This is a genomic window from Phaeobacter sp. NW0010-22 (assembly GCF_040365955.1).
Taxonomy (GTDB): Bacteria; Pseudomonadota; Alphaproteobacteria; order Rhodobacterales; family Rhodobacteraceae; genus OMPR01.
In genome coordinates this window covers 1-115,343 of record NZ_BAABWT010000008.1, presented here as the reverse complement: position 1 = coordinate 115,343, position 115,343 = coordinate 1, and the positions used below count along the sequence as shown (strand labels likewise).

The 115,343-nt window shown below is 54.5% G+C and carries 105 protein-coding genes and 1 pseudogene (1 of these 106 running past the window's edge); 55 read left to right on the top strand and 51 right to left on the bottom strand.

Annotated elements, in window-relative coordinates:
- The 3 genes in view from ABWV33_RS17330 to ABWV33_RS17320 are tightly spaced (at most 1 nt apart) and all read left to right on the top strand, a layout consistent with a single transcriptional unit that may run on beyond the window.
- Positions 1-293, top strand: the 3' portion of a protein-coding gene (locus ABWV33_RS17330) for an alcohol dehydrogenase family protein (protein WP_353332513.1). 799 nt of this gene lie to the left of the window's left edge; 293 of the gene's 1,092 nt are visible here — the last part of the coding sequence; the start codon falls outside the window, past its left edge; the stop codon is at positions 291-293.
- Complete coding sequence (locus tag ABWV33_RS17325) at positions 290-1,396, top strand: mandelate racemase/muconate lactonizing enzyme family protein (protein WP_353332511.1); 1,107 nt, start codon at positions 290-292, stop codon at positions 1,394-1,396. The genes ABWV33_RS17330 and ABWV33_RS17325 overlap by 4 nt, the downstream gene beginning before the upstream one ends.
- Position 1,397: 1 nt before the next feature.
- Positions 1,398-2,519 (top strand): mandelate racemase/muconate lactonizing enzyme family protein, encoded by a 1,122-nt coding sequence (locus ABWV33_RS17320; RefSeq protein WP_353332509.1) that lies wholly within the window; start codon positions 1,398-1,400, stop codon positions 2,517-2,519.
- A 57-nt stretch (positions 2,520-2,576) separates the two neighbouring features.
- Here ABWV33_RS17320 and ABWV33_RS17315 read toward each other — a convergent pair whose 3' ends face one another.
- The 3 genes from ABWV33_RS17315 to ABWV33_RS17305 all read right to left on the bottom strand — a co-directional run bounded on the left by ABWV33_RS17315 (position 2,577) and on the right by ABWV33_RS17305 (position 6,676).
- Positions 2,577-3,362 carry a carnitinyl-CoA dehydratase gene (locus ABWV33_RS17315; RefSeq protein WP_121998987.1) on the bottom strand — a complete coding sequence of 262 codons (786 nt, stop codon included), beginning with the start codon at positions 3,360-3,362 and terminating at the stop codon, positions 2,577-2,579.
- Positions 3,363-3,365: 3 nt separating this feature from the next.
- Positions 3,366-5,384 (bottom strand): acetate--CoA ligase family protein, encoded by a 2,019-nt coding sequence (locus ABWV33_RS17310; RefSeq protein WP_353332507.1) that lies wholly within the window; start codon positions 5,382-5,384, stop codon positions 3,366-3,368.
- 131 nt (positions 5,385-5,515) lie between these two features.
- On the bottom strand, positions 5,516-6,676 hold the full coding sequence (locus ABWV33_RS17305) for an acyl-CoA dehydrogenase family protein (RefSeq protein ID WP_353332505.1): 1,161 nt from the start codon (positions 6,674-6,676) through the stop codon (positions 5,516-5,518).
- A gap of 79 nt (positions 6,677-6,755) precedes the next feature.
- Here ABWV33_RS17305 and ABWV33_RS17300 point away from each other — a divergent pair, with 79 nt between their 5' ends.
- Positions 6,756-7,706 carry a GlxA family transcriptional regulator gene (locus ABWV33_RS17300; RefSeq protein ID WP_353332503.1) on the top strand — a complete coding sequence of 317 codons (951 nt, stop codon included), beginning with the start codon at positions 6,756-6,758 and terminating at the stop codon, positions 7,704-7,706.
- A gap of 52 nt (positions 7,707-7,758) precedes the next feature.
- Here ABWV33_RS17300 and ABWV33_RS17295 read toward each other — a convergent pair whose 3' ends face one another.
- Complete coding sequence (locus tag ABWV33_RS17295) at positions 7,759-8,544, bottom strand: IclR family transcriptional regulator (RefSeq protein ID WP_353332501.1); 786 nt, start codon at positions 8,542-8,544, stop codon at positions 7,759-7,761.
- A 207-nt stretch (positions 8,545-8,751) separates the two neighbouring features.
- On the opposite strand from ABWV33_RS17295, the gene ABWV33_RS17290 reads away from it, so the two are divergent.
- A complete protein-coding gene (locus tag ABWV33_RS17290) occupies positions 8,752-10,368 on the top strand; it encodes a GMC family oxidoreductase (RefSeq protein WP_164619681.1) in 1,617 nt (538 codons plus the stop codon).
- Positions 10,369-10,894: 526 nt separating this feature from the next.
- On the opposite strand, the gene ABWV33_RS17285 is transcribed toward ABWV33_RS17290, so the two are convergent.
- The 6 genes from ABWV33_RS17285 to ABWV33_RS17260 are packed head-to-tail and all read right to left on the bottom strand — an operon-like array spanning position 10,895 to position 15,674.
- Positions 10,895-11,782: a TonB family protein gene (locus ABWV33_RS17285; protein WP_353332499.1), complete on the bottom strand. Its 888-nt coding sequence runs from the start codon at positions 11,780-11,782 to the stop codon at positions 10,895-10,897.
- Positions 11,779-12,150, bottom strand: coding sequence for an ExbD/TolR family protein (locus tag ABWV33_RS17280; RefSeq protein ID WP_258547023.1), 372 nt, complete (start codon positions 12,148-12,150; stop codon positions 11,779-11,781). The genes ABWV33_RS17285 and ABWV33_RS17280 overlap by 4 nt, the downstream gene beginning before the upstream one ends.
- 23 nt (positions 12,151-12,173) lie before the next feature.
- On the bottom strand, positions 12,174-12,545 hold the full coding sequence (locus tag ABWV33_RS17275) for an ExbD/TolR family protein (RefSeq protein ID WP_353332497.1): 372 nt from the start codon (positions 12,543-12,545) through the stop codon (positions 12,174-12,176).
- Entirely contained in the window at positions 12,535-13,203 is a 669-nt protein-coding gene (locus ABWV33_RS17270) for a MotA/TolQ/ExbB proton channel family protein (RefSeq protein ID WP_353332495.1), read from the bottom strand. Before ABWV33_RS17270 ends, ABWV33_RS17275 begins: the two co-directional genes overlap by 11 nt.
- 4 nt (positions 13,204-13,207) lie before the next feature.
- The gene (locus ABWV33_RS17265; protein WP_121998997.1) at positions 13,208-13,639 is read right to left on the bottom strand and encodes a hypothetical protein; all 432 of its coding nucleotides are present in this window, start codon (positions 13,637-13,639) and stop codon (positions 13,208-13,210) included.
- Between the two features lie 34 nt (positions 13,640-13,673).
- A complete protein-coding gene (locus ABWV33_RS17260; RefSeq protein ID WP_353332493.1) occupies positions 13,674-15,674 on the bottom strand; it encodes a TonB-dependent receptor domain-containing protein in 2,001 nt (666 codons plus the stop codon).
- Positions 15,675-15,905: 231 nt separating this feature from the next.
- Here ABWV33_RS17260 and ABWV33_RS17255 point away from each other — a divergent pair, with 231 nt between their 5' ends.
- From ABWV33_RS17255 to ABWV33_RS17240, 4 genes are all read left to right on the top strand, one after another.
- Complete coding sequence (locus ABWV33_RS17255; RefSeq protein ID WP_353332491.1) at positions 15,906-16,961, top strand: hemin-degrading factor; 1,056 nt, start codon at positions 15,906-15,908, stop codon at positions 16,959-16,961.
- Positions 16,961-17,842, top strand: coding sequence for a heme/hemin ABC transporter substrate-binding protein (locus tag ABWV33_RS17250; protein WP_353332489.1), 882 nt, complete (start codon positions 16,961-16,963; stop codon positions 17,840-17,842). The genes ABWV33_RS17255 and ABWV33_RS17250 overlap by 1 nt, the downstream gene beginning before the upstream one ends.
- 65 nt (positions 17,843-17,907) lie before the next feature.
- On the top strand, positions 17,908-18,915 hold the full coding sequence (locus tag ABWV33_RS17245) for a FecCD family ABC transporter permease (RefSeq protein WP_353332733.1): 1,008 nt from the start codon (positions 17,908-17,910) through the stop codon (positions 18,913-18,915).
- A gap of 1 nt (position 18,916) precedes the next feature.
- Positions 18,917-19,702 (top strand): heme ABC transporter ATP-binding protein, encoded by a 786-nt coding sequence (locus tag ABWV33_RS17240; protein WP_353332487.1) that lies wholly within the window; start codon positions 18,917-18,919, stop codon positions 19,700-19,702.
- Between the two features lie 1,034 nt (positions 19,703-20,736).
- On the opposite strand, the gene ABWV33_RS17235 is transcribed toward ABWV33_RS17240, so the two are convergent.
- Positions 20,737-21,879: a M24 family metallopeptidase gene (locus ABWV33_RS17235; RefSeq protein WP_353332485.1), complete on the bottom strand. Its 1,143-nt coding sequence runs from the start codon at positions 21,877-21,879 to the stop codon at positions 20,737-20,739.
- A 125-nt stretch (positions 21,880-22,004) separates the two neighbouring features.
- On the opposite strand from ABWV33_RS17235, the gene ABWV33_RS17230 reads away from it, so the two are divergent.
- On the top strand, positions 22,005-22,880 hold the full coding sequence (locus ABWV33_RS17230) for a LysR family transcriptional regulator (RefSeq protein ID WP_353332483.1): 876 nt from the start codon (positions 22,005-22,007) through the stop codon (positions 22,878-22,880).
- A 542-nt stretch (positions 22,881-23,422) separates the two neighbouring features.
- On the opposite strand, the gene ABWV33_RS17225 is transcribed toward ABWV33_RS17230, so the two are convergent.
- Entirely contained in the window at positions 23,423-23,545 is a 123-nt protein-coding gene (locus ABWV33_RS17225) for a hypothetical protein (RefSeq protein WP_258547024.1), read from the bottom strand.
- 4 nt (positions 23,546-23,549) lie between these two features.
- On the opposite strand from ABWV33_RS17225, the gene ABWV33_RS17220 reads away from it, so the two are divergent.
- Together ABWV33_RS17220 and ABWV33_RS17215 are read left to right on the top strand one after the other, a co-directional pair.
- Positions 23,550-24,710 (top strand): iron-containing alcohol dehydrogenase, encoded by a 1,161-nt coding sequence (locus ABWV33_RS17220; protein ID WP_353332481.1) that lies wholly within the window; start codon positions 23,550-23,552, stop codon positions 24,708-24,710.
- Complete coding sequence (locus ABWV33_RS17215) at positions 24,710-25,156, top strand: acyl-CoA thioesterase (protein ID WP_121998812.1); 447 nt, start codon at positions 24,710-24,712, stop codon at positions 25,154-25,156. Before ABWV33_RS17220 ends, ABWV33_RS17215 begins: the two co-directional genes overlap by 1 nt.
- Before the next feature lie 32 nt (positions 25,157-25,188).
- Here the strand turns inward: ABWV33_RS17215 and ABWV33_RS17210 are convergent, their stop codons facing one another.
- From ABWV33_RS17210 to ABWV33_RS17180, 7 genes are all read right to left on the bottom strand, one after another.
- Positions 25,189-25,674: a hypothetical protein gene (locus ABWV33_RS17210; protein ID WP_353332479.1), complete on the bottom strand. Its 486-nt coding sequence runs from the start codon at positions 25,672-25,674 to the stop codon at positions 25,189-25,191.
- Between the two features lie 56 nt (positions 25,675-25,730).
- Positions 25,731-28,439, bottom strand: coding sequence for an AsmA family protein (locus tag ABWV33_RS17205; protein WP_353332477.1), 2,709 nt, complete (start codon positions 28,437-28,439; stop codon positions 25,731-25,733).
- A 1-nt stretch (position 28,440) separates the two neighbouring features.
- Positions 28,441-29,802, bottom strand: coding sequence for an efflux transporter outer membrane subunit (locus ABWV33_RS17200; protein WP_353332475.1), 1,362 nt, complete (start codon positions 29,800-29,802; stop codon positions 28,441-28,443).
- Positions 29,803-29,839: 37 nt separating this feature from the next.
- On the bottom strand, positions 29,840-31,117 hold the full coding sequence (locus tag ABWV33_RS17195) for a mechanosensitive ion channel family protein (RefSeq protein ID WP_353332473.1): 1,278 nt from the start codon (positions 31,115-31,117) through the stop codon (positions 29,840-29,842).
- Positions 31,118-31,751: 634 nt separating this feature from the next.
- Positions 31,752-32,405 carry a DUF3299 domain-containing protein gene (locus ABWV33_RS17190; protein WP_353332471.1) on the bottom strand — a complete coding sequence of 218 codons (654 nt, stop codon included), beginning with the start codon at positions 32,403-32,405 and terminating at the stop codon, positions 31,752-31,754.
- Between the two features lie 16 nt (positions 32,406-32,421).
- Positions 32,422-33,822 carry an ABC transporter permease gene (locus ABWV33_RS17185; protein WP_353332469.1) on the bottom strand — a complete coding sequence of 467 codons (1,401 nt, stop codon included), beginning with the start codon at positions 33,820-33,822 and terminating at the stop codon, positions 32,422-32,424.
- Complete coding sequence (locus ABWV33_RS17180; protein WP_353332467.1) at positions 33,822-34,454, bottom strand: ATP-binding cassette domain-containing protein; 633 nt, start codon at positions 34,452-34,454, stop codon at positions 33,822-33,824. Before ABWV33_RS17180 ends, ABWV33_RS17185 begins: the two co-directional genes overlap by 1 nt.
- Positions 34,455-34,841: 387 nt before the next feature.
- Here ABWV33_RS17180 and ABWV33_RS17170 point away from each other — a divergent pair, with 387 nt between their 5' ends.
- The 10 genes from ABWV33_RS17170 (at position 34,842) to ABWV33_RS17120 (ending at position 45,250) form a co-directional block, all read left to right on the top strand.
- Positions 34,842-35,270: a hypothetical protein gene (locus ABWV33_RS17170; protein ID WP_353332741.1), complete on the top strand. Its 429-nt coding sequence runs from the start codon at positions 34,842-34,844 to the stop codon at positions 35,268-35,270.
- A gap of 80 nt (positions 35,271-35,350) precedes the next feature.
- Positions 35,351-37,048: a class I adenylate-forming enzyme family protein gene (locus tag ABWV33_RS17165; RefSeq protein ID WP_353332465.1), complete on the top strand. Its 1,698-nt coding sequence runs from the start codon at positions 35,351-35,353 to the stop codon at positions 37,046-37,048.
- Entirely contained in the window at positions 37,045-38,337 is a 1,293-nt protein-coding gene (locus tag ABWV33_RS17160) for a 3-hydroxyacyl-CoA dehydrogenase (protein ID WP_353332463.1), read from the top strand. Before ABWV33_RS17165 ends, ABWV33_RS17160 begins: the two co-directional genes overlap by 4 nt.
- Entirely contained in the window at positions 38,334-39,113 is a 780-nt protein-coding gene (locus tag ABWV33_RS17155; RefSeq protein WP_113822163.1) for an enoyl-CoA hydratase-related protein, read from the top strand. The genes ABWV33_RS17160 and ABWV33_RS17155 overlap by 4 nt, the downstream gene beginning before the upstream one ends.
- A 21-nt stretch (positions 39,114-39,134) precedes the next feature.
- Entirely contained in the window at positions 39,135-40,451 is a 1,317-nt protein-coding gene (locus ABWV33_RS17150; protein ID WP_113822164.1) for an acyl-CoA dehydrogenase family protein, read from the top strand.
- On the top strand, positions 40,448-41,218 hold the full coding sequence (locus ABWV33_RS17145; RefSeq protein WP_353332460.1) for an SDR family NAD(P)-dependent oxidoreductase: 771 nt from the start codon (positions 40,448-40,450) through the stop codon (positions 41,216-41,218). The genes ABWV33_RS17150 and ABWV33_RS17145 overlap by 4 nt, the downstream gene beginning before the upstream one ends.
- Positions 41,219-41,222: 4 nt before the next feature.
- The gene (locus ABWV33_RS17140) at positions 41,223-41,996 is read left to right on the top strand and encodes an SDR family oxidoreductase (RefSeq protein WP_353332458.1); all 774 of its coding nucleotides are present in this window, start codon (positions 41,223-41,225) and stop codon (positions 41,994-41,996) included.
- A gap of 40 nt (positions 41,997-42,036) precedes the next feature.
- Positions 42,037-42,408, top strand: coding sequence for a VOC family protein (locus ABWV33_RS17135; protein ID WP_113822167.1), 372 nt, complete (start codon positions 42,037-42,039; stop codon positions 42,406-42,408).
- An 829-nt stretch (positions 42,409-43,237) separates the two neighbouring features.
- The gene (locus ABWV33_RS17125) at positions 43,238-44,236 is read left to right on the top strand and encodes an NADPH:quinone oxidoreductase family protein (protein ID WP_353332456.1); all 999 of its coding nucleotides are present in this window, start codon (positions 43,238-43,240) and stop codon (positions 44,234-44,236) included.
- Positions 44,237-44,560: 324 nt separating this feature from the next.
- Positions 44,561-45,250 (top strand): nitroreductase, encoded by a 690-nt coding sequence (locus tag ABWV33_RS17120; RefSeq protein WP_113822171.1) that lies wholly within the window; start codon positions 44,561-44,563, stop codon positions 45,248-45,250.
- A 420-nt stretch (positions 45,251-45,670) separates the two neighbouring features.
- Here the strand turns inward: ABWV33_RS17120 and ABWV33_RS17115 are convergent, their stop codons facing one another.
- On the bottom strand, positions 45,671-46,099 hold the full coding sequence (locus ABWV33_RS17115; protein WP_121998828.1) for a MerR family transcriptional regulator: 429 nt from the start codon (positions 46,097-46,099) through the stop codon (positions 45,671-45,673).
- A gap of 198 nt (positions 46,100-46,297) precedes the next feature.
- Here ABWV33_RS17115 and ABWV33_RS17110 point away from each other — a divergent pair, with 198 nt between their 5' ends.
- Positions 46,298-48,532 (top strand): heavy metal translocating P-type ATPase, encoded by a 2,235-nt coding sequence (locus tag ABWV33_RS17110; protein ID WP_502930920.1) that lies wholly within the window; start codon positions 46,298-46,300, stop codon positions 48,530-48,532.
- Between the two features lie 57 nt (positions 48,533-48,589).
- On the opposite strand, the gene ABWV33_RS17105 is transcribed toward ABWV33_RS17110, so the two are convergent.
- The gene (locus ABWV33_RS17105; protein WP_353332453.1) at positions 48,590-49,507 is read right to left on the bottom strand and encodes a LysR family transcriptional regulator; all 918 of its coding nucleotides are present in this window, start codon (positions 49,505-49,507) and stop codon (positions 48,590-48,592) included.
- 116 nt (positions 49,508-49,623) lie between these two features.
- Between ABWV33_RS17105 and ABWV33_RS17100 the strand changes: the two genes are divergently transcribed.
- Entirely contained in the window at positions 49,624-50,865 is a 1,242-nt protein-coding gene (locus ABWV33_RS17100) for an acyl-CoA dehydrogenase family protein (protein WP_113822174.1), read from the top strand.
- 64 nt (positions 50,866-50,929) lie between these two features.
- Here ABWV33_RS17100 and pqqE read toward each other — a convergent pair whose 3' ends face one another.
- From pqqE to pqqA, 5 genes are read right to left on the bottom strand one after another with little or no spacing between them, the layout of a single operon-like run.
- Entirely contained in the window at positions 50,930-52,033 is a 1,104-nt protein-coding gene (gene pqqE / locus ABWV33_RS17095) for a pyrroloquinoline quinone biosynthesis protein PqqE (RefSeq protein WP_353332451.1), read from the bottom strand.
- The gene (pqqD, locus tag ABWV33_RS17090; RefSeq protein WP_113822176.1) at positions 52,030-52,317 is read right to left on the bottom strand and encodes a pyrroloquinoline quinone biosynthesis peptide chaperone PqqD; all 288 of its coding nucleotides are present in this window, start codon (positions 52,315-52,317) and stop codon (positions 52,030-52,032) included. Before pqqD ends, pqqE begins: the two co-directional genes overlap by 4 nt.
- Entirely contained in the window at positions 52,314-53,060 is a 747-nt protein-coding gene (gene pqqC / locus ABWV33_RS17085) for a pyrroloquinoline-quinone synthase PqqC (RefSeq protein ID WP_353332449.1), read from the bottom strand. Before pqqC ends, pqqD begins: the two co-directional genes overlap by 4 nt.
- Entirely contained in the window at positions 53,057-53,944 is an 888-nt protein-coding gene (gene pqqB, locus ABWV33_RS17080; protein WP_353332447.1) for a pyrroloquinoline quinone biosynthesis protein PqqB, read from the bottom strand. The genes pqqC and pqqB overlap by 4 nt, the downstream gene beginning before the upstream one ends.
- 24 nt (positions 53,945-53,968) lie before the next feature.
- Positions 53,969-54,076: a pyrroloquinoline quinone precursor peptide PqqA gene (gene pqqA / locus ABWV33_RS17075; protein WP_113822179.1), complete on the bottom strand. Its 108-nt coding sequence runs from the start codon at positions 54,074-54,076 to the stop codon at positions 53,969-53,971.
- Between the two features lie 149 nt (positions 54,077-54,225).
- On the opposite strand from pqqA, the gene ABWV33_RS17070 reads away from it, so the two are divergent.
- Positions 54,226-56,310, top strand: a complete 2,085-nt coding sequence (locus tag ABWV33_RS17070; protein ID WP_353332445.1) for a 4Fe-4S binding protein — start codon at positions 54,226-54,228, stop codon at positions 56,308-56,310.
- Complete coding sequence (locus ABWV33_RS17065) at positions 56,307-57,203, top strand: FAD:protein FMN transferase (protein ID WP_353332443.1); 897 nt, start codon at positions 56,307-56,309, stop codon at positions 57,201-57,203. Before ABWV33_RS17070 ends, ABWV33_RS17065 begins: the two co-directional genes overlap by 4 nt.
- A gap of 7 nt (positions 57,204-57,210) precedes the next feature.
- Here the strand turns inward: ABWV33_RS17065 and ABWV33_RS17060 are convergent, their stop codons facing one another.
- Complete coding sequence (locus ABWV33_RS17060; protein WP_353332441.1) at positions 57,211-58,113, bottom strand: substrate-binding periplasmic protein; 903 nt, start codon at positions 58,111-58,113, stop codon at positions 57,211-57,213.
- An 18-nt stretch (positions 58,114-58,131) separates the two neighbouring features.
- Positions 58,132-58,812 (bottom strand): cytochrome c-550 PedF, encoded by a 681-nt coding sequence (pedF, locus tag ABWV33_RS17055; RefSeq protein WP_113822183.1) that lies wholly within the window; start codon positions 58,810-58,812, stop codon positions 58,132-58,134.
- A gap of 173 nt (positions 58,813-58,985) precedes the next feature.
- Here pedF and ABWV33_RS17050 point away from each other — a divergent pair, with 173 nt between their 5' ends.
- The 11 genes from ABWV33_RS17050 to ABWV33_RS17000 all read left to right on the top strand — a co-directional run bounded on the left by ABWV33_RS17050 (position 58,986) and on the right by ABWV33_RS17000 (position 70,561).
- A complete protein-coding gene (locus ABWV33_RS17050; protein ID WP_353332439.1) occupies positions 58,986-60,155 on the top strand; it encodes a lanthanide ABC transporter ABC transporter substrate-binding protein PedA1 in 1,170 nt (389 codons plus the stop codon).
- Positions 60,152-61,132, top strand: a complete 981-nt coding sequence (locus ABWV33_RS17045; protein WP_353332437.1) for a YVTN family beta-propeller repeat protein — start codon at positions 60,152-60,154, stop codon at positions 61,130-61,132. Before ABWV33_RS17050 ends, ABWV33_RS17045 begins: the two co-directional genes overlap by 4 nt.
- A gap of 42 nt (positions 61,133-61,174) precedes the next feature.
- Complete coding sequence (locus tag ABWV33_RS17040; protein WP_113822185.1) at positions 61,175-61,636, top strand: hypothetical protein; 462 nt, start codon at positions 61,175-61,177, stop codon at positions 61,634-61,636.
- Complete coding sequence (locus tag ABWV33_RS17035; protein WP_353332435.1) at positions 61,633-62,352, top strand: lanthanide ABC transporter ATP-binding protein PedB/LutE; 720 nt, start codon at positions 61,633-61,635, stop codon at positions 62,350-62,352. The genes ABWV33_RS17040 and ABWV33_RS17035 overlap by 4 nt, the downstream gene beginning before the upstream one ends.
- A complete protein-coding gene (locus tag ABWV33_RS17030) occupies positions 62,349-63,143 on the top strand; it encodes a lanthanide ABC transporter permease protein PedC (protein ID WP_353332433.1) in 795 nt (264 codons plus the stop codon). Before ABWV33_RS17035 ends, ABWV33_RS17030 begins: the two co-directional genes overlap by 4 nt.
- Before the next feature lie 89 nt (positions 63,144-63,232).
- Positions 63,233-63,781, top strand: a complete 549-nt coding sequence (locus ABWV33_RS17025) for a tetratricopeptide repeat protein (protein ID WP_113822188.1) — start codon at positions 63,233-63,235, stop codon at positions 63,779-63,781.
- A gap of 129 nt (positions 63,782-63,910) precedes the next feature.
- Positions 63,911-64,324: a c-type cytochrome gene (locus tag ABWV33_RS17020; RefSeq protein ID WP_353332431.1), complete on the top strand. Its 414-nt coding sequence runs from the start codon at positions 63,911-63,913 to the stop codon at positions 64,322-64,324.
- Positions 64,325-64,552: 228 nt separating this feature from the next.
- Positions 64,553-66,319, top strand: a complete 1,767-nt coding sequence (locus ABWV33_RS17015) for a PQQ-dependent methanol/ethanol family dehydrogenase (protein WP_353332429.1) — start codon at positions 64,553-64,555, stop codon at positions 66,317-66,319.
- 129 nt (positions 66,320-66,448) lie between these two features.
- Positions 66,449-67,147: a response regulator gene (locus tag ABWV33_RS17010; RefSeq protein ID WP_121998840.1), complete on the top strand. Its 699-nt coding sequence runs from the start codon at positions 66,449-66,451 to the stop codon at positions 67,145-67,147.
- 32 nt (positions 67,148-67,179) lie between these two features.
- Positions 67,180-68,349 carry an FIST N-terminal domain-containing protein gene (locus ABWV33_RS17005; protein ID WP_113822192.1) on the top strand — a complete coding sequence of 390 codons (1,170 nt, stop codon included), beginning with the start codon at positions 67,180-67,182 and terminating at the stop codon, positions 68,347-68,349.
- 4 nt (positions 68,350-68,353) lie between these two features.
- The gene (locus ABWV33_RS17000) at positions 68,354-70,561 is read left to right on the top strand and encodes a hybrid sensor histidine kinase/response regulator (protein WP_353332427.1); all 2,208 of its coding nucleotides are present in this window, start codon (positions 68,354-68,356) and stop codon (positions 70,559-70,561) included.
- Here the strand turns inward: ABWV33_RS17000 and ABWV33_RS16995 are convergent.
- Positions 70,558-70,908, bottom strand: coding sequence for a DUF779 domain-containing protein (locus ABWV33_RS16995; RefSeq protein ID WP_353332425.1), 351 nt, complete (start codon positions 70,906-70,908; stop codon positions 70,558-70,560). The genes ABWV33_RS17000 and ABWV33_RS16995 overlap by 4 nt on opposite strands.
- Positions 70,909-70,974: 66 nt before the next feature.
- A complete protein-coding gene (gene adh, locus ABWV33_RS16990; RefSeq protein WP_353332423.1) occupies positions 70,975-72,519 on the bottom strand; it encodes an aldehyde dehydrogenase in 1,545 nt (514 codons plus the stop codon).
- A 387-nt stretch (positions 72,520-72,906) separates the two neighbouring features.
- On the opposite strand from adh, the gene ABWV33_RS16985 reads away from it, so the two are divergent.
- Together ABWV33_RS16985 and ABWV33_RS16980 are read left to right on the top strand one after the other, a co-directional pair.
- A complete protein-coding gene (locus ABWV33_RS16985; RefSeq protein ID WP_353332421.1) occupies positions 72,907-73,377 on the top strand; it encodes an acyl-CoA thioesterase in 471 nt (156 codons plus the stop codon).
- A gap of 113 nt (positions 73,378-73,490) precedes the next feature.
- The gene (locus tag ABWV33_RS16980; RefSeq protein WP_353332419.1) at positions 73,491-74,222 is read left to right on the top strand and encodes a type 1 glutamine amidotransferase; all 732 of its coding nucleotides are present in this window, start codon (positions 73,491-73,493) and stop codon (positions 74,220-74,222) included.
- Positions 74,223-74,266: 44 nt separating this feature from the next.
- On the opposite strand, the gene ABWV33_RS16975 is transcribed toward ABWV33_RS16980, so the two are convergent.
- Entirely contained in the window at positions 74,267-75,574 is a 1,308-nt protein-coding gene (locus ABWV33_RS16975; RefSeq protein WP_353332417.1) for an NAD(P)/FAD-dependent oxidoreductase, read from the bottom strand.
- Positions 75,575-75,607: 33 nt separating this feature from the next.
- The gene (locus ABWV33_RS16970) at positions 75,608-76,957 is read right to left on the bottom strand and encodes a glutamine synthetase family protein (RefSeq protein WP_353332729.1); all 1,350 of its coding nucleotides are present in this window, start codon (positions 76,955-76,957) and stop codon (positions 75,608-75,610) included.
- A gap of 329 nt (positions 76,958-77,286) precedes the next feature.
- Here ABWV33_RS16970 and ABWV33_RS16965 point away from each other — a divergent pair, with 329 nt between their 5' ends.
- From ABWV33_RS16965 to ABWV33_RS16950, 4 genes are read left to right on the top strand one after another with little or no spacing between them, the layout of a single operon-like run.
- A complete protein-coding gene (locus tag ABWV33_RS16965; protein ID WP_353332415.1) occupies positions 77,287-77,937 on the top strand; it encodes a paraquat-inducible protein A in 651 nt (216 codons plus the stop codon).
- Positions 77,934-78,545 (top strand): paraquat-inducible protein A, encoded by a 612-nt coding sequence (locus ABWV33_RS16960; RefSeq protein WP_353332413.1) that lies wholly within the window; start codon positions 77,934-77,936, stop codon positions 78,543-78,545. The genes ABWV33_RS16965 and ABWV33_RS16960 overlap by 4 nt, the downstream gene beginning before the upstream one ends.
- Positions 78,538-80,631 carry an MlaD family protein gene (locus tag ABWV33_RS16955; RefSeq protein WP_353332411.1) on the top strand — a complete coding sequence of 698 codons (2,094 nt, stop codon included), beginning with the start codon at positions 78,538-78,540 and terminating at the stop codon, positions 80,629-80,631. Before ABWV33_RS16960 ends, ABWV33_RS16955 begins: the two co-directional genes overlap by 8 nt.
- Positions 80,632-80,633: 2 nt before the next feature.
- Complete coding sequence (locus tag ABWV33_RS16950; protein ID WP_353332409.1) at positions 80,634-81,203, top strand: PqiC family protein; 570 nt, start codon at positions 80,634-80,636, stop codon at positions 81,201-81,203.
- Between the two features lie 13 nt (positions 81,204-81,216).
- Here the strand turns inward: ABWV33_RS16950 and ABWV33_RS16945 are convergent, their stop codons facing one another.
- From ABWV33_RS16945 to lpdA, 8 genes are all read right to left on the bottom strand, one after another.
- Entirely contained in the window at positions 81,217-82,206 is a 990-nt protein-coding gene (locus ABWV33_RS16945) for a helix-turn-helix domain-containing protein (protein WP_353332407.1), read from the bottom strand.
- A gap of 116 nt (positions 82,207-82,322) precedes the next feature.
- A complete protein-coding gene (gcvP, locus tag ABWV33_RS16940) occupies positions 82,323-85,178 on the bottom strand; it encodes an aminomethyl-transferring glycine dehydrogenase (protein WP_113822202.1) in 2,856 nt (951 codons plus the stop codon).
- An 81-nt stretch (positions 85,179-85,259) separates the two neighbouring features.
- Positions 85,260-85,625, bottom strand: coding sequence for a glycine cleavage system protein GcvH (gcvH, locus tag ABWV33_RS16935; RefSeq protein WP_353332405.1), 366 nt, complete (start codon positions 85,623-85,625; stop codon positions 85,260-85,262).
- Positions 85,626-85,643: 18 nt separating this feature from the next.
- The gene (gene gcvT, locus ABWV33_RS16930) at positions 85,644-86,741 is read right to left on the bottom strand and encodes a glycine cleavage system aminomethyltransferase GcvT (RefSeq protein ID WP_353332403.1); all 1,098 of its coding nucleotides are present in this window, start codon (positions 86,739-86,741) and stop codon (positions 85,644-85,646) included.
- 24 nt (positions 86,742-86,765) lie between these two features.
- Positions 86,766-87,179 (bottom strand): universal stress protein, encoded by a 414-nt coding sequence (locus ABWV33_RS16925; RefSeq protein ID WP_113822205.1) that lies wholly within the window; start codon positions 87,177-87,179, stop codon positions 86,766-86,768.
- An 82-nt stretch (positions 87,180-87,261) separates the two neighbouring features.
- Positions 87,262-88,629, bottom strand: a complete 1,368-nt coding sequence (locus ABWV33_RS16920; protein ID WP_121998854.1) for an alanine/glycine:cation symporter family protein — start codon at positions 88,627-88,629, stop codon at positions 87,262-87,264.
- 39 nt (positions 88,630-88,668) lie between these two features.
- The gene (gene lipA, locus ABWV33_RS16915; protein ID WP_113822207.1) at positions 88,669-89,607 is read right to left on the bottom strand and encodes a lipoyl synthase; all 939 of its coding nucleotides are present in this window, start codon (positions 89,605-89,607) and stop codon (positions 88,669-88,671) included.
- Positions 89,608-89,622: 15 nt separating this feature from the next.
- Positions 89,623-91,005, bottom strand: coding sequence for a dihydrolipoyl dehydrogenase (lpdA, locus tag ABWV33_RS16910; protein ID WP_353332400.1), 1,383 nt, complete (start codon positions 91,003-91,005; stop codon positions 89,623-89,625).
- Positions 91,006-91,180: 175 nt separating this feature from the next.
- Between lpdA and ABWV33_RS16905 the strand changes: the two genes are divergently transcribed.
- The 3 genes from ABWV33_RS16905 (at position 91,181) to ABWV33_RS16895 (ending at position 93,968) form a co-directional block, all read left to right on the top strand.
- Positions 91,181-91,795, top strand: coding sequence for a helix-turn-helix domain-containing protein (locus ABWV33_RS16905; protein ID WP_113822209.1), 615 nt, complete (start codon positions 91,181-91,183; stop codon positions 91,793-91,795).
- 138 nt (positions 91,796-91,933) lie between these two features.
- Positions 91,934-92,914, top strand: a complete 981-nt coding sequence (gene nadE, locus ABWV33_RS16900; protein ID WP_353332398.1) for an NAD(+) synthase — start codon at positions 91,934-91,936, stop codon at positions 92,912-92,914.
- A 151-nt stretch (positions 92,915-93,065) separates the two neighbouring features.
- Positions 93,066-93,968 (top strand): LysR family transcriptional regulator, encoded by a 903-nt coding sequence (locus tag ABWV33_RS16895; RefSeq protein ID WP_353332396.1) that lies wholly within the window; start codon positions 93,066-93,068, stop codon positions 93,966-93,968.
- 173 nt (positions 93,969-94,141) lie between these two features.
- On the opposite strand, the gene comE is transcribed toward ABWV33_RS16895, so the two are convergent.
- From comE to ABWV33_RS16870, 5 genes are all read right to left on the bottom strand, one after another.
- A complete protein-coding gene (comE, locus tag ABWV33_RS16890; RefSeq protein ID WP_353332394.1) occupies positions 94,142-94,705 on the bottom strand; it encodes a sulfopyruvate decarboxylase subunit beta in 564 nt (187 codons plus the stop codon).
- Positions 94,706-94,707: 2 nt separating this feature from the next.
- Complete coding sequence (comD, locus tag ABWV33_RS16885; protein WP_113822213.1) at positions 94,708-95,205, bottom strand: sulfopyruvate decarboxylase subunit alpha; 498 nt, start codon at positions 95,203-95,205, stop codon at positions 94,708-94,710.
- A gap of 106 nt (positions 95,206-95,311) precedes the next feature.
- Positions 95,312-95,590: a WGR domain-containing protein gene (locus ABWV33_RS16880; protein WP_353332392.1), complete on the bottom strand. Its 279-nt coding sequence runs from the start codon at positions 95,588-95,590 to the stop codon at positions 95,312-95,314.
- Between the two features lie 262 nt (positions 95,591-95,852).
- Entirely contained in the window at positions 95,853-96,941 is a 1,089-nt protein-coding gene (locus ABWV33_RS16875) for a ParB N-terminal domain-containing protein (protein ID WP_353332390.1), read from the bottom strand.
- A complete protein-coding gene (locus ABWV33_RS16870) occupies positions 96,938-98,245 on the bottom strand; it encodes an AAA family ATPase (protein WP_353332388.1) in 1,308 nt (435 codons plus the stop codon). Before ABWV33_RS16870 ends, ABWV33_RS16875 begins: the two co-directional genes overlap by 4 nt.
- 504 nt (positions 98,246-98,749) lie before the next feature.
- Here ABWV33_RS16870 and ABWV33_RS16865 point away from each other — a divergent pair.
- On the top strand, positions 98,750-99,439 hold the full coding sequence (locus ABWV33_RS16865; protein ID WP_121998863.1) for a hypothetical protein: 690 nt from the start codon (positions 98,750-98,752) through the stop codon (positions 99,437-99,439).
- Here the strand turns inward: ABWV33_RS16865 and ABWV33_RS16860 are convergent.
- Positions 99,429-100,382 carry a LysR substrate-binding domain-containing protein gene (locus ABWV33_RS16860; protein WP_353332386.1) on the bottom strand — a complete coding sequence of 318 codons (954 nt, stop codon included), beginning with the start codon at positions 100,380-100,382 and terminating at the stop codon, positions 99,429-99,431. The two genes, ABWV33_RS16865 and ABWV33_RS16860, sit on opposite strands and share 11 nt — an antisense overlap.
- Before the next feature lie 88 nt (positions 100,383-100,470).
- Here ABWV33_RS16860 and ABWV33_RS16855 point away from each other — a divergent pair, with 88 nt between their 5' ends.
- Positions 100,471-101,559 (top strand): hypothetical protein, encoded by a 1,089-nt coding sequence (locus tag ABWV33_RS16855; RefSeq protein WP_353332384.1) that lies wholly within the window; start codon positions 100,471-100,473, stop codon positions 101,557-101,559.
- Positions 101,560-101,590: 31 nt separating this feature from the next.
- Positions 101,591-103,003 (top strand): MATE family efflux transporter, encoded by a 1,413-nt coding sequence (locus ABWV33_RS16850; protein WP_113822220.1) that lies wholly within the window; start codon positions 101,591-101,593, stop codon positions 103,001-103,003.
- On the opposite strand, the gene ABWV33_RS16845 is transcribed toward ABWV33_RS16850, so the two are convergent.
- Positions 102,979-103,989, bottom strand: coding sequence for an AEC family transporter (locus tag ABWV33_RS16845; protein ID WP_353332382.1), 1,011 nt, complete (start codon positions 103,987-103,989; stop codon positions 102,979-102,981). The genes ABWV33_RS16850 and ABWV33_RS16845 overlap by 25 nt on opposite strands.
- A 76-nt stretch (positions 103,990-104,065) precedes the next feature.
- On the opposite strand from ABWV33_RS16845, the gene speB reads away from it, so the two are divergent.
- Positions 104,066-105,025: an agmatinase gene (gene speB / locus ABWV33_RS16840; protein WP_353332380.1), complete on the top strand. Its 960-nt coding sequence runs from the start codon at positions 104,066-104,068 to the stop codon at positions 105,023-105,025.
- Positions 105,026-105,064: 39 nt separating this feature from the next.
- On the opposite strand, the gene hutC is transcribed toward speB, so the two are convergent.
- Positions 105,065-105,784 carry a histidine utilization transcriptional repressor HutC gene (gene hutC, locus ABWV33_RS16835; RefSeq protein WP_502930919.1) on the bottom strand — a complete coding sequence of 240 codons (720 nt, stop codon included), beginning with the start codon at positions 105,782-105,784 and terminating at the stop codon, positions 105,065-105,067.
- A gap of 62 nt (positions 105,785-105,846) precedes the next feature.
- Between hutC and ABWV33_RS16830 the strand changes: the two genes are divergently transcribed.
- Positions 105,847-106,383 carry a HutD/Ves family protein gene (locus ABWV33_RS16830; RefSeq protein WP_353332376.1) on the top strand — a complete coding sequence of 179 codons (537 nt, stop codon included), beginning with the start codon at positions 105,847-105,849 and terminating at the stop codon, positions 106,381-106,383.
- Here the strand turns inward: ABWV33_RS16830 and ABWV33_RS16825 are convergent.
- Positions 106,380-107,747: a formimidoylglutamate deiminase gene (locus ABWV33_RS16825; protein ID WP_353332374.1), complete on the bottom strand. Its 1,368-nt coding sequence runs from the start codon at positions 107,745-107,747 to the stop codon at positions 106,380-106,382. The two genes, ABWV33_RS16830 and ABWV33_RS16825, sit on opposite strands and share 4 nt — an antisense overlap.
- A gap of 123 nt (positions 107,748-107,870) precedes the next feature.
- Here ABWV33_RS16825 and hutI point away from each other — a divergent pair, with 123 nt between their 5' ends.
- Genes hutI through hutU form a run of 4 tightly spaced genes read left to right on the top strand, consistent with a single transcriptional unit; the run spans position 107,871 to position 113,021 of the window.
- Positions 107,871-109,037, top strand: coding sequence for an imidazolonepropionase (gene hutI / locus ABWV33_RS16820; protein WP_502930921.1), 1,167 nt, complete (start codon positions 107,871-107,873; stop codon positions 109,035-109,037).
- On the top strand, positions 109,034-110,557 hold the full coding sequence (hutH, locus tag ABWV33_RS16815) for a histidine ammonia-lyase (protein ID WP_353332370.1): 1,524 nt from the start codon (positions 109,034-109,036) through the stop codon (positions 110,555-110,557). The genes hutI and hutH overlap by 4 nt, the downstream gene beginning before the upstream one ends.
- Positions 110,554-111,345: an N-formylglutamate deformylase gene (gene hutG / locus ABWV33_RS16810; protein ID WP_353332368.1), complete on the top strand. Its 792-nt coding sequence runs from the start codon at positions 110,554-110,556 to the stop codon at positions 111,343-111,345. Before hutH ends, hutG begins: the two co-directional genes overlap by 4 nt.
- Positions 111,342-113,021, top strand: coding sequence for a urocanate hydratase (gene hutU, locus ABWV33_RS16805; protein ID WP_121998874.1), 1,680 nt, complete (start codon positions 111,342-111,344; stop codon positions 113,019-113,021). Before hutG ends, hutU begins: the two co-directional genes overlap by 4 nt.
- A gap of 56 nt (positions 113,022-113,077) precedes the next feature.
- On the opposite strand, the pseudogene ABWV33_RS16800 reads toward hutU, so the two are convergent.
- A pseudogene (locus tag ABWV33_RS16800) lies at positions 113,078-114,116 on the bottom strand (aromatic ring-hydroxylating dioxygenase subunit alpha).
- A gap of 92 nt (positions 114,117-114,208) precedes the next feature.
- Positions 114,209-115,120, bottom strand: coding sequence for a LysR substrate-binding domain-containing protein (locus ABWV33_RS16795; RefSeq protein WP_353332366.1), 912 nt, complete (start codon positions 115,118-115,120; stop codon positions 114,209-114,211).
- Between the last annotated feature and the right edge of the window lie 223 nt (positions 115,121-115,343).

The following is a 115,343-nucleotide window of genomic DNA, read 5'->3' as shown; positions in this document are numbered from 1 at the left end:
TTCTAGAGGTTCTGCGCCGTGGTGGACGGTACGCCACAGCAGGGGCAATTGCTGGCCCTATCACGGAACTCGATGTGCGCACACTTTACCTCAAAGATCTGTCGTTGTTCGGCTCCACCTATCAAGCGGATGAGGTTTTTCCAGATTTGGTGTCCTACATTGAACGCGGGGAAATTCAGCCAACATTGTCAGCGACCTATCCGCTAAAGGACATCGCCCGCGCGCAAGAGGATTTTCTAGCCAAGAAACACACGGGAAAGCTTGTTCTGCTTCCTCCGAAGGTCGCGCAGTGAAAATCGCGGAAATTCATATTTACCAGCACGATCTACCGGTGAAGAACGGCCCCTATACGATGGCAAACGCCGAGGTTTGGGCGTTGGACACTACGTTGGTCAAAATTGTGACGGACACCGGGGTTGTCGGATGGGGAGAGACCTGTCCCGTCGGCCCGACCTACGCCGAAGCTTTTGCCGGAGGTGCGCGGGCGGCTCTGCTCCAGATGGCCCCTGACTTGATCGGGACGGGCTGCCTGCCGCTGATCCTGCATCGGCAGATGGATGCTTTGTTGAATGGTCACACCTATGCCAAGGCTGCGTTGGACATTGCGGTGCACGATGCGCTTGGCAAACATCTGGGGCTTTCGGTGGCTGATCTGCTTGGCGGGGCACTGACTGACCGTGTGCCATCCTATTATGCAACAGGTGTCGGTGCGCCCGATGACATTGCCAAACTGGCCCGCGAAAAACGTGACGAAGGATATCCGCGCCTTCAGATCAAAGTTGGCGGGCGCCCGGTAGAGATCGACATCGAAACCATCCGCAAGGTGTGGGAAACGGTTGGGACCACAACACGACTTGCTGTGGATGGCAATCGTGGATGGAACACGCGCGATGCGTTGCGAGTCAGCCGTGAATGTGGGGATATTCCCTTTATTATGGAACAGCCATGCAATTCGATTGATGAACTGCGCCAGATCCGTCCGCAGATCCGGCACGCCCTTTATATGGATGAAAATTCCGTTGATCTGGCCACTGTCGTTCAGGCCGTGGGCACCGGTTTGGTCGATGGATTTGGTATGAAGGTCACCCGTATTGGGGGCTTGCACCCTATGCGGAGCTTTCGCGATATCTGTGCCGCGCGCGATTTGCCACACACATGTGACGACAATTGGGGCGGCGACATCATTGCGGCGGCCTGCACGTCTGTTGGCGCGACGGTTGCCCCAGACCGTTTGGAAGGTGTTTGGATTGCAGGCCCCTATATCGACGGTCACTACGACCCTGAAAATGGCGTAAAAGTGGATGGCGGGCACATTTCAGTACCTCAGGGACCGGGATTAGGCGTAGTGCCCGAAGAATCTGCATTTGGTGCGCCTATCGCCTCTTTCGGAGGGTGAAATGAAAATCACGAAAATTGAGCTTTACGATGTTGCGCTGCCTTATTCCGGCGGGACGTATCTGCTGTCCGGGGGGCGGGAATACCAAAGCTTTGACGCAGCAATTGTTTGCGTGACGACAGACACCGGAATCCAAGGGTGGGGGGAAAGCACCCCTTTTGGGTCAACCTATATCGCAGCACACGCGCGCGGGGCACATGCTGGAATACACGAAATCGCACCTCATTTGTTGGGTCGGGACCCGCGTCAGGTCGATCGCATCAATGACGTAATGGATGATGCCTTGGTTGGGCATAACCATGCGAAAACAGCGCTGGATGTTGCCTGTTGGGATATCTTTGGGAAATCCGTAGATATGCCCGTGTGTGAGCTACTCGGCGGGGCCACTGGGTTTCGAATGCCCACGATTTCATCCATCTATGCCGGAGATCCCGAAGATATGCGCACCCGCGTGGCTGCGCACCGGGCAAAGGGCTACATGGGTCATTCCGTTAAGATTGGCGCGCTTGATTCCGAAGGCGGCCCGGCGCTGGATGCAGAGCGGATCACCGCCGCTTTGGCGGACCGCAAAACCGGCGAGTACTTCATAGTAGATGCAAACGGTGGGCTTATTCCGGAAACGGCGTTGCGCATGTTGCGCCTGCTTCCCGATGGGTTGGATTTCGTGCTCGAAGCACCCTGTGCCTCTTGGCGCGAAACGCTCTCACTGCGTCAGCGGTGCCCCGTGCCGATCATCATTGATGAACTGGCCCAGCAGGATCAGGATATCACGCAAATCGTTTCACAAGATATTGCCGATGGAATTGGTTTGAAAATTTCCAAAGCCGGTGGGCTGACCCGGGGGCGTCGCCATCGCGATATCTGCCGATCCGCTGGCCTGACTGTCAGCGTGCAAGACACTGTTGGGTCAGACATTGCCTTTGCCGGGATTGCACATCTGGGGGCAACCGTTCCCGAACGCTATTTGCGGTGTATTCTGGATTGTCGCGACATGGTGACGTTAGAGACTGCGCACTTCAACGCGCCGGTGGTCGATGGCGGAGTTCTTGTCCCGAACGCACCGGGTCTGGGGATCGAGGTAGACCGAGATGCAATTGGCACCCCGACGCAGATTTGGAGCTAATCTGACCTCTTAGAACGAAGGCCGGGCAAACGAACATGCCCGGCCTGTGTACGCTTCTTACTTACCTTGCCAAACAGGGTCACGTTTTTCTGAAAATGCGCGCGCGCCTTCCAGCTGATCTTCGCTGTCATAGAGCACATCAACAGACCGCAGCTGCCGCTTTGTGATCCGGTTCATTGCGTCCTGAAACTTGGCGTCTTCTGCATCCCTAACGATTTCCTTGATCGCAGCGTAAACCAGCGGTGGCCCGCTTGCGAGCAAACGGGCCTGTTCCCAAGCGCGGTCCATCAACTGATCCGCGGGGACGATTTCATTCACCAAACCCCAACGGTTCGCCTCTTGCACGTCAAACCAACGGCCTGTCAGCAACAACTCCATCGCGATGTGATAGGGAATGCGTTTGGGCAGCTTAACGCTAGCCGCATCTGCCACGGTACCAGAGCGAATTTCTGGCAATGCAAAAGTGGCATGTTCCGCAGCAATGATCATATCGGCCGAGATCATCAGCTCTAACCCACCACCGCAGGCGATACCGTTTACCGCGGCAATCACTGGCTTGTTCATATCCCGCAGTTCCTGCAAACCGCCAAATCCGCCAACGCCATAATCGCCGTCAACTTCATCGCCATCAGCTGCCGCTTTGAGATCCCAACCGGGGCAAAAGAACTTGTCCCCACCACCTGTCAGGATCGCAACACGCAATTCGGGATCATCGCGGAAATCGCGAAACACTTTGCCCATGATCCGGCTTGTCACCAGATCAATGGCGTTTGCCTTTGGTCGGTCGAGTGTGATTTCAAGAATGGCGCCCTCGCGCCGGGTTGTTACAGGACTATCTGACATGGATCAGGCCTTTCTTATCAGGGCATCTACAGCAACCGCCCGATCAGCGGTGCAAAGGAGCGGGTTGATTTCAACTTCGCTGACAGTGTCGGCGTTTTCAAGAACATAGGATTGAACGCCCATCACCGCCGCAAGGATCGCATCTATATTGGCAGGCGGTTGACCCCGATAACCCGCGAGGAGCGGCGCAATGCCCAGAGCTTCGAGGGCAGTGCAGATGTCTTCGGGACGCGCGGGGATCAGCAAGGATGTGGTATCGCGCAAGATCTCAGTCAGAACACCACCAGCACCCAAGGTCAAAACAAACCCATGCGCCGGATCGCGGATAACCCCGATCAATAGTTCGGCAACGGTGCCGGTAATCATCTCTTCGATCAGAACCTCTTGCGTTCCTATTTCTTTCACCACCTGCGCTACTTCGTCTGGCATTACTTTTAGGCGGACAGCCGCATGTTCCGATTTATGTGCCAGCCCGACACCCTTGATGGCAAAGGGGGGATGCAATTCGGCAATCGCAGCGCTGATTTGCGCGCAGCCCTGAACCGCCCGGTTCTGCGGCACGGGAACGCCGTGCTGCATCAAGGCATGTTTCGAGTCAGCCTCGGTCATAGTTTCTGTCAAACCCTCAGTCTCTCCTGGCAGGCAAACCGGGTCGCTAATTGGGGCTCGTACAGACGCCGCTGCCTCAGTCGCGGCGAGCGCTTCGCGCAGACCCATCATCGGAACGACCCCCCCAGCCATCAATTGATCTGCAACATCGGATGGCATCAATTCGGGCAGGCTTGCGACAACGCCAAATCTTGCCCCGGTTTCGCTCCGGACGTGCAGGGCGGCGTTGGTGGCACATGTCCAATCCGTCGCATCTGTTGTTGGGTAATCCACGATGGAATAGGTCATCGCGATTTCATCGCCGGTCATGCCAGCCCACGCTTGGGCCATGGCTACCTCATCCCGCCAAACATAGGTGTGATAATCCAACGGATTGTTCAGCGCGACCATAGGACCAAGGGCGCCTCTCAATTGCGTCTGCTGGCGTGTGCTCAGTTCAGGGAATGTCAACGCCGAGTCGACAGCCATATCCGCAATCAAGCTTGCCTCACCGCCAGAGCAACTGATCGAGGCTATTTTCGTGTCAGGCAAAGGACCGTAACAGTGCAACAGCTTCAGCGTTTCCAAAAGGTCGGGCAGGGCAGTCAATCGGGGTATGCCAAGACGATTCAGAAAGGCCTGGGCCCCCGCATCACTCCCCGCAAGTGAGGCTGTATGCGAAATTGTCGCCTGCTGCGCTTGTTCCGATGCACCCACCTTGATCGCAACCAAGGGAACCCCTTTGGCGTGGGCTTTGGCTGCAAGTTGCTCCCAATCGCGCAGGTCTTTGAAGCCTTCGATATGCAAACCCACTGCCGTGACGCGTGGATCATCGATCAAGGCGGATGCGATTTGTGCCTGCGTGCTTTGGGCCATGTTTCCACAAGTCACCATATAGGCAATCGGTAAACCTCGTTGTTGCATCGTCAAATTGATCGAGATGTTGGAACTTTGCGTCAAGATCGCAACGCCGCTTTCCACCCGCGAACATCCGTGTTGATCGGGCCACAACAGGGCCCCATCCAACGCATTGACAAAGCCATAACAGTTGGGTCCCAAGATGGGCATATCGCCGGCTGCAGAAACTAATTCGGCCTGTAAATCACCTCCGGTTTCGTCTTCTGCAAATGCTTCTGCAAATCCAGAAGCAAAACAAACGGCACCGCCTGCGCCCATTTCGGACAGTAATCTGACGGTTTCGATTGTCGCATGCCGATTAATCCCGATGAACACTGCATCAGGGGCAGCGGGCAGCGCCTCCAACGTGGGATAAGCGGGCAGTCCGGCAACCTCAATTGCCTTGGGGTGAACTGCCCAAACCTCGCCTTGAAACCCCATATTCTGAGATTGCAAAATCACCTGTTGGCACCACGCCCCACCGCCTACGACGGCAATGGTTTTCGGGCGCAGTAATCGCGAAAGATCTCGGGTCATGTCTTGGCCATTTCATGCATGGGTATTGAGACGCCCCCCCGGTAACAAATCGGGGAGGCCGAGTTCATGGCATCGGGATGGAAACCCAGGCGACTATCAGACACCCGGCGGTTCACATCCCGAACGTGACTTTAGGCCCCCAACGGGCGCAACAAGTCGCGTGAAATGATGTGTCGCTGAATTTCCGACGTTCCATCCCAAATCCGTTCAACACGCGCATCGCGCCAGAACCGTTCAATTGGGAAGTCATCCATTAGCCCCATACCACCAAAGATCTGCAATGTCGTGTCAGTGACCCGGGCCAGAGTTTCGGATGCATATACTTTTGCCGAAGCAATTTCGCGATTTGCCGGCAGCCCCTGATCCAAGCGCCAAGCTGCAGACAGCGTGAGCAAGTCAGAGGCATCAATTTCAGTGATCATATCGGCAATTTGAAAGCTTACGCCCTGAAACTTGCCGATAGGTTGGCCGAACTGTTTACGCTCTGCAGCATACTGCAAAGCATAGTCAAAACACCGGCGCGCACGTCCAACGCAAAAGGCGGCGACAGTCAAACGCGTGGCATAGAGCCATTCATTCATGACCGCAAAACCACCATCAACTTCGCCCAGAACCTGCGCATCTGGCAGACGGCAATCGTCAAAGGTCAGGATGTAGTTTTTGTAGCCTTTGTGGCTGACCGAATTGTAACCCTCGCGCACCTCAAAACCGGGATGACCGCGGTCGACCAAAAAGGTCGTGATCCGTCGCTTGGGCCCTTTGGGGGTCTCATCTATACCGGTGGCAATAAACACGATGAAGAAATCCGCGTGCTCAGCGCCGGAAATAAAGTGTTTCGAGCCATTCACCACCCAATCGCCGCCATCGCGTGTCGCCTGACATTTCATGCCGCGCACATCGGATCCGGCGTCGGGTTCTGTCATCGCAAGCGCATCCATCCGCTCGCCGCGTACTGCGGGCAGCAGGTAGCGCTCGCGCTGTTCGTCATTGCACGCCATCAGGATGTTTTGCGGGCGCCCAAAGAAATGGGTCAGAGCCATGGATCCACGACCCAATTCACGTTCAACCAAGGTGAAATCCTGATGGCTCAGACCAGCGCCACCAACCTCTTCAGGAAAGTTGCAAGCATAAAATCCCAGATCGATACACTTCTGTTTAATCTCTTGGCCCAGCTCATGAGGTACTTGGCCTGTCCGCTCTACCTCGGCTTCGTGGGGGTAGATTTCGTTTTCTACAAAGCTGCGAACCGTCGAGACGATCATCTCTTGTTCGTCGGTCAGACCAAAATGCATATCGCGCTCTCCTCAGTGGCGTGTTGACGCATCAAATCGTGGGTTGTTATTTAGCGATGTGCGGAGTTGGACGTAGATCATGCAGAATTTGACCAAAAATCAAGATTACGGATATGATTTTGATATCCTGTTGTTCGATCAGTTCTCGAACCACTGCTTGGCAAACACAATTGAACCACTGCGCGCAGTTAATACCCTATCCCGGCATCGTCATTATTCTTGGCGGTTTTACACTCTGGATGGGGGCCCCGTCGAAAGCTCGAGCGGTATGCGTGTTGAGCCACACGGACCTTTGAGCATGGGGCATGGCGCAACACTCATGGTCATGCCATCTTATGGGTTTCGTGGGCTAGATGGATGGGACACCACACGGCAACTGCGAACGGCAGCCAAGCGGTATGACTGCCTTGCCGGTCTGGACACGGGCAGCTGGTTGTTGGCGCGGGCAGGTTTGCTGGATGGGTATCGCGCCACAATCCACTGGGAGGAATTGGTCGAATTCGCTGAAACCTTTCCCGAGGTGGACAGTTGCCGCGAACGCTTTGTCTTTGATCGCGACCGGATTACTTGCTCCGGGGCAATGGCCGCCTTTGATCTGGTGATGCATCTGATTGGCGAACACCTGGGGCCTTTGCTGGCGATGGAGGTGGCGCAACTTTTCATGACACGAGACTCAGCGCGGTCACATGCCTCTTTATCCCGTCCAAGCAGCCGAACAGTGGATCGCGCCGTAACCATCATGCAAGAACATCTGGAGCGTCCTTTGACCATCGGGGGGATCGCTCGCAAAATAGGGTGCACACAGAAGACGTTGGAAACGCGCATGCAGTTGGAATTTGGGTTGACTCCTCAGGGTGTCTATCGCCGCCTGCGATTGACGCTGGCGCGCAAGTTGGTCACCGATACCGATCTGAAAGTTACGGAAATAGCCTTTCGTAGCGGCTACGATAACGCCAGTGCAATGACACGCGCTTTTAGAACTGAGTTTGGGCTAAGCCCCACTCAAATGCGGAACGGGGGTTTGAAGTGATATGAACCACATGCCCATTGGACGCACATCGACGTCACAGCATCCGACTAACTTAGACGTCTTCTTGCTGCGTCAGCAAATGAGACAGCTTTTGAGCCGCCTGCTTTAGCTTGTCGACATGTTGAATTGCCAAGGTCATCGACAATCGTTGATCCGGCGCGTGAAAGGACAAGGTCGACATCAGCCGCCCATAGCCATCCGTAATCGGCACAGCGACAGCAACCATCCCGTCCATGAACTCACCATCATCTGTCGCATATCCTTGCTCGCGAACCATCTGCGTCTCTTGAAGCAACGCGTCTGGTGTCGAGATGGATTTGTCTGTTTTGACTTCCAACAGTGCTGAATTTGCGTAGCTCTGAAGATGGCGCCGATCCAAACTGCTGAGGTACATCTTACCGCTTGCCGTACAGTTGAACGGAACCCGCGTGCCAACAGGCAACTGAATTCGAAGCGGCCACTTGGTTTCGACGCGATCAATGTACAACATTGCATCGCGGTCAGGCAGCGCAATGTTGCAGGTTTCACCAATCTCTTCTGCCAGCTTAGTCAAGATCGCGACCCGCCCAACCCTGATGCGCAACGAGGATAAGATGCCACTGGACATATTCCGGGCCCGCAAGCCCGGGGAATAACCGCGGCCGTCAATTTCACGCTGAATAAAGCCCTCTGATTCAAGCGTCGCAAAAAGGCGATGGATCGTGGGTTTTGGCAAACCAAGTTTCAGATTCACTTCGGTCGGCGTCACTGGGACCCCAGCCTGTGCCATCACTTCAATAACACTAAGCAATCGAAGGTTGGTTGGGATTGCGGTTTCCGTGCCACCAGATTTCGCCATGTCACCCTCATCAGATTTTCTGTGCTTCTACCTACAAGGAAGAGATTGTGCGTGTCGATAGGTGAGACACCAGTCAGGAATAAGAGCGTCACCTTTCTGCAGTCCATTTTTAAAAAAGTGAGACTTGAAGTATCATTAATTGAGGTATATGAATCAACCATAGAAACAATTGATCCAGCCAAACAACACACCTCGGAGGTCCCCGCGATGCAGATCCAAAAAGTCGACTATATCGTGGTCGGAGCCGGCTCTGCCGGATGCGTAGTGGCCAACCGTTTGAGTGCCGACCCGTCAATCAAAGTTGTTTTGCTTGAGGCAGGCGGAAAAGACATCAATCCCTGGATCCACATCCCGGTTGGCTACTTTAAGACCCTACATAATCCAAACACCGACTGGTGTTACAAAACCGAACAGGATCCCGGATTAAACAATCGATCGCTGGATTGGCCACGTGGTAAAACCTTGGGGGGATCAAGCTCGATCAATGGTTTGCTCTATGTGCGTGGCCAGAAAGAAGACTATGACCGCTGGGCTCAAATGGGGAACCGGGGATGGGGTCACGACGATGTCTTACCCTTGTTCAAACGCTCGGAATCTCATGAATTCGGTGAATCGGAGCATCACGGAGGTGACGGAGGTTTATCTGTGTCGCTCATTCGCGCCCGGAGCGACATTGCTGATGCCTTTATTGATGCAGCTGTCGAGATGGGAGTGCCCAGAAACGATGACTACAATGGCAAAGACCAAGAAGGGGCCGGATACTTTCATCAAACCGCCCGTGGTGGGTTTCGCTGCTCAAGTGCCCGCGCTTTTCTGAACCCCGCCAAAAAACGCCCGAATCTAGAAATCATTACACACGCCCATACTGAGACATTGCTGTTTGATGCAACTGAAACACGCCGCGTGATCGGTGTGCGCTATTCCACCAAAGGGCGAAGCCATGATGTAATGCTCAATCCGGGTGGGGAGGTCGTTCTTTCTGCCGGGGCCATTGGATCACCCCAAATTCTGGAATTGTCTGGGATCGGCAAAGGGGATGTTCTGCAAGCGGCTGGTGTAGATGTGCGCCATGAATTGCCCGGTGTTGGTGAGAATTTGCAGGATCACCTCCAAATTCGACTGGTTTATGAAGTCAACACTCAAACCTTGAATGATGCCATCAATAGCTTCATCCCAAGGATGGGCATTGGCTTGAACTATGCGCTCTTCCGCAAGGGTCCGATGAGTTTGGGCGCCAGCCAGGTCTGCATCTTTGCAAAATCGATGGAGGGGTTGGAAACGCCCGACATCCAGTTCCATTTTCAACCCCTTAGCGCAGACAAACCGGGCATCGAAATGCACCCGTTTTCAGGCATCACATCCTCAGTGTGCCAGCTGCGCCCGGAAAGCCGTGGCACCATCCATATTTCATCGCCAAAGGCGTCAGATTATCCAAAGATCGTGCCCAACTATCTATCAGCGATCGCTGATCAGCTATGCGCCGTACGCGCGATCAAGTTCGCGCGTGCCATGACAAAAACCAAAGCACTGAACCCCTTTGTCGTGCGAGAACATGTGCCCAACAACAATCCTGAAACGGACGAAGAACTGCTGCAATGTGCTCGAGATATAAGCCAAACGATCTATCACCCAACCAGCACCTGCCGAATGGGCAGCGATGCGCTGGCAGTTGTGGATGATCGCTTGCGCGTCCACGGAATCTCTGGTTTGCGGGTCGCGGATGCCTCGATCATGCCCGATATCGTTTCTGGCAACACGAATGCACCTACAATTATGATTGGTGAAAAGGCCAGCGACATGCTGCTCCAAGATCGACTTGTTTAGGCAAATGCTGGCAAGTTTCCAGACAGATCGACAGGCTGTTAATGGAATGAAGCAAGTGACCCTGCGCGACATAGTCGGTAATTCAGACCTCGTATAGCTTTGCGCCTCGCGTTCTTGCACTGGACTGATCAGATGGGAAACAATGCAGTCTATGTTTTAATCACCAGATTGTTGCTCAATTCAGGTTATCAACTCAGCGGAATAAAAAGTACCATAATACTGATTATACCTCTCTTCGTATCAGTTCGATAACCACCTTCAATGTGAATCCGGTGGGTGGAACTGTCCACCCCATTCATTCTTGAAGCTGAGTGTTTCAGCTATGTCGCGCATATTAGCACCTCAACGAAATACCGCCACGCACATTCAGAACGTGTTCAATTTGTGGACGATAACACTGCTGCAATTTGTAGTTTGTTCCTGTGTTGGCCAATACCCCGCAATATCACGGCAACAGCTCGGCAATGCCCCCATCAGAGACATCGGGAGCTATTCAACTGCGCAAGGCTCGACGATTTTGATTCCGTTATTTGCCCTTGATATCGACCGCAAAGCTCAGTTTGGCCCCAGCCGGTGGCGGCGGAAATGGCGCCGCGGCCCTGATCTGAGCCAGCGCCGCTTTATCCAATCTGGCTGAACCCGAACTGCGAGAGATTGCAATCCGCTGTAAGGAGCCATTTTGGTCAATTCGAAAAGACACGCGCGCAACACCTCGCAAGTTCACTGACCTTCGTTTGGCGCGATGCACTTTGCGAAGAACGATCCCGGAATAATTACTTGCCGCTGCATCGCCCTGTTTCGTTGATTTTTTTCCCGCAGAAGCCGCTGATGCCATGCCCCTTTTCTGGGTTCCGGTTGCACGGCCTTTGCGGGTATTTTTACTGCTGTTTCCTTTGGCTATTGGCTTTGCTTTGGGTTTTGCCTTTGTGGTTTTCTTTTTGTCTGCAGGAGGTCTGGGGGCGTCGATGAGTGGTTTTTGAATGGCTGTGTCGGTGATCGAAGTCTCGGTGGAGCGAACCACAGTTTGTTGCCGAACATGGATCTGAGGCGTCGATGCAACGCTGGATTTTTGTACAGGAGAAGGAGCCATTGTTGGCACTTGAACCGGTGTGGGCGTTGGATTTATTGTTTTACTAGGATGCGTTAGCGTGTCGGGTGGCCTCGTTGGGGTGGCTTTGGTTTGAACCGGCTTTTGAACATTTGGTTCCAACGGCGAGGTTTCAGTTGGTTGGACGGGGGTATTTGAGCCAATGGCCAAATCGCGAAAGGAATTTCCCAGTGCGGCTTGGCCCGTTTCTCCACTGCCTTCGATCAACACAGGTTCGGGGCCAGACAGATCCAACATAGCGACAGCATGCGTGCCAAGCGCAGCGCATGCACACAAAACCACGATGAGACGCGATTGAGGTATCATTGGATTTCTCTTTCAGAGACCACAAAGATCTTCTCAGCACCAAGTGCGCGCAGGTCTGTACCGATCTTTACCAATTTATGCGCAGGTAGGTCTCTGTCCGGCACAATACGCACGTCTGATAACGGTGTCGCATCATCCACGAGGCGATCAACAAAGGCTGATACGCTGGTGATTTCAGTGCCGCGCAGCGTGAGTGTTCCATCGGCATAAACCACGAGCGTATCAGGCGGTTCGCGACCTTCAAGTGCTGCGGTTTCAACCAGATTGACTTGGGGATCCAACGGAGGAGCCAAGGTCCCTGCGATCATAAAGAAAATCAACATCAGAAAAACAATGTTGATCAAAGCGATTGTCGGCTCTTGTGCCATGCGGGAACGTTTTTTGGTATGCATCAGCTCAAGACCACGGCTCGAATGTGGGACAATGGGCGCAACGTGTTAAGCAGATCAATCAGGTGTTGCGAGGTCGTCTGATCGCTGAGGCTGATCAATACGGTCTGCTGTTTGTCCGCCGTAAATGCCTGCGTCAAGGACTCGAGTGCCAAATCCTGGCCATTCAGCAGGATGCGCGGGCCATCCATTTTGATGAACCGAACGGGATCGTCGCTCTGAGCGCTACCTGCCCTCCCTGCGGTGAGTTCAACCTCGCTGTATTTGGAAAAGGTAGAGGACAGCATAAAAAACAGCAGCAAAAGAAAGATCACATCAATCAAGGATGTCATCGACAAGCGTCGGCGTCGGCGTTTTCCGGTTTTAAGCGCCATGTGAAGCCAGGTCCGTTGAGTGCAGAGTTTGTTTGGATTCGACCATGGAATGCCCCGGTGCAAACAAAGTGCGTAAGACGCGATTGGTAAAGACGCGCTCTTGATGCATCCGGGCCTCAAGCCAAGAAAGGATCAACGAGGTTGGCATAGCGACAGCAAGACCGGCCGCGGTCGTTAGCAACGCCACCCAAATGCCACCCGCGAGCAACGATGGATCGACCGAACTGCCCGCGCTCTGCAGTTTTTGAAAGGCTTCGATCATACCCAAGACCGTACCAAACAATCCCATCAGAGGGGCAAGTTGCGCCACCATGTCCAGCGCGCTGAGACCCCTTTCCAGACGTGAAAACCGTTCTTCGGCTTCGGCATCTGTGCGTTCGGACAACTCGGGGCAGTTGCCATTGAGGCCCATTTTGATCACAGGCACCAGATAGCTGCGACTTTTATTAAGATGCCGCTCAGTAAGAGCTTTGTCCCCCCGATCCCAGGCCTGCACCGCGAGATTCAATTCGACATGGCGCCCAACCCCAGCAGCGCGGTATTGCCAGAGTTTGTAAAACACGACCGTTAAGGTGATGATTGACGTCAGGATCAAGACAGCCACCACGGGACCGCCCAAATCCAAAATACCACGCAGAGCGCTTGCAATCTTGTCCATGGTATTATCCGATCAGTTCGATGTTAGTCATCGACTTTAGCTCAAGACCTTGATCACAGGATTTGGCGGCTTGCCCATCGATCGCGCAGCGTTCAGCGCCATTGATCAAGACGCGGCTAATCTTGTCACAGATCAGTGCGCTAAAATGGAACTGGCGGACACGCGGGCGCCCTGCTGGCAGATCTTGGAAATCTAAGAGTGTCATTTGGGCGACCTGCCCTTTTTCGCCGAACAACACGGTTTCATAGACCACGTCGGTGATGTCTTGGGCGTGGTGGTTTTGGATGAGAAAACTCATCCGGCATCCCGCATTTTCGGTTTGGGTTGCGCTCAGTTCAATAGAAATACCAGGAGCGTTGGTGTCTTCGGCCTGTGTGATACCTGCCCCCCAAAGGAGGGGCAGAGCCAACAGGGCAATCTGAGAGTTTTTCATCATGATAGGTACCGTCGTTGCCTTGGGATCATGGGTTTCAGAAAGTTTTTGCAAGTGTCAGCTTGAAGTTCCGGCCCGGAGCGTCGCGGGTCGAAAGTTTCGTGCGGTATTGTTTGTCAAAGATATTTTCGACACCAAACCGAATTTCAGTATCTGCAAACAGCCCCTCTTGGGGGATATATGTCACCCGAAGGTTGTTCAGCCCGTAACCCGATACCGGCTGATAAGAGACCCCAGACTGAGACCGCACCTGCCGTTCAGAATTACGCCCGGCGACCAGTTCCCAACTGACATCCCATGCCGCACTTAAACGCTTGCCGACAGTCAGACGCAGTGAATCTTCGGGAGAGTTACGCCAACCTTGCTTAACCCCTGCTGTGGTGGTTTCCGTGCCCTCTGTGATGTTCATGTTCAGATCCGAATAAAATCCAGATGCATGGGCATATGAGGCTTCGATTTCAGCCCCTTTGTTGTCGACATTCGCAACACCACTATAAGAGGTCACATCCCAAATATTGGAGGTATAAAAGTTGACTTTGGCCCGAACCGTGTCGCCATCTGAAAAGATGTCATTTGCGTTATACGATGCGCCAACCTCAAATGTTTGGGCTTTTTCAGGTTGGGTCATAAATGCGATCGACCCAAAATCGTCGAGAATTGGCAGACTTTCAGTGTAGGCCCCACTCCCGAAAACAGCGATGCCATTGTTGAATTCATACCGCGCCGACAAACCGCCCATAAGGGCATTGTTGGAATAAGAGCGGTTCAATGGATCAACCGATGCCTGATCACCTGTGATATCCTGATTTTCATACCGGAGCGCTGGCGACAGGGTAAATTGTTCTGTGACTTCGATATCGTCGACAACAAACAAGGCAAACCGTTTGTCGGTCCCACCGGGTGCCGCAAATGCGGTTTGACGTTTGCGCTCCAGAACTTCAAATCCTGCGCGCAGATTGTGTGACATCGCACCGGTATCAAAATATGCGGTATTTTTGACCGTTAATTTGGTTGTCTCATAACGGTGCTGCGCTGTGTACAACGGGGACCCGCCGGGAGTTAACGGAGAAATATCAATCAGCTGGTCAGAATACGTAAGATTTACATCCAGATCGACCAAATCGTTAGCAACAGGGCTGTATCGATATCTAAGACCTGTGATCTCGCTTTCGGTTTTTCTGTCGACGTTCGCGAACCCGGTGGCCCCTCCTGCGAAAGTGTCATAAGGCACGTCTTTTTCGTCAGTGGTTGATTTGTTGTAAGAGAGTGTCAACGAGTGGTCGTCGGATTCACCGAAGGTATATTTACCTTTAGCAAGGAACGACGGCATCTTGAATTTGGTATCTGCGATAACCGAGCCGTCGCCATTTTTGTAATCGTCCTGATCACGGTAAGTGTAGTTCAGCAAGAATTCCCAGTTTTTTGTGGGCTGCCACGCCAGAATGGTTGAGGATAAGAATCCTTCACCATTTGTGTTGCCGCCAAATGTCTGGCGGAACTTAAAGCCGGGTTCACCGCCGGTGAAATCAGATGCGTCTTTAGTCTCCAGTCGAACCACACCGCCTATAACGCCAGATCCGAATTCAAACGATCCCACTGTGCCACGGATAACCGATACGCTTTTGTAAAGTTCGGGATCGGTGTAAAGTTGATTACCGATGCGATACAGCTCTTCTGATCCGGTGGTGGCTCCATCGATTTGAATTAGAACCTTTTGGTCCGTGCCATAGGTCCCGTTCGCTCCAAAGCCCCGAATGTTAATGCCCGACCCTTGTGGATTCGTTCCGTTCACCAGCGTTACACCGGGAACCGAGTCGATCAGCTCTGCAACCGTGCTAGCCTGACGATCATTGATCTCTTCCTGGTCGATATTCGTAACGGGAACGGCCGTATCGGTCTGAATCTCGCGTTTGCTTTGGCCAAGTTCGATCGTGCCTAGAAATTCTTCGTCTTGTTCCTGAGCGGATACCGAAGATGCGATGATACTTAGGCAAGAAGCTGTGCCCAAGAGGCCCATCATTATGTTTCGTGCGCGCATGTCTGTCCCTTTGATGCGTTCGATGACTCAAAAGGCTGGCGCGGCGCTGGCGTTGGTCTGTTTTTATTGATTTTTTTCGGAATCGGTGTTCCGTGGCTTGAGCTTGCTAATAAAACTTACTAAAATAGTCAACATATATTGTTGTCATGTGAACAACCTTGCTAGCAGCAACATCACATCTGTGATGATCAGCCAGCCCACCCCAAAACTTATGACTGGATGGGAATCCCTATGACTAATCAGGCTGTTATGTCCCCTGAAGCAATTCGCACTGCGCGTGCCGAAAACCCAAAAATGCGTGATCGTGATTTGGCCGATCAGGTGGGAATCACCGAAGGCCAATTGGTTGCAGCTTATGTCGGTATCGACGTCACACGCATATCTGCCAATTTAGACGACCTGTTTCTGCGCCTGAATGGATTGGGTGAGGTAATGGCCCTGACCCGCAACAAATCCTGTGTGATCGAAAAGGTTGGACAGTATGACAACTATCATTCTGGTAAGCATGCATCGATGATTCTGACGGCCGATATTGATCTGCGCATGTTCCCGTCCCACTGGATTTCAGCGTTTGCGGTCGAACGCGTGACCGAGGCGGGGGTGAAGCGGTCTTTGCAAATCTTTGATGCTGCTGGTGATGCGGTCCACAAGATCTTTCTGCGAGAGGGATCCGATTTGGATCATTGGACGCAATTGGTCACTGACCTAAAACTGGATGAACAGGACCAAGTCCTGGCCGTTGATGCACGTGCACCAACTGAGGTACCGAAGGGCGATCCCGCAAAGGCGGATATCCTGCGCGCAGAGTGGGCAAAGATGACGGATACCCACCAGTTCATGCGCCTTACCTCAAAGTTAAAGATGAACCGTCTGGGGGCATATCGGATGGCGGGCGCCCCACTGGCACGTGCCTTAGCAACCAGCGAAATTGACACGATGCTAGGGGGCGTGCGGGATCAGGCGCTAGAGGTGATGGTGTTTGTTGGAAATCGGGGATGCATCGAAATCCACGGTGGACTGATAGAAGAGCTGAAATCTATGGGCCCTTGGCAGAACGTTCTGGATGCGCGATTCAATCTTCATCTGCGTTCTGATCATATTGCCGAAGTCTGGGCCGTTACCAAACCGACACAACGCGGACCTGCTGTTTCAGTCGAAGCATTTGATGCCGAAGGCGGGCTGATACTCCAAGTTTTTGGTCGCCGTACAGATGCGGGCGATTTCCGCGGGGCATGGGGCGAATTGGTCAAAGGATTGGCCCCTTTGCAGATTGAGGAGCTGGCATAATGCGCCTTTCTGGTCTGTCTGTTTTTCAACGTGGGCTGAGCACATTTTTGGCGCTGATCTGGGTCACACAAATGGCCTTGGCCGACGAACGCCCCAGCCGAATTATATCGATTGGGAATTCGGTGACCGAAATCGTCTATGCATTGGGGCAAGAACACCGAATAGCCGGGCGGGATCGGACCTCGACCTATCCAGCAGAGGTGAATGAACTCCCCGATATCGGATACATGCGGGCCTTGTCACCCGAAGGGGTTCTGTCGGTCAATCCTGATTTGATCCTGTCCCTTGAGGGTGCAGGGCCACCCGAATCCATCGCTGTACTTGAAAAAGCCAACGTTCCATATGTCTCGATCCCAGAAGAGTTCACGGCAGATGGAATTGTAACTCGGATCCAAATCGTGGGCTCGGCATTAGGCGAAGAAACTGCGGCGGCTGCATTGGCGGAAAAGGTCAAAGCCGAAATTACGGCTGCCGAAACAGCGGCCAAATCTGCGACAATGGGGCATCCCAAGCGAGTTTTGTTTGTTCTGTCGATCCAAGGTGGTCGCATTCTAGCGTCTGGCGTGGATACAGCCGCAGATGGGATCATCAAAATGGCTGGTGGCGTAAACGCTGTGTCCGAGTTTGACGGGTACAAACCAATGACACCCGAAGCCGTGGCGCTGTCTAAGCCTGATGTCATCCTGATGATGGATCGCGGCGGCGACCATTCAGCGGCGACGGCGGAATTGTTTGCGATGCCTGCGCTAATTTTGACCCCTGCAGCGCGAAATAGACACGTCGTGCGGATGGATGGTGCACACTTGCTGGGCTTTGGTCCGCGTACCGCCTCGGCGATTTCGCAATTGTCCCAAGCATTGGTGAGCGGAAACGAGTCGTGACTGTAATAAATGCGCAAGCCGGACCACTCGAGCCGCTGTTGGATCGACGCACGTTAGCAAGGCGGATGACAATAGTCCTAATTGTTTTGTTGGGGTTGGTCAGTTTGATCAGCCTTACACAAGGGGCCTCGGGGGCTTCTGTCTGGCGATTGTTATCTGACTTGTCCGCCGGCCGTGAACTGGAGCAGCTGGATCGCGTCGTCTTGTGGGACATTCGGCTACCACGATTGTTGATGGGCATGTTGGTCGGTGCTGGCTTGGCCGTATCTGGCGTAGTCATGCAGGGATTGTTTAGAAACCCATTGGCCGATCCGGGTATTGTCGGAGTTGGTGCCGGTGCCGGGTTAGGTGCGATCTGCGCCATTGTGCTAGGAGGCTTTTTGCCAGTCGCTTTGCGGGATTGGGCTGGGAGCTGGCTAATCATTGGCGCTGCTTTCCTAGGCGGTTGGGGATCGACTCTGATCCTCTATCGGGTGGCGACGCGGCGAGGGCAAACTTCGGTTGCAACTATGCTATTGGCGGGTATCGCGCTTGGTGCCTTTGCGGGCGCAATTGGTGGAATACTTGTTTACATCGCGGATGATCGGCAACTACGGGATCTGACATTTTGGGGAATGGGATCCTTGGCCGGGGCAACGTGGCTCAAGGTTATGAGCCTTGCGCCGGTCATGTTAGGGTCTTTGGCCACGACGCTTTTCCTTGCACACGAGCTAAATGGGCTGGCCTTGGGCGAAGCCGTTGCAAACCACATCGGAATTCCAGTGCAGCGCACCAAGAACATCGCGATTTTAACGGTGGCGGCTGCAACCGGCGCTGCTGTCGCAGTTTCAGGGGGCATTGGGTTTATTGGTATCGTGGTCCCACATGTTCTGCGTTTGTCGACCGGTCCGGATCACCACCGGCTTTTGCCAAATGCGGCTCTGTTGGGAGCAGCTCTTTTGCTGATTGCAGATGTGATCAGTCGAACCGTCATTGCTCCGGCTGAGTTGCCTATTGGGATTGTGACCGCAATTTTGGGCGCACCGGTGTTTTTATGGATCTTGTTGCGCCGTCACGGCATCATGGGAATGTGAAATGAAAGCCACTGATATTCGCGTTCGAATGGGACGCAAGAACATCCTCCATGGGGTCGATTTTGCCGCCCGCGCAGGGGAAGTGACGGCAGTCATTGGACCGAACGGATCCGGGAAGTCGACCTTACTCAAGGCGATGACAGGAGAAATTGATTTTGACGGTTCGGTTGAATTGAATGGTCACGATATCCGGATGCTGAAGCCGTGGGAACTTGCACCGCTGCGGGGAGTTTTGCCGCAAGCCGGCGTTGTGGCATTCCCGTTCACGGTTCTGGAAATTGTTAGGCTTGGGCTTGCGAGCGGGCGAGCGGCACAAGACGATACGCTGCCGTCACGGGCTTTGGAGCAGGTTGATCTGGCCGGATTCGAAAACCGTTTCTATCAAGACCTGTCTGGAGGCGAACAACAAAGAGTTCAATTGGCGCGGGTTTTGTCACAGGTCTGGCAGCCGATGTTGGATGGGGTCCCGCGATGGTTGTTCTTGGACGAACCAGTTGCCAGCTTGGACATTGCGCACCAATTTACTGTGCTGGATGTCGCGCGGACCTTTGCAGATCAAGGTGGAGGTGTGGTGATCGTCATGCACGATCTGAATCTAACAGCAATGTTCGCGGACAGCATTCTGGTATTGAACCAAGGGCGCGTCCACTGCCAGGGCACACCTATGCAGACCTTGACGGCCGATATGGTGCAAAAGGTTTACGGTTGCACGTTGGATCTCAACCGGGTTCCAGCAGGCGGAATACCATTTATTTTACCACAGATGCGCGGTTGCGTTCCGAATTAGTCAAAACCAACAGTGACTTCTAAAACAACGAAGAACCCTTTGGAACCTGCGTGGCTTTGTTACCCAAATCATCTGATGGCGGGGCGTCCGCTTACCCCAATCGGGTTTGGCCACAAGCTGAGTGGAGCGGTTGAAAACTGCAGTGCGGATTTGATTTTCCGCACCTGCAAAAAAGAAGGAGAGTCAAATCTCTGTAGATAACCGCTCATTGGTCCGGTTTTACGAAGCCTAATTCAAGGGGCTGACCTTTTTCGCGGAAATTGCTGAAAATACCAGATCGTACGTTTCTTCGGTGAAAGCCGTCCCAGTTTGTACAGGCTGCATCCATTACTGCCATGCTTTGCATTGGCAAGCTTTGTCAGCAAGTAGATCCAACAGGGACTGGGCAGAACTGCGTGGTATCAGAAGGTTGAAATATTGTTCATCACGCCACAGGATCACACCAACGTAATGAAGCACCGTGCGCCCAACGGTCACTTTCCCCTGCCAAAAGACGTTCTATACGGAAAATCTAGTCATTCTGGTTTGGTTTTCGTAGGTTTTAGATGATGCTTTGCAACACTTTACCAGAAACTCGGTCTCGACGGTGTTGATCTCATCAAGGTAAGGCGTTCCAACAGCCAGCTTTCTGCACCCTATTCATGCAACGTGACCAGTACGCCCTGAATCAGACACATCGGTTTTTCCCAAGGTGCACCCTTGTCAATCTCCCTAAAGACCCGCTCTTCACCAATGGTGATTGGCCCACTTGTACAGCTCTAGCTGACCACATCTGGCTTCGCCTCGGGTTGAATATGACAAACTGCATCGGCCATGTGATCAATATGCCCGGAGAGGGTTTTATCGGTGGTGTTGTCATCCGTTTTCAGACGGGTGAAATGAATGCCTATCCTCTCGGGGCCATGTCTTTAATATCTGCCTCTGCAGTTGGGTCCATCGACAACAGGATAAACCCCAGTTTGGCGCGGTGATGGCGACCTTTGCTGAGTCCCGGAATGCGGAGCGTAGACTGGATCGTCTAACCTGCTGGAACATCACAGAATGACCTCTGCTACGGACTTTGGATGCTGAGTAAGCGCCTCCCAGCCGTCTTCTGTAATGATAAAGCTATCGCCAACCTGAGCGCGGAAGGTTTCAACGGACACTGATCCATCTACGGCAAAGACCATGCCCGGTTGGATAATGGTGGTATCTCCGGTGACCAATTGCGGCGCTTCGAGAAAGCTGAAGCCCGTCGCGCGACCACAGCGGAACGGGTATTCATAACCCGCGCCCTGAATAACTTCTGCATATTCGGCATGAATGCTTTCAGCAGTCACGCCGGGACGCAGGGCATCCAAAGCAGCCTTTTGGCTCGCCACAGCGACCTCGTAGACTGCAACTTCGGCCGGGTCCGGTTCACCAATCCAGAAGGTTCGGTCAAAGCCCAGCTTGAAACGATGAAAGTTCGTCATACCACAAAAGCATAGGAATACAGGCTCGCCCTGACGCATGACCCGCGTAGAGGCCCGGTGGTGGGTTTTCACGATATCTTTGCCAGAAGCCATGATTTGCAAGAAATGCGTGTTGGGAGACATATCGGCATCGTCATAATGCGCCGTTAAGAGTTCTGCAGCTTTGCGCGTGCCAGCCTGTGAGGTGGCAATTGCCACTTCAAACTCGGGCACACCATCGCCAATTGCGGCGCGGCCAGCATTCATCATGGCGGTGGCCACCTGTCCAGCGTGACGTGCCAGCTGCAACTCTTCTGCGGACTTAATCATCCGCATCTCATTCAGGATGGGTGTCACAGTGGTTAGTTTTTCCCCACCCAGCAGATCGTTCAAATAGGCACGCACGGGGGGCTGCATATGACCCGGCTCGATCGCCACTTTGGTGGCATTCTTGACTGCACCTGGCAGTTCTTCGCGCCATTCATTGCCCATGCCGTCATTCCAAGCGGCAATCCGACCGACGCGCGCCGCGGCCTCAGCGCTGTTGAGATCAATGGTTGGCGTAATTAGCAACACCTCACCGTCCTTGGGCACCACCAGAATAGTGGGTCGGCCAAATTCCATATGAAGATAGTCATAATAGCCGGTCAGGTAGTAGACGTTGTCATCATCGGTTATCAAAGCCACATCAACATTTGCATCGGCCAGCTTGGTCTGCAGGTTGCTCAATCGGTCGGTGAACATAGCGGGCTTCCCTGTGCGAAATGACCCGGAGCTTTAGGGCCTTTATGTGCATTTCAGTCGAGCTTATTGCTGGAAAACTCGTTTTTAAAATGACTTCTCATATCGCCTTTTGATAACCATCAGTTATGAAACACTATCGCAGCACCCTCCCCCCTCTGGACTATTTGTTATTTTTTGAGACGGTTGCCCGTCACAAAAACTTCACCCGTGCAGCCGAAGAGCTGAACGTTAGCCAAGCTGCCGTTAGCAAACGCATAAAGTTTCTGGAGGGTTGGTTGGGGATTGAACTGATCACCCGACGCGGCCGCACCGTTGACCTCACTAAGGCTGGGCATAAGCTTGCGGCCAACGCCTCTGAGGCCCTCGAATACCTAGCGCTTGGTATTGGTCAATTGCGACAGGGCAGCCATGAAAAGCTGTCACTTGCGTCAAACATCGCGGTTTCACAGTTCTGGCTCACCCCGCGAGTGAACGAATATTTGCTGAGCCAAGATGCAGTTCCTGTAAGCATTACCGCTTCGAACAAAGAAACTGACATTCTAAACCAGGACCATGATGCCATCATCTATTACGGAACGGATATTCCCTCAGGTTGGGAAGGCGAAGTTTTGTTCGAGGAAGTTTGGCAACCCTTAGCTGCTCCTAGCTTGTTGATGCAAAGTCCGGATATTTCACAAAGTACCCTGCTGGATTTTGACAAGTTGGCGATGAAATGGATCAATTGGCCCGATTTTATTGAATTATCCGGATCTTCCGATTTTGCTGCAGCGCCTCGGGTAAACTTGGGTTCTTACGGTAGCTCTCTGGACGCAGCGATCCGGGGCAAGGGTATAGCTCTGGGCTGCTCGAATGTCTTGAAGTATGAAATCGAAGCTGGACGGCTGGCCCCATTAGAAAGCGCACCCCTGAAGACGGGCCGCACCTACTTTATCATCTGGCAAAGCGGAACCCTACCCCAACGCACTCGCGATCTGTTGCGGGACGTCGGGATAGACAGCTAGCCCTGCCGCAGGATCAGACGGCTTCGCACACAGCCTTAAGGAACTACCAAGTGCATTAGGCGCGAGCACATGTAATGAATTCACACAATTCGCCCAAACTGTGGAAAACAATGTGCTGCATGCACCAAAAGACCAAATCCTAACACTGCACGCTCGCCATTCTTGTCAGGCTTGGCGCAGTGGCGGCGGTACGAAAAGTCACGCCCCTGCAGTGATGATTTTATTGTTGCGAGTGTAGCCTAAGTTTTAGTGACCGAAACGGGCCCAAAGTGCCGACGCCAGTAGCCTGATCAGGCTCAACGGATACCGGAACTTGGCTAAGGCTTCACATCTCAGGCAGCCCATCGTCAGCGCGGTTACGAACACTGCTCCTACCGAAATAGAAGAGAACAGCATCCATATGGATTGTCCGTTTGACTCCGCTTTTGTTAGTATCGCGCTTGAAGGCTTGGGAGAGCTCTCAGTGGCCTTGTTTGACCAGATGACGGAACGTCACCCGATCTTGAAGCAATCCGTGCCTATTTTGGTGACCGACTTTCCCCTTACAAATGTCCCAGTGTATTCAGCACTGTCCCAGAAACTCCGCGTACCGGATCGGGCAAGATCTGCAGTTCAAACTGCATGATATCGACAAGGTAGAGGCGTGACATAGAATTCAAGGACATCCAAATGGCTCCATTCATTTTCAACACCACCAAATCTCTGGTCTTCGAAACCGGTGCTTCGGCGCGCCTTGCCGAAGTAGCAGGACAAACGCTGGGCAAGTCCGTCCTGCTCGTAACAGATCCAGGCCTGCGTCAGCTGGGGCTTGCAGATCCCTCCATCGCCTCACTTGAAGCTGCCGGACACAGCGTTGCGGTGTTTGACAAAGTAGAGGCCGACCCATCGCGCGAAACATTGATGCAGGCGGTGGCGTTTGGACGCTCTATCGGAGCGACAGGGGTCGTGGGTTTGGGTGGCGGCTCATCACTTGATGTGTCTAAATTGGTTGCGCTACTGCTAGGTTCGGATGAGGATCTGGACGAAGCTTGGGGCGTGGCGCAGGCCAAAGGCCCGCGCCTGCCGCTGGTTTTGGTGCCCACCACTGCCGGAACCGGGTCCGAGGTTACGCCGGTCTCGATCATCACAGTGGGTGCCGAGGAAAAGCGTGGCGTCTCTTCGCCAGTCATCCTGCCGGACATCGCTGTGTTAGATGCCGACCTTACAGTGGGTCTGCCGGCCCATATTACAGCCGCCACTGGTGTTGATGCGATGGTACATGCGATCGAAGCCTATGCCTCGAAATCAGCCAATAACAATCCTTTGTCCAAGATGCTGGCACGCGAAGCGCTGCGCCTGCTGGGCGCCAACATCGAAGCCGCCGTGTTTAACGGCCAGGATAAAGGTGCACGCGGTGCAATGTTGCTGGGCTCGATGCTGGCAGGTCAGGCTTTTGCCAACTCGCCCGTTGCTGCGGTGCACGCGCTGGCCTACCCCATCGGCGGCACCTTCCACGTCCCGCACGGCTTGTCGAACGCGCTGGTCCTACCCCATGTGCTGCGCTTCAACGCGCCCGATGCCCATGCGCTTTATGCTGAGATTGCCGCCGACGCCTTTCCGCAAATAGTCGAGGTCGAAGGCAGCCAGGCGCGCTGCGCTGCCTTCATCGACGCATTAGCAGATTTGTCCAAACACCTTGGTATGCAAACCCGCTTGCGTGACGTGAACATCCCGGAAGACGCGATCGGTAAGATGGCCGCGGATTCGATGATCCAACAGCGTCTGCTGGTCAATAATCCCCGAGCGGTCACCGAAAGGGACGCATTCAACATCTACAAGGCAGCTTGGTAATGGGGAACAAAACCCCCATCACCACACGCAGCGATTATGCCGAATTCTATCCGCTGCAAACCCGCTGGATGGACAATGACGTCTACGGACACATGAACAATGTCGTACATTATTCTCTCTTTGACACCGCCGTGAATGGATGGCTGATCGAACGCGGCCTTCTGGACCCGCGCAACTCCGAAACCTATGGGCTGGTGGTTGAAACCGGCTGCAAATACTATGCCGAAATGGGGTTTCCCGACAGAGTGACAGCCGGTCTACGGGTCGCCCAGCTGGGCTCAAGCTCGATCAAGTACGAGGTCGCCCTATTCCGCAACAACGAAGACTCGGCCACCGCAGAAGGGTTTTTTACCCACGTTTATGTCAATCGCGAAACCCACCGTCCGTCTAAAATCGAAGACGACCGCCGCATCGCGTTCCAAAGTCTGATGAAAGAAGACTCCTGATGCGACATTGGCCCTCCCCGTTTTGCCTTTGACTAGTCTTGCTCGTCCTGACACGCCGTCACAGTACCTATGGCGCGACTGCTACCGGTCAGGTCGATTTTTTCCGAACCACCCCTTTCGCCGGTGATCGTCACCGAGCGCCGCCGACCGAATTCTGAAACAAACTCCGGATTGTTAAAGAAGGCATACCCACCGGGTGCTCCTTCGAAACTGCCACCCAGGACCTCCCCCTGAAACCTGGAGTCTTCGAAGTCCAGCAAAAGACTACCGGCTTCTCCTTCAACAATGTCTATCCATGCCGTGTTGTAAGCGGCAAAGAAGGCACCTTCTCGATCTGGCACGGCGCCAACCTGCACAACCGTGCCGTTTTCAAAGGTCTTTTGCATGTAGCAGCCATTGCCATTGGCCGGATTGATCCGAATGATCCAATCATCTGATGCACCGTAATCCGTATGAGTTTCAGCCAAGGCCGCCCCAGCCAGCAGAATACCAAAACCTAAAACGAGTCGCCTTTGCATGGTTGTTCCTCTCCTTTGGTGTTTTGCATCACTCATTTGACCGCACAGGAATGCGTCTATTCCAATTGCAAGATATCCTGCTGACAAGGCACACGGTTTGCAGGCATTTCATCAGCACCATCGGCGCGTACGCTGCGTGAGCCGCCAACATCCAGCTTGAATTTTGGATCTGACAGTTTCCCAGTCACATCAAACGGCCATGCGCTTCGCGCCAGCGGGTCACCGACACGGCGCGGTTCCCCCCTAATTTTGATACTATCGCCGACCCAATTGACATTGCCTTTAATAACCAGCTGAACGCGACGAGTTTCGGCCACGATCGACTTGAAGCTGACATTGCCAGCCTGAACCCAAACCGGCGCCTTCACACAGACGATTTCTGTTTGACGCGCAGCAAGTTCCTCCGAGAATAACCACGGAAAGATACCAAGACCGGCTAGTTCGAGCAGGCTGGTCGCGATAGATCCGCCGCCCATGTTAAGAGAGGCCGAGCCAGTCATCGAATTGATGAAAGCCTTGCCCGAAGTCGCGTTACCCGCCACGTCAAAGGCGGCGCTGAGCGTGCCATGAGCATCGATCCCCAGCCCGACAGCATCCAGAATTTTGCCAAAATCCCAGCCACTGGTCGACCCTTTAACCTTCACCAATTTTGGGTTCTCGATGGCATCCATAGACGCCGTCACCTTGAAAAATCCAGGGCCATAGTAAAGCTCCAGCGGGCCTGCTTCGATCTGACCTTCCTTGGCGACAAACTTGCTGCTCATGGAGGAAGTTCCCGCATCCCCGACAAATTCTTTAAGTTCCAGACCGATCTCCAGATCTGTTTCCGTCAGGATGCGCTCCAGATCAAGAAGGCCGTTTTTCTCCTCCAGCACCAATGGTTGGATTGGTGGGCCGTCGTCGGGTGCCGGTTGTTCCTTCTTTTCCGGATCGTCGGGCTTGCCAGATTCGGACAACTGAACCAGAACGCGTGTGCCGTCCCGCAGATCCTCTAACCGGATACGGTTGCTGAGAATATCGCCCCGAATGACGTTGATCTCTTTGCTCAGGTCAAAGGAAACAGTGGTTTTGAGGTCGCTCTTACCCGCGTTGAATAACAGTTCCAGATCAGCAGCCGTGGCTTGTCCCTCTAGAGACACCGCGAATTCGACTGCACCTATATCCACCGGATCAAGTTTCAGCACGTCCAGAAAGCTGGCAGTGTCCGAAATTGCTATCCCGATGGCAGCTTTTAACCCATCAAGTTTGGTCACGTCTTTAACCGAGATGTCTGCGCCCAATGACCAAAGGTCTGTATCCTTTGTCGTTGCTCGGAGTTCGGTCAAACCTAGGTGTCCGGCTTGGTCAGAAACTTTGAACTCCGCGGAAATACTTCCGAATTTAGCAACGTCTTCTTTGCTAAGTGTCTTTAACAACAAGTCCGCGGATCCCGCCAAAGTGCCTTGTAGGTCAACAGATTTGAACTTGAAGATGTCACCGACGCCCCCCGAAGCAACGATATAGGGGGCTCCATTAGGGCCAGCCTGTATATGCACATCCTCAAGCCCCAAAGTTTGTTGTTCTGTTTTGTAAACCCGACCAATCGAAATAGGCCCAACCTTGTTCAAGCCTTGCTCAAACGCGTTGGTGCGGACCACAAGTTTCTTGAATTCCAACGCGTCGTCCTGATTGACAATGTGGGCATCAATTCTTGTCAGCTTCAAATCCTTGAGGGTGTCCGCATTTGCGGGAGGTTGACCTTCTGGATGCAGCCGTGCCTGAACCTTGATATCAAAGCCAGATCGGTCGATCACATTGTTCACATTGCCATCTATCGTGATCTGCTGCCCCTTGCTTAAGTCCAAGACCGATTGAAGATTTTGAATGGCCAGCAGCCCCGGTTGGCTCGTGATATCTGCGCTTAATGCGCCTGTGCCATCAAAGCTGCGTTCCAACCCAAGCACATCAAAAACTTCACCGATCTCACCCGTATCCAGAGCCAATTTGGCAGAGTATCCACCACCTTGGGCAGCTTCGATCGTTTCGCCATTATAAGTCACCTCGATATCGCCAAAAATCAGCGTATTGGTAAAGGGCTGACCTTTCGGATACTTCCCGTCCAGCGTGAACTCTTGGTCATTCACGGTGCCTCCTCCAGAGACAGACACCAGATTCCCGTTTTCGAGTTGTTCAAGAAGAATGGACTCAAGGTTGAAAACAAACTCGAAGCCGGACTTCTCATCTATCGAGACCAAACCGATATTGGTAAACGTCACAGTCTTATCGCTGAGGAAACTGAAAATGGATGGCTTACCTGACAAAGTCTGCGCAACTTCAGGGTCTTCGGTTTCGTCGACCTCGGGTTCTTTCGGCGTTTCGGGTTTTGGGCTTCGCTTTATCCAACTTGTCGTTCCGTCGGCTTTTGTGATGGCATTGGCCTGAAGCCCGTCAATGGTCAGATTATCAAGGTCAATCTTTCTCTTCAGCAAAGCTGGCAGGTTCAACTCCCACTCAAGCAGGTTTAATTCCGCAAGGTTAAGATCGTCGATGTTGGAACTGGGTATCCGAACTTTGCTGACATGCACAAAGGTCGTTCGACCAATGACAACCCGCACATCACCCTCAACGATCAGTGGCTGACCGATCTGGGCGGTCAGATAATCTTCAATATAAGATTTTCTTAGTTGCGAGAAAAACGGGGTCGCCAGAGCCAACCAGGCCAAAGTGATCACTAAAATTAGCAGCATAACCGCCCATTTTACGGTCGTCACAACCCATCGTCCCATGTCAGTCTCTCCCAAAGCTGCCGCCAAGTGCGACGTTCAAATCCACGAAATCTATGGCCTGATTACGTACGTCGAAGGCATAAGCAGTTTCAGTGTTCAAAAAGGAGCGTTCCGCATCCAACACTTGAAGAAAAGAAACTGTGCCGTCAGCAAACCGTTTACGTGCGATTGTGAGAACGCTCTCTGAAGCTTCGACAGCCTCTCTTGCCGCTTTAACGGCTTCTTGGTGCTGCTCCAGCGCAAACATCGCGTTACGCACTTCCTCGACCGCCAGCACCACTTCCTTTTCCCATTCGGCCTGACGTTCGACCACCAACCCCTTGGCGGTTTCGATTTTGGATTTTAGCACTGGCCGATCAAAAATCGGCACATCAAAACCATAACGAATGAAACCTGCACCCGGCAAGATTTCCGATCCACTTACATTCAGGTTAACGTTACCAGTCAAAATCAGCTTTGGATATAGATCAGCCTCGGCAACACCCAGCAGCCCAACGGCTTCTGCAAGGCGTTGTTCAGCACGTACTATATCAGGCCGGTTTCGCAGCAGATCGGCGGGAACACCTGTGGAAACTACATGGGTCCGAGCAACCGGTTGTGGCGCTCTTTTGTCAAACTTTTCACTGTTGGGAATATCCGTTGCTCCAACCAAGGCAATAATGCGATTGAGCATTCGGACGAACAACACACGGGTTTCTGGGATGCTTGCACGAGTGGACAACACCAAGGATCGTGCCTGAGCGATTTCCAGATCAGTTGCGTTTCCTTCCACTGCCAGTTTCTTTGTTGCCTCTAATGTGGCTTTGCGGCTTTCCAGAACACGCATCTGTACCCGCAATAATTCCTGAGCATATCGCAGGTCAATATAAGCGGATACGACCTCGTCCACGAACAACAAACGCCAGATATCCAGATCTGCATAGGCTGCCTCAAGGCGCGCAAAAGCGGCTTCTCTTTCCCGTAACAGGCGGCCAAACAGATCAATCTTCCACGTCGCTTCACCGCGTATAAAACCGGTTTTTGTTGTGGGGTTACCTCCCCCTGAATTCAAACTGGATTCCGCGATCCTCGCGTTGCCATAAATTGGGTATCCGGCCCCATCCAAAATCCCTTGGGATTGCTCAATCCGTGCCGCAATTCGGCGAACATCAAGGTTCTGTTGTAACCCCAACTCCACAATCTGGTTGATGTCGGGATCATTGAACGCGTACCACCATTTCGCATCGTTCTTGCGGACGGGGCCCGTTGGTGTGTTAGAAAAACTCTGAGACAACTTCATCGTAGGCGAAGTGAAATCCTCACCCACCGTACAGGCCGTCAGACCAAACGCCGCAAAGCCCGCAATCGCTCTGCGCCGGTTCAAAAGAAATTCCCCGTTTTGGCCATTTCCCAAACCACTTTCAACTTTCAGCAGGAATGAGATGAATATCCCGCTGCGGGAACGGTATGGAAATACCCTCTTTGTCAAAGGCCTCTTTGACCTGACCCGTCAGATCCCAATAAACCTGCCAATAGTCATCAGTTGCAACCCAGGGACGGCAAAACAGATTTACGGAGCTTTCTCCCAGTTCGCCCACAAAAATCTCGGCAGACGGATCTTTCAGACAACGCAGGTCGGCGGCAACAAGCCGTTTCAGAACCTCCAAGGCTTGCGGCGCACTATCGGAATAGGCGATGCCAAACACCAAATCGACCCGACGTGTTTTAGCGGCGCTAACGTTCGTGATGACATCCCCCCAGATTTTCGAATTCGGTACTACGATGATCTGATTGTCAAAGGTTCTTATCTGGGTCGACACGATAGACATCGCATCAACAGAGCCACTGGCACCTGAAACCTCGATGTAATCTCCAGTATCGAACGGTTTCAGAACCATGATCATTAAGCCGCTCGCCAGATTGCCCAGTGTATCCTGCAAGGCGAAACCCAGAATAAAGCTCAGGCCACCAAATACCGCAAACAGCGGCGTAACGTTGACGCCCGCCAACCCAAGCGCGATCATCAAACCAAGCACGACCGTCACCCAGTATACAACCATCAACACAAAGTTTCGCAACAGCCGCGAAATTGCTGGCAGCCGTTCCAGCCCCTTTGCCGCGAACTTGCGAACAAAACGAGCAATAAACAGCAAAGCAATAAATGCCGTAAAAAAAACTGCTAACTGGAGCAGAAGCCCCAAGCCACCGTCTTTTGATCCCAGCCAATTCACTATCAAAGAAAAGACTATACGGGCGTCGGTTTCCTTCAAAGAAGCCCTGCGTGTAGAGTCGAGGTACGTTTGGTACGGGGTTAAGTCTTCGGGGCTGGCGCCTTTGCTTTGCCAAGCTAGCAGGACGATTTGGTAATTCTCAGTATATCGCTCAACTTCGCTTGAAAAATTCGTGATTTTGTTCCGCTGTTCTTCCGCCTGAACTTCATCCAGCCCCTCAAGACCCTCATTCAGAGTAATAAATTCTTCGAGAGCACCAGCTAGGTGCTGTTGCCAAATACTCGTCAATTCCGAAAGTTCATCCACCGTGAGGGGAACAACATATTGTTGTAAATTTTCGCCAGATATTGACGGGTTGGCTACGCTTTTTCGCAATTCATCCGAAGCTGCCAGAACCAGGACGGCCCAGCCTGAAAAAAATAGCGCCAAAACACCGGTGATCCATCGACAACGTCCCTGATCCAACATCCAAAACTCCACTTCAGTTCTTCAAGCATTTGCGAGATCAAGACCTCGGCTTGCTTAGGTGTTACGTAAACTTCGCCGAATTGACCGGACAGTTTGACAGCGCAGCCCTATTAAACTCGATGCTTAAAAAGCTACCCTCGCGTTTCTTGATTGTAAGCCACAATATGAAGAGCGCCACCTTCTTGCAGTTCCTGTGCAAAATCAGTGTTCAATGCTGACATGTTGGGAACAGCATTTTGCGTATAGCGGGCTGATTGAGCGGCCCGGCTCTGTCGCAAGCTTTCTGACTTGGTTGGCAATAAAGATGATGTTGTAGACACCTCTTTCAGCAATCAAACATGGAAATGCCCAGTATGTTCTTATTTTTAGGGAAGCCATTTCCCAAAGCGCGTCATTTTCCATTCTGTCTGAACGGTGCACCATTGCGGCTACGATACAATTCGTCACCAAGGCCCTCGCTACAAGCGGAATTCCTTTGCGAATTGCGATTTACAAAGCCGGCCAAAAGGCTCTGGTAGCACGGGAGCTACCATTTTCTCCAATAGGCAGTTGGAAAACTCGAACCGATATGAATGTCAACGGCGCGCTGAGCTTGCGGGAAAGTACGGCTCACTAAAACGGCAAGTGACAATCCCTAATTGTAGATATCCACCGATTTGGCCTTCACGAAATAGGTCGTTTCGATATCGGCTTGCCCATCCACCAGATGGAGCGCACTTGAATGACTTTGGGCACGCATCTCACCGCTAACCCAAACAGGTTTATACAGCTCATTCACTTCAAAGCCCTCGTCATACCGAACAAGAACCATCTGGTTTGCGGGAGGCGGGGGGGTGTGAATGCAGGCACCAACGGTCGGTACGAGCAAAAACTCGACCGCTTTCTGCTCTACCATTTCCAAAGGCAACAGATATCCCGGCAACCGCACGATCTTTCCAATAAGATCCGGGTTCGACTCCGTTGCGGCCAGTCTACGTTGGTTCATAACGATTTCACGCTGCTTGAATAACTGATCGGGATCCAGCCCTTGGGAAACAAGCCTTTCCCTGATTTCTGACGCTCTGGCACGCGCGGTGTCATTTTCTTCATCGGGTGTTAAAATTTCGATGCGGAACAGATTCGCAAGATCACTGATCTGGCTGTATTCCAATTCTGCAAAAGGATCGTGATAGGGGCGTTCTTCTGGCAAAAGATCTACCCAAGTGATTTCCAGTGGCTCCAGAGCGGCGGCAGGTTGCGCAAAAACAAATGCCGACACAGCAATGAAAGCTAGACCAAGTGTTTTCATGATTTCCACCTTTTCTTCATAGTCGCATGGATAGCCCGTCGGCCAATGTCATCCGGTAAACCCGTAAAGCTGGGATAGCACCAGCAATCAAACCTGAGAAGAACACCAGCGCAACAAGAACAACCTCGCGTAGGGTTGGCAATCCTAGGCCAATCCTGAGCCCAAATTCCGCAGCAAGAATTGGATTTGCCACAATCGTAACCCCTGTCAAAACAAAATACCCAAGAAGTATTCCCATCAGCAAAAGTAGCACAGCCTCGAAGATGATCAGCGTGAAAATGTTGTAAGGCGTTGCACCAACCGAGCGTAGAATAGCAAATTCTCGCCGCCTTGCATCAAGGGCTGCTGACAGCATCACCACCAAACCAATGACACCCGCCAGCGCAACGGCACCTGCCATCAAGCGCAGTGCTATCTCAGCTGTCCCCGTTATCGACCAAAGCTGAAGCAGCGCTACGTTTGGCATGACCGCCGTGAGTGCATCACCGCGATATTGGGCTAGCTGACGTTGTATTGAAAGCACCGCGGATTTGTTCTCGAGTCCCGCAAAAATCGCGTTGATTGTTGCGGGTTCATGCCCGTGATCATCATGGGTGTCATCTACATGTTCGTCATGGTCATCATCGTGTAGGTGCTCGTCGTGAACTTCTTTGGCCACATGCTCTTTGTGTTCATCGTGGTCTTCTTCAGCAGAGTGCGCCGTCTCGCCCTCTTCGTGTTGCGCCGGTTCTTCGTCATCTTCATTCGCTCGGGCGCGGCCGAAAGGGTCAGCGTTTTTGGGCAGAGCATCTTGGTGAAGGGTGTCAAAACCTTCGATGGAGACAAAGACCATGCGATCAACCGCTGTTCCAGTTGGCTCCAAAACACCGCTGACGGTAAAGGGTGCGTCGTCATGAACGTCGAACGAAACCGCGCCGGACCCATGAGCATTTACAATTTCAGCACCCGGGGCGTAGCCAAAAGCCTGCGCAACCTCTGCACCAACCACGGCCCCCATCGGATCGTCAAAGGCCTGCCCTTGCGCAAAGACCAAAGGCTGGCCACCACTGTGACGAAAGCGTTTGAAATAAGCGTTGCTGGTGCCAATGACCGGATACCCACGGTGTGAATCCCCCATCATAAGCGGGACTGCCCAGTCAATACCGGGCATGTCCTCGACCATCTCATAGCTTTCCCAACTGATGCCCGTCCCGGTCGAACCAACCCCAAAGACGGTCGCCATCAGGATCTGCACGTCATTGCCTCGTGCGGCTACAATCAGATCGACCCCAGAAGCCGAGTTGGCAAAGCCCGCGCGGGCCTCTGTTCGTAGACGCTCAACCCCGAGGATCAATGCTACGCTGAGTGCTATGCTAAGCACCGTGAGCCCCGCGACAAACCGTCGGTTGAGCAGGCTTTTCAGGCAGAGATCAAGCATCACTTTGCTCCACTATTCAGCACGCCCAATTCCACCGTTCGGTCAAAATGCTTTTCAAGTGTTCTGTCGTGGCTAACGAACAGTAAGCTTGACCCAGATGCGTTACATTCCCTTAGCAACAGTTCGACAAAAGCATCCTTTGCCTCTTCATCAAGCGCCGACGTAGGTTCGTCGGCCAAAACGACTTCCGGTGCCCCGATCAAGGCACGCGCCGCCGCAACTCTTTGTTGCTGGCCAATACTGAGCGCGCTGGCGGGGCCATTGAGCGTTTTGGGGTCAGTCAACCCAAGTTCATTCAACAACCGGATTGCGGTTGTTTTCGGTTCAGCCGCCACTTTTTCCCGCCGCAGCGTTGAAAAGCGACAGGGCAATAGAACGTTTTCAATTGCGCTGAGCCAAGGCAACAAATTGAACACTTGGAAAATTAGTCCAATGTGATCGACACGAAAACGATCACGATCACGGCCTGACAAGCCTCCAACATCGGTTCCTGCAACGAAAACCGAAGCCTTGGGAATATCTATGACCCCAGCAATCGCTGAGAGCAACGTCGACTTCCCACTGCCACTAGGTCCGCGCAGCATGACTTTCTCGTTGGCACGCAGTTCAAATGTGTCGATATCGAGGATCAAGCGCGGCGCACCTGCCCAGCGATATTGTAATGATTTGAGTTCTATAGGTTTCATTATGAAATATAGATATAGCAAAATACCGTTGTGTCGAGGGGACTGATCGATACCAGAACAAAGCGTTGGGCAACGTACTCCTCTACGGTCTCTTGGGGCTAACGCGCTTATAGACACTGAGTTTTTCGTGAACGACCGTAACGTGCTCAACGCACTTACCCCGGAGCTTCCGAAGCGGGTGGAATGTTCGTAAGTCTCAAGGGCTGGCGGCGCCACTCAATCCGATACCACAGGTGCCCAAAGGCCCTCCTGTCCATAATCGCCCTCGCTGCACCCGCCATTTACTGGTTATGGGGCCTTAGCCTAACAACTGCCCCTTCGCCGATATCAAATATGGATTTTCACCCTTTCGCAAATCGACATGAGTCGAAGTACTCTTCTGACCCAGCCGGATCAAAGGGCTTAACCCATTTAGGTACTCCGCATTTCATCCAGCGGCACTTCATAAGTATTGGGAATGCTGTCAGCGGCGACTTTCATTTTAACCAGATTACATCGACTCAACTCGCTACCGACGTAGTCGAATCTGTGAAAGCGGACATGGCTGCAAGGCCCCCGCGAGTCCTTAGATCTCGTCAAGTCTGCAATGTGGTCGAAAATGCGAAAGAGGGCTGGATTGTCATATTTGGTGGCGCCCTTTCTAAAATTCTGAGCGAAGCTTCCGGTGCCAAATTTGAATCGCTCACAAAAGAACAATCAAATGTTATTTTGCGGAATGACGTTCCGTTCTGCGGCATTGGCATCAACTCGACTCCTGCTTAACCTGCACAAACAACAGAGCGAAGGCGGCAAATTCTTTGGGAGGGGATGATGCAAAGCACTCTACGGATGCAATGACAGCGATGAAACCTGAGGACGCGGTCCGCCATGTGATTGCCACGGACCCGACATTCGCAGTGCATGAGGTCGACGTACGCGGTGTCACATTCAAGGCGTTCAAAAACATTCCACCAACAGTGCCTAGCTTGCTTGCCGCTGGATGGGCGCGACATGGCGACGGCGCGTTGGAATATCTGGCCTACGAAGGGGAAGTGCTGACCTATGCTGATTTCACCAGTATGGTGTATCGGTTGGCACATGCCATGCGCGATGAACTGGGAGTGCAGCAAGGCGACCGTGTGGCGATCGCCATGCGCAATTATCCAGAGCTTTTGGCTCTGGTGTTGGCAATTTCATCCATCGGGGGGGTGGTTGTTTTCGTCAACGCCTGGTGGACGACAGAAGAGCTCGACTATGCCCTGCGCGACAGTGGTGCCCAAATCGTCTTTGCCGACAGCCCGCGACTGCAGCGCCTCGAGCCATTGCAGTCAGAGCTTGGTTTGACTTTGATAGGTGTACGTGACGCCGAAGGTCAAAGCGCGCATGACTTAACAGCGCTCGAGACAAACGCCGCATCCGATACCGCACCCGTGGTCAAAATAGACACCGACGATGATTTTGCGGTCATGTATTCTTCCGGCACCACCGGTCATCCAAAGGGCGTGGTACAAACCCATCGCGGGGCCGTGAACGCAGTTTTCAGTTGGTTGATGCAATCGGTCGTGGCACCTTTGGTCACGCCCCCCGAACCGGATGCGACCGCACCGCCGCGCCCTTCGGCATTGGTGGTCACACCCCTGTTTCATGTTACGGCCACCCATCCACTGTTTCTACTAAGCCTGCCTGCTGGCGCAAAAATAACTCTGATGCACAAGTGGGATGCCGAAGGGGCCGTGCGCCTAATGCGCGACAACTCCATAACTCGCTTTCTTGGCGTACCTACCCAATCAGCCGAACTCATGCAGGCGGCCTTGAAGATGGGTGAAACACTCCCAGCGATGGATTACCTCGGCTCAGGTGGTGCGAAACGACCGGGAGCGCAGGTCGCGCAACTTGCCAAGGCTTTCCCGAATGCGGGTGTCGCCACAGGCTGGGGTATGACGGAAACCAACGCCTTGGGCATTGGCATGATCGGGGAGGACTATACCGCACGGCCCGAAAGTGCGGGCAAATTGCATCCACCAGTACAGGAGCTTCGCATGCTTGATGATGCTGGGAATGATGTGCCCGTGGGGTGTCTAGGAGAGATCACAGTCAAAAGCCCCGCCAACATGCGTTGCTATTTGAACAAACCTGAAGCCACTGCAGAGACCTTGCAAGACGGCTGGCTGCGAACCGGAGATCTGGGCGTGCTGGACGAAGATGGCTATGTCACCATCCTTGATCGCAAGAAAAACATCATTATCAGGGGCGGCGAAAACATCGCATGCCTTGATGTAGAAGGTGCCTTGCACCGCCATCCCGACGTGCTGGAGGCGGCAGCGTTTTCTGTACCCGATGACCGTCTGGGCGAAGCCGTCGGCGCCGCGGTTCAACTGAAAAACGGTGCGACACTTACATGCGATGACATGGCGACGTTTCTGCAGGGGCACCTCGCCCCCTTCAAAATCCCGGTGCATCTGTGGGTTCAGCGCGACGTCCTGACCCGTGGTGCCACTGACAAAATTGACCGCCGCGCCATCCGTACGGCCTGTCTGGACAATCTAAAGGTGAAAGTATGAATTCCCCAAGCGAAGTTGAAACAGGCGCCTATATTGCAGCCGCAGGCAAGGCGGCATGGGATGTTCCAGACCTGCCTGCAAACACGCCCCTGCGTGAGATAAAGACCGTGGGCATCATCGGTGCGGGCACCATGGGTGGCGGCATTGCTATGAATTTTGCCACGGCTGGGTTCGACATACGCATCGTTGAAACCACGCAAGAGGCGCTTGATCGTGGTCTTGCTGTGGTGCGCGGTAACTACCAGCGGTCTGCAGACAAAGGTCGCTTTCCCCAAGACGAAGTCGAGACGCGTATGGCCCGCTTTGACGGACGACTCGCATTGGCCGACCTTGCTGAATGCGATCTGGTGATTGAGGCGGTTTTTGAGAACATGGACCTCAAGCGCAAGATTTTTACAGAGCTCGACCGCGTGATGAAATCGGGCGCCATACTTGCGACAAATACCTCTGCGCTCAACATTGATGAGATTGCGTCGATGACTAAGCGTCCCAAGGACGTGATCGGCTTGCACTTCTTCTCTCCCGCCAATGTCATGAAGCTGTTGGAGATCGTACGCGCTAAGCACACTGCCGATGACGTGGTGGCCACCTGCATGTCGTTGGCCGGCGACATCAACAAGATTGCGACACTTGTCGGTGTTTGTCCTGGTTTTGTCGGCAACCGCATCCTGTTTGCGCGCCAGATTCAAGCCAACAAACTGGTCTATCAGGGCGTGATGCCTTGGGATGTAGATGCAGCCCTGAATGCGTTTGGATTCAAGATGGGCCCTTTCCAGATGAGCGATCTGGCGGGCCTTGATATCGGCTGGTCCAAAGGGGCCAAGACCGATAACCCGATCCGCGACGCCTTGTGCGAACTGGATCGTCGCGGGCAGAAAACCAAAGCCGGGTTTTATGACTATGACGACGCGCGCCGCCCTATCCCGTCGGACGTTACCGCAGGCATTATCCGTGACATCACTGGCGCACAGCCCTCAAAAATGAACGCGGATGAGATTGTTGAAATTTGCATTTATCCGATGATCAATGAAGCCGTGAAGATCCTAGAAGAGAACAAAGCGCAGCGCCCTTCGGACATCGATGTGGTCTGGCTGAATGGCTATGGCTGGCCTGCAGACAAGGGCGGCCCGATGTTTTACGGCGATCGGGTTGGGGCCGCAGCTGTGTTCGCGCGTATGGAAACGCTCGGGGCCGAAGATGCGGCGTTTTCCCCCGCTCAAGCTCTGCGCACCTTAGCTGAAACAGGTGGCAAGTTCGTCGATATTGATACTGGAGGGTTGAAGGTATGAGCTACGAATTCATCAAAACAGAAAAACGCGGACATATCCTGCTGGTTACCATGAACCGACCAGAGGTCTACAACGCCGTGCATGTGGATATGCACAACGAAATGGCCGCGTGCTGGGATGCCTTTGCCGCTGACCCGGACCTTTGGGTAGCTGTCCTGACGGGCGCGGGCGACAAGGCCTTCTCGGCAGGCAACGACCTGAAGGCAACAGCCGCCGGCGGCAGCAAGGCCAAGATGACAACGACAGGCTTTGCTGGCCTCTCTTCGCGGTTTGACCTCGAGAAACCGATCATCGCTGCGGTTAACGGGGTCGCGATGGGCGGCGGCTTTGAGACGGCCCTGTCCTGCGACATTATCCTCGCGTCCGAAAATGCCAAGTTCGCTTTGCCAGAAGTCAAAGTCGGCTTCTTTGCGGCGGCTTCGGGCGTGCAGCGCCTGTCGCGCTACATCGGACGGCTCGCCGCGCATGAGTTAATGCTCACGGGCCGCACCTTCGACGCCACAGAAGCCCATGCGATGGGCTGCGTTAACGAGGTACACCCGCCTGAAGAATTGCTTACCAAAGCGATGGAAAAAGCCGAACAGCTTTGCACCGTATCGCCCTCAGCCGTGAAGGCAACCAAACGTGTGCTCAATGACATGTTGCGTCGTGATGGCATGGCCGAAAGCATCGCCTACTCTCGCGAGGTCATCGCTGACTTGTCGAAAACAGAAGATTTTAAAGAAGGCGTCAATGCCTTCGTCGCCAAACGCGCCCCGCAGTGGGTTAACAAATAAACAGCCTTAAGGACGAACTAAATGTCAGATGCACATGCAGAAACTAGCCTGAACAACCTTGAAATGTCCGACAAAGCCAAACCGCTTTTGAACGCAGTGATCAAGCACATCCGCGAAAACGTTGACCCGATTAGCGAAGAGTTTCACCGTTTGGGTAAGGCACAGGAAGACCGCTGGTCATATCACCCGCGCCAGATTGAGCTGTTGGATGGCGCTAAGCAAAAGGCGCGTGATGCCGGACTATGGAACTTCTTTCTACCCAACGCCGAAACCGGCGAAGGCCTCTCAAATCTGGACTACGCTTACATTGCCGCTGAGCTGGGGAAAAACCCGCTGGCCTCCGAAACGCTCAACTGTTCAGCACCTGATACGGGCAACATGGAAGTGCTTGAGCGTATCGGCACGGAGCAACAAAAAGAACAATGGCTCAAGCCGCTCCTAGCAGGTGAAATTCGCTCTGCATTTGCGATGACCGAGCCTGACATGGCGTCCTCTGACGCCAAGAACATCTCGACATCTGCTGTGCTCGAAAATGGCGAGTGGGTCATCAACGGCGAGAAGTACTACATCTCAGGAGCAGGTGATCCGCGTTGTAAGATCATGATCGTGATGGTCAAAACCTCTCCTGACGCAGAAGCCTTCCGCCAGCAATCTCAGATCCTTGTTCCCATGGATCACCCCGGTGTTGAAATCCTCGGACCGATGCATGTGTTTGGCCACGACGACGCGCCACACGGCCACATGCACATAAAGTTTACCGATGTGCGCGTGCCAGAAGAGAACATCCTCTGGGGCGAAGGCCGCGGTTTTGAGATCAGCCAAGTTCGCCTTGGGCCCGGCCGCATTCACCACTGCATGCGCTCAATCGGGCAAGCCGAAAAGGCGCTGGATCTGATGATCCACCGCGGTCTCAATCGCGTCGCCTTTGGCAAGAAGATCGTTGACCTCGGCAAGAACATGGAGACGATCTCACGCGCTAAGATCGAGATTGAATCGATGCGTTTGCTGGTGTTGAAAGCCGCCAAGGCGATGGACGTACTGGGCAACAAAGAGGCCCGCATCTGGGTCAGCATGATCAAGGCGAAGGTGCCTGAACAGGTCTGCGATATCATTGATCAAGCGATGCAAGTGCACGGCGCAACCGGCATCAGCCAATGGTCCCCTTTGTCTGGCATGTACGCCCAGCAACGCACGCTGCGTTACGCCGATGGCCCCGATGAGGTGCACCACCACGTCATCGCACGCAATGAAGTGCAGTCATATAAGGATAGCAACTCGCGCCAAGATGCCATCTCTGGTGATACAAACGCGCGCGGTTCTTTCGGATTTGTCGGATGAGTCTGTTTGATCTGACCGGCAAGGTAGCCCTCTTAACGGGGGCGTCCAAAGGCATGGGCTACGAGATGGCCCTTGGCCTTGCCCAACACGGCGCAACAGTGGTGATCTCCTCGCGCACGCAAGAAGAGCTCGACGCTGCCGCTGCTGAAATCAACAAAGCTGTGGGGGCCAAGTGCGCCCACGGCATTGCCGCCAACATTGTCCACAAGGACTCGTTGCAAGCGCTTGTCGACAAGACACATGAAGTCGCGGGCGCAATCGACATCGTGGTTGGCAACGCTGGCGTGAATCCTTATTTCGGCCCAATCGCTGGCATTTCGGATGAACAATACGAACGCACGATGAACGCCAACGTACAGTCCAACCTGTGGCTGGCAAAGATGGTCGCCCCAGACATGGAGGCCAAAGGGTCCGGGTCTATGATGTTCACATCATCGATCGGGGCGTTCAAAGCCTCCGACACGTTGGGCACCTATGGCATGTCCAAATTGGCGCTGATCGGGTTGGTCCGCAATCTGGCAGCAGAGTTTGGTCCCAAAGGCATCAGGTTCAATGCGATCTGCCCCGGGCTAATCAAAACCGACTTTGCCCGTGAGCTCTGGGACAAACCAGGGGTAGAAGAGAAATACTCCCGCGCGATTCCATTGGGCCGTCTGGGGGAACCGGATGATTTCGCTGGTCTGGCCGTGTTCCTTGGTTCGGACGCCAGTAAGTATATGACCGGACAGGCGTTGACTGTCTGCGGCGGCTCCAGCATGTGGAGTTGAGGTTATGGAAATAAAGGGCAAAATCTGTGTTGTGACAGGTGCGGCAAGCGGCATTGGCCGCGCTCTGTGCCATGCTTTCGCGGCTGAAGGGGCTGCGCATGTGGTGTGCGTTGACATGAATGCCGAAGGGGCTGCGCAAACCGCGCAGGACGTGGGCGGGCACGCCTATACGGTCGATGTGTCGGACGAAGGGCAGATTGCCGATATGATCGACACGGTTGAGCGCGACATTGGCCCGATTGACCTGTTCTTTTCCAATGCGGGTATTGCTGTTGGCGGGGGTATGGAAACACCCAACGCCGAGTGGCAACGCACATGGGAGATAAACGTCATGGCCCACATCTGGGCCTCGCGTAAACTGGTCCCCTTGATGGCCTCCCGTGGTGGTGGGTATCTATTAAACACTGCCTCGGCGGCAGGCTTGCTGAACCAGATTGGGTCTGCCTCGTATGGCGTGACGAAACACGCCGCTGTCGGTTTGGCGGAGTGGATCGCGATGACGCACGGGGACGACGGGATCAAAGTCTCTGTCTTGTGCCCACAAGCTGTGCGCACCGAGATGACCCGGGGACATGAAGATCACGTCGCGGCACTCAACGGCATGATGGAACCCGAAGCCGTAGCATTTTGCTGCGTTGATGCCATCCGCGAGGAAACGTTCTTAATCCTGCCGCACGAAGAAGTGCGGGAGTACATGAAGAACAAAACAGATAATTATGACCGCTGGATCGGCGGTATGCGCAAACTCAACCGCAAATTCGGCGCGCTCGACACATAAGTCGGGTCGTTCGCCAAACATCAAACAAAAGGAACAAAATATGATCGGTTATGTAACAATCGGCGTGAATGACATGGAACGCGCCAAAACCTTCTACGCAGGACTGTTTGCCGATAAGGGCGGCAAGGTTGTTATCGACAATGGTCGCATCGCCTTTATTAGCGTGGCAAAGGGCCAGCCAATGGTCGCAGTCTGCGAACCCTATGACAAGGGCGACCCAGCACCGGGCAACGGCACCATGCTTGCCTTTACCGCAGACAACAAAGAAGAGGTGGACCAGATGCACGCCCGCGCATTGGAACTGGGGGCCACCGATGACGGTGCACCCGGTCAGCGCATTCCCGATCGGTTTTATGGTGCTTATGCCCGTGACCCCGACGGAAACAAGTTCTGCTTTTTTGTGTTTGGCTAATGTGCGCGGCGGTCACTTTTTATCGAGTGGCCGCCTTAAACCACGCAGGTATAGCAACAGTCCGAACAGCTTCATGTCTGAGGCATAGGCCAACAGACAGTGTTGCTTAGGTGGGATTCACCATCTCTAAAACAGCGTAGTACCTCTAGTCCGCGCACCAAGGCGGTGACAAAATTGCGATCCTTGTCTGAGCTGTCTTTGTGTCGGTCGTCCATCAGCCCATTATTCTCGGCTCAGTGCGCCACAGCCGCGTTGTGCGGAAACTGAAACAAAGCGCCCAGCATCAAAACGTATGCAGGTATTGAAACTTTACCGTCCACCCCTTGCCATAGCGCGCATTGAATGACTGCGGCCATGCGAAAGAAGCAAAAGCCAAGGAAATAGCCAAAATTACCAATGCAGCACACCAGCTTCGCCGACATTTTACGACATCAAATTCCTGATCTTAGGCGCGGTCTCAACCCATTTAGAAATTTTGACAAAGGTTTCTGACACGCCTCTAAATGCAGCGTCTTGCCTGTCAAAGACAGCTTTCCTCAGCGCGTCTTTTTGGTGCTCCAATGCCCCCGGCCCCGAGGCGATTGGGGAACCAGTTCAGGTAACGCAACACCGCGCGTAGAGGTCGTGTCTGTTTCCCTCTAGCTTCCTGGATTGCTCTATTCGGAAGCCATCAGGGGTTAACCGTCATTCCTAAAACTCCATGCGATAAGAACGTCACGTCAGTATGCGGACAGCAATTCCGCAGTGCGGAATTAACGCCGGAATTGCGGTTGACAAGATTCAACGCAAGGTCCCAACTTTATGCCAATACATTGAGGGGGAGTAGACAATGAAAATTATGCTCAGCACTGAGCCCGGCGGACCGGATACGTTGGTTCTAAGCGAAACTCCGACCCCAGAACCGGGCAAGAAACAGGTCCGCATCAAGGTCCATGCAGCGGGCGTAAATTTCCCCGACACGCTTATCATCCGCGACCTCTATCAGGTGAAACCGCCCCGCCCCTTTGCCCCCGGCGGCGAAATTGCAGGCGAGGTTGACGCTGTTGGCGAAGAGGTGAGCGGTCTGAAGGTCGGAGATCGCGTGCTCGGCATGGTCGGCTTTGGCGGTTTCGCCACACAGGTCGTGGCAGACGCGACGCGCGTCATCAAAATCCCTGACGCGATGCCTTACGACGAGGCCGCCTGTTTCGTGCTGACCTACGGCACATCGCATCACGCACTCAAGGACCGCGCCGCGATTCAACCGGGCGACTCCCTCTTGATTTTGGGGGCTGCGGGCGGTGTTGGGGCTGCTGCAATCGAACTGGGCAAGGCAGCAGGTGCAAAGGTTATCGCCGCTGTGTCTTCAGAGGAGAAGGCGCAGTTCTGCCGTGACCTCGGCGCAGATGAAACCCTGATCTACCCTCGCGACATGTCCGACCGGGCTGCGCAAAAAGACTTCTCTGCACAGATCAAGACATTGTCTGGCGGTGAGGGTGTGAATGTCGTCTATGATGCGGTGGGTGGCGATTATGCAGAACCAGCCGTACGTGCTCTGGCATGGAAGGGCCGCTATCTGGTGGTGGGCTTCCCGGCGGGTATCCCGAAAATCCCACTGAACCTGACGCTACTGAAAGGTTGTCAGATTGTTGGCGTATTCTGGGGCGCCCATACGGTACGCGAGCCCCAGAGCCATGCAGAAAACATGGGCGATCTGTTTCGCTTGTACGCAGAGGGTAAAGTCCGACCACAAATCTCTGCGCGTTTCCCGTTGGCACAAGCCAGCGACGCGCTCCAACTGCTCGAAGACCGCAAGGCACTTGGCAAAGTTGTGGTCACGATGACGTAACTCGGAGGAGCCTAGGCCGGCAGATGCGACACATCAATGAACCACGCAAGATCAGTGCCAATGCGAGCCTATCGAACAGGATCACGAATGACCAAAGAGCGATCGATGTTTTCACCAGCATGAAACGCTACGCGCAACGAGTTCACGTGACCCTGGAACGTGCAGTGGCTTGGACTTCCATCGCACCCGGCTTCCTAGTGCCTGCGCGCGCCGCCCCAATCGCGCCCCAACATTCTAACAATCGCAATAAACGACGAAGCAAGCCCACCCTTATGGCCGAATGGCTCGGGCGACCCGCGTTCAAAGACCAACAGAGAGCAAAACATGAAACTTGATCAAGCCATGAGCGAACGCCGCTCTATTCGCGGATTTACCGATGCGCCAGTTTCACAAAAGATACTGGAAGAGGTGATTGAGCTCGCCAATCGCGCGCCCTCCTCAATGAACACGCAACCATGGCATCTGCATGTGCTGACAGGCGAACCTCTGGAACGCGTCCGCACAGGCAATACCGAGCGGATGCTGGGCGGTGTGACCCCGACGCGCGATATTGAGGATTATGCCGCCTATGAAGGCGAGCACCGCAAACGGCAGATCGAAATCGCAGTACAACTGTTCGAGGCGATGGGCATCGAACGCCACGATGCTGAGCGTCGTCAGGACTGGGTCATGCGTGGGTTTCGGCAATTTGATGCGCCCGTCTCAATTGTGGTCTGCTTTGACCGTTCACTGCTGAACAACACGATTGCCCATTTTGACACTGGCGCCATGACCTATGGTCTGGTTCTCGCCGCTTGGGCACGAGGGTTGGGCGCGGTCATCAACGGACAGGGCATCATGCAAAGCCCAGTTGTGCGGGAAGTTGCAGAGATCCCAGACGATCAGGTTATTCTGACCTGTGTTGCCTTGGGCTGGCCCGATGAAGGATTTGTCGCCAACTCGGTTGTGTCTCGCCGGCGTCCAGTTAGCAACACAACGAAATTCCTTGGCTTTGAGGCAGCCAAAGTGTCTTAGGGTCAGGGCCCATTGCAGCCACTACAATTGATTGCAGTTTGTAGGTAACAAAGCGCTGTTGTGGGTCGTCTCGCAGAAACTTACCACGGGTATAAGAGATCCCATCGCCGTGATCTCGTTTCGTTCAGTTTGGGAAAGCAAAGACTAAGCGCAGGCCTCGTGAACTTTTCACTGAGGGCGGTGCGCGGCAAGAATACGTCATGACAGCAGTCATATCGCATTGCCACTCAAAAATGCTCTGGCTCAAGCATAGCCAATCATTTGAGTGCGCTCAGTTGAAACTGGCCGATAGATTTTTGTGACGAGGAATGTTTGATTTCCATCTTGGATCAACCGGTTCCTGACTTTAGGACCGGACCGCCTATTTAGACCTCACGACTAGGCCGCTGTCTGCGTTCCAGATGAGAAGAGTGCGAACGACTATTCCCCGATATTCTCGTGATCCGTCAGGCACTCGGAATGATCCCGCAATACATCCAGAACCCGGCAATCCCCGGCTTGCCCGCCTGCGCATTCTGCAATCATCCGTTTAAGTTCCTGCTCCAAAGCTTGCAACCTGAGTATGCGTTGCTGCACTTGCAACAGCTGTTGCTGGGCAATTGAATCCGCTTGTGAACAGGATTGCTCAGGATTGTCAGCCAAACCCAGCAGATCCCGAATTGCATCAAGCGAAAAACCCAATTGCCGTCCATGGCGCACAAAGGCCAATCGGTCCAGATCACTCTGAAGATAGCGTCTTTGCCCACCCGCGGTCCGGCCAGGTTCGCGCAACACCCCAATCTGTTCATAATACCTGATGGTCTGGACTTTGGTCCCTGTTTTGCGGGACAGCGTGCCGATTGTGAGCATGAAAACCTCTAGTCTCTATACATAGCAGAGCTAACCACTCAATCCGTCAGATCAAGGCAAAACTGGCCATCCTCAGCTTAACACCTGCGCGCTAAGGGCGATCCCCCTCGCCTTGACAAAAAAAGATGAAAAAGCTCTTGAAGCTACTGCCACTAGAGGTCCTATCTATATCAGGAACATCCATTCCGGAGCTTTTCCATGCATCACGAAGGTTCTATTATCGCCCCTCAGTCCACTTGCAGCAGTTGCTGCGGCAGCGACACAAAAATCCCAAACCCAGCCGCGAAATCCGGTGTCGGGCGCAGTTTCCGCGTGGCAGGACTGGATTGCGCCGAAGAAGTGGCGGTCCTGAACAAGGTTTTGGCCAAGGACTTAGGGGGCGAAGTCCACCTGGCGTTTGATGTCATAAATGCGCGCATGACGATCTTGGATTCCGCCATTCCGATGCAGGACGATGAAGTCATCAGGCGCGTTGCCTCCACAGGGCTCAGCGCAAAGCAGTGGGATGATCAATCTGCCAAAGCGGACCATTCCGCCCACCTGAAACGGCAGAAACAATTTACCTTTCTCTCAGCGGGTTTCTGGGCCGCTGGATTGATTTATCACATGATTGAAACCGGGCTGGTTGGTGGATTGTCCATTTTTTCCGGCCATGGTGACACCCCGATGCCCAACATCGAGATCAGCCTATTCTTACTCGCCATACTCTTTGGGGCATGGCTAGTCGCGCCCAAAGCATGGTCCTCTACGCGTCGCCTTTCCCCTGATATGAACCTGCTAATGATTGTCGCCGTCTGTGGTGCGGTTATCTTGGGCGAATTTTTTGAGGCCGCCACCGTCGCCTTTCTTTTTGCACTTTCACTTACCTTAGAAAGCTGGAGCGTCGGGCGCGCGCGCAATGCCGTCGCCGCGTTGTTGGACCTCGCCCCAGCGACGGCCAGAGTCATTTCCAAAGATGGGAAAACAGAACAGGATATCCCTGCCGCACAGGTCGCGATTGGCGATATCTTTATCGTGCGGGGTGGGGATCGCATTCCCCTAGACGGCACAGTGCAAAGCGGCATTGGGGCCGTCGATCAGGCCCCGATAACCGGTGAAAGCGCCATGGTCCTAAAAGAGGCAGGAGACACGGTTTTCGCAGGAACCATCAACGGCGAAGGCACGCTGACCATTCAAGCCAGCAATATCGCAAGCGACACGGTGTTGGCAAAAATCACCCGGATGGTTGGGGATGCGCATTCCCGGCGCGCGGATATTGAACAGTGGGTCACCAAATTTGCCCGCATCTACACCCCTTTCGTCATGGGACTCGCAGCTTTCATCGCCATTGTCCCGCCACTTGTGTTCGGGGCCGCTTGGACGGATTGGATCTACAACGCGCTTGTCTTACTTGTCATCGCCTGCCCTTGCGCCTTGGTGATTTCAACGCCCGTGTCCATTGTTGCGGCCCTTGCCGCCTCAGCACGCAATGGCGTGCTGATCAAAGGGGGCGCTTATGTCGAAATCCCCAGCCGACTGACCGCCTTGGCAATCGACAAGACAGGCACGATCACCGAAGGAACGCCCGAAATCGCGTCGGTCCAGTCCTTTATGGAAGACGACGCCAGCTTGTTGCAAATCGCAGCTGCGCTGGAAATCAGATCGTCCCATCCCCTTGCCCGCGCTATTGTGACCTATGCAGGTCAAACCGCTCCTGCCGAACAAACCCGCACTGTCCCTGGCCGCGGTGTCGAAGGCATCGTGGACGGGCGCAACGTGTGGCTGGGGTCTGAACGTTTTGCGCACGAAAAGGGGTTAGAAATCCCAGACGCCCTAAAACGGCAGTTTGAAACAGCCGGCAGCACTCTGGTTGCCATTGGAGATGACACAAACCTGCTCGGCCTGCTTGAACTGCGCGACAAAATCCGCCCCGATGCGCGCGCTATGATTTCAAAGCTACACGCACAGGGCGTTAAAAAGATTGTCATGTTAACGGGGGACAATGAACCGACTGCCCGTGCCGTTGCTCAAACAGTTGGCATTGACGAGGTTCACGCCGGATTGCTGCCACAAGAAAAGGCCGCAGCCATCGAGGACTTGACCGAAACCTATGCTGTTGTGGCGATGGTTGGGGATGGGGTCAACGATGCCCCCGCGATGGCGCGCGCTGACATTGCAATTGCGATGGGTGCGGTGGGATCTGATGCGGCAATTGAAACTGCCGACATCGCATTAATGAGCGATGACATCGGCAAACTGCCTTGGCTCGTCAACCATTCACGCCACACCATGTCAATCATTCGTCAGAACATTGGATTTGCCCTAGTAACCAAAGCTTTGTTTGCGGGTTTGACCGCATTGGGCATGGCCTCAATGTGGGGGGCAATCGCCGCGGATGTTGGCGTGTCGCTTGCCGTCGTAGCCAACGCATTGCGTTTGCTCCGTGAGCGTTAAGAGCGTTTGTGACTATCACACCTCAAAGGAAGTCGGGGCCATGCCTCGGTTCAATCCCTAACTGGTCGGTTCTGAACGCTGGCCTGAACTCTGTGACAGATCCAAAATACGCGAAAACAACCAATCAATCGCTGCATCCCCATCTGAGCGGATATGCCGATAAAGATGAATCTCCAGCGGCTTAACTGCCAACGGCAAGGGTCGCGCCTGCAGGCCAAACCGTCTGGCAAGATCGCGCGTCAACGTAACCACCATGTCGGTTCCCAATACGATTGGAACAACCGAATAATAATTCTGCATTTGCAACCCGAACTGTCGCCGTATTCCACGCCTGCGTAGCGCAATATCCACGGCTGCGGCCCCCTGTTGGCGCGAAGAAATGTGGATGTGTTTAAGCTCTAAATAAGCGTCGAGCGTAAGCTCTTGGCTCCCTGCCGGATGACCCGGTCGCATAGCACAGACATAGCTGTCTTTGGCAACAATCTGGCTGCTCAAATTTGTGGTATCGCGCAAGGGAATGTCGGTTGCGATTTCGACAGTTCCGCGCGCCAAAGCTTTGGGCAACTCCGCCCGGGGCAGACGCAGCACCCGAAGCTCAACCCCCGGCGCCCGATGGCTCAGGTCTTGCACAAGATCCGGCAGCAGTTCCGCGTCATGCAGATCCAAGACGCTCAGCCGGAAAATCCGACGACTGGTTGCCGGATCAAATCGTTCCGCCTTGAGCGAGGCCGATTGAAGCAAGGTCAACGCATCTGAAACACGGCCCGCAATACTGTCGGCAAAGCTGGTGGGCTGCATTCCGCTCCCGCTTTTGACAAATAATGGGTCATCCAAAGCATGTCGTAGCCGAGCCAAAGCGTTGCTGACGGTTGGTTGCGTCAACGACAAACGTTCCGCTGCTCTGGTCAAGTTGCGTTCCGTATAAATCGTATCAAAGACCAGAAACAAATTCAGGTCGAGCCGGTTCAAGCGCATCATCATTCTCTATGTGAATGATGCCAATTCTGAATATTAATTTCCAGAATGACAAGTGGCTTGATATCACGTGGTCAAACACCGCTGATCTTTCACAAAGCTAGACGAGGTATCCCATGGATTTTGACCATTCTCCACGGACTGAAGAATTGCGCCAAAAACTGATGACCTTTATGGAAACGCATATCTACCCGCGCATCCCGGCCCACAAAGCCGAGATTGAGGCGGGTCAATTTCCCGTCTCTTTCATGGAAGATCTCAAAGCTCTGGCAAAAGCAGAAGGTCTCTGGAACCTGTTTTTACCCAGCCTTCGTGACGACGAACCGGGCACTGGCCTGAGCAACCTGGAATACGCACCATTGGCGGAAATTTTGGGTCAGGTCAGCTGGGCCTCCGAAGTCTTCAACTGCAACGCGCCGGATACCGGAAACATGGAATTGTTGCACATGTTCGCCACAGAACAGCAGCGCAAAGAGTGGTTGGTTCCTCTGCTCAACGGCGAAATCCGATCTGCTTTTGCCATGACCGAACCCGATGTTGCGTCATCGGATGCGACCAACATCACGACCTCAATTCGTCGGGATGGCGATGACTATGTGATCAATGGACGGAAATGGTTTATCACCAACGCCTGCCATCCGAATTGCAAAGTTCTGATAGTCATGGGAAAGACCGACCCAAACGCAGAAACCCACAAACAGCAAAGCATGATCATCGTTCCACGCGATACGCCGGGTGTCGAAATTGTACGGAACCCAACCATTTTGAACATGCATGACCCCGAGGGCCACGCAGAGATCGTGTTCCAGAATGTACGCGTCCCTGCTGGCAACCTTTTGGGCGAAGAAGGCAGTGGCTTTGCCCTTGCTCAAGCACGATTGGGCCCCGGCCGCATCCATCACTGTATGCGCTCCATTGGGGCCGCCGAAATGGCGCTGGATCTGATGATTGAACGGTTGCAAGAGCGCAAAACGTTTGGGAAGTACCTGTCAGAGCAAGGCGTTACCCGCGAATGGATCGCCCGCTCGCGCCTTGAAATCGAACAGGCCCGTTTGCTGACACTCAAAGCCGCTTGGAAAATCGACAAGGTGGGCGCTAAAGCGGCCCGCAAAGAGATCTCGTTGATCAAAGTGGTCGCCCCGAATGTGCACGCGACGGTAACCGACAGAGCGATGCAAGCCTTTGGTGCAATGGGATTGACGCCGGATACCCCGCTTGCCGACAGCTATACGTGGGCGCGTGCCTTGCGGTATGCCGACGGCCCTGACGAGGTGCATATGCAATCAATCGCAAAGATGGAGATCAAAGCCTCAAACCGGGGCCGGTCTGCGATTTGGTTGACCCCACCCCAACGCTAAACTGCACGAGTTTTTACCCCTTAGACAGCGCAACACCTGCTGTTGGCTGTCTAAGGATGGATCACTAAACCACTTGCTTTGAGACAGTCGGCAATTTGCGATAAACCAGATCCTGCTCTGGCGTGTTCAGCGCCGCCTCAAGTGCCTGAACCACTTTCTGATGATGTGGGGATTTATGGCACACCGGGTCCGTTGCACTGGCATCCCCAACCAGGGCAAGCGCTTGGCAACGACATCCGCCAAAATCAATCTCTTTGCGGTCGCAACTCTGACACGGATCTGGCAACCAATCGGTACCGCGATAGGCGTTGAAGGCCTCGCTTTTGTACCAAATTTCGGACAGTGTTCGGTCCCTCACATTGTCGAATTTGAGATGCGGAATGCTTTCCGCTGCGTGACAGGGCAAAACCGTTCCATCCGGGGTGACATTCAACCCTGTCGACCCCCAGCCACCCATGCAGGCCTTTGGAAAGTCAGAATAATAATCTGGTGGAACAAAATCAAATGCCATCGTTCCGCGCAATCGGTGTTCCGCCTCGGATACGATACGTTTCGCTTCTTTGGTCTGTTCCAATGTCGGCAGCAATTGATCTCGGTTGGTTTCAGCCCAACCATGAAATTGCACACAAGCCACCTCGAGCCGCCGAGCGCCCAAATCCACCGCCATTTCAATCGTGCGTTCAAGATCATCAAGATTGTGGCGATGCATGACCGCATTCAACGTCAGGGGAATGCCCCTATTTTTTATCTCGGTTGCAACTTTCATCTTGCGATCAAAGCCGCCTTTGTAACCGCCGATCCAATCCGCCAAGTCTGCAGTGGTGCCTTGCAACGAGAGCTGGATGTGATCCAGCCCAACCTGTTCAAGCGCATCCAGCCGTTTCGGGGTTAACCCAACACCGCTGGTTATCAGGTTGGTGTAAAGACCGGCCTCAGCAGCAGCTTGGGTCAATTCCACCAGATCAGGACGCGAGGCAGGCTCACCACCCGAAATGTGCAGCTGCAACACACCCATTTCTGCGGCCTGACGAAACACATCGGCCCAGGTTTCCGTGTCCAACTCGTGATCGCGCGTCAGCAGATCGGTTGGGTTCGAACAATAGGGACAAGCCAATGGGCAGCGGTGCGTCAGCTCAGCCAGCATGGCGATGGGTGGGGGCGCCGTCATGCATGCACCGCCAAAAACATCCGCGCCCTCAGGCCAACGAGAAAGGTTTGGACGTCGCCTGTGATTTGTTCCGCAGGGGCATCATACGTCGCGGCCAAATCAGCGATCAAAGCATCAAACCGGGTTTCGCCATCGACACGCGACAGGATCGCTTCGCCAATGGCATCCAATGCGACCGCCTTTTCAGGCGCGAGCAAAACTTTGCCTCCGCGCACACGGTCATCAATGATGCGCACCCCACGGGGTAAAAACGGACGATCCCCGGCCAACAGCTTGAGCGTCATAACATCCCCTCACCCGGTTTCCACGCACCGGGCGGGATACGACCCGGTTCAACATATGCGCCCCACAAAGCATCCAACTGCGCCCACAAAACACTCGTTTTGAAGATCAACGCCTCACAGGCCATATCTTCTTTCTCAGCAGTGTCTGCGTGCTCTAACACCCATGCCAGACCAAATTTCACATCTTTAGGTGCTTCACTCAGACGTTTTTTGAAATAGGACATCGAAGTCGCATTGGCGAAATCATAGTGTTTCAACATGCCCTCAATCCGGCGTTCATGGATGGATGGGGCAAACAATTCCGTCAACGACGATGCCACGGCTTGTAGCAACGGCATATCCCGAACATACCGCACATATGCATCGACGGCGAATTGGGTTGCAGGCAACACACCCCGACCAGATGCAACATAGTCAGGGTCCAGCCCAACCGCTTCGGCCAGCTTCAGCCACCGCCGAATACCGCCGCCGTCTTCTACGCCACCATCGTGATCTTCGATCCGACTGCGCCAGTTCCGACGCATATCCGGGCCACAGCGAGACATGAAAGCTGCGTCTTTCATTGGAATCGCGGCTTGATACGCCCATCGGTTGATCACCCATGCCCGCACTTGGTCCGGGTTACATTCCCCCGCATGCAGCATGTAATGAAAGGGGTGCTTGTCGTGATAGCGTTCTGCCCCAATCGCACGCAGACGGTCCTCGAGCGTTTCAATCTCTGGGGTGGCAACAGGGTGCGTCATAGCGCGATCTCCATCCCGTCAGCAGCGATATCCCAGCCATTTTCCAAAACAAACGCGCGTTCAGGGCTATTGGGTTGCCAGACAGGGTTTGTGTTATTGATATGGATAAACGTTTTTCGCGCCTTCAGATGCGCAAGCTGCGCGATGGAGCCATCTGGGCCGCCTATCGAAATATGCCCCATGCGCTGACCGGTTTTAACGCCGGTCCCACTCTGGATCATTTCATCGTCATGCCACAGCGTTCCGTCAAAAAACAACTGATCGGCATCTTCGATAGTGATCAGCAGATCTTCGGTGACTTCTGCACAGCCAGGTATGTAATAAGCGACATGAGTTCCATCACTTAACCGAACCCCAACGGTTTGTTCTCCCACCAGATCGGTTTTGACGGTCTCACCCTCCATAAACAAAGGGACCTTGCCCGGCACGGGGAAAACCTGTGCTTCGAGGTTAGGCAACATCATGAAAGAGGCACCAATCGCCACTGAGCGACGCGGGACTTTTTCCGCGTTCACAGCATCAAACACCCGGTTTGCTGTCAGCAGGTCAAGAATTTCAGAAGTGCCGAATAATGTAAACGGTGTCTGTTCCCGCAGGCTCAGCAAGCCCGCGATATGGTCGATATCGCCATTGGTCAGCAAGACCGACGAGATTGGCGTATCCCGCAAGCTGCGGGGATGCATGCGCGGGCAAGCCTGCATTTGCGCTCGTATGTCAGGCGACGCGTTAAGAACCGCCCAGTTGTTGCCGTCCACGGATACAGCCAGAGAAGACTGGCTCGCGGAGGGGATTTTGCCCGTTCGGGCGTCGTTGCAGTTTGGGCAACCGCAATTCCACTGCGGCAAGCCACCGCCTGCCGCCGCTCCGAGAACCAGAAATTGCATAGTCTTCTATCCGTCTATTGCGGATCAGAACAGGTCGCGTTCTTGCTCGCGGCCTTCGTCCTCTGCTGGTGCATAAGAATTGATTTCCATGCCGCAGTTCACTTCTTTGAGTTTAGGTGCAGTCCAGGCCATTTGATCCTCCTCGGGCTTGGTTGATGTGTTCACACTAGCCGCAAGGGTATCCCCCGAGAATAGGCCTTTGGTCGTAGGATCAGATTGGCTCTTAGATCAGACCAAGGTCGCATATTGTGGGCGCCCAGTTGCTTCTAGAGTTTTGAACTATGCGTGCGATTCAATATATTCTTTCACTTTGCATCTGGCTAGCCCTGCTATCACCAGTCCAGGCGGAGCCAATGGACCGCGATATGTTGGCAGATCTGATTATGCCTCCATTTTCATTGGGCGAACCCTTGAACGATAAGGGTGTCTATTCTCTACTCAATTCAGGTGGTGCAGAAGCTGGCTATGTCTTTGAAACAGAACCGCTTGCACCTTTGCCGGGATTTTCTGGCGCTGCCATCAACGTCTTGGTCACACTAGATCTGGAAGGGAAATTTCTGGATGTACGATTGATTGAGCACAATGAACCAATCTTTGTTTCGGGCTTGGGCCAAGCCCCATTTCACAAATTTTTTGAACAATACCCCGGCCTGTCGATCTCGTCCTCTATCGTCGTTGGAACGCCTTATGGCGGCGGGGATACCGGATCTTCGCTGGTCTATTTGGACGGTGTTACCAAAGCGACCGCATCTGTACGCATCGCGCACGAGTCGGTCATGGGTGCCGCGCTGGCCGTCGCGCGCGAAAAGATGCAAGGGCTTGCAGCTGGTCCACCGGCACACCCAAATCCCGACATTGACGAGAGCTTGAGCTGGGATGATCTGATCGCACAAGGCCTCGTTACCCACAAAATCGTCACCAACGCGGAAATCGACGCGGCCTTCGCTGACACCTTATGGGAAGACGACGACCCCGAAGCGAAAGATGAGCCCGACGCCCCGTATCTGGATTTGTGGATCGTCGACCTTGGACCCAAATCAATCGCACGCGCCGCTTTGTCCAAAGACGGTTTTGCCGAGCTAAGCGAGTTTCTGGCGATTTCACCAGATGACGAACCCATCTTGCTGATCGAAACAGCTAGGCATGGCCTTGTCAGTCCAGATTTCGTACGAAATACCGCCCCAAATTGGTTATCCGCCGAACAAAATGGCCTCCCCATTGCGTTGCGCGATAGCGATCTGTTTGTAGACTTGGCAAGCGAGGTTCCTGACGGAACTGCGTTGATCTTACGAACCGACCGCCGTCTTGGGTTTGACCCAGCCACTGCTTGGACCCTGAACGTTTCTGCCATTCGTAAGCACGGGATTTTCCGACCCGAAGTTGGGTCGATTAATCTCGCGGTTGAACACAGCACTAATGAGCGTTTTTTTGTTCGCCCCGTTCAACCCAAACCTGTGCCCCCATGGGTAGAGGCTTTGCGCAATCGACAAACAGACATGGTGATACTCGCCGTCTTTCTGACCGCTCTGACGGCTTTGGTGTTGTTTGCGCAGAACAAATTAGCAGACAGCAAGATCTTTACCCCCATCCGTCTGACTATTTTAGCGGTCGTCACCGGCTTCATTGGCTGGTGGGGGCAAGGTCAGCTTTCTATCGTCACGGTATTGGGTGTTATCCGAACGAGTTTTGAGGGCGGCAACTTTACGTTTCTCGCCTATGATCCGTTTTCGTTGCTGATTTGGGCGTTTGCTATTCTTGGCTTCGTTCTTTGGGGGCGTGGGCTGTTTTGTGGCTGGCTGTGTCCGTTTGGGGCACTGCAAGAGTTCACTCATCACATCGGTCGCCTGTTGCGAATGCCCAAGATTGAACCCAGCGCCCGGTGGGATGCCCGCCTAAAAAACCTGAAATATGTTTTGCTCGCTGGATTGGTTGCAACTGTCTTTGTTTCGCCTGACAGCGTTGACACAGTGGCCGAAGTTGAACCGTTCAAAACAGCCATTACCACCTTTTTCATACGCGAATGGTACTATGTGGCCTATGCCGCCTTCTGGCTGCTGTCAGGCATGGTGCTGTTCAAAGGGTTCTGTCGTTATGTCTGCCCACTAGGCGCCGTCATGGCGATTGGTGGTCTAATACGTGGGCGGGATTGGATTGCGCGACGCGAAGAATGCGGATCACCCTGTCAGCTCTGCAAAATGAAATGCAACTACGGATCAATCAAGAAAACCGGCGAAATCGCCTATTCCGAATGCTTTGGATGTCTGGATTGCGTTTCGATCCACAATGATGAGCAACGATGCGTGCCATTGATCCTTGCAGCCCGTCAAACCCAACGCAGCCCCCAAAACCGAGAGGCCGCCGAATGACCCTATCCCGCCGACGGTTTCTTGCCATAACAGCCGCAAGCGTTTGCAGCGGGACAATGGCGCAGGCCCGCTCGCACAGCTGGTCAGGCCGTGCTTTTGGCAGCGATGTCAGCATACAGCTTTCTGGCCCAAGGGATCAGGTCAAACTGACATTGGATCGTGTCATCGTCAGAATGCGCGACATCGAACATTTGTTCAGCCTCTATGATCCGTCGTCACACCTGTCGCGCCTCAATCGAACCGGCCGCTTGAAGTCGCCGCCACCAGAGTTCTTAAGGCTTATGGGCCTATGCTCGGACATGCATACTGCCACTCAGGGCGTATTTGATCCAAGCATCCAACCCCTGTGGGCGGCACTGGCCCAGGGCAAAGACACATCATCGGCCCGTCGGGCGATCGGATGGGATCGCGTGCACGTCAGTTCAGAGGCGATTTCACTCGCCAAGCATCAAGCGCTGACTTTCAACGGCATCGCCCAAGGCTTTGCCACTGATTTGGTCCGCGCTGACCTGTACCGCGAGGGATTTGGGCAGGCTTTGATCAACATCGGCGAATATGCGGCCCTTGGCGGCCCGTTCACCCTTAGCCTGTCAGACCCAATGCACGGTCACTTGGGCACACGTCGTTTGACTGACACAGCCATCGCGACATCAAGCACAACCGCAATGTCACTCGGCAAATCTGCATCCCACATCCAGCACCCAATCACCAATGCGCCCGCTCTTTGGTCGACGGTCAGTGTCAAAACAAATCAAGCAGCCATTGCCGATGCGACCAGCACTGCCTTTAGCGTTATGTCGCGCGCAGAAATTCGGCAGGCCCTTAGCCATTTGCCGGTGGGAACAGAGGTCACTCTGGTCGACTTTAACGGCGATATCGAAACGTTGAGCTGAAACTGTTCTAGCGCAGCTCAGGTGGGCGATAACTCAGACCGTGTGCGTCAAAGATTGCCTGCATCCGGCCATCTTGGATAGCGGCATAAATTGCGTCATCCACTGCATAAGCCAAAGGCCGATAGGCAAAATGCACCGCGACGCCTGCGGTCCACGATCCAACTGCAAACCCGGGCAAAGGTGGCGTATGAACCCCGATACCATCCTGTTTTCCGGCCTCAAGCTGGGCCAATGCCCCCATCGCGGCCATTGTTTCGCCAGCGGCCAATGCGACCATTGCCTCGGACATACTAGGAAAGCGATTTACGTTATGGCCAAGCTGCCCGCCCGGAAAAGCAGACAGATAAAAATCTGCGATTGAGTCATTTTCGACCGCCACCGTGTCGAACCTGAAATAGGCGGGCACTGGGGGATCTTCGGGATAGGCGTCCTGACGATAGGCAATCGCGATTTCTTCGACTTGGTATTGCCCGGTAAAAACAACCTGTTCAACGCGACACGCAAATTCACTGTCATAGGGGACATGCAGCATAATGTTGGCCACGCTGCCACCAACAATTGGGCCCTTCCAGATCCAATTGCGCAAATCTGTTAGCAGATCTTCGCCCGGTGTAACCAAGTTAAATCTGGCTTCGACACCCAGATCCTGCGCTATCAGCCGGCCAATATCGATGTCCACGCCAACGGGTTTTCCAGCAATCTCGGATGACCAAGGCGGGAAATCTTCATACGCGGCAAAGGTGATATACCCCCGCTCTTGGATGGTATCCAAATCTTGCCCCACGCGGTCACGAGATGCATTCTGGGGCTTGAGTTGAGGCACATGATCCGCACATCGCGCTGACACATCTGTCGCGAATGCGCTGAGACCAATAAGAGAAACGAATAGTCCTGCTAGATAGGGTGTCATGTGCCTCAGTCTGTTGTTTTAGTTGGTCGCTGACAAGCCAATCGTCAAAGCTTCGGCCGCAGCGAGGAAATTAGGTTCGTCGCCACCAATCAGATAAGCCGCGCGGAATGCAACACTATCCGCGATGGGTGCACCTGAACCGGTTTCAACCGTTTCCGCAATACTGCTGAGTTCCGCCTGAAGGGCCGCGACATCCCCGTCTCCACCATCCGCCATCGCCTTGAGCTGGTCGCGGATTTGGATCAACCGCGGGGTCGCGTCATCCAGCTCCCCATCATCCGGGCGGGTCTCAATGTAGGTACGGATCGCCCAAGCAGCTTTTTGCCCCAACAATTCGCCAAAGGCCGGCATCTTGGTAATTCCGTTTTGGGTATATCCCGTCTGGAACCGCTCTACATACCATTCATCACCGTATTCTTCGGCCTCAAGATACCGCAGATCGGGGGCAAGACCACCAGAGACAACGCCCAAGCCATGACACCGTGCACAGTTCTGGTTGTAGCCACTGTCGCCAATTTCAATCGCAGTTTTCCAAACATCGTCACCTTGGCCGCGGTAAGGGTTTTCGATCAACCATTCCTCGCCAACATCCGGCAACGTATCCGTATCCATGGGCTGTGGTGCAACGTCCCCATGTGCAAAAGCCATCGTAGTTGTCGCTATCAGGCCAAACGTGGCCAAGGGCAATCTGAACATCATGGGTCCTCCCGTTCGTATTTTCAGGTGCCAGTTTAGCCGACCCGATCTGGTCCTTGCTACAAGACTTAAGTTTGAAATCGCCGGGATCACCATACGACCTTGGTCCAATAGATGGTTGAACAGTCGACACCGTAGGTTGATCACAATACATTAAACAGAGCACAGGAGCCTACGTGCGCTTCCCGAAATTCGGCCTCATCCTGACATGTCTTACCTTATTCACGCATGGCGCATTGGCTGAGGTTTCTGTCCCTGTTGTCTATCTAAAACAAACGGTTGAACGCCCACCTGTGCTCTCAAATCTTGATCCCATCCCCGAGGATGAAGGAGACATGGGCGCACAACTCGGGCTGGCGGACAATCTGACAACCGGGGCATTCTTAGGTCATAAATACAGCTTGCACACACGGATCGTGCCCGTGGGTGGGGATCTCATATCAGCAGCAAAAGAAGCGCTGGCCGAAAGTGATCTGATCATCCTTGATGCCCCCGCAACCGACATTCTTGCCATAGCCGATCTGGAGGCTGCGCAGGACGCTGTCCTATTCAATGTTTCATCAGCAAAAAACGCGCTGAGGGATCAGGGGTGCCGTGCGAACGTGTTACACAGTCTGCCCTCTTCTTTGATGCGAACCGATGCCATCATGCAATTTGCACGATCACGGCGGTGGGATACGTTGGCCCTGATTTCCGGAGAGCATCCCGATGATCTGAGCTATGCGCACTCCTTGCGCCGCAGCGCCACCAAATTTGGTATGAAACTGAAATCTGAAAAGACGTGGGTTTTTGATGCCGATATGCGCCGCAACGCCGCGCAAGAGGTGCCGTTGTTCACCCAAGATCTTGGTAAATACGACCTGTTGCTCATCGCGGATGAGGTGCAGGATTTTGGTCGCTACATTGCCTACAATACCTGGCTGCCCCGTCCCGTTGCCGGGTCTGAAGGGCTCATTGCAAGCGCTTGGTCGCCAGTGGTTGAACAATGGGGCGCGGCTCAGCTCCAGTCTCGGTTTACGGAGCTTGCCGGGCGTGCGATGCGCCCTAAAGATTACGCCGCCTGGGCCGCTATCCGCACGATTGGAGAGGCCGTGACCCGAACAAATTCGGCAGATACGGAAACCTTACGGGGCTATATCCTGTCAGATGACTTTGAATTGGCCGGGTTCAAAGGGCGTCCGCTAAGCTATCGCCAATGGAACGGCCAGTTGCGTCAACCCATTCCGCTAACGCAACCCCGTGCCTTGGTCGCGCTGGCACCGCTTCCGGGGTATCTGCATCAACACAGCGAACTCGACACCCTCGGTCTTGACCGCCCTGAATCCAATTGCGAGGCTTTTCAATGATTTCCCCCTCCAGCCATCTTGCGCGTCTGCTCAGCCTTCCCCTTTTTCTGGGCTTGGCTTCCCCAGCCATTGCAGCAGAAATCTGGGTGACCAACGAAAAAGACGACACTGTCAGTGTGATCGACATCGACACTTTAGAAGTGACACGCACAATTGAAACCGGTGAACGGCCCCGCGGGATCACATTTTCCAAAGACTTTAGCCGTGTCTATATCTGCGCCTCTGACAGCGACACTGTGCAGGTCATGGATCCTGAAACGGGTAAGATTTTGCATGACTTACCCTCTGGCGAAGATCCAGAACAATTCGTTCTGCACCCCAACGACCGCCATCTGTATATCGCCAACGAAGACGACGCTGTGACAACCGTGGTCGACACTGAAACCCGCACAGTCGTGGCACAGATCAATGTTGGGATCGAACCCGAAGGCATGGCCGTCTCACCTGATGGCAAAATTGCGATCACAACTTCTGAAACCACCAATATGGCCCATTGGATCGACACTGAGACGCGCAAACTGTTTGCCAACACGTTGGTCGATGCCCGTCCGCGCCATGCTGAATTCACCGCCCAAGGCAGCGAACTGTGGGTCAGTTCAGAGATTGGCGGCACGATCACTGTGTTTAACACCACCGATCAAACCGAAAAGGGCAAGATCACGTTCGAGGTCAAAGGGGTTCACCCTGACCGCGTACAGCCTGTTGGATTTGAATTCACCGAAGACGAAAAAACCGCCTTTGTCGCTTTGGGCCCCTCCAACCATATCGCGGTTGTGAATGCCGAAACGCTCGCTGTCGAAGACTACATTCTTGTTGGCCGGCGTGTCTGGCACATGGCCTTTTCACCCGACAAATCGTTGCTGTTCACCACAAACGGTGTCTCTGGCGATGTGACTGTCATCGATGTTGCCAAACGCGAGGCAATCAAATCTATCAAAGTCGGACGGTTCCCTTGGGGTGCCGCGATGCGCCCTTGACCTGCGGGTCAAAACGGCCAACCCTTTTCCAAGAGGTTCAAAATGAACAAACTTACCATCCTGAGCACAGTCTTTGGCGCTACTCTTGCGTTGTTACTGCCTGTCAGCGCGCAAGCCGATGATGACGATGGGCCGAAATTCGGCCTTGCCGGTCTTTTGTCAGGTTCGAACAAAGAAGATTTGCCGCCTGTTATCCTGTCGGCCGGTGAACCTTTGGCTGCGGATCCGTGGGTTTTAAAGTCAGGCACGTATTATGAATTCGAAATCCAGGGGGACGGAAGTCAGGAACTGGCCTTGATCGGACCTGAGTTCTTTCGCGCAATCTGGATCGACGAGATTGTTGTCGAAGGCTTGGAAATTCGCCCGCTCGGCCTGGACAGCATCGAATTTGATGAAGCCGGAGAGATGGAAATCGGATTTGTCGCCATCAAACCAGGCAGCTATTACATGAAGGTTCCCGGCTCGACGGGTGAAACCCAAAGGCTGGAGATCACCATCAAGTGACAGGACTGCGCGTAGATCATCTAAGCTACGCCTATGGTGCCAAACAGGCGCTGAACGACGTAACATTCAGCGTGGAACAGGGCTCTTTTTGTGCCCTTCTGGGTCCGAATGGTGCAGGTAAATCCACCCTGTTTGCCCTGCTGACTCGCCTGTTCACATCACCCCAGGGCACCATCGAAATTGCGGGTCACGATATGGGGCGGACGCCGCGAAAAGCGTTGCGTGAAATGGGCGTTGTTTTTCAACAGCCGACGCTGGATCTCGACCTGACGGCACAGCGCAACATGACCTATTTCGCCGCCCTGCATGGCCTGTCTGGCAAAGACGCGCAGCACCGGATCGACGCGGCGCTGGATCGGTTGGATATGCGCGAGCGCGCGGGTGAAATCGTGCGCAACCTGAATGGCGGGCATCGCCGCCGCTTGGAAATCGCGCGCAGCTTGGTTCATACCCCCAAAGTGTTGCTGCTGGACGAACCAACTGTTGGCCTTGATGCGGCGGCACGGCGGTCGATAACTGATCACGTGCATGCTCTGTCTGGAACCGAAGGTTTAACCGTCCTCTGGGCCACACATCTGGCGGATGAGATCCGCGATACCGATCAACTGTTGATCTTGCATCAAGGCGCGTTGTTGCAACAGGGCCTCTCCGGGGAACTGCGCGCGGGGGAACCGTTGGCCGATCATTTCCTTGCCATGACCGGAGCCACCGCATGAATGCGTATCTTATTGCCTTAAAGGCGATTATTGGGCGTGAAGCATTCAGGTTTGTCAGTCAGCGTGGCCGCTTCATTGCCGCCCTTGTTCGCCCGTTGCTATGGCTTGTTGTCTTTGCCGCTGGGTTTCGCGCCGCGCTTGGCCTGTCGATTATGCCACCTTATGCGACCTACATCACTTACGAAGTCTATATCGTGCCCGGCTTGTGCGGCATGATCTTGTTGTTCAACGGAATGCAAAGTTCGCTGTCCTTAGTCTATGATCGCGAAATGGGGTCGATGCGTCTGTTGCTAACCAGCCCCCTGCCCCGCTGGTGGTTGTTGTTCTGCCGACTGTTAGCCAGCACCAGCATCTCGGTCTTGCAGGTCTATGTTTTCCTCGCCATCACCGCGCTCTATGGCATCAGATTTGCGTGGTACGGCTATATCGCCTTGTTGCCCGCTTTGCTGGTCGCAGGCGTCATGTTAGGCGCTTTGGGCTTGGCTTTGTCTTCGGCCATCAAACAGCTTGAGAATTTTGCTGGTGTTATGAATTTTGTGATTTTCCCAATGTTTTTCCTGTCTACTGCACTGTACCCATTGTGGAAGATGGCCGAGAGCTCAGAGCTCCTTCATGATATTTGCGCCTTTAATCCGTTCAGCCATTCGGTCGAACTGATCCGGTTTGCACTCTATGGCCAATTCAATGGGTTCGCCCTGATATGGACCGGGTTGGCAGGCCTGATTTGGGTCGCGCTTGCGCTTTGGGGATATGATCCCGCCCGTGGGTTGGTACGTCGATCCGGCAAATAGGGTGACCTGTGCAAACCTCTCTACGACCATAACACCGGTGAAAACCTTACCTGCCTGTGCTATCCTCTTGGCCAACAGGAGGATCCGTTATGTTACGCGCGACAGCAATTTTGGTTCTACTTGGCACTTTGCCAGCCATGGCAGACACGGTCACAGTGGAAGATGAATATGGGACGCTCAACCCGCAAGACAGCGGTTTTGGCCACGTGATGAGCAATCTCGACAAAGGCATAACAGATATGACCACCTGTGCTGCCGGATATTACATTACCAAATCTGGACGTCATGAAATGGCACGCAAGCTGTTTGAAAGCTGCGCCAACGCGGGTTGGACCGGCGCAATGACCTGGATGGGGCAAATGGACAACAACGGATTGGGCGCGGCTTACAACCCAGATGCCGCCGCCGAATGGGATCGTCGCGCAGCCGAAGCGGGTGACCCGGTTGGCAAGTTTAACTATGGCCTGAACATGTTGCGCGGACATGGTGTGGTCAGGGATGAGATCCGCGGCCGCGCCCTGATTGACGAAGCGGCATCAGATGGCTTGAAAATTGCCAAACGGTTGCAAGCAGCGGAGTATGATCCGGACGAGGTCACGCCAGATGCTGATAATTGGAAATATGCACCTTTGTTCTAGATTCCCTTAGTCTCAAGGTGAAACTTACGACTAAAGTACAGGCCGAACACATTGTAATTACTGATTATTTCAATGAATTCGCGGCCTGTTTACTGTATCCTCTGAGTGATCTTATTCTCGGAGGACCACATGAAACGGATCATTCCAGCCATCTGTCTTGCACTCTTGGCGGGTTTACCCGCAGGTGCCAGCGAAAGCATATATGACCGGATCAAAGTCGACGCTGGCAAAGCCGTCTATGATGCTAAATGTCGACGCTGCCATACTGACGGATCAACCGACGACAGCTATGGCCCCCCTTTGAAAAATATTGTTGGTCGCGCTGCCGGAACCTACCCGGATTATGATTTTTCCATTGCTCTTGCTGCATCTGGTATTGTCTGGACCCCTGCCGCACTGCGCGCCTGGATGGAAGACAATGACGGCTTTATGCCCGGAACTAAAATGCGTCATGTCGGCATTCAGGACCCAACAGTCCAAGACTTTGTGCTGAGCTACCTTGCCTCGATCACTGACCGCGATGGCAGCGCCATCTCTGACTAATCTCCCTGAGGGCGGGTCAATGTTCGCCCTAAAACTGTAAGCCCGGTAACCTGTGTTACCGGGCTCTTTTGCGTCTTTCTGCACCTTCTGAGGCATTTCAAAGGCTTAAATCTACGACCTTTGTGCAATTTCCGTCACGGCCTCGCTCGCCAATACTGTGCACAGCCGGACAACCCGCATGTATTAAGAGGGCGCCGGTCTCGATTGGAGAAACTTGGGAGGAATCTTATGAACCGGTTTATCACTACGGTTGTCGCGGGTCTGATGCTGGCGGGTCCAGGCCATGCTGGCGTCACCGAAGACGATTTGAAAAACGATCAATCTATCACCACACAGATTGTCACCAACGGCATGGGACGCCACCTGCAGCGTTACAGCCCGCTGGACACCCTAAACAAAGACAACGTCAAAAATCTGGTCCCTGCATGGGCGTTCTCACTCGGTGGGGAAAAGCAACGTGGCCAGGAAACACAGCCGCTGATTTATGACGGCGTGATGTATATCACCGGATCTTATAGCCGGGTTTATGCGATTGATGTCCAATCCGGCAAAGAGCTGTGGCAATACGATGCCCGCCTGCCCGAGGGCATTCTCCCCTGCTGTGACGTAATCAATCGGGGCGGCGCGATCTATGGCGACACCTTCTATTTCGGGACACTGGACGCACGCATCGTTGCACTGGATCTGAAAACCGGCGACGTCAAATGGCGTAAGAAAATTGCAGATTACAAAGCTGGCTATTCCTATACCGCCGCACCCCTGATTGTGAACGGCTTGGTCATCACCGGGAACTCTGGCGGTGAATTCGGGATCGTAGGCGAGGTTCAGGCTCGTGATGCGGAAACCGGTGAAATGGTTTGGACCCGTCCGGTTATCGAAGGCCACATGGGTACTTTGAATGGCAAAGAAAGCACCATGACCGGCGAGTTGAACGCGACTTGGCCCGGTGACATGTGGAAAACTGGTGGCGGTGCGACTTGGCTTGGCGGTTCTTATGATGTGGATACCGATACGTTGGTGTTTGGTGCCGGGAACCCTGCCCCGTGGAACAGCCACCTGCGCAACGCGGGTACGCCCGTTGATGGCAATGCGGGTGACAACCTGTACGCGGCCAGCCGCATCGGGATCGACCCCACAACAGGTGACATCAAGTGGCACTACCAGACCACCCCGCGCGAGGGCTGGGACTATGATGGTGTGAACGAAGTTGTCGCTTATACCGACCGCTCAGGTAACAAGCGCTATGCGACGGCTGACCGGAATGGCTTCTTTTACGTTCTCAACCGTGAAGACGGGGAATTCGTAAGCGCGACCCCCTTTGTCAAAGACATCACATGGGCCGAAGGGATCGATGAAAATGGGCGCCCAATCTACAACGAAGGCAACCGCCCAGGTAATCCAGCCGCCGCTGCAGATGGCAAAAAGGGCGAAGTGACCTTCTCCTCTCCATCGTTCCTTGGTGGTAAAAACTGGATGCCAATGGCCTTTAGCCAGAACACCGGCAACTTCTATGTGCCCTCAAACGAATGGGGCATGGACATCTGGAACGAGCCAATCACCTACAAAAAGGGTGCAGCCTATCTGGGTGCCGGCTTTACCATCAAACCGAACTACGATGACCACATCGGCAGCCTGAAGGCAATCGATCCAGACACCGGTGATCTTAAGTGGGAATTCAAAAACGATGCTCCGCTTTGGGCCGGCGTGATGACCACTGCGGGTGGCTTGGTATTCACCGGCACTCCCGAGGGACGCTTCATCGCCTTTGATGATGAAACCGGTGAAGAGCTTTGGTCCTTCCAGACCGGGTCTGGCATCGTGGGTCAGCCCGTCACTTGGGAACAGGATGGCGAGCAGTACATTTCGATCATTTCCGGTTGGGGCGGCGCCGTTCCACTGTGGGGTGGCGAAGTGGCCAAAAAGGTCAACTATCTGAACCAGGGTGGCCTGTTGTGGACATTCAAATTGCCTAAAGCATTGGCAATGGCGAACTAAGCAGACAAGCAATTTATGTACGGAACGCGCGCCTTTTTGGCGCGCGTTTTCATTCTACGACTTAAGGCGTATATCTCCGCAGGGGCCTGATTGGTAGGCTCAGATAACTCTTCTAAGTGCGGAATTCTGATGCACCTTCAAACTGGTAAGCCTCTCTCGAACCCCTTGCTCTCGGCGTTGATTGTTGATGATCATCCGTTGTTTTGCGACGCGCTCTCGATGACACTGCAAGCCGTTTCTTCTATCAACAGCATGCACACAGTGACCAACCTTCAGGGTGCGTTGGATCTGATTTCTCAGGGCATTCATATCGACCTTGTCGTTCTGGATTTAAACCTGCCCGACGTGAATGGTCTGGACGGGCTGTTGCGCCTTCGCAAAGCGACCAAATGCCCGATCGTTGTTGTGTCTTCGATGGCGGACAATCGGATCATCAGTTCCGTTGTGCACGCAGGGGCCGCTGGATTTGTGCCCAAGCACAGCCAACGCGATGTATTCCATCAGGCGATCAAGGCCATCAGTGACGGCGAAACCTTTGTTCCAGCTGGCTATGTGCTACTCGAAGAGAGCGATATCACCGACAAAAATGACGCTATGAATCGCCTCGCCTCGCTCACCAATCAACAGGCGCGTATTCTTCAGCTGATCTGCGAGGGGAAGCTGAACAAACAAATCGCCTTTGACCTGAGCATCGCTGAAACAACAGTCAAAGCGCACGTTACAGCCATCATGCGCAAACTGGGCGTACAAAGTCGAACGCAGGCAGTTCTGATTGCAAAGAAATCAAGCTTTGCAAATGTCTTGCACGACTCGCCACCAACTGACTAATCTTGCACAAGCTCATTGGGGAGGGGCACGAGATGGACCATGCACGTGGTCCCTTAGGCATGGGTACAAATTTACCGCAGATTGTTAGATCCGGGTTTGTTGATTGCCACCGAGAAGACGCGGTTGAAGAGCTTGCCAAAGCTTTGCAGCCCGGTGACCTGTCGTTGGTCGTCTTGTTCTTGTCCCCAAATACAGATGTGACCCGCCTGATCGATCAGGCGCAACGCACTTTTGCCCCCGCCCAGGTGGTTGGGTGCACCACTGCTGGGGAAATCTCAAACGCGGGTTACACGGAATCCGAAATCGTAGCACTGGGTTTCCCGCGCTCTTATTTTGATGCCCGTGTCATATTGGTCGAAGATCTGGACGATTATGACAGCCACAGCCTGAACGAACAGATGATTAAAAATCGCAACCAGATGGCGCGCTTAACGCCAGATTGGGAATCCGATTTCACGTTCCTGCTTATCGACGGGCTGTCGACCAAAGAGGACACGTTGACCGCAGAATTGGCAATTGGACTTGGCCCCGTCCCGTTCTTTGGCGGATCTGCTGGCGATGGGACCGATTTTTGTGAAACCTATGTCCTGCATGGTGGCAAAGCTTATCCCAATGGGGCTGTGTTGATCCAAGTCCGTACCAAATGCCCGATCCGGGTCTTCAAAACCGATCACCTGATCCCGACGGAAACACGGATGGTTGTCACTGGGGCCGATCCTGCACGCCGTATTGTTCATGAGATAAACGCCGAACCAGCAGGTCAGGAATATGCGCGTTTGCTGGGCAAAGATCCAAAGCAGCTCACAACCTTTACCTTTGCAGCCCATCCTGTTGTCGTTCAAATCGGCGAGCAACACCATGTCCGTGCGATCCAACAGGTCGCCGAGAATGGCGAGATGGTATTCTTTTCGGCCATTGACGAAGGTGTGGTGCTAACGCTTGCCGAACCCGAAAACATGGTCACCCACCTACAGCGAGAAATGCAGGCGCTATCCCAGCCCGAAAGCCCAGACATTATTCTGTCTTGTGATTGCATCCTGAGGCGCCTTGAAGCGCAGCAAACACAGGTTGCAACTGATCTGTCGCGGATTCTAACCGAAAATCGTGCGGTTGGGTTTTCGACGTACGGCGAACAAATTCATGCCATGCACGTCAACCACACTTTGACTGGGGTAGCGATCTACCCACCTGACGAGGACTGATTTAATGGGGCACGATCTGATCAACCCCGCCGATAGCCTTGAACGCCAAAACGAAAAGCTGCTCAAGATCACAGAGACCCTGATGCGGCGGGTGGAACAAAACTTTGATACCTCTGGTGCGGCTTACACGCAATTTCAGCGTGCGGTCATGCTCGAAGAAGAGGTACGCACCCGAACCAGCGAACTGGAACGCGCACTCGACCTGCTCAATACCTCCAATTCGAAACTGGCCCTCGCCAACGCTGAAACCGAAGCGGCGCGCGCGAACCTCGCCAACGCGATTGAGACCATTCAAGAAGGGTTTGCTCTGTTCAACCCTCAGGATGAAATGGTCATGTGCAACACCCGATTTGGCAAGCACATGCTGGACATTTATTCCCTCTTCAAACCTGGCATGACGTTCGAAGAATATGTGCATTTGGTAAGTGTCAGCCCGTTTCTTTCGCTCTCCGAAGGGGAAACACCAGAAAGTTGGGCCGCCTACCGCATGTCCCGTCACAAAGACAATCATGCCGTGTTCAATGTACAGATGGCTGGCAGCAGATGGTTGCAAGTCAGTGAACACCGGACCCCAGACCGGGGCACCGTGATTTTGCAAACCGATATCACGGACATGATGCGCCTCGAACGGCGCGAACGGGAACGGTTGCTGGATGATCAGGCCCATCTGATCAAAGCAACGCTAGAACACCTCAACCAAGGGATTTGCATATTCGACGAAAAGGGCCGGTTGGTCGGTTGGAACCGTCGCACCGGCGAACTGCTGGCGCTTGAGGCAAACAAGCTGCAACTCGGGACATACTTCGCAACCCTGTATGACCAAATTCGCAACGACCTGCGGTTCCACGACGAAGATGATCCTAATATGGTCGAGCAATGGGTGGCTAGTAACTCGAAACGTGCGCCTTTGTCGTTCGAACTGGGTCTTGGTAACGACCGCACGCTTGCCGTTTTTGCCCAGCAAATGCCCGATCGCGGCTTTGTCATGAGCTTTACCGACGTAACCGCCGAACGCACCGCGGTTCGCGCCATTTCCCAAGTGAACGAAACCCTGGAAAAACGCGTCGCCGAGCGCACGCTAGAGTTAGAAGACGCGCTGTCAGAGGCAGAGCGGGCGAACGCCTCCAAATCCCGGTTTGTGGCCGCGGCCAGTCATGATCTGCTGCAACCGCTTTCAGCTGCGAAGCTGTATGTCGCGTCGTTGGAAACCGAACTCGACACCCCCGACCTGATTGATCGCGCACAGAAAGCCGGCAATGCCTTGGTCAGTGTCGAAGGAATCTTGAGCGCCTTATTGGACATTTCGAAACTGGATTCAGGTCAGGCTTTTGTCGACATATCTTCTTTCTCACTCAAAGATATCCTGACCCAACTACATGACGAGCTGCAGCCTTTGGCAGTTCAAAAAGGGTTGGAATTCAACTTGGTATTTTCCGGTGCCGTGGTTCAAAGCGACGCCTCATTCCTGCGCCGCATCCTGCAAAATCTAGCCTCCAATGCCGTGCGTTATACCGAAACGGGTAAAGTGTTGATCGGGGTCCGCAACCAAAAGAAATCAGTTCGGATCGAAGTGTGGGACACCGGCCCCGGCATCCCTGAGGATCAACAAGGCAAGGTATTTGACGAATTCCATCGCCTCGATACCTTTGCCAGCCCTGCCGAGGGGATGGGTCTGGGACTTGCAATCGTGGATCGGGCCTGTCGTTTGCTCAACTATCCCCTACACCTGAACTCGACTGTGGACAGGGGCACGTGTTTCGCAATCGAAGTCCCCCGCGCCGCGTCTTCGGAAACTTGGACAGCCCCTACCCCCATTGGCCAATCTGGCTCGGACGTCTGCATGGAACACAAAATTGCTGTGCTGATCGAAAACGATGCCGATCTACGGTCAGCCCTGACAATCACGCTTGAGGGATGGGGACTTGATGTCCTGCCCTGCGCCAGCTTGGCCGAAGCGCAGGATCTGTTGACTGCGATCGACATCGCGCCGGATGTCATCGTTGCCGATTATCAATTGGATGACCAAGCATTGGGAACAACCGCGATTGCCGACCTGCGTGGTCGATATGGGAACATTCCGTCCTGCATTGTAACCGCCAATCGATCCCCGGATCTTGTTGGCCAGTGCGAAAAAGCAGCAACAAAGCTTATTTACAAGCCCATTGATCCGATACGTCTGCGCGGCTTCTTGGAACAAGTATTACACGGTTAACGCATACAAATGTCAGACCGGGTCAAAAACCGCCGCCCCGTTCCGTTTTCCAGCGAAAACATCCCGCCAATCCCGTCGATCGCATCAATCGTCAGATCGGTATGTTTCCACCGCGCGTATTGATCTGCATTTATGTAAAAGGGCACCGCCCCAATTTCACCGATCAAAACATCCTGATCACCAATGATATAATCGCCCTGTTCAAACAACATCGGTGCCGATCCATCGCAGCACCCACCCGATTGGTGAAACAGCAGGTCATGTCCGACCCGCTCTTTGATCGATCCGATCAATTCAAGCGCCGCTGGTGTAGCAGAAACAGTCATTTGTGCGGGGTCGTCGGTCATCACAAAAATCCTACAACAAAGGGAAACCAGCCCCGCGAAAGACGCAGGGCTGGAGAAACAACGATCTTAGAAGAAACCCAAAGCATTAGGGCTGTAGGACACCAACAAGTTCTTGGTCTGGCGGTAGTGATCCAACATCATTTTGTGGTTCTCACGCCCGATGCCGGACTGCTTATATCCCCCAAACGCAGCGTGCGCCGGATACGCATGATAGCAGTTGGTCCAAACCCGACCCGCCTGAATTTCACGCCCCATCCGGAAGGCACGCGCGCCATCCCGCGTCCAAACACCAGCGCCCAAACCATAGAGCGTGTCGTTGGCAATTTCCAAAGCTTCGGCTTCGTCTTTGAATGTCGTTACCGACAGAACAGGGCCAAAGATCTCTTCCTGAAAAATGCGCATCTTGTTGTCGCCCTTAAAGACGGTGGGCTCGATATAGTTGCCGCCTTCGAGACCACCCAGATTGGCAACATTACCACCGGTCAACAGCTCCGCGCCTTCATCTTTGCCCAATTGCAGATAAGACGCGATCTTCTCTTTCTGTTCGACTGAGGCCTGTGCACCGATCATGGTGTCCATCGCAAGCGGGTTGCCCTGCTTGACGGCTTTGACCCGTTCGATGGCACGACCAATGAAATCATCATAAATGGATTCCTGGATCAACGCCCGGCTCGGACAGGTACACACCTCACCCTGGTTGAGCGCAAACATTGTGAACCCTTCAAGGCACTTGTCAAAATACGCATCATCTGCGGACATGATGTCCTCAAAAAAGATGTTCGGCGACTTGCCTCCCAATTCCAGCGTGACCGGGATCAGGTTCTGCGATGCATACTGCATAATCAGACGGCCTGTTGTGGTCTCGCCAGTGAATGCAATTTTGGCAATTCTGTTTGAGCTGGCCAATGGCTTGCCCGCTTCCAGACCAAAGCCGTTGACGATGTTCAAAACGCCAGCTGGCAACACATCTGCGATCAGGTCCATCAGAACCATGATCGACGCCGGTGTCTGCTCCGCTGGCTTCATCACCACACAGTTGCCAGCCGCCAATGCAGGCGCCAGTTTCCACACCGCCATCAACAGCGGGAAATTCCACGGAATGATCTGGCCGACAACGCCCAATGGCTCGGGGATGTGATAGGCATAGGTGTCGCCATCAATTTCCGAAATGCCACCTTCTTCGGCGCGGATACAACCCGCAAAGTACCGCCAGTGGTCAATGCACAGGGCAACGTCAGCAGCAATCGATTCACGGATCGGCTTACCATTATCCAAGGTTTCTGCCGCCGCCAGTTTCTGACTGTTGGCTTCCATAATGTCAGCGATTTTCAGCAGCGCATTTGACCGTTCAGTGGTCGACGTTTTTCCCCATGCGGGAAAGGCCGCGTGTGCAGCGTCCAACGCAGCGTTAACATCATCAGCGTTGGATCTGGCGATTTCACAAATCACTTCGCCGGTAATTGGCGTCGTGTTCTCAAAATACTGACCCGAGCGCGGCTCAACAAATTCACCGTTGATAAAGTTGCCATAACGGGCGCGAAATGGAAACTCGACCTCCAGATGTGACGTATCCAGTGCGGCGCTGATATTCCGAGTAGTTTGAATGTTCATGTCATTCCTCCCTTCAATGTGTTCAAGAAAGGCAACGATGTCCAAGCCCCCAACCCATCAGTGTCAGGCACCCGGTTCGGTGCTGAGGTCACCATAAAAATCGCATCTGTCGGAGGGTATTGGACCTTGGTCGTTGCGACTTAAGTCTACACGAAAGGACGCTAACCCCCTCTTTGGTATACATTTAATGCATCACAAACAGACCTTTGACGCAGCAGATTACTACCGTGCCGTCACGTCGAAATCGAAGTGCTTGAAGCTCTGGCGATCACCTGTTTAACTCAAGCCAAATGGATCAAATGGCTTTTGATTTAGCCCCTTACCCATCAAAGATACGGATCTCTGGCACTTGAATACAAAGCAGTCACATTCAAACGGAAACCAATAATGAGCGCGCCTATCTCTTGGGATTTTCCAGTCCCTTTCACCGTGGTTTTTGACGTTCAGCCGGACGACATTGATGCGTACGATCATGTTAACAACACTGTCTATCTGCGCTGGATAGATGCAATCGCTTGGGCGCACTCAGACGCAGCCGGGATGACAACCGCATATTGCCAAAGCATTGGCAAAGGCTTTGCCGTTCACAGACACGAGATTGATTACCTTAGACCCGCGCACTTGGGCGACCAGGTGCATGTGTCCACATGGATCGTCAAAATGGACGGGAAACTGCGGTCTGACCGTCGGTTCCAAATCGTCAGAGAACAAACTGGTGAAACTTTGGTGCGCGCGCGAACTGAATACATCTGCACGGACCTTAAGTCAGGCCGCCCGACCCGCATTCCCGACGCGTTCAAGACCGCCTATCGCGTTGATCCGCGTATCCAAGAGGCCGTACTTGCGTCGGAGCAATAAACACCCACCCCATTGGTCCTAGGTCAACGACCTCTTTTAGGGCTGCAAGTTCTGTATTACAAAGGTCATCGCTGGGCGTGGCCCTGAAATTTGACACAACGACGGATCCGAAAATGGCACAGACAAAACTCACGATCGGCATCCTCGAAACCGGGCGCCCTCCAGAAGAGCTCAAGCAAGTCTATGGGGATTATCCCGGCATGGTGGCCTCGTGGCTTGGCGACTTAGACGCCAACTTTGTCAGCTATCCTGTTCTGGACAATGAACTCCCCCCCTCCCCAACCGAAGCAGATCTTTGGGTCATCACCGGCTCCAAATTCGGAGCCTATGAGGATCATCCATGGATCCCCCCGCTGGAAGATTTCATTCGGGCCTGTAAGCAAGAGAATGTCATGATGTTTGGCATTTGTTTTGGCCACCAGATGATCGCTCAGGCGTTGGGTGGCGTCGTGCGTAAATCGACCAAAGGCTGGGGATTGGGCGTACACGAATACGACTTCAAAAACTGGCCCGCAGAGTTGGGACAACAACCGGAAAACCTTGCGATCCAAGCCTATCATCAGGATCAGGTCGAAGAGATCCCGGACGGGGCCGAAATCCTTGCAAGTTCGCCCTTCTGTGAAGCGGCGGCGTTATGGTATCCGGGGTTTGCAATCACTGTTCAAGGGCACCCTGAATTTGCCAAACCCTACGCAAGTGCCTTGCTAGAAAGCCGCCGGGGCACAGTACTGAGTGATAAGGACGTCGATCAGGGGCAGGAAAACATGGCAATCGCAGACAACCGCGCGTCGATTGCAACCCTTGTTGGCCAAATTCTGCGTAACAAACAGAGCCAGATGGCCTGAACTCAAATCTGGTGCCTAAAAGGCACCAGATCAAATGCCGGGAATTATAGTCGGTCGCGCAGACTAAACCACAGCATCGCCAAGACCAGCAAAGGCCCACGCAACGCAACGCCCCCCGGAAAACGCGTTGTTGGAACAGCTGCCATCACATCAAAACGCTCTGCTTGGCCTGCGATTGTCTCAGCAACAATCTGTCCAGCCAAAGTGGCCATCGCAACGCCATGTCCAGAGAACCCCGATAGGCTGAGGATATTGCCATTCAGCCGCTCAAAATGCGGCATCCGATTCATGGTGATCCCCAAGGTTCCCCCCCACGCATGATCAACACGCACGTCGGAAAGTTGTGGGAAAATCTCTAACATCGGCTTGCGCACGGCGGCCGCAATATCTGTTGGGAACTTGTATCCGTAGCTTTCTGTCCCGCCAAAGAGCAGCCTGTGATCATCGGAAAACCGGAAATAATTGACCACAAATTTACTGTCCGCCACCGCGTGATTGTTCCGGATCAAACTTTCCTGCCGTTCCGGGCTCAGCGGCTCTGTCGCGATGACAAAGTTATTGATCGGCATGACCCGTTCAGCGACATGAGAGTTCAACCGACCAAGATACCCATTGCAGCCCAACACAACAAAGTCTGCGGTTATCTTTGCCTGATCGGTTGTCACCCGCGCGGGTGTTGATTCAAAAACGCTTTCAACCTTGGATTCTTCGAAAATCCGAACACCGGCAGCTTTGGCCATCCGCGCAAGACCCAGAACAAACTGCAACGGGTCAATGTGCCCAGCATCCTCGTAGATACTGCCGCCGTGATAGGCTGGGGAATTGACCAGATGACGCAGCTCGTCCCGATCCAGTGCACGAATGCCCTGATAATCATAGGTGTCCTGTAAATGACGTACATAATCGTGGCTATGTTGTACATTTCGCGCGCGGTGATCCGCATGAATGATGCCATCATGGAAATCCGCATGAACAAGGTCTGATTTAGACAGGTCCCGTACCAAATCGACCGATTGACGCGCAATCGTCCACAAGGCGCGCGCGTTCTCGAGCCCGACCAGATCCTCCAGCTCGTCTTGTTCACTGCGCTGGCCTTGCCCGACCTGCCCGCCATTGCGCCCGGATGCCCCAAAGCCGAGGCGTTGTGCCTCAAGCAAAATGACATCGTATCCGCGCTGCGCCAGATGCAACGCAGACGAAAGCCCCATGAAGCCCCCACCAACCACGCACACATCACAGGTCAAATCCCCCTGCGCGCTTGGGAACCGGTCAAGCGCATTCGCCCCTGCGTTTATTGCATAAAAAGAGTCAGGGTATTGACCCTGTTTGTCGTTGGCTGTGAGCAAGTCCATATCACACCTCTGTTCGTCTGGTTCAGCGCAAGATCAAGCGTTCAGCAAAAGGTGCTGACGCTCCCATGGGGAAATCTCGCGCTGGTATTCCTCGTTCTCTGCCACTTTGATGTCGTGGTAAACACTGCAGAACTCTTCACCCAGAACCTCGCGAATTTCAGCTGCCGCCTGAAACCGCGCCAAGGCCGCCCCTAATCCAGCAGGCAGGGGATAATCCGTTTCCCACACCTCTTTCTGCGCAGCGGGGCGCGGGTCAATCCCGTTGATCATGCCCAGATACCCACAGGCCAAAGAGGCCGCGATCGCCAGATACGGATTGCAGTCCATACCGATCACCCGGTTTTCCACCCGCCGCGCCACAGGATCAGACACCGGGATACGAAGGCCGGTCGTGCGGTTGTCCGTCGCCCATTCCAGATTTGATGGCGCGCTTTGACCATCTACGGTGATCCGGCGGTATGAATTCACATAAGGCGCAACAAGAGGCACCACATCCAAAAGGTGTTTCTGAGTTCCACCAATGAAATGATAGAACAGGTCGGTCGGACTGCCATCTGCATTGGAAAAGATGTTCTCTCCCGTTTCAGCGTGAACGATGCTTTGATGCACATGCATGGCACTGCCTGGGTAATCTCGCATTGGCTTGGCCATAAAGGTGGCAAAGATCCCGTTCTTCAGCGCCGCCTCCCGGATGGTCCGTTTGAAATAAAACACCTGATCCGCCAACCGCAATGGATCGCCGTGCATCAGATTGATTTCGATCTGACCCGGCCCGCCCTCTTGGATCACCGTATCAATTTCTAGACCCTGAGATTCGGCAAAGTCATAGATCGTGTCGATCACGGGCCCATATTCATCCACCGCAGACATCGAATAGACTTGCGCCCCCAAACCCACACGCCCCGTGCGCCCCAAAGGCGGTTCAATGGGTTCGTTCGCATCCGTATGCGGTTTGGTCAGATAAAACTCCAACTCAGGCGCAACGATGGGTTTCCAGCCTTTTTGAGCATAAAGATCCAACACGCGGCGCAGAACATTTCGCGGCGCAATGGCAAGCGGGTCGCCGTCACGATTGCTCATATCACAGATCACCTGAATGGTCGGATCGTCGGCCCACGGAACGACAGTCGCAGTGGACATATCAGGACGCAGAACCACGTCTTTTTCAAGCCACTGGCCTTCGATATCCATATCGACATACCCGCCTGACACTGTTTGATAAAACAGCGAAACCGGCAGGAAAAACGTATCATCTGGGTTAAACTTGTACGCAGGCATTGCTTTGCCGCGCGACGTCCCAACCGTATCTGGAATAATGCATTCGACCTCATCCAAGCCGCGATTGTTCAGCGCAGCCATTGTCGCCTTGGGCAGATGGTCCATCCAGTTTTTTTGCGTTTTGGTCACACTCAACCTCTTTCCGCGTTCAGGGTTATTTTGGGGTTATCCAAATTTATGATCAAATTATTCCGAGAAATCCAGCCCAAAATTTTCACTTCACGACACACCGACTCCTGAAAGGCCCAGTTTCAATACAGAGAAGTGTTCCTTTGCCGCTTTTTGCACCTCCCCCTTCTCTCCGAGACACGCAGCAATAATTTGATCACTTTTTGCGACCAGCTCAAAACCCCGTAGATTGACAACCGGCCAGACAAGCACCATTGAAAAGAAGGAGCCAACAGCCTCCATCAAGTTTCTAGTACAAGTGCCACATGACACCTGAACAGATTGGATTTAAGGCAGCTTTCGCCCAAGACCCCGACAGCCTGATTGCCTGTCCCGCCTGCGATACGTTGCATATTCTGGACCCCGTATCAGCCGGGCAAACGGCCTATTGCACCTGCTGTGGTTTCAAACTGATGGCGCCGAAAGCCAACACCTTTGACCGAACAATCGCGCTGGCGGTGACATCTGCAATCCTGATGATTGCAGTTCTGAGTTTTCCGTTTCTCAAAATGTCCAAGTCCGGGTTGTCGCACGAGGCGTCGATCCTCGATATCATTTTTGGATTGGCACATGGCTGGTACAACCTGCTGGCCTTTGCGGTTGCTATGTTTGTCGTCACCCTCCCGATGGCACGAGCCGGGGCGTTGGTCTACGTGTTGTGGGCCCTCAAACACCACCGTGCCCCCTATCGGGCCAAAGAAGTCTTTCTGTTTGCCGAACGGCTGAACCCTTGGGCCATGTCCGAGATCTTCATCATCGGAACAGGGGTGGCGCTGGTTAAAATGGCCGGATTGGCAACGATAAGTTTTGGCAAAGCGTTTTGGTTGTACTGCCTGTTGGTTCTCATCATTGGCCTGAAAAATGCGGCCCTGTGTCGGTGGACCGTCTGGTCCCTGATCCGAAAGGCGCCAACATGACCCGCGCCACAGATCTGGATTGGATCGGATGCCACACCTGCGGATCGGTTCATCAACCCGACACTCAGCACTGCCGCACCTGCGGGGCGCATCTCTATGCGCGGCTCCCTCACAGCCTGCAAAAAGTCTGGGCCTGGCTCATCACCGGGGTTCTCTTTCTTATCCCCGCAAACATTTACCCGCTGCTAAGTAATCTGATCTTGGGGCACGAAGAAGGGCACACAATCCTCGAAGGCGTGGTGATCTTTTTCCAGACCGGCGACTATTTCGTCGCCCTCGTCATTTTTGTTGCCAGCTTGCTGATCCCCTTTGTCAAAATCCTGATAATCGGGTTTCTGGTGCTCAGTATTCAGTTTGGATGGCAGCTCAACGAACACACACGTCTTTTGCTGTATGAGTTTGTCGAATTCATTGGACGCTGGTCGATGATTGACGTCTTTGTTGTTGCGCTGTTAACCGGCCTCGTAAATCTGGGTGCTGTCATCTCAATTCTACCCGGAGCAGGTGCAATCTGCTTTGCACTCTCGGTGATATGCACCATGATTTCGGCGCAGTGCATCGACTCCAAACTCATCTGGGACACAGGGAAAGGCCCCAAACATGACTGACTCGCAGGGCCTTCCCAAACCCATCGTGAAAGATCAAAAACCCGGATTGCTTGCGCGGATGTCTTTGATCTGGCTTGTCCCGGTCCTTGCTTTGGCCGGGGCCCTCGGATTGGCATGGGACACCTACCGACAGCGCGACGTGACCATAGAAATCACCTTCCCAGAAGCCAGCGGAATCGAACCCGGAAAGACCCTGATCAAGTTTCGCGAAGTCACCGTCGGAACCGTTGCTGAATTGGGGTATTCAGAGGATCTGACCAAGGTCGTGGTGCAAGCAAACATTCACCGCAAAATGGCCCAATATCTGGATACCGACACCCAGTTTTGGTTGGTGACCGCAAAGATCACCGCGAGCGGTGTAACGGGTTTGAACACGCTCTTGTCTGGGTCACACATCAATGTTGAATGGGACACCGATGTCGTCGAGCCAAGTCGCAAATTCGTTGCCTTGGCTGATGCCCCTATTATTCTGCCCGGCGCCAAAGGTGCTGAAATTCTGCTTACCAGCCCAGTGAGCGGCTCGGTCGCTGTCGGGGCCCCGATCCTGCACAAAGGTGTCGCAATGGGTAAGGTCGAAGCCGTGGGTTTTGATCAAGCAAGCGACTCTGTTTTGATAACTGCTTTTGTCAATCATCCCTATGACGCTTTGGTGAACACCGGGACACGCTTTTGGAACGCGTCCGGTATCAACATTGAGCTGAACGACAGCGGGCTGCAACTGAACGTGGGCAGCCTGTCTTCCCTTCTACAAGGGGGCATTGAATTTGACACCACGATGTCAGGTGGCGCGCCCATCGGGCCAAAGGCAACCTTTGATCTGTACGCAACCAAAGACCTGGCGAAAGAGAGTTTGCTGGATGATGATCTGCGCGCCACTGTCCATCTGACATCCAGCTTTGCCGGATCCGTCAAAGGTTTGAAAGAAGGGTCTGACGTTCTGTTTCGGGGTTTGAAGATTGGCCAGATCATCAATCTGTCAGCAACTGCCAGAACGGACGACGCTGGCAAACCTGAGATCGTCATGGAAGCGGCTTACACCGTTCAACCCGGGCGCTTGGGGCTGGCGGAAGTTAAAACCAAAGAGCAAACGCTGGACCTGTTGGCAGAGATGGTTTCTAAATCAAACCTGCGCGCGCGTCTGGCCCCGAACTCCATTTTTTCGGGTGGTTTGCACATAGAACTGTACGAAGATCCAGAAGCTGAAAGCGCCGCATTGAAGCGGGATCAGATCCCCTACCCCGTCTTGCCCTCGACCCCGACATCACCAGAGACCCTGACAATCGCGGCGGAAAGCGTTCTCAATCGCGTCGCCTCTCTGCCAATCGAAGAGTTGATGGATCGCGCCATCAAAGTGATAAGCGAAATTGATACGCTACTGGCAAACCAAGACACTCAGGCGCTGCCTGCAGATGTGCGTGCCTTGCTGAGCAACGTGAACACCATCGCCACCTCGGATGGTCTCAAGAAACTGCCCGATGATTTGCATGACACGCTGGCAACGGTTCAGGACCTGCTCGACACGTTCGAGACCAACGATGGGGTGACGAACATTGTTGAATCGCTCAAGGATGTGCGGACTGCCGTAGCGTCAATCTCGACCGCGAGCGACAAACTGCCTGCTCTCTTGGAAGACATCGATACATTTGTGGGCAAAGCCAATGGGCTGCCCTTGGAAAGCGTCGTCACCTCGGCCGATGATGTGCTGAAATCAACCAACGAATTCCTCAGCAACGAAGACATGGCACAAGTGCCCGGCGCGTTGTCCGGTGCCCTGGAGCAGGCGAACCTGACACTGAAAGAATTGCGTGACGGGGGCGCTGTCGCACAGCTGAATCGCACGTTAAGTTCGGCGGGTGATGCGGCGGAAAACATTTCTATCGCGGTCAAAGACCTGCCGGAACTGGCAAAGCGACTGGATCAGCTTGCAGACACGGCAGAAGATACAATCGGTGCCTACGGCCCCTCTTCGCCGGTCAATCGCGAGGTGCAGGCCGCCATTCAGGACCTGCGCAGTGCGGTCAAATCGCTGAACGCGTTGGTGCAGGCCATCAGACGCAAACCCAACTCCCTCTTGGTAGGACGTTAACCATGCTCAAGTTTTTTCGCCCTGTCCTAGCGGGTTTGATTATTGCAGCCCTCGCGAGCTGTTCAACCAACCAAGAACGCTATTTGCTGCCCCCCATTGAAAACGTCAAAACCTATCGATCTGGCGTGCGCACGGTAGAAGTCACGCGCATAGACCTGCCGGCTTATGCCGAAGACAGCGAAATTTCCGTACTCGGCGAAGACGGCGTTTTGCGCCCGACCAAAAGCGGCTTTTGGGCAGATGCCCCGGACCGGGCCCTGACCGAACTCTTGGCGGCTGGATTGGATCAATCTCTTTCCGCGTCAGTGGCCGCCGAGCCTTGGCCCTTTGAAACGCCCCCAGATGTGCAGGTCGAAATCAAGGTGCACAATCTGTCTGGAATTCCCGGTCAGGTGCTTACCCTTTCGGGTCAGTATTTCCTGACCTCACCGGCGCACGGGCATTTGGAACGCGCGCATCGGTTTTCGTTCGCGGTGCCAATGGCCGATGACAGTTTAAACGCGGTCGCGGCGGCGCAATCGCAAGCCATCAAACTGCTGGTCGAAGACATCGCGCGTCGGATCGCCAACTAACCCCGGCTTGCCGTCAGCTCATCACACCATCAAACGCATGCCGCCGTACGGCTTGCGGACTCATCCCGTATTCCGTGCGAATCCATCGCGCGAGGTTAGAATGCGTGCCAAATCCGGTGGCCACGATGATTTCAGATAGGTTCAAACTGGTATGAACCAGCAATTGATGCGCCCGCTCGATCCGGAGCGCGCGGTATGCAACCAATGGTCCTGTGCCCGTCTTTTCCAGAAAACGCCGTTGCAGTTTGCGCGTAGACACACCTTGGGCTTGAGCTAAATCACAGATCATCAAAGGCTCTTCGATATGTTCCTGCATCAGGGCTAGCGTGTTGTCGATCAACTTGTCCCCCCGCGCACGATGGCGCAGATCCAGAACAACCTTGCTTTGATTGCGCGTATTGCCACTGCTTAATCCGACATAGTCCCCCAGCGAATTAGCAATGAACTGACCATGATCGTTGCCAATCATCCCGATCAACAACGGCAGGGCTGCAAAGCCACTAATTGCGCTGTGGACCTGTTTGGAAACAGCGTGGTGTTTACCCCGCCCCGCATCATTCAGGTTCTCTTCCAATGCTGCGGCATAAAAATTGGGATGGATCGCAACGCTGTGATGATCCTGCACTCCAATTTCGCGTAGCAGAAAAATCGCCCCGCCAACCAGGACAGATCGCGTTGCCAGTCGCAGGATTTGATGCACCCGCTTCTGTTCGACAGACGTCAGGCCCCATCGCGAATGGATATCGCCCAGAAAGATCACAGACCGTCGGGTCCAGTATCGCGGGTCTTCGGACGCGCGCGCCGCGAGGTTTTGAACCGTAATCCGATAGGGCATCGAATGGATCAGGTCATTGGCCGCCTCAAACAAATCCGCAAACATCTGCGCGGCAGACGGCGGCATGTTGGCCGGCAGGATAATATCAATGTCGTGGACCTGCGTTGGGGCCACGGGGTACGTCACAACGGGCGATACAGCCTGAGGTACGGATGCGAAATAGGTCACGTCTGTCTCCTCTTGCGGGTATAGGAATGGGCGCGCATCCTGTGCGCGTCCGGTTCATCAAAGGGGATGAAGGTCACCCCGCCCACTGTTCAGGCGGGGTGAGAGTGTGTTGTGGCTTAAGCCACGTCGTCTTCGTAGTCCGACATTGGTGGGCAGGTGCAAATCAAGTTCCGGTCACCATAGGCGTTATCGACCCGGTTCACCGGAGACCAATATTTGTCCACGCCCAAGCTGCCTGCAGGGAAACACGCCTGTTCACGGGTGTAAGGACGATCCCAGTCACCAACCAGATCGCGCACGGTGTGGGGTGCGTTTTTCAGCGGGTTGTTTTCCGGGTCGATCTTGCCATCAATGATGTCCTGCGCCTCGGCCCGGATCGACAGCATCGCTTCGCAGAAACGATCCAGTTCCGCTTTAGGTTCGGATTCTGTTGGCTCAACCATCAGCGTCCCAGCAACCGGCCATGACATGGTCGGTGCGTGGAACCCGCTATCAACCAAACGCTTGGCAATATCGTCCACTGAGACATGACCAGCTACATCCAACGGACGCGTATCAAGGATACATTCATGCGCCACACGACCGGTTTCAGACGTGTAGAGAATGTCATACGCATCCTTAAGCCGTGCCGCGATGTAGTTGGCGTTCAGGATCGCAACTTTGGTCGCTTGGGTCAGACCCGCACCACCCATCAGCAGAACATAAGCCCAGCTGACCGGCAGGATCGAAGGTGATCCAAACGGAGCCGCAGAAACCGGACCCACAGCTGTGCCATATTCCGGGTGACCTGGCAGGTGCTCGGTCAGGTGTGCCTTAACACCGATCGGACCCATGCCGGGGCCGCCGCCGCCGTGGGGAATGCAGAACGTTTTGTGCAGGTTCAGGTGGCTGACGTCGCCGCCAATATCACCCGGACGCGACAGACCCACCATGGCGTTCATGTTCGCGCCATCGATGTAAACCTGACCGCCATGTTCATGGGTGACGTCACAGACTTCTTGCACAGTGGTTTCAAACACACCGTGGGTCGAGGGGTATGTGATCATACACGCCGCAAGATGGTCCGAGTGCTTTTCAGCCTTTGCCCGGAAATCGGCGACATCGATGTTGCCATCTTCGTCCGCTTTGACCGGAACAACCTGATAGCCCACCATCTGCGCCGACGCCGGGTTGGTGCCGTGTGCCGAGGTTGGGATCAGACACACATTCCGATGCGCTTCGCCCCGTGCCGCGTGATAGTTGCGGATGGTCAACAGACCCGCGTATTCGCCCTGCGCACCCGAGTTGGGCTGCTGGGAAATCGCATCATAGCCAGTGATCTGACACAGTTTGTCGTTCAGATCATCGATCATCTCATGATACCCCAGCGCCTGATCTTTCGGGCAGAAGGGGTGCAGGTTGCTGAATTCCGGCCACGTCACCGGGATCATTTCGATGGTCGCGTTCAGCTTCATGGTACAGCTGCCCAGCGGGATCATCGCACGATCCAGTGCCAGATCGCGGTCGGCCAGACGGCGCATGTAGCGGGTGATTTCTGCTTCGGCCCGGTTTTTGTGGAAAATCGGGTGAGTCAGGTATTCGCTTTCGCGCAGCGCATGCTCAGGCAAACGATAGTGGCTGTTCGAGCTGTCATCTTTCTGGTCGATGCCAAACGCACCCCAGACCGCTTCGATTGTTTCGGCGCGGGTCTGTTCGTCCAGCGAGATGCCAACCTTGCTTTCACCGACTTTGCGCAGGTTCACACCACGCGCAACTGCGGCTTCCATGACGGTTTTCTGCATCGGACCAACTTCGACGGTGATCGTGTCAAAGAAGACTTCGGGCTCAACCTTGAAACCATGCTGTTCTAGACCGTTGGCCAAACGCGAGGTTTTCCGGTGCACCGACTGGGCAATCGCTTTGATGCCATCGGGTCCGTGATAAACCGCATACATCGACGCGATTACGGCCAGCAGCGCCTGAGCGGTACAGACGTTCGAGTTCGCTTTTTCGCGGCGGATGTGCTGTTCACGAGTTTGCAGCGACAAACGGTAGGCTTGGTTGCCCCGGCTATCAATCGACACACCGATGATCCGACCCGGCATAGACCGTTTCAGTTTATCAGTTGTCGCCATGTAGGCCGCGTGTGGTCCGCCATAGCCCATTGGAACGCCAAACCGCTGGGTCGTCCCGATCGCGATGTCGGCCCCCATTTCGCCGGGTGACTTCAGCAATGCCAGTGACAGGATGTCAGCGGCAACAATCGCGATGCCTTTGTGTTCGTGCAACGCAGCAATCTGCGCTGTGAAATCCTGAACGTGGCCGTCGGTGCCCGGGTATTGGAAAATCGCACCAAAAACGGCACCGGCTTCCAACTCGGATGGGTCCGCAACCTGCACGTCGATGCCCATAGGCTCGGCGCGGGTTTTGATAACTTCGATGGTTTGTGGGTGGCAGTTTTTGTCGACAAAGAATGCCGCATTGTTTGCCTTAGAGCGGCCGCCACGTTTGGCCATGGCCATCGCTTCGGCAGCAGCAGTCGCTTCGTCCAACAAAGATGCGTTGGCAACGTCAAGACCGGTGAAATCCGAAACCATGGTTTGGAAGTTCAACAGCGCCTCAAGACGGCCTTGGGAAATCTCAGGCTGGTATGGCGTATAGGCCGTGTACCACGCGGGGTTTTCCAGAATGTTGCGCAGAATCGGCGCCGGTGTGGTGGTGCCGTAGTAGCCCTGCCCGATCAGCGATGTCAGAACTTTGTTCTTGCTCGCGATCTCTTTCATGTGGAACAGCGCGTCACGCTCTGTCATCGCCGGACCCCAGTCCAACGCTTCTTTCTGGCGGATCGCAGGAGGCACGGTGGCGTCAATCAGCTCGTCCAGCGTTTTGAAGCCGATCGTCTTCAACATCGTCGCCATTTCCTGCGGTGACGGTCCGATGTGACGGCGATTGGCAAAGTCGTAGGCTTCGTAATCGGTGAGTTTGAAGGCCATGGTCAGCGCTCCTGATGTCAAATGTCCAACCCGCCGGACCCTATGAAAACGTCCGGCGAGCGTAGTTTTGAAAAGATGGGTTTACCCGATCAGGGCTTTGTATCCATCCAGATCCATCAGCTCTTCGAGCTGTGCGGCGTTTGCCAGTTTGACCTTATAGATCCAAGCGTCGCCTTCGGGGCTTTCGTTCAGGGCGCCCGGGTTATCTTCGAGATCGCCGTTCACTTCGACAACTTCGCCATCCAGCGGAGCGTAGATTTCCGACGCCGCTTTGACGGATTCGATCACGCCGATTTCGTCGCCTTTTTCGAACTCATCACCAGCTTCTTTTTGCTCGATGAAAACGATCTCGCCCAGCTGGTCAGCGGCGTGCTTGGTGATGCCGATTGTGGCGACGTCACCTTCGACGAGGACCCATTCGTGCTCTTCTGAAAAATAGGTGGCCATTTTTAAATGCTCCCGGATTTAGCGTTTGTAGTTTTGCTGCACAAAAGGCAGCGATACGATTTCGGCAGGCTGAGCCTTGCCGCGAATGATGAGGTTAACCTTTTCGCCCGGTTCACCGTGACCTGCGGAAACGTAACCCATCGCAACGGGCCCGCCAACAGTGGGGCCAAAGCTGCCCGAAGTGATTTCACCGATGGTACTGCCTTCAAGACATTGGACTTCCACGTGCTGACGCGCGGGGGCCCGACCGGTTGGTTTGATCCCGACCAGTTTCTTGGCGGCACCCTCGGCCAGTTCCTTTTGGATGCGCGCGGCACCGGGAAACCCGCCTTCTTCTTTGCGGCGCTTCTGCATCGCCCAACCCAAGCTGGCCTCAACAGGTGAAGTCGACTGGTCGATGTCGTTGCCATAGAGGCAAAGGCCTGCTTCCAGACGCAAGGAATCCCGCGCGCCCAAACCAGCCGGTTCGCAGTCGTCATGCGCAAGGAAGGCCCGTGTGACTTCGATCGCCTTGTCTTCTGGGATCGAAATTTCATAGCCATCTTCGCCGGTGTAACCCAGACGCGAGATGCGGCATTCAACGCCTGCGATGTCGGCCACGATGGATTCCATGAATTTCATGTCCCGCGCAGCGGGGCACAATTCGCCCACAACGTTTTCAGCAGCCGGACCCTGAACCGCCACCAAAGCGCGGTCAAAAATCTCGGTCACTTCGACGCCGTCCAGATTGGCCTCCATATGCGGGATGTCCTGGTGACGCAGACCGGCGTTTACCACAACAAAGAAATGATCACCTGCGTTGGACACGATCAGGTCATCCATGATGCCGCCGTCTTCGTTGGTAAAGAAACCATAACGCGCCTTGCCCTCTTTCAAGGTCGCATAGGCCTGCGGGCAGAGCGTTTCCAGCTTTTCGCCCACGTTTTCGCCGCGCAGGATCACCTGACCCATGTGGCTGACGTCAAACAGGCCCGCTTTGGCGCGGGTATGATTATGTTCGCCCATGATGCCCATGGGGTACTGAACCGGCATTTCCCAGCCGGCAAAATCGACCATCTTGCCGCCGAGTTCGACGTGCAGGTCATAAAGAGGAGTTCGTTTGGGGGCGTCGGACATATCAGTCACCTTTTTCAAACAGGGTCAGTCGCGAACGACCATGACGGTGCAATGCGCATTGCGCACAACCCGCGCGAGGTTCGGGCCGATTTCGTAGTTCGGGAAATCACCCTTGGCTGATGCCATAATAATCATATCGTAGCCGTCTTTGTGTGCCAATTTCAGGATTTCGCGATAAACGCTGCCTTCCTGAATCTGGACCGGCACATCAGCGGCGTTATTTGCGGCCAAGATGGCCTCTACTTTGCCATGGACATAGTCCCGGGCACCCGCCCCATACCCTTCGGGCAGGTTGGGCAGCTGGATGATTTCAGGGATGACCTCAACAGCGTGCAGCTCGGCGCCATAAAACTTGGCCTGTTCCAGTGCGACAGGCAGTGCCTTTTTCCACGAACGGTCGTCCGTGTGATCAATCGGAAGCAGGATTTTGGTAGCCATCCGTCATCTCCTCGAAGAATGTGAAATTCGTTTCAGATACGAAGGGCCATCACAGCCCCCCGTTGTCTGTATATGCCCGAGATTACTTGGCGGTATCACCAGCTTCGGATGCACCATTTGAGGCAAAGAACTCTTTCGTCAGTTTAAAGACGACAGGGCTCAGCAAGGCCAGTGCGATCAGGTTCGGGATTGCCATCATTGCGTTCAGCGTATCCGCCAACAACCAGACAAAGCCGAGATCAGCAGTTGCGCCAAAGTAAATCGCAACAATCCACAACACGCGGTATGGCATAAGCGCCTTGGCACCAAAGAAGAAGCCCACACATTTTTCGCCATAGAACGACCAGCCCAGAATGGTGGTGAAGGCAAAGATCGACAGAGCAACCGCGATCAGCGCACCACCGATACCCGGCAGCGAAGTTTCAAACGCCAGCGAGGTCAACGCCGCACCAGATTCACCCGATGTCCAAGCCCCTGACGCAATGATCGCCAGACCAGTGATTGAGCAGACGATGATTGTGTCGATGAACGTGCCCAACATCGCAACCAGACCCTGGTTTACAGGACCGGCCGTTGACGCCGCTGCGTGCGCAATCGGAGCGGAACCCAGACCAGCTTCGTTCGAGAATACACCACGGGCAACACCAAAGCGGATCGCGGCCCAAACGGCTGCACCAGCAAAGCCACCTTCGGCAGCGGATGGGGTAAAGGCGTGGGTGAACACAAGGCTCAGCGCGTCGCCAATGGCACCAGCGTTGATCAGCAGAACCAGCAGACCCGCGATGATATAGCTGACGGCCATGAATGGAACCAGTTTACCAGCAACCGCACCGATGCGTGTAATACCACCAAGGATAACAGCCGCGGTCAGAACCATCAGAACAACGCCGGTCACTGACGTGTTTACGCCAAAGTTGCTGTCCAGAACCTGTGCCACACCGTTGGCTTGTACACCGTTGCCGATACCAAACGCAGCGATCGCACCAAACAGAGCAAACGCTGGCGCCAACCAGTACCAGGACGAGCCCAGACCGTTTTTGATGTAGTACATCGGGCCACCGACAAAGTTGCCCAGCTCATCTGTTTCGCGATATTTCACGGCCAGAACGGCTTCGGCATATTTGGTGGCCATGCCTACCAAGGCGGTCATCCACATCCAGAACAAGGCGCCCGGACCGCCCAAGAAGACAGCAGTGGCCACACCGGCAATGTTACCAGTACCGATTGTTGCCGACAGCGAAGTCATCAGCGCGTTGAACGGGCTGATCTGGCCCTCGCCCTGATTTTCGCGGCCTTTGAACAGCAGGCTAAAGCCCGTGCCCAGTTTCAGGATCGGCATGAACTTCAGGCCGACCTGCAAGAAAAAGCCAACGCCCAGAATGAGCACCAACATCAGTGGCCCCCAAACGACGCCATTGATGGCTCCTACGATTGAACTTAACGCTTCCATGGTTTCCCTCCCATTTGCGTTTTCGAATTACTTTGAAGGTCAGGTGCCCGCAGCCAGAGACTGTTGGCGAGCCTGTTTCAAAGCGGCAAAATCTTCGTCCGCATGGAACGAGGATCTGGTCAACGGCGTGGCGGACACGCCGAGGAATCCTTTGCCCCGAGCGATCTGTTCCAGTTGCGCGAATTCTTCGGGCGTCCAGAACCGATCAATCGGGTGGTGTTTCGGAGTGGGCTGCAAGTACTGGCCCACTGTCAGAAAATCGACATTTGCGGCGCGCATATCGTCCATCACCTGACGGACGTCATTCATGCTTTCACCCAGACCAACCATCAGGCCGGATTTGGTGAACATCTGGGGATTGGCGCGTTTGGCGTCATCCAGCAAGCGCAGCGAGGTGTAATAGCGTGCACCGGGACGCACCCGTGGATACAGATGCGGCACGGTTTCCAGATTGTGGTTGAACACATCCGGCGCGGCCTCAAACACCGCATCAGCGGCGTTGCCTTTGCCAAGAAAATCGGGGGTCAGAACCTCGATCGTGGTGTCGGGGGTCTGATGGCGGACGGCGCGAATGGTCTGCGCGATATGATCCGCGCCACCATCGGCCAGATCATCACGATCCACGCTGGTGATCACAACATGGCGCAGGCCCAGTTTTTTCACCGCTTGGGCCACACGACCCGGTTCAAACACGTCCAGCGCATCGGGTTTACCAGTTGAGACGTTGCAGAACGAACAGCCCCGCGTACAGGTCTCACCCATGATCATCATCGTGGCGTGGCGCTGTGACCAACATTCGCCGATGTTGGGGCACGCGGCCTCTTCGCAGACCGTGGTCAAACCATGATCCCGCATCAGGCGGCGGGTTTCATAGTACTCGGCGCTTTCAATCTTTTTCTTGCGGATCCACTTGGGTTTGCGGGGGATCACGCTGTCAGGTTTTTTGGCTTTTTCAGGATGGCGAAGCTGGATGGTCATCTGGCTATTCTCCGATCAGGCGTGAATGGCGCGGCCAAGCGCGTCGAGGCAGGCTTCTTTCACTGCTTCACCCAATGCTGGATGTGCGTGGCAGGTGCGCGCGACTTCTTCAACCGTGGCGCCTTTGGTCATCGCCAGCACCAGTTCGGCGATCAGATCACCGCCGTGTGCGCCGCAGATATGAGCACCAAGAATTGTTCCCTCTGGCGAGGCCAAAACCTTGACCGCGCCATCGGTTTCGCCGGTAGAACGTGCCCGCGAGTTCGCCATGAATGTAAACTTGCCACTGATGTAGTCAGTGCCCGCTTCTTTCAGCGCCTCTTCGGTTAACCCGACCGAGGCCACCTCGGGATCGGTGTAAACCACGCCGGGAACAGTGTTATAATCAACGTGCCCGTGCTGACCCGCCAGCGTTTCGACACAGGCAACCCCGTCTTCTTCCGCCTTGTGCGCCAACATCGGACCCGGAACACAATCGCCAATCGCATAGATGCCAGGAACCGAGGTTTGGAACGCACCGTCTACTTCGATAAATCCGCGTGCATTCACGGCAACACCCAGATCGTCCAAGCCCAGACCCCGTGTCACCGGGCGGCGGCCAATGGCGATCAGTACATTATCTGCTTCGATGGTTTCTTCTTTGTCTTTGCCAACGCGATCCACGGTCAGGGACAGACCGGCATCCGTCTTGTCGATAGATTTCAAAGCGCGACCCAATTGGAACTTGAGTCCACGCTTGGACAGCGCCCGCTGAGACAGCTTGGCAATTTCGCCGTCAATGCCGGGCAGAATGCGATCCAGATATTCAACGACGGTAACTTTGGCGCCCAGTCGTGCCCAAACCTGACCCAGTTCGAGCCCAATAACACCGGCCCCAATCACCACCAGATGATCCGGCACCCTGTCCAGCTTAAGCGCGCCTGTGCTGCTGACCACATCCACTTCGTCGATCTCAACGCCCGGCAGTGGCGTTGGTTCAGACCCCGTGGCGATCAAGATATTCTTGGCTTCGTAAACGTCATCTCCGACCTTCACCTGACCCGGTGCAGGGATGCTGGCCCAGCCTTCGATATGTTCTACACCGTTCTTTTTAAAAAGAAACGCGATCCCCTTAGTCAGATCGCCAACAACCTTATCCTTGCGCCCCATCATAGCGCCCAGATCAAGGCTGGCCCCCTCGACCGAAACACCGTGGGAGGAGAGGTGCTTGAGTTCGGCGAACTTGGCCGAGGAGGTCAACAACGCTTTGGAAGGAATACAGCCCACGTTCAGGCAGGTGCCCCCCAAGGCACCGCGCCCTTCGATACAAGCAACCGAAAGTCCCAGTTGCGCCGCACGGATAGCGGCCACATACCCACCGGGGCCACCACCGATAACGATCAGATCAAATGCACTCATGGGTCTCTCCTCCCCGAGATGGGCGGTGCGGATCGGGTCCGTATGCGCCTGTATGCTGCGTTTCGTCTCCTATAGGAAACTTTTCCCTTTCAGGCAACAAAAGATATCATCAAGAAATTTTGACTAGAAGATACACCAAAGCTAAGCTCTATGAGAAACAGGAGAAAATGCGCGCGTGGAACCGATAAAAAGCGAAGAGACAGGACTTGCCGTAGAGGCAACTGAGGCTCCAGACGGGGAAATCCTAGGCAAAATGATTCGGGATGCTCGCAAAGAAAAGGGCCTGACTCTGGAAGAAGCGGCTAAAGCTGCAGCCATCGGGCGTTCGACGTTATCCAAGATCGAAAACAACCAGACCCGCCCAAGTTTCGAGATTATTCGCCGCCTGATGCAGACGCTGGAACTGGAAACGCCACAGCTGTTTGTACAATCCGCACAAAGCGACATCTCTGGGCGCCGAGATTTCACCCGCAAAGGGTTGGGTGAACACAAAGAAACCAAAACTTATGATCATGAGCTTTTGTGCAGTGAACTGACCAGCAAGCGCATGGTGCCCTATATCAGTACGATCAAAGCCCGCGATGTGACAGAGTTCGACAATTGGGTCCGACATCGCGGCGAAGAGTTCATGTTCGTGCTCAGTGGCGAGTTGACGCTTTATACCGAACACTATCGTCCCCTGCAGATGGCTGCGGGCGACTCGGTCTATTACGATAGCGGAATGGGACACGGATGCGTTTCCACCAGCGCAGAAGACGCCTCTGTTTTGTGGATATCGCTTGCGGATTAAGCAGTCCTGCCCCCTGCCCTCTTTCTCTGACCAGATTCAGCGCTATTTCAAGCCTAGCCGCTTTGACATCCCTGCGCGAACCACATCAAATGCGCGACAACACCCCGAGGGTAAAGCAACAACAGGACGGACCATCGGATGGACCTCAAAACTGAAATTCTGGAACTTTCACGACAGGCGCAGATTGGGCCCCTCAGCCTTTGGCTGGAGGCCGCATTGGATGCCCGTATCGCAGACGGAACATTTGTATCGACCCAGCAACTGCAACAGGACAAAGACGCGATTGTCGCCCAATTGGCTGACTACCGTCAGTCAAACGGTGTTGCCGCCGCTGTAATTGGCATGTCCGGGGGCGTAGACAGCGCCCTGACCGCCGCGCTGTTCAAGGCGGCAGGCTGGGCCGTTCACGGCTACACCCTGCCGATCGAACAAAACCCGCGCGAAACGGAATTGGGTGAAAATGCCTGTCATGCATTGGGCATCAGCCACAGCAACATTGATCTGACACCTCAATATCAGTGCATGCTCGATGGGCTGGCGCAATTGGAACCGGGTCGCGGAGACAAGGATGATCATGGCCACCGCCTACGCCGGGGCAACATCCGGGCGCGCCTCCGCATGGCGACGCTTTATGATCAGGCGCACCGCCACAGCGGCGTTGTTGCAAGCACGGATAACTTTTCCGAACTGGGTGCCGGGTTCTGGACCCTGCACGGCGATGTCGGAGATGTCGCGCCGATCCAATCGTTCCTGAAATCGTGGGAAGTCCCCTGCCTCGCCCGCGCCAGCGGCGTTCCCGAAGATATCTGGCGCGCGACCCCTACAGACGGGCTGGGGATTTCAGCCGGGGATGAGGCTCAGATTGGGACGTCCTATCTGGGGTGGGACCTGATGGTATTGGCTTTGATGGATGCAGTGCAAGCCCCCGGCGCAACTCGTGAAACCCTGCCTGACATTCTCAACTTTGGCGACGACGCTGAAGCCAAACGGATCTTTGATCTGACCTATGCCCGACTGTCGCGCACCGGCTTCAAACGCAACAATCCGCACAACCTGGCCCACCCGCGAGAAAACAGGTATGATAGATTGGCCACTTTTGACGCGTTTTCCGCCACCTAATATGGGTCAGCGGGTCACCAGGCCCTAATAATCTGGTGTGGCCAACCCGGCCACACCATCGACAGCGTGAGACCGGCCAACACACGTCACGCACTGGCAATCACAACCCATTCGGCCTAGACAGAATAAGCTCGGTCAGGGGAAAACGTTGATGTCGATCACATTGCTCAGGACATTGGTTGCGGTCGCAGATCGGGGCAGTTTTGCAAGCGCAGCTGATCAGGTCTGCGTAACCCATGCCGCAGTGGGCCAGCAAATGAAACGGCTTGAATCCCAGCTCCGGGTTGACCTGTTTGACCGGTCGCAAAAGTCACCTCAGTTGAACGCCACCGGTTGGGCGCTGATCCCCAAGGCCCGCGACGTCCTACATGCCTATGACACGATGCTAGAAGGCGTCGTTGGCGAGGCTCGGCTTTATGGGGAGCTCTCGCTGGGTGCGATGCCATCAACGATCGGGGGTTTAGTACCCCAGTCGATCAAACGCCTGATCCGCACCTTTCCCGACCTCCATATCCGGGTTGTGCCGGGTTTGGCCGATGATCTGATCGAACAGGTCGAACGCAGCGGGCTTGATACTGCAATTCTAAGCGTTCCGGACAGCATCCCCCACCAGCTGACATGGCACCTTGTCGCCAAAGAACCCTTGGTTCTGATCACGGCCCCGGATATCCACGAAACCGATCCTGTCGAGATCCTGCAAACCCATCCCTTTATTCGCCACGCAAGACAGACAGCCGCCGGAAAACTGGTAGATCAGTGGCTTTCCGAGAAAAACATAACCGTTCGCCCCACGATGGAGATGGATTCACTCGAAACATTGGCCAACATGGTGTCCTATAATTTGGGTGTCTCAGTTGTCCCGAATTTATGCGTGCCTGACCCGACCTTTGAACGGCTCCGAAAAATTCCCCTAGGGCCTCATGCCCCATTTCGAGAGTTGGGGCTGCTCACACGGGCGGATTCCCCGAAGACCAAGTTAATCGAACGCCTTGTAGAAGAAGTGCGCCAAACGAGTGGCCAAGCGCCTCACCTTAACCCGCCTCTGGGTGATTAACGCTTAGCAGCGAGTTTGCCCCCCCAGCCCCGCTGGCGCGCTGCTCGCCCACAATCTACGGCCCCAATAAGTTGCCGTTGGCGCTCACATATTTACTTTTCGCCAAAATCAGAAATGCCCTGATGTGGACCATCACATCAGGGCATCCTCTGTTTCGCTTTTCAGGAAATCGATTACGCGTTGCGCGCGGCCAATTCCTTCATAAAGCGATCACGAATAACGACTGGATCCATCGTGATAACAGGAACTTTGATGTTGCCGCTTTCGCATTTGCAAACGATCACCGTCATCTTGTCGCTATCCAGCGCCTCTTGCATCACACGCGGGGCATCTTCGGCTTGGCATTCAACGACATTCTCGCAGCCACAGGCGCGCGCTACCTCGGTCAGGGAGGTCTTTTGTCCGGCATAGGTCGGTTGGTCCCCCGTCGAGCCATAGCTGCCGTTGTCGACGATAAACAGGATGTAGTTATCGGCCACGTTGTTCGCAATCGTCGGCAGTGTGCCAAAATTGGTCAGCACCGATCCATCCCCATCGATCGAGATGACCTTTTGGCCCTGTGCCAAGGCGACCCCCAACCCGATCGAGGACGACAGTCCCATCGTGCCAAGCATGTAGAAATTGGTCGGCTGGTCATCCATCATATGCAATTCCTGACTTGGCAGGCCAATGTTGCAGACAACGAATTGGTCAGAGATGACCGGTAGCAAGCTTTTGAGAACCTCAGAGCGGATCATGATCAGTACCCTCCCCAGAATGACGCATCCGTCAGGATTGCGACGGGCTTGTTGCACATAAAGGTGTATTTCAGGATCGCATCCAGTTCCTCAACATCTTCTTCCTTGTGAAAGTGATACGTCGGGATGTTCAACTGGTTGAGCAACGCCTTGGTGTGCACCGCCATTTCAGCCTGACAGGCGACCGGTTCACGCAGTTCCCCGCGATAGCTGATCAGCATCGGCAACGGCATCCGGTAGTATTGCGTCAATGTCACCAGCGTGTTGATGGTCACCCCAATGGCGGTGTTCTGCATGATGATCGCAGAGCGTTTTCCCCCCATGAACGCGCCCGCACACAGGCCGATGCCTTCGTCCTCTTTGTTGGACGGGATGTGGTAAATGCTGTCGTTGGCATCGACTTGATCGATGACCCCCGCAAGCTGTTTGCAAGGCACTGTTGTGACAAACTCGATCTGGTTGTTCACAAAGTCCGAAACAATTTTATCGTTCACTGACATGGGCTGTTTCCATTATGAGATTGGGCACAACCTAAGTAAAGCGTCGCGCAAGGCAAGTCATAATGAATTTACGATATGTAAAGACAAACTTTACATCGAAATCCCTTCAAGGTTCGATGATCTCCAAAGCAAAAGAGCTCTGCTCCGCTCTCGCCCACAAAGACAAACGCTGATAGCCCCGCCTTGCTTTGGCTTTACAGACGGTGGTCTCGGCTTGCTTTGCTTCGTATTGAGTTTCGAATGACACCGTACGCGACTGCCCTTCTCGTGCACCAACTCGCCCCCACCGACGGAGGAAGATCCACGCCCCCAACATATCGCGATACACATCCGTGACATAGAAACGGTGCATATTCTGGTCTGGCTCGTGTCGTTCCAAATACATACTGCTCACCCGCGTTATGATCTGCGCCAATACTACGTGCCCGCTACCCTACAGCCCTTTTGATGAAAAATCCAATGCCAACGCGTCAGGATCAACAGGGCCTCCGAAACCGCAAAAACACATTGCCGTCCCCGCGGGGACCCTGTTGAAGTGGGCGGCCCGGACTTAACGTTCTAAAAGCATATCGCACCATAACCCTTTGATATTAAATAAAAATGGCGTGAAAAAGCACGCCGCTTCTCGCCCAGACGAAAACAGCTGCCTACCCTTCCCCGTCAAGCTCGTCAAAAAATGCCTGAACCGAGGCTTCTAACCGCTTACGCTCCAACCCGCTGAAATCGCGATCAAGCTGCAACTCAATCCGCCCATCAGCTGCGATGCATTTCACCACCCCTTCGGGCCGGGTCATCTTGAACGTGGACTTGGCCGTCTTTCTCACTTCGGTCTTGGTTTTCGTGGTCCCACCCGACGCGACAAAGCTTTGCAAGATGGCCTGTTCCGCCACATCATCCCGGTCGGGTCGCGCGCGCAACTCGGACAACAACACCTCGATACGATCTGGCTGATCCTCGACCAGTTTAACCAAACGCAGCCCCAAGGCCCGTGGCATCGCCGCAACGAACAACAGATCATCGCCAATGGCATTTACCAACCGGACAAACGATTTGATATAGCTGCGCTTCTGACGCCCGGATGAGGCATAGAGGATTTCAACCGCCCGGTCATAGCTTTCGATATTCGGGTCTTGGCAGCGATATGAAATGGCCAACCGCGCCAGTTCCCCAAACGAAACATCCCGCCGGACCAGGTTTTCATCCACCATCCGGCGATACAAGTTCTGCAGATCTTCGCCACTGGCGTTGATCCCTGCGGGGATCTTGGCAAACGCTTCGTCGCCCGTTTCTTCGAACAGTTCCCGAAACGCAGAAAGGCGCCGAAACCCTTGGATCAGCTCATAGCGATCACCATTTTTTTCCACCCGGATTGGGTTGGACAAACCGATATCCCGGATCGAGATTTTAAGGTCATCCATATCCTCATCACGGCCGGGTGCCCGATCTCGGGTCAATTTGGTCGTATCAACCAGATCCAAGGGGATCAGATCGGTGATTAGCCCGGCGCGCTTAAGGCGAACATGTTCATGGGCTAGTGCGTCATTCTCGGCCCGAATGGCGGCTTCAGCGCTCTGTCGGGCGGTCACAGCATCCGCATTCTCAGTGATCGCAGTTGCCATCGGGCCACGACGTCCTTCGGGTGCTGGGCTTGATGCGACCACTGGATCAACCTGTGGCGTCTCAACAGCTGGGACATCGTCAAAGTTGATGTCAAACACGCGGCGTTTCTTACTCATGCTCCTGTCTCCTCAATCTCATCCCAGGCTTTGACCAGGTTATCGCGGAATTCAACGTACGCCTGATCAAACGATCCTCGGGCGCGACGCCAAGTTTCACGGGTCATATCCCGGTAATCAATTTCGTAGATAGAGCTTAGGAAGCGCCCTGATTGTTCTACGGCCCGGGTCATTTCAATGGGGTGTTCCGCCAATCTGTCCCCAAAAACCTTTCCAAACGCTGACTGCATCGCGCGGTGCAATTCATTGTTTGGTTCAAACCGGGTCAGAAGAAAGCGCACATCCGTAAATGCCTTGGGCAGCTTGAGTGTCCCCGCGGGGACAGAGCTGCCAAAACGCCCCAGATCTTCGAGCGCTTCGGACAACTGACCGATGAAGGATGTGGTGCTGTCATACTCCCAATATCCGGGCCCCGACGGGATATAGAGTACATCCGCTGCAAACACGGCATTCATCGACTGATACCCAATCGCTGGCGGACAATCGAACAGAATGAGGTCATAGCTGTCGTCTGGCAAGGAATCGAGATACCGCGACACCGCCGCAAAGAACGACCATTCCGGGTTCAGGTGACGGTATTGGGCGCTGGCGAATTCCACAAAGGCCGCGTTGGCGCAGCTCGGTACAATATCAATCGTGGGCCAACTGGTCGGTTTGATAAAATCCGTCACGCGGAGGTCCGACAACCCCATGTCAGTGACCGAAGCGGGCAGGCGTCGTTGGGGCAGGGCCGCGCCACTTTCAGCCCCTTGCACGGCAGCGTTCATCCGTTCTGTTTCGCGGATCAGGTCGCGCGCCATCACGCCCCAGACTGTGAACTCTTCCGAGACATCGCTTAGACCCATCGAATGGCTCAACGTGGCCTGCGGGTCGAAATCAACACACAGAACGCGGTATCCATCCAATGCGGCCGCATGGGCAAAGTGAAGCGCCACTGTGGATTTACCCGCACCGCCTTTGAAATTGGCAATCGCGGCCCGAATGGCGCGCTTACCCGCGGGCCGAGGAGGCATCAGCGATTTGCGATTGACCTTAAGACGGCGGCGTATCTCGTTAATCTCATCGAGTGAATACCACCGCTGCCGGCCGTCTTCTTCCACCAGCCCCTGCGGCAATGATGGGTCAGCCGCCAACCGACCGCGCATTGTGGATTGATTGACCCGAAAGATAAGCTCGGCAACTTCCCAACTGGAAAACCGTCGCAACGTCTTCTCCATTTCGGGGGAGTATGTCTGCTGACGAATAAAGCTCTGCATCTTAAGTGACTGTGCCTGAAGCTGTGCCAAGTCCTGATGAGTGAACATTCTGCCTCCTGTCCCCGCGGGGACAATTCATTGTTTCTTACTGACTCGCCCTTACACTGGACGCTAATTTACCTCTTAACCCCATTTACGCTGATTTGCAGAGAAAGGCAAAACGTAATATCTAAGAAATGAGCGTTCCTATGGTTTTGGACTTTCCCCAGGGTTTCTTGCCTCTGGGTGTTGTGAGACTGGTTTTCCCCAACAAGAGCAGCAATAGCGCAATTAGGGGTCACATTTCGGGAATACCCTAGATATTGGGTGACAAAACTGCTCAAATAAGGGACACACATGAATGTCCCTCTATACCTATAATACCTGATTTTCTTTTTTTGAATTGGGATTAGGTCAAGGCTGAAACCAACAAGCGTCTTGACAGAATCGCGCAAAAGGACGCAAATCACTGCAGTGACCCTAAGAACGCTGAGTTCATGAGTTAGTCACATCAAAATGGGACGCTAGATCCCACAGGTTCGAGGCAGCCACTCAGTGGTAAGAGGAGCAACTATGCTCAAAACAAAATATGCAGGCCAAGGGTCCGCCGCACAAAAGTATGATCTCATCACTGCTTTGGGATCTCACGCGCTTTCTCTGAACAAGACAGAGCAAAGGCGTGTTCTGCGTTTGATAACCCTTGTCACGGCGCGGTATAACTGGGGGCGCAATGAACTTGCCGTCGGCCAGCGAGAAATTGCGCGCTTGTGGTCGTGTGACGAGCGCACTGTAAAACGTGAGATGGCGCGGTTCCGCGCTTTGGGGTGGTTGACGGTTAAACGCCAAGGCGCACGAGGGCGCGTTACGGAATACCAGATGGAACTTGCGGATGTGATGAACGACACCCGCGCTACCTGGGAAGCGGTCGGTCCGGATTTTGCATTGCGAGTCGAAGGCGCTCCGGAACAGACATCCGTTGTCCCGTTCCCCGCGGGGACACAATCGGTTCAGTCCCCGCCGCCGGATATTTCTGACGGCACGGAATGGTCATTGGCTCAGGCAGTCTTACATCAAGAAGATCAGGCCAGGTTTGGGGCGTGGCTACAGGCTTTGACCCGCGGCGAGAGGGCAGGGGGGCGTTTGACTTTGCGCGCACCCTCGCGATTTCATGCCCGGTATGTGCAAAACAATATGGCCCGCGAAGTGTTGCTGGCGTGCCAGGCGGTGGACTCCAGCGTTTCAGAGGTTCTGATTACGGACTGATCAAAGGTTGCGACGACAGTACCGGCGGTGGGATATCTGATTGGGTGCGGGCTTCTTCTTGGATCCAGTCTACGAATTCAGTAATTTTGCGATTGCTTTCAGCGCCTCTTCGATGGACCAGCCAATAGGCAAGATGAGATTTGGCAACGTGGCTGAACGGGCGAACAAGCCGCCCTTCGATCAAGGCATCGGCAACAAGGGGCTCCCGCCCCATTGCAACACCCATTCCTTCGATGGCCGCCTGCAAGACCATATTGGATTGGCCAAACCGACGGGTCCGCGCGGGATCAGGTAAATGCAGCTGGCACGATCGCGCCCAGAACTCCCAGTCAGGACTCGCTGGACCAAACTGTGCATTGTCATCTTGCAATAAGGTATGATGGGCTAGATCAGCGGGACAGGTTAACGGCGCACCAGCTTGTAACAAACCCGGAGAACACACAGGAAAAATGCGTTCTTCCATCAGTTTTTCAACATGAAATCCCGGGTTGTCACCAAAGCCATACCGAATACCCAGATCCGCTTGCGCGGATCCGAATTTTTCCTGTCCTGTATCCGTTGCGATGGAAATGGATAAATGCGGGTGCGCCAGATCGAACCGCATCAATCGTGGAAAAAGCCAGATGAAGGCAAATCCTGGCAGACAACTGATAACAATGGTGTTCTCAGCGCGTTGACGGGACCTGAGGTCCGCACAGACGTCTGAAATGCGACCCAACCCATCGGCAATGGCTTGGGCCAGCACCAGCCCATCTCGCGTGGGTGTGGACTTACGCGCCCCGCGGGTTAGCAGATCTTGACCAACCCATTCCTCGAGCGATTTGACATGCTGGCTGACGGCGCTCTGGCTTACGCCAAGCTCTTCCGCGGCAGCGCTAAAGCTGGCGCGGCGCACGACGACTTCAAACGCACGCAGTGCGGTGTAGGGAAGGTTGATGATCATATAAGTTAAGCTAATGGAACACATTAAACGTTTCAAATGGATAAATTCTCCCAGATGAGAGAGATTGAAGCATATTCTTGGGGGTTTCATGTCCGATATCACGCCAGAACGCGGCGCGTTCAATCTGTTGAACAATTGCGCACAGGCGAAAAGTGGCGATCGTTTGCTAATAGTTTACGAACCGGCAAGCTATGGCTATTTCGATGAACAGGCGGTTGATGTTGTTTGCAACGCGGCAAGAACCCTAAATCTGTTTGTGGATACACTGGATGTCGGGTTCTCACCTGATGCGCCGACACTCACGCCCGAACTCCTTAGCAAATTCGAGCATGCCGACATCGTTCTGTTCCTTGCACGCCTAGGCGATCAATTGCGGTTCTCGGAAATGCCTCAGGGGAAAAAGGTCATCGTTAGTTTTGCCCTTACCCAAGAACTGTTCGGATCGGGATTTAGCAATGGCCATCACGATGCATTCCTCGCGCTGAAATCGCAGGTCAACACGGTCTTGGAGCAGGCGAAAGAGGTGCGCATGACCTGCCCCGCGGGGACAGACGTTGTCGGCACACCGCAGATGGATCTGAGTGCCGCAGGGGACACGTCGGTCTTGCGATTTCCGATGTCTGTCTTCACGCCAGTCCCGGCGCACAGCTTTTCGGGCCGAATTGCGTTGCCCGGGTTTTTGACCGGAACAGGGTCACGGTATTACGACCAATACACCGTTGAATTTGAGGGTCAGGTCTTTGCGCATATGGAGCAGGGGCGTTTGACCGGGTTCGAAGGGGCCGCGTCAGATGTGGCCGTCGCGAATGCGCAGTATGACCGTGTGTCCGACTTGTTTGGCATCGACCGCAACTTTGTCCATTCTTGGCATGCTGGGCTTCATCCCGGATGCGGATACCCATGGGATCTGCGCGACAATTACGAACGCTGGGGCGGGTCAGCGTTTGGGAACCCGCGTATCATGCATTTTCACACCTGTGGGGCCTATGCGCCCGGTGAAATCAGCTGGAATGTCATCGACCCAACAATCGTTGTTGATGGCACGACCCTGTGGGAGAGGGGGCAGTTCCACGCACACCGTTTGCCCGGTGGCGCACAGATCTTGGCCCAGTTCCCCTGTGCTGCGGCCTTGTTTGAGGCCCCTGACAGGGCTATCGGGTTTGCACACAGCGCCTAAAGCGGCGCACCCCCGCCCGGATAGGTAACATATGGCCCGTACGCTGACCCGAGATCTGACGATCGGACCGATTTCGTCCCATTTCCGCAATCTGGCTTTGCCCGCTGCGTTGGGGATGTTGTTCAGCACGCTATACAACGTGGTCGATATCTATTTCGCTGGGTTGCTGTCGACGAATGCGCAAGCCGGGCTCGCGCAGGGGTTTCAGGTTTTCTATATCTTCGTTGCTGTTGGCTTTGGACTTGGCGCTGCGATGAGCGCGCTAGTGGGCAATGCCTTGGGGCGCAAAGACAGCCGGTCGGCCCGCCGGCTTTCTGTGCAGGGGCTGAGTTATGGGATTATGGCCTCGGGGCTGCTTGGGTGTGTTGGGTTTTGGCTTGGGCCCCAAATTCTTGCGGTGTTGTCAGAACCCGGTGCCTATCGCGCAGCAGGAACGGGGTATTTTCGGTGGCTCTTGCTGGCTTTGCCGGGGTTTCTGCTGGCCTATGCCTGCAACGGCGTGCTGCAGGCACAGGGGGACAGTACATCGATGCAGCGGGCCTTGATGGCGGCGTTCTTTGCCAACATCGGTCTGAATCCCTTGTTGATTTGGGGCATTCCCGGGATTTGGTCGGGGATGGGGTTCAATGGAATCGCCGCATCCACCGTGCTGAGCCAGACTGGCGTCATGATCTATTTGCTGCGTCAGGCGCTGAATTCGCCTGCTCTTGTTGGTCTGAGACGGCGCAATTTCATTCCGGTCTGGGCCTCGGTTCGCGAAATTTCCGTGCAATCCGTACCCACCACCTTTGCCCTGTTGATCATGTTTCTGTCCGGGTTTGTGGTGCAATACGCGCTGAAAGGGTTCGGGGAACACGCCATCGCGGGGTTTGGTATTGGATTGCGGGTGGAACAGATTCTGTTGTTGCCTGTCTTGGGCATGACAACGGCGTTGTTGCCCATCCTTTCCCAGAATCTTGGCGCAGGCGAATTTGATCGTGTCCGGCATGCTCTGCATTTCTGTTGGAAGATCGGCGCGGTGATCACATTGATCGCTGCCGCGATCCTTTGGACATTTGGGGCTGCAATACTGGGCCTGTTTACATCTGACCCCGAAGTGATCCGTGTTGGGCTTATTTATCTCAGGATCGATAGCGTGATCCTGCCGCTGTACATGATGCTGTTCTCGATCAATTCGCTGCTACAGGCACTGAAACGCCCTGTTTGGAGCGTTTGGATTGGCCTGTATCGCCAAGGTTTTGGGATCGCCTTTTTCGCGTGGATCTTTGTGGGGGTCTGGGGATTTGACGAAGCCGGGGTTTGGTACGGGACGGCGGCGGCGGTTAGTTCTGGCTGGGCGATTGCCATGGTCATAGCGGCACGACTAGCGCGCAAGGACATCGGCGGTCTTTGGACCGGGTCAGCTGAGCTGGTGTCTGCTCAGACCACCCATTCCAACAGGTAAAGTGTCAGTGGAATTGTGGCAACGGCGGCGAGCGTTTGCAGGGTCACGATGGCCGCCATCATGGGCGCGTCCCCCCCAAGCTGGCGCGCCAGTGTGTAAGACGAAGCCGCCGTGGGCGACATTGCATAGATCACCGCTATGATCAAAAGGGTAGGAGGCAGGCTGAACATCAGCCCTAATGCCAGAACCGTCGCGGGGAAAATCATCATTTTCCCTACAAAAGAGAAAAACAAGGCACTTGCGCTGGCGGCCATATCTTTGACGCGCAGGTTTGCCCCAACTGCCAGCAAAGTGATTGGCAGAGCAGACAGCCCAAGAATACGTGTGAGTTCGTGTAGGACCGGGATTTCCGTGCCGATAAGCTGATTGACGGCCAAAGCAAGGGTAATCGAAATGATATGCGGGTTCCGTATCAGGTCCCGCAAGATCGCAAGCGGCAAATTTGACCGCTTTCCAGGCTGCAAGGCCAACACAAGCAGGACAACCATGACCACATTTGTTACGGGGATCAGAATAGCAGACGCGAGAATGGCATACTCAAACCCTGAGGGGCCATATAGGCTGGCGGACAGGGCAAGGGCGACAAAAGCGTTGTTGCGCGCGCACCCTTGCAGGATCGAGGTGCCCTGCGCCGCCTTGAACCCGTTCATCCATGCAATCGTTACACCAAATGCAACGGCCACGAAAAAGCCGGTGATCAGGGTGATCGCATAGGGGATCAGGTTGGGGTTGTTGAGTTCTGCAAGAGAGACCTTGTTGAACATCAGGCAAGGCATAAGAACCCAATAAACCAGCTTGTCATTGACGTTCCAAAACTCGGTGCTTGGAATGCCACCCTTACGAAGCGCCAAGCCCAACGCGATGATTAGGAAAATGGGCAAGATAGAGGTCAGCGTCACCAGCATTTGCAGGTCCCATGCATGAGAGGGGTCTGATTTTCTGTACGCTTCTGCCCAAGGCTTGGCGAGGGTAAAAGTGCGGCGCATTTTGGGTCGCAATTGGCGGTTTATTTCACTTCCATTTGCCCTAGTGTCGGGGAAATCTTGAATCGGGAGGACAAGCATGAGCGACCATGGATACGAGGGCGGACGGTTGAATTTACCGTTTGTGGGGATCTGTACCTTTGCCAAGGGCGAATATGTCGCTGATTGGGATAAGATTGATGCTGATGTTGCAGTGCTGGGTGCGCCCTATGATTTTGGGTGCCAGTGGCGATCAGGGGCGCGGATGGGCCCACGTGCAATCCGCGAGGCATCGACGCTGTTTTCCTTTGGTCATGGCGGGGCTTATGACTTTGAGGATGACATCACCTATCTCCCTGCCGAAAGCACCAAGATCGTGGATATCGGCGATGCAGATATCATTCACACCGATACGATGGGCAGTCATGCCAACATCGAAAATGGGGTGCGTGCGATCCTGAAAGCCGGGGCGTTGCCGGTTGTTCTGGGCGGGGATCATTCGATCAACATCCCTTGTATCAATGCGTTTGATGATCAAGAGCCCATCCATGTGGTGCAGATTGATGCGCATCTCGACTTTGTCGATGAACGCCACGGTGTCCGCTATGGGCACGGCAACCCCATGCGTCGTGCCGCTGAAAAGGACTATGTGACCGGGTTGACCCAATTGGGTATTCGCAACGTGTCTTCGACCGCAAAAGAAGGGTACGAAGATGCCCGCGCCATGGGATCAGACATCCTGTCGGTACGCCATTTGCGTAAGATGGGTGTTGAGGGGGTGCTGGAGCGTGTGCCAGCAGGTAAGCGGTACTACGTCACCATCGACATTGATGCCTTTGACCCATCTATCGCGCCGGGAACGGGTACACCCAGCCACGGTGGATTCATCTATTACGAAGTGCTGGAGTTTCTGGACGGTCTGACCCAGCGCGGCGAGATTGTCGGCATAGATCTGGTCGAGGTCGCGCCGGACTATGACCATTCGGGCAGCACGTCGACATTGGCGGCCCAGATCCTGATGAATCTGATTGGTCGAATTTTGCACCACCGCAAAAGCTAATCGCTATGACCCCCGCGCGGTTTTGAGAATGCGTGGGGGTCAGTAACTTGTCGACATCCGATAGCCGGGGTGGAACGTCATACGCACAAACGTTACGGGCTGATTTTGAAACCAGGTTGTGCGCTCCATCTGGATCACAGGGGTTGCGGGTTGGGTGGCTAAAAATTCGGTCAGCGTGGCATCCGTTGCAATGGCAGAAAATCCGATTTCAGCGTTGGAAAACGGAACTTCGGACAACAGCCATTCATTCGGCCCGGTTTCGTTGAAATCCTGATGCAAGACATCAGGGACGGCGGCGATATTGATCCAGCGTTCTTCGAACTGAAATGGCCGGTTGTCCGCATAGTGCATGCATTTGATATGCAGTGCTTGGGCGTCGTTTGGCAGATCAATGCGCGAGCTAAGCCATGCCGGGGCAGGGATCTGTTCCAATTGCAGTAGGGAATAGCGGTATTGCGCGTTCTTTTCTTCGACCAAATGGCGGACCACGGCGATTTCGAACTTTGCCTGTTTCACCGGTGCGGTGTTGACGCGGGTGCCGCTTTTGCGTTTGCGGTCAACGATACCGCGGTCAGCAAGTTCGCGCATGGCGCGGTTGACGGTGGCGCGCGCGCAGCCAAATTCCTCGGCCAATTCAAATTCCGTAGGCAACAGCGTACCTTGGGGCCAGACACGATCTTGGATGCGTCGGATAACCTCGTCTCGGACGTCTTGAAAGCTGACCTTTTTGGCTGGCACGGGATGTCCTTTGGTTTGCATTATGTTGCGATTATGTGAAATATGTCTGCTTTTATGGGGAATTGCAAAGGGATTGCTAGATCATGCGCTTTGATGCCGCGACCTGTGAACCGAGACCTTGGAAAAACCACGGGGGAGTGACCCGCGAGCTGGTGCATCGCGCAGATGGGGGACAAACCCTGTGGAGGCTCAGCCTGGCCGATATTGATCGTGATGGCGCGTTCTCTGCCTTTCCCGGATTTGAGCGGATTCACACCATCATATTAGGGCAGGGCCTGACGCTCACGGATGATGACACAACCCTGCTGGCCGGCCCGTGTGAGCCGTTGGTCTTTTCCGGGGATCTGGCGGTTTCTGCGACTTTGACGAACGGGCCATGTCGGGCGTTCAACGTGATATTTGACCCGCTAAAGATACAGGCCGAGGCCACAATCGTTGAAACCGGAGAGGTCAGGCATGGCTCCGATCAGGCGGTTCTTTTCATGATCAAGGGCCGCGCTGCGTTGGAGGGAGGCGGCATGTTGGAGGCTGGACAGGGCATCCTGTGGGACGCCCCGGCAAGCGCAAACTTAGAATTCGGGGCGATGGCTTTGTGTGTGAGGCTGAAACAGCTGGATTAAAGCGCGGCCAAGAGACCCGTAATGGCATGGCGATAGTTCCCGACGATTGTATCGCGTTCTACATGGCGGCCATTTTGAACCTGATGACGCCCGGCAGACCAGACATCGCTGACAACATCATCGCCTGCAGCAAAGCACAGCCCATCCAAAATTTGATCCTCGCGCAGGGCGAGCAGGGCAGGGGTGTCGGTTTGGATCGCGACAAGGTCAGCCAGCGCGCCGACCTCGATCCGGCCAGCAGACCGGCCAAGCGCCTGCGCACCGCCTTCGGCTGCGCCGAGATACAAAACATCGCCCACCGATCCTTCGCCGGGGATGATGACATTGCGGCCCAGATCTCGCAGGCGTTGCGAATATTCCAACAGGCGCAACTCTTCTGTCAGGGAAATGCGTACGTTGGAATCAGACCCGACCCCAAAGGCGCCCCCGGCTGCAAGGTATTCCACACCGTTAAAAGGGCCATCGCCCAGATTGGCCTCGGTGATCGGGCACAACCCTGCAATCGCACCGGATTTGGCCATGTCGCGGGTTTCGTCTGAGGTCATATGCGTGGCGTGGATCAGGCACCATTGATCATCAACAGGCGCATTTTGCAGCAACCATTCCACGGGACGTGCCCCAAGCCAGTTCTGAATATCGGTCACTTCTTTGGGCTGTTCCGAGATGTGGATATGGACCGGATTGCCATTCTGGATTTCCAGAACGTCATTCAGATCGGCGGGGCTGGTTGCGCGCAAGCTATGGGGCGCGATGCCAACCCTTGCATCGGCTCCAAGAGTTTCGGTGGCCTTGGTGCGGGCCTGTGCGACGAGAGATTTGAATTGATCCACGGTATTGCTAAACCGCATTTGCCCCCCACTCAGTTCGGCCTGTCCAGCGCCGCCATAGGTGTAAAGCACCGGGAGGTGGGTCAGACCAATGCCGGTTTGGCCAGCAGCGGCAAACACACGTTCGCTGAGTTCTGTTTCGCTGTCGAACCGGGCACCGCCCGGTTGGTGATGCACATAGTGGAATTCACCGACCGAGGCATATCCTGCCTCTTGCATTTCCATGAACACAAGGGCCGCGATGGCCTGATATTGTTCCGGTGTCACATGGTCCATGAATTGATACATCAGCGTGCGCCATGTCCAAAAGCTGTCTTTGCCAGCGGCGCGGACCTCGGTCATGCCAGCCATCGCACGTTGAAAGCTGTGCGAGTGCAGATTGGCCAGAGATGGCAGCAGAGTGTCCACTTTGATATCGCTCGGTTGCGGGGTTTGGTCCGCCTCCAGCTTGGCGATCTTACCGTCGGCAACGCTGAGGCGCAGATTGTGCAGCCAACCAGAAGGAGTGCGGGCGCGGTCAGCGAAAATGGTCTGCATCGGGTTTCCTTATGTCTAGACATAACGATTTTAATCACATACCTTGCCGCCCAGCAAGACAATTGAGAGGGCGCGATGTCAGATCAGGCTGGATATGTATTAACGCAGGCCACTCTGGCCACGATGGTACCGGGTAAGGACGCTTATGGGCTGATTCCCGACGGTGCGATTGTGGTAGGCGACGGGCGTATTTCTTGGGTGGGGGCTTTGGCTGATCTGCCTGATGAACATGCGACTTTGCCGCGCCAAAATCTGGGCGGGCGTCTGGTCACACCGGGATTTGTAGATTGCCATACGCATATCGTTTTTGGCGGTGATCGCGCGATGGAATTCGAAATGCGTTTGAACGGCGCATCTTACGAAGAGGTTGCGCGCGCAGGCGGGGGCATTGTCTCAACCGTGACCGCCACGCGAACCGCGTCGTTGGAGGATCTGGTCGCAGGCGCATTGCCCCGTCTGGACACATTGATCGGCGAAGGCGCGACGGTGGTCGAGGTGAAATCCGGCTATGGGTTAGACTGCGAAACCGAACTGAACATGTTGCGCGCTGCGCGCCGTTTGGCTGAACTGCGTCCGGTTCAGATCCGCACGACGTTCTTGGGGGCCCATGCCACGCCCGCGGAATATAAAGACCGCGATGATGCCTATATCGACGAAATTTGCATTCCAACCCTGCGCGTGGCCCATGCCGAGGGGTTGGTCGATGCGGTCGATGGATTCTGCGAAGGGATCGCGTTTAACGAGGCGCAGATTGAACGCGTGTTCAAAGTCGCCCAAGAACTTGGGCTGCCGGTTAAACTACATGCCGAACAGCTGAGCCATATGGGCGGCACGGCTTTGGCCGCTGAATACGGGGCGTTGTCGGTGGACCACGTGGAATACGCAACAGAAGACGACGCGCGCGCCATGGCTGACAGCGGGTCGGTTGCCGTGATCCTGCCCGGTGCATTCTATACCATTCGCGAAACTCAGGCCCCGCCGATTGCACATTTCCGCAGCCATGGCGTGCCGATGGCATTGGCCACGGATTGCAATCCTGGATCATCGCCGCTGACGTCACTTTTGTTGACGATGAACATGGGCTGCACCCTGTTCAGCATGACCCCCGAAGAGGCTTTGGCCGGTGTCACCCGAAATGCGGCGCGCGCTTTGGGTGTTTCGGACGCTGGGCAAATCGCGCCGGGGTTCCGGGCTGATCTGGCGATCTGGAACGTCAAAACACCCGGTGAACTGGCCTATCGCATCGGGTTCAACCCGCTTCATTCCCGCATTTACGAAGGTGCAAAATGACCAATCTCGTTCCCGGTGCCGTTACTCTGGACACGCTCAAAGATATTTACCGCAACCTGACCCCTGCGCGTCTGGATGACAGCGCGCGGGCAGGGGTGGAAGCTGCCGCACAGATGGTGGCGGATGCCGCTGCTGGCGAAGAAGCGGTGTATGGCATCAATACCGGTTTCGGCAAACTCGCCAGTAAAAAAATCGCACCTGAAGACACTGAAACTCTGCAGCGCAACCTGATCCTGAGCCATTGCTGTGGTGTGGGTGAGCCGTTGCCCGAAGACAAAACCCGTCTGATGATGACGCTTAAACTGTTGTCGATGGGACGCGGGGCGTCTGGGGTTCGGTGGCTTGTGATTCATCAGATCGAGGAAATGTTGTCACGCGGCGTGATCCCTGTGATTCCGTCACAGGGGTCTGTGGGTGCATCGGGCGATTTGGCCCCGCTTGCGCATATGGCCGCGGCGATGATCGGCGCGGGAGAGGCGACGTATAACGGCCAGCGTCTGCCATCGTCGGTGGCTTTGGCCGAGGCTGGGATGAAGCCAATCGTTCTGGGTCCAAAAGAGGGGCTGGGGCTGATCAACGGCACGCAGTTCTCGACGGCCTGTGCATTGGCCGGGTTGTTTGACGGGTGGCGGATGGCCGAGGCGTCGATGGTGATCGCATCCATGTCGACAGACGCGATCATGGGCTCAACCGCGCCCTTGATCGCCGACATTCACACCCTGCGCGGACATGCGGGACAAATTGATGTCGCGCGTGAAATGCGCGCCATAATGGACGGTTCGGTTATCCGGGAAAGCCATCGCGACGACGACCAACGCGTGCAGGACCCGTATTGCATCCGTTGTCAGCCACAAGTCGTGGGCGCGGCACTGGATGTGTTGCGGATGGCGGCGAAAACGCTTGAGATTGAAGCCAATGCCGTGACTGATAACCCGCTGGTTCTGGTGAACGAGGGGCGCATCGTTTCGGGTGGGAACTTCCATGCGGAATACGTGGGCTTTGCTGCGGATCAGATTGCTTTGGCAGTTGCAGAAATCGGTGCGATTGCACAGCGGCGCGTGGCGCTGATGGTTGATCCGACGTTGTCCTATGACCTGCCGCCGTTCCTGACACCCGATCCGGGGCTGAATTCAGGCTTCATGATTGCCGAAGTTACAACTGCGGCGTTGATGAGTGAAAACAAGCATCTGGCTAATCCCTGTGTGACGGATTCAACGCCAACATCAGCCAACCAAGAAGATCACGTATCAATGGCGGCCCATGGTGCGTTGCGTTTGAAACGGATGAACGACAACCTGTCGGTTATTCTGGGCGTCGAATTGCTGTGCGCCGCGCAGGGTGTCGAGGCGCGGGCGCCATTGGTGACCTCGGATCGTCTCAGCCATGTCATCGCGCATCTGCGGACCAAGATCGAAACATTGGCCGAAGACCGCTATCTCGCACCCGATATTGAAACCGCAAGCGCCATGGTGCGAGCCGGTGAAATCGCTGGTGCGGCCGGTCTTGAGGTTACCCCATGAGTTTGACCTTGGACATCAAACAAGGCGACAGCCCACTGGTGTTGGGCTTGCCCCACACCGGGACGGATGTGCCGGCTGATGTGGGGGCCACGTTGAACGACGTTGGTCATGCTTTGGCAGACACAGATTGGCACATTCACGACCTATATGACGGGTTGGTGGATGGGGTGTCATCTGTTCGCACACCAGTGCATCGTTATGTCATCGACGTGAACCGCGACCCATCCGGGGTGAGCCTCTATCCCGGTCAGAACACAACGACGCTGTGCCCCCTGACGGATTTTGATGGCAACGACATCTATCTGCCGGGGCAAGAGCCGGATGCGGCTGAGATTGAGCGCCGACGCGTTGAATATCACGCGCCGTATCACGCGGCGCTTGAGGCGGAACTGGCACGTGTGAAGGCGATCCATGGCTTTGCCATCCTCTATGATTGTCATTCGATCAGGGGGGACATTCCGTTTCTGTTTGACGGGCGGCTGCCGGATTTCAATGTGGGCACCAATCTGGGCGCAACCTGTGATCCTATGATCGAAGCCATGGTCGTGGCGCGGTGTCAGGCGGCTGACGGATACACCGATATCCTGAACGGCCGGTTCAAGGGCGGTTGGACCACGCGGCACTACGGCAGGCCGCTTGATGGGATGCACGCGATTCAAATGGAACTGGCCCAAGCCACCTATTGCGATGAGGTTCCGCCATGGACCTTTCGCCCCGCGCGCGCGAAGGCTCTGCGCGCTCATCTTACCAATATTCTGACAGACCTCAGCCAATGGAGACCCGCATGAGCGATCCCCGCAAAAACACCCGCGATATTTTTCCACCCACCGGCACTGAGATCACGGCCAAAAGCTGGCTGACCGAAGCGCCGATGCGGATGCTGATGAACAACCTGCACCCGGATGTGGCGGAAAACCCGCACGAATTGGTGGTGTATGGCGGTATCGGCCGCGCTGCGCGCACATGGAAAGATTTCGATCTGATTGTCGAAAACTTGAAGAACCTCGAAGAAGATCAGACCCTGATGGTGCAATCTGGCAAGCCGGTTGGTGTGTTTCAGACTCACAAGGATGCACCACGTGTTCTGATTGCAAACTCGAACCTTGTTCCGCACTGGGCCAACTGGGATCACTTCAACGAGCTCGATAAAAAGGGCCTGATGATGTACGGCCAAATGACCGCCGGGTCATGGATTTACATCGGCACGCAGGGTATCGTTCAAGGAACGTATGAGACCTTTGCCGAAGCCGGTCGCCAGCACTTTGGTGGCAGTCTGACGGGCAAGTGGATTCTGACCGGTGGCTTGGGTGGCATGGGTGGCGCGCAACCTCTGGCGGCTGTGTTTGCCGGGGCCTGCTGTCTGGCGGTGGAATGTAATCCCGATAGCATCGATTTCCGTCTGCGTACCAAGTATCTCGACGAAAAAGCCGAAACGCTGGACGAAGCTTTGGAAATGATCGAGCGTTGGACCGCAGCAGGCGAAGCGAAATCCGTCGGCCTGTTGGGCAATGCTGCGGATGTCTTTGCGGAACTGGTGGAACGCGCCAATGCGGGCGGCGTGCGTCCCGATCTGGTGACGGATCAAACATCGGCGCATGATCCGGTGAATGGCTACCTGCCGCAGGGCTGGACCATGGGTCAGTGGAAAGAAAAGCGCGAGACCGCCCCGAAAGAGGTGGAAAAAGCCGCGCGTGCCAGCATGAAGGTGCAGGTCAAAGCGATGTGCGATTTCCACGCGATGGGCATTCCGACCGTCGACTATGGCAACAACATCCGTCAGATGGCGTTGGAAGAAGGCCTTGAAAACGCGTTTGATTTCCCCGGCTTTGTGCCTGCCTATATCCGTCCGTTGTTCTGCAAGGGCATTGGCCCGTTCCGTTGGTGTGCGCTGTCGGGCGATCCCGAAGATATCCGCAAAACCGACGCCAAGATGAAAGAGCTGTTCCCCGACAACACGGATCTGCATCGCTGGCTGGACATGGCGCAGGAACGCATCGCGTTTCAGGGGCTGCCCGCGCGGATTTGTTGGATCGGCCTGGGGGATCGCCACAAGGCGGGTCTGGCGTTCAACGAAATGGTACGCACTGGCGAACTGTCCGCCCCGGTTGTTATCGGCCGTGATCATCTGGATTCAGGGTCAGTTGCCTCACCGAACCGGGAAACAGAGTCGATGATGGATGGCTCTGATGCCGTTTCGGATTGGCCGCTGCTCAATGCATTGCTCAACACCGCCTCGGGCGCGACATGGGTGTCCTTGCACCATGGCGGCGGCGTCGGCATGGGCTTTTCGCAGCATTCAGGGGTCGTGATCTGTTGTGATGGAACCGAAGACGCAGATCGTCGTATTGGTCGTGTGCTGTGGAATGATCCTGCAACGGGTGTCATGCGTCACGCAGATGCTGGATATGAAATCGCCAAAGACTGTGCCAAAGAACATGGCCTGAATTTGCCGGGCATCCTGTAACGGGAAAAGTGATCTGGAGCTTTGCCCCAGATCACTGAATTAGATAAACACGTTGATCAGGCCATCGCCTGATCAACCATCGCTTCTTCGGAAATCATTGCCTCTAGCTGGCGGCGGAACCTGAGTTGCCCCCCATCGATGTTCAGGTCGATGTGTGCCGAGGTCTTTTCATCCATGCCGGTTTGTACCTTTTCCAGAATGGCCAGACCCTCTTCAAAGGCGTGCTTAACGTCTTCGGTCATCATGGCTGACAGCTCTGCGTCATCTGGGCGGATGTTGCGAAGCTGGAACCAATAGTACCGGGTCTCTTTCTCGCTGGTTGGCGTCATGAAGTTATAGCTATCCATGACAAAGGTTTGGTCATCCAAGGGACCGTCGGGTCCACCCGTCCCGGCGGGTGTAAATATGGTCTTGATCAGGGCGTGGCTGGGATAGCGGACCTCGTAGTGTTGTAACCGGTCACAGTTCCCTGCGAATTCGACGACCTTTTGGTAAAACGGGGCAGGTTCCACATCCATCATCCAGCGATGTACGATTATGCCATCATCTGTTTTCTTGACCGAAAGGGGGGGCATCTTTTGTGGCGTCTTAGGCAAAGCTGCTTTGATGAACCCAGGCAACATGCGTGGGGTTCAATAGGTTGTCGGTCATATAGAGATAGTTGCAGTTGATCTCCATCGCGGCACCGCGGTTTATGCCCCAATCTGGATCTTCATAATGTTCAATCTCAAAGATTTCTGAGGCGTCCGCCATTGCCGGGTTGCCCATCCAAATCCAGACCAAATCGTATTTCTCATGGATCGGATAGTATTTGACCTTGGCGTTTGAGGGGATGCGCCCCTTGCCCGGGGCCGATACGCATTGGCCGGCACAATCAAAGGTCAGACCGTGGTACCCGCATTCTACGGAGTCGCCTTTGATACGGCCTTTTGACAGTGGCAGTTTACGGTGCGGGCAGGCGTCTTCGAGGGCGATCACCTCTCTGTCTTCGGTGCGGAAAATGCAGATCTTTTCGTTCAGTACGCGGATCTGTTGCAGATCGCGGGTGATTTCGGAACTCCAGGCCGCCACGTACCAGGCGTTTTTCAGAAATATGAGTATCCCCCATTCATTATCTAAGGGGGCTACATTTGGGGAGCGGGGGGTGAAAGTATAGGTGGCGTCACCTATGATAAAGTTTAGAAAATCTAATCAAAGTCTCGGGCAGCACTGGTGATCCAATCCAACAGATCCCGTGCATTGGTCGACTGCATTGCTCCCTCACCCCAACAGATGAAATAGGGCTGCGGCATTTGGATCTGTGCCTCGGAGAGGCGGATCAAGCGACCGGATTGCAGATCACGTGCCACAAAAGAGGTTTGTGCCAAAGCGATCCCTTTGCCTGCTATCGCGGCGTCCAGCGTTAAGCTGGATAGAGAATAGGTGGCCCCTTTTGGCAAGGTTCCCGGATCTACCGCACAGTGCGAAAACCAATCCCCCCAACTGGGCAGATCCCGATGCGCTGGACCCCAATCTGTGTGTAAAAGCGGCAGCTGCGCCATCTGTGCCGGATCCGAGGCCGATGGAAACTGGGACAAAAACGCCGGCGCGCAGACAGGAAAGACTGCATCCTGAAAGAGATGGCGCCGGTATGGGAAAGTGTCGGCATTTGCCCCGTAGGTCAGCCGAAATGTTGTCGACAGCAAATGGCGTTCGGGTTCTTTGTGCGTGGAATCCAGTCGCAAAGACAGGTCTTGGTGATGGTCTTGATAGGTGCTCAGAACTGGGTTCAACCATCTGGACAACAGCGACGGCAAGGCGCTGATGGAAATATCAGCGGTGTCCTCCAACCTATCAAGAATGTGCTGTGCCTGTGCGAGTGTTTCGAACCCTTCGCAGATCTGTTTGTGATAGGCTTTGGCACCGGGCCGTAGAAAGATTCCCCGCCCTTGGCGGCTGAACAGGGCACGGCCTGTTTGCTCTTCTAAAACCTTGAGCTGTTGGCTGACAGCGCCGGATGTGACCCCCAGTTCCTGTGCGGTTTGCGTTACCGACAGCGTGCGCCCAAAGGATGCGAAAACTTGTAAGGCTCGCAAGGAGGGCAGCTTGGGCGGCGTCATAGGGGGCCTGACGCGTTGATGATTTAGGTATTCAAATGATCGTGTGTCGGGGGTGCTGTCAAGGAGACCAAAGCAAAACAGCGCAGGCTTTGATGGCCCGCGCTGTCTCAATGTTCTAACGGTCGGTTCTTAGAATTCCACGACGGCGCGAATGGATTTGCCTTCGTGCATCAGATCAAAGCCGTGGTTGATTTCGTCCAGTGACAGTTTGTGCGTGATCATC

What these genes read in the sequence shown, in the direction of transcription:
- ABWV33_RS16845 (WP_353332382.1), bottom strand. Translation starts at nt 103,989, where the DNA reads ATGCGCCGCACTTTTACCCTCGCCAAGCCTTGGGCAGAAGCGTACAGA.
- lipA (WP_113822207.1), bottom strand. Translation starts at nt 89,607, where the DNA reads ATGACCATCCAGCTTCGCCATCCTGAAAAAGCCAAAAAACCTGACAGC.
- hutU (WP_121998874.1), top strand. Translation starts at nt 111,342, where the DNA reads ATGAGCGATCCCCGCAAAAACACCCGCGATATTTTTCCACCCACCGGC.
- ABWV33_RS16875 (WP_353332390.1), bottom strand. Translation starts at nt 96,941, where the DNA reads ATGAGTAAGAAACGCCGCGTGTTTGACATCAACTTTGACGATGTCCCA.
- ABWV33_RS17245 (WP_353332733.1), top strand. Translation starts at nt 17,908, where the DNA reads ATGACAATAGTCCTAATTGTTTTGTTGGGGTTGGTCAGTTTGATCAGC.
- ABWV33_RS16975 (WP_353332417.1), bottom strand. Translation starts at nt 75,574, where the DNA reads ATGGACTTGCTCACAGCCAACGACAAACAGGGTCAATACCCTGACTCT.
- ABWV33_RS17170 (WP_353332741.1), top strand. Translation starts at nt 34,842, where the DNA reads ATGGATTTTCACCCTTTCGCAAATCGACATGAGTCGAAGTACTCTTCT.
- ABWV33_RS17025 (WP_113822188.1), top strand. Translation starts at nt 63,233, where the DNA reads ATGTTACGCGCGACAGCAATTTTGGTTCTACTTGGCACTTTGCCAGCC.
- pqqB (WP_353332447.1), bottom strand. Translation starts at nt 53,944, where the DNA reads ATGCAATTTCTGGTTCTCGGAGCGGCGGCAGGCGGTGGCTTGCCGCAG.
- ABWV33_RS16920 (WP_121998854.1), bottom strand. Translation starts at nt 88,629, where the DNA reads ATGGAAGCGTTAAGTTCAATCGTAGGAGCCATCAATGGCGTCGTTTGG.
- ABWV33_RS17120 (WP_113822171.1), top strand. Translation starts at nt 44,561, where the DNA reads ATGAAACTTGATCAAGCCATGAGCGAACGCCGCTCTATTCGCGGATTT.
- ABWV33_RS16955 (WP_353332411.1), top strand. Translation starts at nt 78,538, where the DNA reads ATGACTGACTCGCAGGGCCTTCCCAAACCCATCGTGAAAGATCAAAAA.
- ABWV33_RS17310 (WP_353332507.1), bottom strand. Translation starts at nt 5,384, where the DNA reads ATGACCCGAGATCTTTCGCGATTACTGCGCCCGAAAACCATTGCCGTC.
- ABWV33_RS16960 (WP_353332413.1), top strand. Translation starts at nt 77,934, where the DNA reads ATGACCCGCGCCACAGATCTGGATTGGATCGGATGCCACACCTGCGGA.
- ABWV33_RS17300 (WP_353332503.1), top strand. Translation starts at nt 6,756, where the DNA reads ATGCAGAATTTGACCAAAAATCAAGATTACGGATATGATTTTGATATC.
- nadE (WP_353332398.1), top strand. Translation starts at nt 91,934, where the DNA reads ATGGACCTCAAAACTGAAATTCTGGAACTTTCACGACAGGCGCAGATT.
- ABWV33_RS17320 (WP_353332509.1), top strand. Translation starts at nt 1,398, where the DNA reads ATGAAAATCACGAAAATTGAGCTTTACGATGTTGCGCTGCCTTATTCC.
- ABWV33_RS17030 (WP_353332433.1), top strand. Translation starts at nt 62,349, where the DNA reads ATGAATGCGTATCTTATTGCCTTAAAGGCGATTATTGGGCGTGAAGCA.
- ABWV33_RS16865 (WP_121998863.1), top strand. Translation starts at nt 98,750, where the DNA reads ATGCTCAAAACAAAATATGCAGGCCAAGGGTCCGCCGCACAAAAGTAT.
- ABWV33_RS17105 (WP_353332453.1), bottom strand. Translation starts at nt 49,507, where the DNA reads ATGCGCTTGAACCGGCTCGACCTGAATTTGTTTCTGGTCTTTGATACG.
- speB (WP_353332380.1), top strand. Translation starts at nt 104,066, where the DNA reads ATGAGCGACCATGGATACGAGGGCGGACGGTTGAATTTACCGTTTGTG.
- ABWV33_RS17110 (WP_502930920.1), top strand. Translation starts at nt 46,298, where the DNA reads ATGCATCACGAAGGTTCTATTATCGCCCCTCAGTCCACTTGCAGCAGT.
- ABWV33_RS17070 (WP_353332445.1), top strand. Translation starts at nt 54,226, where the DNA reads ATGCGTGCGATTCAATATATTCTTTCACTTTGCATCTGGCTAGCCCTG.
- hutC (WP_502930919.1), bottom strand. Translation starts at nt 105,784, where the DNA reads ATGCAAACCAAAGGACATCCCGTGCCAGCCAAAAAGGTCAGCTTTCAA.
- hutH (WP_353332370.1), top strand. Translation starts at nt 109,034, where the DNA reads ATGACCAATCTCGTTCCCGGTGCCGTTACTCTGGACACGCTCAAAGAT.
- ABWV33_RS17270 (WP_353332495.1), bottom strand. Translation starts at nt 13,203, where the DNA reads ATGGACAAGATTGCAAGCGCTCTGCGTGGTATTTTGGATTTGGGCGGT.
- pqqC (WP_353332449.1), bottom strand. Translation starts at nt 53,060, where the DNA reads ATGACGCACCCTGTTGCCACCCCAGAGATTGAAACGCTCGAGGACCGT.
- ABWV33_RS17240 (WP_353332487.1), top strand. Translation starts at nt 18,917, where the DNA reads ATGAAAGCCACTGATATTCGCGTTCGAATGGGACGCAAGAACATCCTC.
- ABWV33_RS17140 (WP_353332458.1), top strand. Translation starts at nt 41,223, where the DNA reads ATGGAAATAAAGGGCAAAATCTGTGTTGTGACAGGTGCGGCAAGCGGC.
- ABWV33_RS17255 (WP_353332491.1), top strand. Translation starts at nt 15,906, where the DNA reads ATGACTAATCAGGCTGTTATGTCCCCTGAAGCAATTCGCACTGCGCGT.
- comE (WP_353332394.1), bottom strand. Translation starts at nt 94,705, where the DNA reads ATGATCCGCTCTGAGGTTCTCAAAAGCTTGCTACCGGTCATCTCTGAC.
- gcvP (WP_113822202.1), bottom strand. Translation starts at nt 85,178, where the DNA reads ATGGCCTTCAAACTCACCGATTACGAAGCCTACGACTTTGCCAATCGC.
- ABWV33_RS17145 (WP_353332460.1), top strand. Translation starts at nt 40,448, where the DNA reads ATGAGTCTGTTTGATCTGACCGGCAAGGTAGCCCTCTTAACGGGGGCG.
- ABWV33_RS17205 (WP_353332477.1), bottom strand. Translation starts at nt 28,439, where the DNA reads ATGGGACGATGGGTTGTGACGACCGTAAAATGGGCGGTTATGCTGCTA.
- lpdA (WP_353332400.1), bottom strand. Translation starts at nt 91,005, where the DNA reads ATGAGTGCATTTGATCTGATCGTTATCGGTGGTGGCCCCGGTGGGTAT.
- ABWV33_RS16965 (WP_353332415.1), top strand. Translation starts at nt 77,287, where the DNA reads ATGACACCTGAACAGATTGGATTTAAGGCAGCTTTCGCCCAAGACCCC.
- ABWV33_RS17040 (WP_113822185.1), top strand. Translation starts at nt 61,175, where the DNA reads ATGAACAAACTTACCATCCTGAGCACAGTCTTTGGCGCTACTCTTGCG.
- ABWV33_RS16950 (WP_353332409.1), top strand. Translation starts at nt 80,634, where the DNA reads ATGCTCAAGTTTTTTCGCCCTGTCCTAGCGGGTTTGATTATTGCAGCC.
- ABWV33_RS17060 (WP_353332441.1), bottom strand. Translation starts at nt 58,113, where the DNA reads ATGACACCCTATCTAGCAGGACTATTCGTTTCTCTTATTGGTCTCAGC.
- ABWV33_RS17195 (WP_353332473.1), bottom strand. Translation starts at nt 31,117, where the DNA reads ATGTTGGATCAGGGACGTTGTCGATGGATCACCGGTGTTTTGGCGCTA.
- ABWV33_RS17155 (WP_113822163.1), top strand. Translation starts at nt 38,334, where the DNA reads ATGAGCTACGAATTCATCAAAACAGAAAAACGCGGACATATCCTGCTG.
- pqqE (WP_353332451.1), bottom strand. Translation starts at nt 52,033, where the DNA reads ATGACGGCGCCCCCACCCATCGCCATGCTGGCTGAGCTGACGCACCGC.
- hutI (WP_502930921.1), top strand. Translation starts at nt 107,871, where the DNA reads ATGGTACCGGGTAAGGACGCTTATGGGCTGATTCCCGACGGTGCGATT.
- pqqA (WP_113822179.1), bottom strand. Translation starts at nt 54,076, where the DNA reads ATGGCCTGGACTGCACCTAAACTCAAAGAAGTGAACTGCGGCATGGAA.
- ABWV33_RS17275 (WP_353332497.1), bottom strand. Translation starts at nt 12,545, where the DNA reads ATGGCGCTTAAAACCGGAAAACGCCGACGCCGACGCTTGTCGATGACA.
- ABWV33_RS17000 (WP_353332427.1), top strand. Translation starts at nt 68,354, where the DNA reads ATGGGGCACGATCTGATCAACCCCGCCGATAGCCTTGAACGCCAAAAC.
- ABWV33_RS17290 (WP_164619681.1), top strand. Translation starts at nt 8,752, where the DNA reads ATGCAGATCCAAAAAGTCGACTATATCGTGGTCGGAGCCGGCTCTGCC.
- ABWV33_RS17265 (WP_121998997.1), bottom strand. Translation starts at nt 13,639, where the DNA reads ATGATGAAAAACTCTCAGATTGCCCTGTTGGCTCTGCCCCTCCTTTGG.
- ABWV33_RS16795 (WP_353332366.1), bottom strand. Translation starts at nt 115,120, where the DNA reads ATGACGCCGCCCAAGCTGCCCTCCTTGCGAGCCTTACAAGTTTTCGCA.
- ABWV33_RS17235 (WP_353332485.1), bottom strand. Translation starts at nt 21,879, where the DNA reads ATGTTCACCGACCGATTGAGCAACCTGCAGACCAAGCTGGCCGATGCA.
- ABWV33_RS17045 (WP_353332437.1), top strand. Translation starts at nt 60,152, where the DNA reads ATGATTTCCCCCTCCAGCCATCTTGCGCGTCTGCTCAGCCTTCCCCTT.
- ABWV33_RS17010 (WP_121998840.1), top strand. Translation starts at nt 66,449, where the DNA reads ATGCACCTTCAAACTGGTAAGCCTCTCTCGAACCCCTTGCTCTCGGCG.
- ABWV33_RS17230 (WP_353332483.1), top strand. Translation starts at nt 22,005, where the DNA reads ATGAAACACTATCGCAGCACCCTCCCCCCTCTGGACTATTTGTTATTT.
- ABWV33_RS16860 (WP_353332386.1), bottom strand. Translation starts at nt 100,382, where the DNA reads ATGATCATCAACCTTCCCTACACCGCACTGCGTGCGTTTGAAGTCGTC.
- ABWV33_RS16855 (WP_353332384.1), top strand. Translation starts at nt 100,471, where the DNA reads ATGTCCGATATCACGCCAGAACGCGGCGCGTTCAATCTGTTGAACAAT.
- ABWV33_RS16880 (WP_353332392.1), bottom strand. Translation starts at nt 95,590, where the DNA reads ATGTATTTGGAACGACACGAGCCAGACCAGAATATGCACCGTTTCTAT.
- ABWV33_RS17065 (WP_353332443.1), top strand. Translation starts at nt 56,307, where the DNA reads ATGACCCTATCCCGCCGACGGTTTCTTGCCATAACAGCCGCAAGCGTT.
- ABWV33_RS17260 (WP_353332493.1), bottom strand. Translation starts at nt 15,674, where the DNA reads ATGCGCGCACGAAACATAATGATGGGCCTCTTGGGCACAGCTTCTTGC.
- pqqD (WP_113822176.1), bottom strand. Translation starts at nt 52,317, where the DNA reads ATGACGCTCAAGCTGTTGGCCGGGGATCGTCCGTTTTTACCCCGTGGG.
- ABWV33_RS17285 (WP_353332499.1), bottom strand. Translation starts at nt 11,782, where the DNA reads ATGATACCTCAATCGCGTCTCATCGTGGTTTTGTGTGCATGCGCTGCG.
- ABWV33_RS17165 (WP_353332465.1), top strand. Translation starts at nt 35,351, where the DNA reads ATGAAACCTGAGGACGCGGTCCGCCATGTGATTGCCACGGACCCGACA.
- ABWV33_RS17280 (WP_258547023.1), bottom strand. Translation starts at nt 12,150, where the DNA reads ATGGCACAAGAGCCGACAATCGCTTTGATCAACATTGTTTTTCTGATG.
- ABWV33_RS16870 (WP_353332388.1), bottom strand. Translation starts at nt 98,245, where the DNA reads ATGTTCACTCATCAGGACTTGGCACAGCTTCAGGCACAGTCACTTAAG.
- ABWV33_RS17305 (WP_353332505.1), bottom strand. Translation starts at nt 6,676, where the DNA reads ATGCATTTTGGTCTGACCGACGAACAAGAGATGATCGTCTCGACGGTT.
- pedF (WP_113822183.1), bottom strand. Translation starts at nt 58,812, where the DNA reads ATGATGTTCAGATTGCCCTTGGCCACGTTTGGCCTGATAGCGACAACT.
- ABWV33_RS17020 (WP_353332431.1), top strand. Translation starts at nt 63,911, where the DNA reads ATGAAACGGATCATTCCAGCCATCTGTCTTGCACTCTTGGCGGGTTTA.
- ABWV33_RS17135 (WP_113822167.1), top strand. Translation starts at nt 42,037, where the DNA reads ATGATCGGTTATGTAACAATCGGCGTGAATGACATGGAACGCGCCAAA.
- ABWV33_RS17125 (WP_353332456.1), top strand. Translation starts at nt 43,238, where the DNA reads ATGAAAATTATGCTCAGCACTGAGCCCGGCGGACCGGATACGTTGGTT.
- ABWV33_RS17100 (WP_113822174.1), top strand. Translation starts at nt 49,624, where the DNA reads ATGGATTTTGACCATTCTCCACGGACTGAAGAATTGCGCCAAAAACTG.
- ABWV33_RS17295 (WP_353332501.1), bottom strand. Translation starts at nt 8,544, where the DNA reads ATGGCGAAATCTGGTGGCACGGAAACCGCAATCCCAACCAACCTTCGA.
- ABWV33_RS17215 (WP_121998812.1), top strand. Translation starts at nt 24,710, where the DNA reads ATGGGGAACAAAACCCCCATCACCACACGCAGCGATTATGCCGAATTC.
- ABWV33_RS17190 (WP_353332471.1), bottom strand. Translation starts at nt 32,405, where the DNA reads ATGAAAACACTTGGTCTAGCTTTCATTGCTGTGTCGGCATTTGTTTTT.
- ABWV33_RS17115 (WP_121998828.1), bottom strand. Translation starts at nt 46,099, where the DNA reads ATGCTCACAATCGGCACGCTGTCCCGCAAAACAGGGACCAAAGTCCAG.
- ABWV33_RS17315 (WP_121998987.1), bottom strand. Translation starts at nt 3,362, where the DNA reads ATGTCAGATAGTCCTGTAACAACCCGGCGCGAGGGCGCCATTCTTGAA.
- ABWV33_RS17015 (WP_353332429.1), top strand. Translation starts at nt 64,553, where the DNA reads ATGAACCGGTTTATCACTACGGTTGTCGCGGGTCTGATGCTGGCGGGT.
- ABWV33_RS16895 (WP_353332396.1), top strand. Translation starts at nt 93,066, where the DNA reads ATGTCGATCACATTGCTCAGGACATTGGTTGCGGTCGCAGATCGGGGC.
- ABWV33_RS16970 (WP_353332729.1), bottom strand. Translation starts at nt 76,957, where the DNA reads ATGGACCATCTGCCCAAGGCGACAATGGCTGCGCTGAACAATCGCGGC.
- adh (WP_353332423.1), bottom strand. Translation starts at nt 72,519, where the DNA reads ATGAACATTCAAACTACTCGGAATATCAGCGCCGCACTGGATACGTCA.
- ABWV33_RS17210 (WP_353332479.1), bottom strand. Translation starts at nt 25,674, where the DNA reads ATGCAAAGGCGACTCGTTTTAGGTTTTGGTATTCTGCTGGCTGGGGCG.
- gcvT (WP_353332403.1), bottom strand. Translation starts at nt 86,741, where the DNA reads ATGTCCGACGCCCCCAAACGAACTCCTCTTTATGACCTGCACGTCGAA.
- comD (WP_113822213.1), bottom strand. Translation starts at nt 95,205, where the DNA reads ATGTCAGTGAACGATAAAATTGTTTCGGACTTTGTGAACAACCAGATC.
- ABWV33_RS16825 (WP_353332374.1), bottom strand. Translation starts at nt 107,747, where the DNA reads ATGCAGACCATTTTCGCTGACCGCGCCCGCACTCCTTCTGGTTGGCTG.
- ABWV33_RS17160 (WP_353332463.1), top strand. Translation starts at nt 37,045, where the DNA reads ATGAATTCCCCAAGCGAAGTTGAAACAGGCGCCTATATTGCAGCCGCA.
- ABWV33_RS16980 (WP_353332419.1), top strand. Translation starts at nt 73,491, where the DNA reads ATGGCACAGACAAAACTCACGATCGGCATCCTCGAAACCGGGCGCCCT.
- ABWV33_RS17150 (WP_113822164.1), top strand. Translation starts at nt 39,135, where the DNA reads ATGTCAGATGCACATGCAGAAACTAGCCTGAACAACCTTGAAATGTCC.
- ABWV33_RS16985 (WP_353332421.1), top strand. Translation starts at nt 72,907, where the DNA reads ATGAGCGCGCCTATCTCTTGGGATTTTCCAGTCCCTTTCACCGTGGTT.
- ABWV33_RS16850 (WP_113822220.1), top strand. Translation starts at nt 101,591, where the DNA reads ATGGCCCGTACGCTGACCCGAGATCTGACGATCGGACCGATTTCGTCC.
- ABWV33_RS16830 (WP_353332376.1), top strand. Translation starts at nt 105,847, where the DNA reads ATGCGCTTTGATGCCGCGACCTGTGAACCGAGACCTTGGAAAAACCAC.
- ABWV33_RS17250 (WP_353332489.1), top strand. Translation starts at nt 16,961, where the DNA reads ATGCGCCTTTCTGGTCTGTCTGTTTTTCAACGTGGGCTGAGCACATTT.
- ABWV33_RS16925 (WP_113822205.1), bottom strand. Translation starts at nt 87,179, where the DNA reads ATGGCTACCAAAATCCTGCTTCCGATTGATCACACGGACGACCGTTCG.
- ABWV33_RS17225 (WP_258547024.1), bottom strand. Translation starts at nt 23,545, where the DNA reads ATGTCCTTGAATTCTATGTCACGCCTCTACCTTGTCGATATCATGCAG.
- ABWV33_RS16995 (WP_353332425.1), bottom strand. Translation starts at nt 70,908, where the DNA reads ATGACCGACGACCCCGCACAAATGACTGTTTCTGCTACACCAGCGGCG.
- gcvH (WP_353332405.1), bottom strand. Translation starts at nt 85,625, where the DNA reads ATGGCCACCTATTTTTCAGAAGAGCACGAATGGGTCCTCGTCGAAGGT.
- ABWV33_RS17005 (WP_113822192.1), top strand. Translation starts at nt 67,180, where the DNA reads ATGGACCATGCACGTGGTCCCTTAGGCATGGGTACAAATTTACCGCAG.
- ABWV33_RS17220 (WP_353332481.1), top strand. Translation starts at nt 23,550, where the DNA reads ATGGCTCCATTCATTTTCAACACCACCAAATCTCTGGTCTTCGAAACC.
- hutG (WP_353332368.1), top strand. Translation starts at nt 110,554, where the DNA reads ATGAGTTTGACCTTGGACATCAAACAAGGCGACAGCCCACTGGTGTTG.
- ABWV33_RS17185 (WP_353332469.1), bottom strand. Translation starts at nt 33,822, where the DNA reads ATGCTTGATCTCTGCCTGAAAAGCCTGCTCAACCGACGGTTTGTCGCG.